The 115,343-nt window shown below is 40.4% G+C and carries 97 protein-coding genes and 1 tRNA gene (2 of these 98 running past the window's edge); 60 read left to right on the top strand and 38 right to left on the bottom strand.

Annotation, left to right across the window (positions count from 1 at the left end; all coding sequences use genetic code 11):
- The 3 genes from ftsZ to DUT71_RS06980 form a co-directional block, all read left to right on the top strand.
- Window positions 1-1,670, top strand: the 3' portion of a protein-coding gene (ftsZ, locus tag DUT71_RS06990) for a cell division protein FtsZ (RefSeq protein ID WP_113661822.1). The gene continues 16 nt to the left of window position 1, outside the view; the window shows 1,670 of its 1,686 coding nt (coding positions 17-1,686); its start codon lies beyond the left edge, outside the window; the stop codon is at window positions 1,668-1,670.
- A gap of 292 nt (window positions 1,671-1,962) precedes the next feature.
- On the top strand, window positions 1,963-3,207 hold the full coding sequence (locus DUT71_RS06985; protein ID WP_113662128.1) for an aminotransferase class I/II-fold pyridoxal phosphate-dependent enzyme: 1,245 nt from the start codon (window positions 1,963-1,965) through the stop codon (window positions 3,205-3,207).
- A 215-nt stretch (window positions 3,208-3,422) separates the two neighbouring features.
- Entirely contained in the window at window positions 3,423-3,599 is a 177-nt protein-coding gene (locus DUT71_RS06980) for a histone H1 (RefSeq protein WP_113637836.1), read from the top strand.
- 697 nt (window positions 3,600-4,296) lie between these two features.
- Here DUT71_RS06980 and dapA read toward each other — a convergent pair.
- The 3 genes from dapA to DUT71_RS06965 form a co-directional block, all read right to left on the bottom strand.
- On the bottom strand, window positions 4,297-5,175 hold the full coding sequence (gene dapA, locus DUT71_RS06975) for a 4-hydroxy-tetrahydrodipicolinate synthase (RefSeq protein WP_113661821.1): 879 nt from the start codon (window positions 5,173-5,175) through the stop codon (window positions 4,297-4,299).
- Window positions 5,176-5,279: 104 nt separating this feature from the next.
- Complete coding sequence (gene ligA / locus DUT71_RS06970; protein WP_113661820.1) at window positions 5,280-7,292, bottom strand: NAD-dependent DNA ligase LigA; 2,013 nt, start codon at window positions 7,290-7,292, stop codon at window positions 5,280-5,282.
- A 137-nt stretch (window positions 7,293-7,429) separates the two neighbouring features.
- Complete coding sequence (locus DUT71_RS06965; RefSeq protein WP_113661819.1) at window positions 7,430-8,263, bottom strand: aspartyl protease family protein; 834 nt, start codon at window positions 8,261-8,263, stop codon at window positions 7,430-7,432.
- 532 nt (window positions 8,264-8,795) lie between these two features.
- Between DUT71_RS06965 and DUT71_RS06960 the strand changes: the two genes are divergently transcribed.
- From DUT71_RS06960 to DUT71_RS06950, 3 genes are all read left to right on the top strand, one after another.
- A complete protein-coding gene (locus tag DUT71_RS06960; protein WP_113661818.1) occupies window positions 8,796-11,696 on the top strand; it encodes a DNA gyrase/topoisomerase IV subunit A in 2,901 nt (966 codons plus the stop codon).
- 521 nt (window positions 11,697-12,217) lie between these two features.
- The gene (gene pnuC, locus DUT71_RS06955; protein WP_113661817.1) at window positions 12,218-12,841 is read left to right on the top strand and encodes a nicotinamide riboside transporter PnuC; all 624 of its coding nucleotides are present in this window, start codon (window positions 12,218-12,220) and stop codon (window positions 12,839-12,841) included.
- A gap of 61 nt (window positions 12,842-12,902) precedes the next feature.
- Window positions 12,903-13,982: an acyl-CoA dehydrogenase family protein gene (locus DUT71_RS06950; protein WP_113661816.1), complete on the top strand. Its 1,080-nt coding sequence runs from the start codon at window positions 12,903-12,905 to the stop codon at window positions 13,980-13,982.
- A 230-nt stretch (window positions 13,983-14,212) separates the two neighbouring features.
- Here DUT71_RS06950 and DUT71_RS06945 read toward each other — a convergent pair whose 3' ends face one another.
- Complete coding sequence (locus DUT71_RS06945) at window positions 14,213-15,265, bottom strand: hypothetical protein (RefSeq protein WP_113661815.1); 1,053 nt, start codon at window positions 15,263-15,265, stop codon at window positions 14,213-14,215.
- Window positions 15,266-15,585: 320 nt separating this feature from the next.
- On the opposite strand from DUT71_RS06945, the gene DUT71_RS06940 reads away from it, so the two are divergent.
- Genes DUT71_RS06940 through DUT71_RS06925 form a run of 4 tightly spaced genes read left to right on the top strand, consistent with a single transcriptional unit; the run spans window position 15,586 to window position 20,381 of the window.
- Entirely contained in the window at window positions 15,586-17,880 is a 2,295-nt protein-coding gene (locus DUT71_RS06940; RefSeq protein ID WP_162795962.1) for a TonB-dependent receptor, read from the top strand.
- A gap of 40 nt (window positions 17,881-17,920) precedes the next feature.
- Window positions 17,921-19,000, top strand: coding sequence for an HmuY family protein (locus tag DUT71_RS06935; protein ID WP_113661813.1), 1,080 nt, complete (start codon window positions 17,921-17,923; stop codon window positions 18,998-19,000).
- Window positions 19,001-19,023: 23 nt separating this feature from the next.
- Window positions 19,024-19,320 carry a hypothetical protein gene (locus DUT71_RS06930; protein ID WP_113661812.1) on the top strand — a complete coding sequence of 99 codons (297 nt, stop codon included), beginning with the start codon at window positions 19,024-19,026 and terminating at the stop codon, window positions 19,318-19,320.
- Complete coding sequence (locus DUT71_RS06925) at window positions 19,317-20,381, top strand: hypothetical protein (RefSeq protein WP_162795961.1); 1,065 nt, start codon at window positions 19,317-19,319, stop codon at window positions 20,379-20,381. Before DUT71_RS06930 ends, DUT71_RS06925 begins: the two co-directional genes overlap by 4 nt.
- 226 nt (window positions 20,382-20,607) lie before the next feature.
- Here the strand turns inward: DUT71_RS06925 and DUT71_RS06920 are convergent, their stop codons facing one another.
- The 3 genes from DUT71_RS06920 to DUT71_RS06910 all read right to left on the bottom strand — a co-directional run bounded on the left by DUT71_RS06920 (window position 20,608) and on the right by DUT71_RS06910 (window position 23,117).
- Window positions 20,608-21,492 carry a class I SAM-dependent methyltransferase gene (locus tag DUT71_RS06920; RefSeq protein WP_113661810.1) on the bottom strand — a complete coding sequence of 295 codons (885 nt, stop codon included), beginning with the start codon at window positions 21,490-21,492 and terminating at the stop codon, window positions 20,608-20,610.
- A gap of 141 nt (window positions 21,493-21,633) precedes the next feature.
- A complete protein-coding gene (locus DUT71_RS06915; protein ID WP_113661809.1) occupies window positions 21,634-22,386 on the bottom strand; it encodes an ABC transporter ATP-binding protein in 753 nt (250 codons plus the stop codon).
- Window positions 22,383-23,117, bottom strand: coding sequence for an MlaE family ABC transporter permease (locus DUT71_RS06910; RefSeq protein WP_113661808.1), 735 nt, complete (start codon window positions 23,115-23,117; stop codon window positions 22,383-22,385). The genes DUT71_RS06915 and DUT71_RS06910 overlap by 4 nt, the downstream gene beginning before the upstream one ends.
- A 137-nt stretch (window positions 23,118-23,254) precedes the next feature.
- Between DUT71_RS06910 and DUT71_RS06905 the strand changes: the two genes are divergently transcribed.
- The 5 genes from DUT71_RS06905 (at window position 23,255) to ispG (ending at window position 28,508) form a co-directional block, all read left to right on the top strand.
- Window positions 23,255-23,944, top strand: coding sequence for an SDR family NAD(P)-dependent oxidoreductase (locus DUT71_RS06905; RefSeq protein WP_113661807.1), 690 nt, complete (start codon window positions 23,255-23,257; stop codon window positions 23,942-23,944).
- A 15-nt stretch (window positions 23,945-23,959) separates the two neighbouring features.
- Complete coding sequence (locus DUT71_RS06900; RefSeq protein WP_113661806.1) at window positions 23,960-24,622, top strand: PspC domain-containing protein; 663 nt, start codon at window positions 23,960-23,962, stop codon at window positions 24,620-24,622.
- A 29-nt stretch (window positions 24,623-24,651) separates the two neighbouring features.
- Window positions 24,652-25,632, top strand: coding sequence for a LiaF transmembrane domain-containing protein (locus DUT71_RS06895; RefSeq protein WP_113661805.1), 981 nt, complete (start codon window positions 24,652-24,654; stop codon window positions 25,630-25,632).
- 146 nt (window positions 25,633-25,778) lie between these two features.
- On the top strand, window positions 25,779-26,378 hold the full coding sequence (locus DUT71_RS06890; protein ID WP_113661804.1) for an RDD family protein: 600 nt from the start codon (window positions 25,779-25,781) through the stop codon (window positions 26,376-26,378).
- Between the two features lie 180 nt (window positions 26,379-26,558).
- Window positions 26,559-28,508: a (E)-4-hydroxy-3-methylbut-2-enyl-diphosphate synthase gene (gene ispG, locus DUT71_RS06885; RefSeq protein WP_113661803.1), complete on the top strand. Its 1,950-nt coding sequence runs from the start codon at window positions 26,559-26,561 to the stop codon at window positions 28,506-28,508.
- A 123-nt stretch (window positions 28,509-28,631) separates the two neighbouring features.
- Here the strand turns inward: ispG and DUT71_RS06880 are convergent, their stop codons facing one another.
- On the bottom strand, window positions 28,632-28,940 hold the full coding sequence (locus DUT71_RS06880; RefSeq protein ID WP_113661802.1) for a hypothetical protein: 309 nt from the start codon (window positions 28,938-28,940) through the stop codon (window positions 28,632-28,634).
- A gap of 131 nt (window positions 28,941-29,071) precedes the next feature.
- On the bottom strand, window positions 29,072-29,197 hold the full coding sequence (locus DUT71_RS20515) for a hypothetical protein (RefSeq protein WP_262510614.1): 126 nt from the start codon (window positions 29,195-29,197) through the stop codon (window positions 29,072-29,074).
- A gap of 179 nt (window positions 29,198-29,376) precedes the next feature.
- Between DUT71_RS20515 and DUT71_RS06875 the strand changes: the two genes are divergently transcribed.
- Window positions 29,377-30,390, top strand: a complete 1,014-nt coding sequence (locus DUT71_RS06875) for a sensor histidine kinase (RefSeq protein ID WP_162795960.1) — start codon at window positions 29,377-29,379, stop codon at window positions 30,388-30,390.
- A 4-nt stretch (window positions 30,391-30,394) separates the two neighbouring features.
- On the top strand, window positions 30,395-31,114 hold the full coding sequence (locus DUT71_RS06870) for a LytR/AlgR family response regulator transcription factor (protein ID WP_113661800.1): 720 nt from the start codon (window positions 30,395-30,397) through the stop codon (window positions 31,112-31,114).
- Here the strand turns inward: DUT71_RS06870 and DUT71_RS06865 are convergent.
- Both DUT71_RS06865 and DUT71_RS06860 read right to left on the bottom strand, forming a co-directional pair.
- On the bottom strand, window positions 31,111-31,533 hold the full coding sequence (locus DUT71_RS06865; RefSeq protein ID WP_113661799.1) for a secondary thiamine-phosphate synthase enzyme YjbQ: 423 nt from the start codon (window positions 31,531-31,533) through the stop codon (window positions 31,111-31,113). The genes DUT71_RS06870 and DUT71_RS06865 overlap by 4 nt on opposite strands.
- Before the next feature lie 85 nt (window positions 31,534-31,618).
- Window positions 31,619-32,446: an alpha/beta hydrolase family protein gene (locus tag DUT71_RS06860; protein WP_113661798.1), complete on the bottom strand. Its 828-nt coding sequence runs from the start codon at window positions 32,444-32,446 to the stop codon at window positions 31,619-31,621.
- 405 nt (window positions 32,447-32,851) lie between these two features.
- Here DUT71_RS06860 and hemA point away from each other — a divergent pair, with 405 nt between their 5' ends.
- The 10 genes from hemA to DUT71_RS06810 all read left to right on the top strand — a co-directional run bounded on the left by hemA (window position 32,852) and on the right by DUT71_RS06810 (window position 43,823).
- Window positions 32,852-34,078 (top strand): glutamyl-tRNA reductase, encoded by a 1,227-nt coding sequence (gene hemA / locus DUT71_RS06855; protein ID WP_113661797.1) that lies wholly within the window; start codon window positions 32,852-32,854, stop codon window positions 34,076-34,078.
- A 147-nt stretch (window positions 34,079-34,225) separates the two neighbouring features.
- Window positions 34,226-35,806 carry a hydroxymethylbilane synthase gene (gene hemC / locus DUT71_RS06850; protein WP_113661796.1) on the top strand — a complete coding sequence of 527 codons (1,581 nt, stop codon included), beginning with the start codon at window positions 34,226-34,228 and terminating at the stop codon, window positions 35,804-35,806.
- A gap of 241 nt (window positions 35,807-36,047) precedes the next feature.
- Window positions 36,048-37,016 carry a porphobilinogen synthase gene (gene hemB / locus DUT71_RS06845; protein WP_113661795.1) on the top strand — a complete coding sequence of 323 codons (969 nt, stop codon included), beginning with the start codon at window positions 36,048-36,050 and terminating at the stop codon, window positions 37,014-37,016.
- Window positions 37,017-37,093: 77 nt separating this feature from the next.
- The gene (gene hemL / locus DUT71_RS06840) at window positions 37,094-38,395 is read left to right on the top strand and encodes a glutamate-1-semialdehyde 2,1-aminomutase (RefSeq protein ID WP_113661794.1); all 1,302 of its coding nucleotides are present in this window, start codon (window positions 37,094-37,096) and stop codon (window positions 38,393-38,395) included.
- Window positions 38,396-38,847: 452 nt separating this feature from the next.
- Window positions 38,848-39,714, top strand: coding sequence for a sensor histidine kinase (locus DUT71_RS06835; RefSeq protein ID WP_113661793.1), 867 nt, complete (start codon window positions 38,848-38,850; stop codon window positions 39,712-39,714).
- Window position 39,715: 1 nt separating this feature from the next.
- On the top strand, window positions 39,716-40,420 hold the full coding sequence (locus tag DUT71_RS06830) for a response regulator transcription factor (RefSeq protein ID WP_113661792.1): 705 nt from the start codon (window positions 39,716-39,718) through the stop codon (window positions 40,418-40,420).
- Window positions 40,420-40,941: a tetratricopeptide repeat protein gene (locus DUT71_RS06825; protein ID WP_113661791.1), complete on the top strand. Its 522-nt coding sequence runs from the start codon at window positions 40,420-40,422 to the stop codon at window positions 40,939-40,941. The genes DUT71_RS06830 and DUT71_RS06825 overlap by 1 nt, the downstream gene beginning before the upstream one ends.
- Before the next feature lie 5 nt (window positions 40,942-40,946).
- Window positions 40,947-41,972, top strand: coding sequence for a uroporphyrinogen decarboxylase (hemE, locus tag DUT71_RS06820; RefSeq protein ID WP_113661790.1), 1,026 nt, complete (start codon window positions 40,947-40,949; stop codon window positions 41,970-41,972).
- Between the two features lie 87 nt (window positions 41,973-42,059).
- Window positions 42,060-42,608 carry a CopD family protein gene (locus tag DUT71_RS06815; RefSeq protein ID WP_113661789.1) on the top strand — a complete coding sequence of 183 codons (549 nt, stop codon included), beginning with the start codon at window positions 42,060-42,062 and terminating at the stop codon, window positions 42,606-42,608.
- 81 nt (window positions 42,609-42,689) lie between these two features.
- Window positions 42,690-43,823 (top strand): hypothetical protein, encoded by a 1,134-nt coding sequence (locus DUT71_RS06810; RefSeq protein WP_162795959.1) that lies wholly within the window; start codon window positions 42,690-42,692, stop codon window positions 43,821-43,823.
- A 175-nt stretch (window positions 43,824-43,998) separates the two neighbouring features.
- Here the strand turns inward: DUT71_RS06810 and DUT71_RS06805 are convergent, their stop codons facing one another.
- The 10 genes from DUT71_RS06805 to rpmB form a co-directional block, all read right to left on the bottom strand.
- On the bottom strand, window positions 43,999-45,078 hold the full coding sequence (locus DUT71_RS06805; RefSeq protein WP_113661787.1) for an Ldh family oxidoreductase: 1,080 nt from the start codon (window positions 45,076-45,078) through the stop codon (window positions 43,999-44,001).
- Window positions 45,079-45,163: 85 nt separating this feature from the next.
- Entirely contained in the window at window positions 45,164-46,750 is a 1,587-nt protein-coding gene (bshC, locus tag DUT71_RS06800) for a bacillithiol biosynthesis cysteine-adding enzyme BshC (RefSeq protein WP_113661786.1), read from the bottom strand.
- A 185-nt stretch (window positions 46,751-46,935) separates the two neighbouring features.
- A complete protein-coding gene (locus DUT71_RS20350; RefSeq protein ID WP_205313876.1) occupies window positions 46,936-47,085 on the bottom strand; it encodes a hypothetical protein in 150 nt (49 codons plus the stop codon).
- Between the two features lie 126 nt (window positions 47,086-47,211).
- Window positions 47,212-48,543 carry a 30S ribosomal protein S12 methylthiotransferase RimO gene (rimO, locus tag DUT71_RS06795; protein WP_113661785.1) on the bottom strand — a complete coding sequence of 444 codons (1,332 nt, stop codon included), beginning with the start codon at window positions 48,541-48,543 and terminating at the stop codon, window positions 47,212-47,214.
- A gap of 96 nt (window positions 48,544-48,639) precedes the next feature.
- Window positions 48,640-48,831, bottom strand: coding sequence for a hypothetical protein (locus DUT71_RS06790; protein WP_205313875.1), 192 nt, complete (start codon window positions 48,829-48,831; stop codon window positions 48,640-48,642).
- Window positions 48,831-49,040, bottom strand: a complete 210-nt coding sequence (locus DUT71_RS06785) for a hypothetical protein (RefSeq protein WP_113661784.1) — start codon at window positions 49,038-49,040, stop codon at window positions 48,831-48,833. The genes DUT71_RS06790 and DUT71_RS06785 overlap by 1 nt, the downstream gene beginning before the upstream one ends.
- Before the next feature lie 13 nt (window positions 49,041-49,053).
- The gene (ftsY, locus tag DUT71_RS06780) at window positions 49,054-50,016 is read right to left on the bottom strand and encodes a signal recognition particle-docking protein FtsY (RefSeq protein WP_113661783.1); all 963 of its coding nucleotides are present in this window, start codon (window positions 50,014-50,016) and stop codon (window positions 49,054-49,056) included.
- A gap of 132 nt (window positions 50,017-50,148) precedes the next feature.
- Window positions 50,149-50,313, bottom strand: coding sequence for a DUF4295 domain-containing protein (locus DUT71_RS06775; protein WP_113661782.1), 165 nt, complete (start codon window positions 50,311-50,313; stop codon window positions 50,149-50,151).
- An 84-nt stretch (window positions 50,314-50,397) separates the two neighbouring features.
- On the bottom strand, window positions 50,398-50,580 hold the full coding sequence (rpmG, locus tag DUT71_RS06770) for a 50S ribosomal protein L33 (protein ID WP_107216618.1): 183 nt from the start codon (window positions 50,578-50,580) through the stop codon (window positions 50,398-50,400).
- A 38-nt stretch (window positions 50,581-50,618) separates the two neighbouring features.
- Window positions 50,619-50,852, bottom strand: a complete 234-nt coding sequence (gene rpmB, locus DUT71_RS06765) for a 50S ribosomal protein L28 (protein ID WP_097132999.1) — start codon at window positions 50,850-50,852, stop codon at window positions 50,619-50,621.
- A 499-nt stretch (window positions 50,853-51,351) separates the two neighbouring features.
- Here rpmB and acs point away from each other — a divergent pair, with 499 nt between their 5' ends.
- Together acs and DUT71_RS06755 are read left to right on the top strand one after the other, a co-directional pair.
- Complete coding sequence (gene acs, locus DUT71_RS06760; protein WP_113661781.1) at window positions 51,352-53,244, top strand: acetate--CoA ligase; 1,893 nt, start codon at window positions 51,352-51,354, stop codon at window positions 53,242-53,244.
- 256 nt (window positions 53,245-53,500) lie between these two features.
- Window positions 53,501-53,686 (top strand): CsbD family protein, encoded by a 186-nt coding sequence (locus DUT71_RS06755; RefSeq protein ID WP_113661780.1) that lies wholly within the window; start codon window positions 53,501-53,503, stop codon window positions 53,684-53,686.
- A 61-nt stretch (window positions 53,687-53,747) separates the two neighbouring features.
- On the opposite strand, the gene DUT71_RS06750 is transcribed toward DUT71_RS06755, so the two are convergent.
- Window positions 53,748-56,681 (bottom strand): M16 family metallopeptidase, encoded by a 2,934-nt coding sequence (locus tag DUT71_RS06750; protein WP_113661779.1) that lies wholly within the window; start codon window positions 56,679-56,681, stop codon window positions 53,748-53,750.
- Between the two features lie 169 nt (window positions 56,682-56,850).
- Between DUT71_RS06750 and surE the strand changes: the two genes are divergently transcribed.
- The 3 genes from surE (at window position 56,851) to lpxB (ending at window position 59,131) form a co-directional block, all read left to right on the top strand.
- Complete coding sequence (gene surE / locus DUT71_RS06745) at window positions 56,851-57,672, top strand: 5'/3'-nucleotidase SurE (protein WP_113661778.1); 822 nt, start codon at window positions 56,851-56,853, stop codon at window positions 57,670-57,672.
- Window position 57,673: 1 nt separating this feature from the next.
- A complete protein-coding gene (locus tag DUT71_RS06740) occupies window positions 57,674-57,955 on the top strand; it encodes a stationary phase survival protein SurE (protein WP_113661777.1) in 282 nt (93 codons plus the stop codon).
- Window positions 57,956-58,027: 72 nt separating this feature from the next.
- Window positions 58,028-59,131 carry a lipid-A-disaccharide synthase gene (gene lpxB / locus DUT71_RS06735; protein WP_113661776.1) on the top strand — a complete coding sequence of 368 codons (1,104 nt, stop codon included), beginning with the start codon at window positions 58,028-58,030 and terminating at the stop codon, window positions 59,129-59,131.
- 366 nt (window positions 59,132-59,497) lie between these two features.
- Here the strand turns inward: lpxB and DUT71_RS20345 are convergent, their stop codons facing one another.
- The 5 genes from DUT71_RS20345 to DUT71_RS06705 all read right to left on the bottom strand — a co-directional run bounded on the left by DUT71_RS20345 (window position 59,498) and on the right by DUT71_RS06705 (window position 63,474).
- Entirely contained in the window at window positions 59,498-59,824 is a 327-nt protein-coding gene (locus DUT71_RS20345) for a hypothetical protein (protein WP_113661775.1), read from the bottom strand.
- Window positions 59,825-59,878: 54 nt separating this feature from the next.
- The gene (locus DUT71_RS06725) at window positions 59,879-60,628 is read right to left on the bottom strand and encodes a hypothetical protein (RefSeq protein ID WP_113661774.1); all 750 of its coding nucleotides are present in this window, start codon (window positions 60,626-60,628) and stop codon (window positions 59,879-59,881) included.
- A gap of 594 nt (window positions 60,629-61,222) precedes the next feature.
- Complete coding sequence (locus tag DUT71_RS06715; RefSeq protein WP_113661772.1) at window positions 61,223-62,197, bottom strand: DUF3871 family protein; 975 nt, start codon at window positions 62,195-62,197, stop codon at window positions 61,223-61,225.
- Window positions 62,169-63,044, bottom strand: a complete 876-nt coding sequence (locus DUT71_RS06710) for an ATP-binding protein (protein WP_113661771.1) — start codon at window positions 63,042-63,044, stop codon at window positions 62,169-62,171. Before DUT71_RS06710 ends, DUT71_RS06715 begins: the two co-directional genes overlap by 29 nt.
- Before the next feature lie 85 nt (window positions 63,045-63,129).
- A complete protein-coding gene (locus tag DUT71_RS06705) occupies window positions 63,130-63,474 on the bottom strand; it encodes a hypothetical protein (RefSeq protein WP_113661770.1) in 345 nt (114 codons plus the stop codon).
- A 392-nt stretch (window positions 63,475-63,866) separates the two neighbouring features.
- Between DUT71_RS06705 and DUT71_RS06700 the strand changes: the two genes are divergently transcribed.
- Window positions 63,867-65,213 (top strand): hypothetical protein, encoded by a 1,347-nt coding sequence (locus DUT71_RS06700; protein ID WP_113661769.1) that lies wholly within the window; start codon window positions 63,867-63,869, stop codon window positions 65,211-65,213.
- A 49-nt stretch (window positions 65,214-65,262) separates the two neighbouring features.
- Here the strand turns inward: DUT71_RS06700 and DUT71_RS06695 are convergent, their stop codons facing one another.
- The 4 genes from DUT71_RS06695 to DUT71_RS06680 all read right to left on the bottom strand — a co-directional run bounded on the left by DUT71_RS06695 (window position 65,263) and on the right by DUT71_RS06680 (window position 67,872).
- A complete protein-coding gene (locus DUT71_RS06695) occupies window positions 65,263-65,712 on the bottom strand; it encodes a hypothetical protein (RefSeq protein WP_113661768.1) in 450 nt (149 codons plus the stop codon).
- A gap of 2 nt (window positions 65,713-65,714) precedes the next feature.
- A complete protein-coding gene (locus tag DUT71_RS06690) occupies window positions 65,715-66,152 on the bottom strand; it encodes a helix-turn-helix domain-containing protein (RefSeq protein WP_113661767.1) in 438 nt (145 codons plus the stop codon).
- A complete protein-coding gene (locus DUT71_RS06685; protein ID WP_113661766.1) occupies window positions 66,149-66,535 on the bottom strand; it encodes a hypothetical protein in 387 nt (128 codons plus the stop codon). Before DUT71_RS06685 ends, DUT71_RS06690 begins: the two co-directional genes overlap by 4 nt.
- A gap of 125 nt (window positions 66,536-66,660) precedes the next feature.
- Window positions 66,661-67,872, bottom strand: a complete 1,212-nt coding sequence (locus DUT71_RS06680; protein WP_113661765.1) for a site-specific integrase — start codon at window positions 67,870-67,872, stop codon at window positions 66,661-66,663.
- A 227-nt stretch (window positions 67,873-68,099) separates the two neighbouring features.
- Here DUT71_RS06680 and DUT71_RS06675 point away from each other — a divergent pair.
- Window positions 68,100-68,173 (top strand) — tRNA-Ala (locus tag DUT71_RS06675).
- Window positions 68,174-68,710: 537 nt separating this feature from the next.
- The gene (locus DUT71_RS06670; RefSeq protein ID WP_113661764.1) at window positions 68,711-71,131 is read left to right on the top strand and encodes a glycoside hydrolase family 3 N-terminal domain-containing protein; all 2,421 of its coding nucleotides are present in this window, start codon (window positions 68,711-68,713) and stop codon (window positions 71,129-71,131) included.
- 379 nt (window positions 71,132-71,510) lie between these two features.
- Here DUT71_RS06670 and DUT71_RS06665 read toward each other — a convergent pair whose 3' ends face one another.
- Together DUT71_RS06665 and DUT71_RS06660 are read right to left on the bottom strand one after the other, a co-directional pair.
- Window positions 71,511-73,025, bottom strand: a complete 1,515-nt coding sequence (locus tag DUT71_RS06665; protein WP_113661763.1) for a hypothetical protein — start codon at window positions 73,023-73,025, stop codon at window positions 71,511-71,513.
- Window positions 73,026-73,163: 138 nt separating this feature from the next.
- Window positions 73,164-73,526 carry a winged helix-turn-helix transcriptional regulator gene (locus DUT71_RS06660; RefSeq protein WP_113661762.1) on the bottom strand — a complete coding sequence of 121 codons (363 nt, stop codon included), beginning with the start codon at window positions 73,524-73,526 and terminating at the stop codon, window positions 73,164-73,166.
- 97 nt (window positions 73,527-73,623) lie between these two features.
- Here DUT71_RS06660 and DUT71_RS06655 point away from each other — a divergent pair, with 97 nt between their 5' ends.
- The 14 genes from DUT71_RS06655 (at window position 73,624) to DUT71_RS06585 (ending at window position 101,225) form a co-directional block, all read left to right on the top strand.
- The gene (locus tag DUT71_RS06655; RefSeq protein WP_113661761.1) at window positions 73,624-74,154 is read left to right on the top strand and encodes an NAD(P)H-dependent oxidoreductase; all 531 of its coding nucleotides are present in this window, start codon (window positions 73,624-73,626) and stop codon (window positions 74,152-74,154) included.
- A 168-nt stretch (window positions 74,155-74,322) separates the two neighbouring features.
- On the top strand, window positions 74,323-78,462 hold the full coding sequence (locus tag DUT71_RS06650) for a hybrid sensor histidine kinase/response regulator transcription factor (RefSeq protein WP_113661760.1): 4,140 nt from the start codon (window positions 74,323-74,325) through the stop codon (window positions 78,460-78,462).
- Between the two features lie 492 nt (window positions 78,463-78,954).
- Entirely contained in the window at window positions 78,955-82,137 is a 3,183-nt protein-coding gene (locus DUT71_RS06640; RefSeq protein WP_113661758.1) for a SusC/RagA family TonB-linked outer membrane protein, read from the top strand.
- A 7-nt stretch (window positions 82,138-82,144) separates the two neighbouring features.
- Window positions 82,145-83,875: a RagB/SusD family nutrient uptake outer membrane protein gene (locus DUT71_RS06635; protein ID WP_113662127.1), complete on the top strand. Its 1,731-nt coding sequence runs from the start codon at window positions 82,145-82,147 to the stop codon at window positions 83,873-83,875.
- On the top strand, window positions 83,875-86,955 hold the full coding sequence (locus tag DUT71_RS06630; RefSeq protein ID WP_162795958.1) for a SusC/RagA family TonB-linked outer membrane protein: 3,081 nt from the start codon (window positions 83,875-83,877) through the stop codon (window positions 86,953-86,955). Before DUT71_RS06635 ends, DUT71_RS06630 begins: the two co-directional genes overlap by 1 nt.
- 4 nt (window positions 86,956-86,959) lie before the next feature.
- The gene (locus DUT71_RS06625; RefSeq protein ID WP_113661756.1) at window positions 86,960-88,714 is read left to right on the top strand and encodes a RagB/SusD family nutrient uptake outer membrane protein; all 1,755 of its coding nucleotides are present in this window, start codon (window positions 86,960-86,962) and stop codon (window positions 88,712-88,714) included.
- A gap of 9 nt (window positions 88,715-88,723) precedes the next feature.
- Window positions 88,724-90,544 (top strand): glycoside hydrolase family 2 protein, encoded by a 1,821-nt coding sequence (locus DUT71_RS06620; RefSeq protein WP_113661755.1) that lies wholly within the window; start codon window positions 88,724-88,726, stop codon window positions 90,542-90,544.
- A 71-nt stretch (window positions 90,545-90,615) separates the two neighbouring features.
- Complete coding sequence (locus DUT71_RS06615) at window positions 90,616-91,692, top strand: endo-1,4-beta-xylanase (RefSeq protein ID WP_113661754.1); 1,077 nt, start codon at window positions 90,616-90,618, stop codon at window positions 91,690-91,692.
- Between the two features lie 6 nt (window positions 91,693-91,698).
- Window positions 91,699-94,182 carry a T9SS type B sorting domain-containing protein gene (locus tag DUT71_RS06610; protein WP_113661753.1) on the top strand — a complete coding sequence of 828 codons (2,484 nt, stop codon included), beginning with the start codon at window positions 91,699-91,701 and terminating at the stop codon, window positions 94,180-94,182.
- A 91-nt stretch (window positions 94,183-94,273) separates the two neighbouring features.
- Entirely contained in the window at window positions 94,274-95,167 is an 894-nt protein-coding gene (locus DUT71_RS06605; protein ID WP_113661752.1) for a PorP/SprF family type IX secretion system membrane protein, read from the top strand.
- Window positions 95,168-95,334: 167 nt separating this feature from the next.
- Window positions 95,335-96,936: a hypothetical protein gene (locus DUT71_RS06600; RefSeq protein ID WP_113661751.1), complete on the top strand. Its 1,602-nt coding sequence runs from the start codon at window positions 95,335-95,337 to the stop codon at window positions 96,934-96,936.
- Window positions 96,937-97,090: 154 nt separating this feature from the next.
- Window positions 97,091-98,335, top strand: a complete 1,245-nt coding sequence (locus tag DUT71_RS06595; protein WP_113661750.1) for an endo-1,4-beta-xylanase — start codon at window positions 97,091-97,093, stop codon at window positions 98,333-98,335.
- Window positions 98,336-98,350: 15 nt separating this feature from the next.
- Window positions 98,351-100,570, top strand: coding sequence for a glycoside hydrolase family 3 N-terminal domain-containing protein (locus tag DUT71_RS06590; protein WP_113661749.1), 2,220 nt, complete (start codon window positions 98,351-98,353; stop codon window positions 100,568-100,570).
- A gap of 196 nt (window positions 100,571-100,766) precedes the next feature.
- Entirely contained in the window at window positions 100,767-101,225 is a 459-nt protein-coding gene (locus tag DUT71_RS06585) for a GyrI-like domain-containing protein (protein ID WP_205313874.1), read from the top strand.
- A 76-nt stretch (window positions 101,226-101,301) separates the two neighbouring features.
- Here the strand turns inward: DUT71_RS06585 and ahcY are convergent, their stop codons facing one another.
- A complete protein-coding gene (gene ahcY / locus DUT71_RS06580; protein WP_113661747.1) occupies window positions 101,302-102,618 on the bottom strand; it encodes an adenosylhomocysteinase in 1,317 nt (438 codons plus the stop codon).
- A gap of 207 nt (window positions 102,619-102,825) precedes the next feature.
- The gene (locus DUT71_RS06575) at window positions 102,826-103,587 is read right to left on the bottom strand and encodes a 3-keto-disaccharide hydrolase (RefSeq protein WP_113661746.1); all 762 of its coding nucleotides are present in this window, start codon (window positions 103,585-103,587) and stop codon (window positions 102,826-102,828) included.
- A gap of 97 nt (window positions 103,588-103,684) precedes the next feature.
- On the opposite strand from DUT71_RS06575, the gene DUT71_RS06570 reads away from it, so the two are divergent.
- The 3 genes from DUT71_RS06570 (at window position 103,685) to DUT71_RS06560 (ending at window position 105,078) form a co-directional block, all read left to right on the top strand.
- Window positions 103,685-104,029 carry a DUF2752 domain-containing protein gene (locus tag DUT71_RS06570; protein ID WP_205313873.1) on the top strand — a complete coding sequence of 115 codons (345 nt, stop codon included), beginning with the start codon at window positions 103,685-103,687 and terminating at the stop codon, window positions 104,027-104,029.
- Window positions 104,030-104,035: 6 nt separating this feature from the next.
- Window positions 104,036-104,533: a CCC motif membrane protein gene (locus DUT71_RS06565; protein ID WP_205313871.1), complete on the top strand. Its 498-nt coding sequence runs from the start codon at window positions 104,036-104,038 to the stop codon at window positions 104,531-104,533.
- A 134-nt stretch (window positions 104,534-104,667) separates the two neighbouring features.
- Window positions 104,668-105,078 carry a BrxA/BrxB family bacilliredoxin gene (locus DUT71_RS06560; protein WP_113661744.1) on the top strand — a complete coding sequence of 137 codons (411 nt, stop codon included), beginning with the start codon at window positions 104,668-104,670 and terminating at the stop codon, window positions 105,076-105,078.
- Between the two features lie 142 nt (window positions 105,079-105,220).
- Here the strand turns inward: DUT71_RS06560 and cdaA are convergent, their stop codons facing one another.
- Together cdaA and folP are read right to left on the bottom strand one after the other, a co-directional pair.
- The gene (gene cdaA, locus DUT71_RS06555; RefSeq protein WP_113661743.1) at window positions 105,221-106,012 is read right to left on the bottom strand and encodes a diadenylate cyclase CdaA; all 792 of its coding nucleotides are present in this window, start codon (window positions 106,010-106,012) and stop codon (window positions 105,221-105,223) included.
- A 117-nt stretch (window positions 106,013-106,129) separates the two neighbouring features.
- On the bottom strand, window positions 106,130-106,993 hold the full coding sequence (folP, locus tag DUT71_RS06550; RefSeq protein WP_113661742.1) for a dihydropteroate synthase: 864 nt from the start codon (window positions 106,991-106,993) through the stop codon (window positions 106,130-106,132).
- 60 nt (window positions 106,994-107,053) lie between these two features.
- On the opposite strand from folP, the gene DUT71_RS06545 reads away from it, so the two are divergent.
- From DUT71_RS06545 to DUT71_RS06525, 5 genes are read left to right on the top strand one after another with little or no spacing between them, the layout of a single operon-like run.
- Entirely contained in the window at window positions 107,054-107,596 is a 543-nt protein-coding gene (locus DUT71_RS06545) for a DUF1599 domain-containing protein (protein ID WP_113661741.1), read from the top strand.
- Between the two features lie 38 nt (window positions 107,597-107,634).
- Complete coding sequence (locus DUT71_RS06540; protein ID WP_113661740.1) at window positions 107,635-108,786, top strand: BT_3928 family protein; 1,152 nt, start codon at window positions 107,635-107,637, stop codon at window positions 108,784-108,786.
- The gene (locus DUT71_RS06535) at window positions 108,786-109,841 is read left to right on the top strand and encodes an ABC transporter permease (RefSeq protein ID WP_113661739.1); all 1,056 of its coding nucleotides are present in this window, start codon (window positions 108,786-108,788) and stop codon (window positions 109,839-109,841) included. Before DUT71_RS06540 ends, DUT71_RS06535 begins: the two co-directional genes overlap by 1 nt.
- Before the next feature lie 3 nt (window positions 109,842-109,844).
- Window positions 109,845-110,291, top strand: a complete 447-nt coding sequence (locus DUT71_RS06530; RefSeq protein ID WP_113661738.1) for a DinB family protein — start codon at window positions 109,845-109,847, stop codon at window positions 110,289-110,291.
- 43 nt (window positions 110,292-110,334) lie between these two features.
- Entirely contained in the window at window positions 110,335-110,838 is a 504-nt protein-coding gene (locus DUT71_RS06525; protein WP_113661737.1) for a shikimate kinase, read from the top strand.
- Window positions 110,839-111,016: 178 nt separating this feature from the next.
- Here the strand turns inward: DUT71_RS06525 and DUT71_RS06520 are convergent, their stop codons facing one another.
- Window positions 111,017-113,236: an NADP-dependent isocitrate dehydrogenase gene (locus DUT71_RS06520; protein WP_113661736.1), complete on the bottom strand. Its 2,220-nt coding sequence runs from the start codon at window positions 113,234-113,236 to the stop codon at window positions 111,017-111,019.
- A gap of 202 nt (window positions 113,237-113,438) precedes the next feature.
- Between DUT71_RS06520 and DUT71_RS20510 the strand changes: the two genes are divergently transcribed.
- The 3 genes from DUT71_RS20510 to DUT71_RS06510 all read left to right on the top strand — a co-directional run.
- A complete protein-coding gene (locus DUT71_RS20510; RefSeq protein WP_262510613.1) occupies window positions 113,439-113,573 on the top strand; it encodes a hypothetical protein in 135 nt (44 codons plus the stop codon).
- A 305-nt stretch (window positions 113,574-113,878) separates the two neighbouring features.
- On the top strand, window positions 113,879-114,643 hold the full coding sequence (map, locus tag DUT71_RS06515; protein ID WP_113661735.1) for a type I methionyl aminopeptidase: 765 nt from the start codon (window positions 113,879-113,881) through the stop codon (window positions 114,641-114,643).
- Between the two features lie 236 nt (window positions 114,644-114,879).
- A protein-coding gene (locus DUT71_RS06510) for a TetR/AcrR family transcriptional regulator (protein ID WP_113661734.1) crosses the window boundary here: on the top strand, window positions 114,880-115,343 show its 5' portion. It continues 157 nt past the right edge of the window; the window shows 464 of its 621 coding nt (coding positions 1-464); the start codon lies at window positions 114,880-114,882; its stop codon lies off the right edge, out of view.

The raw sequence follows: 115,343 nt of genomic DNA, 5'->3' as shown, positions 1-115,343 counted from the left end.
TAAAAGATAAATCTTCAATCATCAAAGTTATTGGTGTTGGAGGTGGTGGAGGTAACGCGGTAAACCACATGTACCGTCAAGGAATTACTGGTGTAGACTTTATTATTTGTAATACTGATGCGCAGGCATTGGAGTTTAGCCCTATTCCTAACAAAGTACAATTGGGTGCTAGCTTAACCGAAGGAATGGGAGCTGGTTCAATTCCGGAAGTGGGAAAAAACTCCGCTATAGAAAATATAGAGGATATCAAAAACATGTTGGGCCCAACTACCAAAATGCTTTTCATTACGGCAGGTATGGGTGGTGGTACCGGTACTGGTGCCAGTCCAATTATTGCTAAAGCTGCAAAAGAACTCGATATATTAACTGTGGCAATCATCACTACGCCTTTCTCTTTCGAAGGAAAAAGACGTAAAATGCAAGCTGACGATGGTTTGGAAGAATTGAAGAAGTACGTTGATTCTTACCTGGTGATTTCTAACGATAGACTACGGGAGATTTTCGGCAACTTAACCTTAGGTTCTGCATTTGCACAAGCAGATGATATCTTAACCACAGCAGCTAAGGGTATTGCAGAGATCATTACCGTGCCAGGCTATATCAACGTCGATTTTAAAGATGTGCGTACGGTGATGAAAGAAAGCGGGGTATGTATCATGGGTAGTTATGCAGCCGATGGTGATAACCGTGCTTTAGCAGCGGTTGAAGGCGCTCTAGCTTCGCCATTATTAAAAGATAACGAAATTGAAGGGGCTAGATACATCCTTTTAAACATCAGTTCTGGTGTTAAAGAAGTAACTATGGATGAGGTTTCGATCATTACAGATTATATCCAAGATAAAGCAGGTTTAAGTGCCGATTTAATCTGGGGTAACTGTATAGATGAGAACTTGGGAGATAAGATTTCGGTAACCATTATCGCTACTGGTTTCCAAACTACCGAGCAAAGAGAAAAAGACAAACAAAACGTTAAAAAAATCTCTTTGTTAACGCCAGAAGAAGCACCATTGGTAAGACCAGTGGAGCCAGTAAACTCGTTCATTACACCTAAAGAGGCGCCAGTAAGCAATGAGCCGGTGTTGAAAGTTCAGCCAGAAGAAGCCAAACAGCCAGATTTATTTGGTGATTTGTTCAATATTGCTAAGCCAGCTCCAGTAGCAGCAGCGCCTAGCCCTGCGCCGGCAACAGAAGAACCTGGATTTGTATTCCATCAATTGGTGGAGGAGCAAATTAGCGCCGAAGAACCTAAAAATACAGAAGAGCCAGGTTTTGAATTCGAAGTAAAGGTAGCTGAAACGGAATTTGTTTTCGAAACGCCTATCGCCTCTATTCCAGAGGAAACCGTAGAAGAGCAACCTGTGGCTGCCCCGGTAGCTCCTGTAGAGGCCTACAGCGCCGACCAAGATAAGACAGACGAATCGATTGAAGAACAATTGAGGAAATCAAAAGAAAGAATTTTGAGGTTGAAAGACCTGAGCATGAAGCTAAGAACAACCAATGGCCTACAAGAACTGGAAAATGTTCCTGCTTACCAACGCAAGCAAATGCAGTTACAGCAAATCCAGCACTCGTCAGAATCACAGGTATCTAGATTTACCCTAACCAATGACGAAGATGGTGAAACAGGAATTAGGCCTAACAACTCATTTTTGCACGATAATGTGGACTAATGATAACAGTTAAATCATTTAAAAGCCTTGGTAATCTATATTGCTAAGGCTTTTTTATTTGCAAAAATAAAATGCTAAATCGTCATTTCGAGTGCAGCGTAACAAAGTCGAGGCCGCAGCGCAGCAACCAAGTTAAATCTTTGAATATTCTTTGTTTAAGGGAAAAGATCTTTCCGTTACGATGGAGAAGAAGGGCAGGAGCATTTAATTAAGCTTGTCAAATCGTGATTTAAAACTTAAATTTGCGCCACTATTAACACAGTACAATAACATCTTACATAAACATTTAACATTGGATATTTTTGATAAAGTAGCAAAACGCATGGGCCCAATTGGTCAACACCAAAGCTGGTCACATGGGTATTTTTCTTTTCCAAAACTAGAGGGAGAGATTGCGCCTCACATGCAATTTAGAGGCAAGGAGCATTTGGTTTGGAGCTTAAACAATTATTTAGGCCTGGCCAACCATCCGGAAGTAAGGAAAGCCGATGAGCAAGGTGCTGCCGAATTTGGTATGGCCTATCCCATGGGCGCACGTATGATGTCGGGGAACTCCAAATACCATGAGCAATTAGAACAAGATCTTGCTGCATTTGTAGGTAAGGATGATGCTTTTTTATTGAACTTCGGCTACCAAGGTATGGTATCAATTATTGATGCTTTGCTTGATCGCAATGATGTGGTGGTTTATGATGGGGAATCGCATGCCTGTATTTTAGACGGATTACGTTTACACATGGGCAAGCGCTTTGTTTATAAGCACAACAATGTAGAAGATGCTCGCAAACAACTGCAAAGAGCCGCTAAACTGGTGGAGCAAACCGGTGGTGGTATCTTGCTGATTACCGAGGGTGTTTTCGGGATGTCGGGAGCTCAGGGAAAATTGAAAGAACTGATTGAATTGAAAAAGGAATTCAATTTCCGTTTGTTAATTGATGACGCACACGGTTTTGGTACTATGGGGCCAACTGGTGCAGGAACCCACGAAGCACAAGATAGCATAGAAGGTGTTGATGTTTATTTCGCCACTTTCGCCAAATCAATGGCCGGTATCGGCGCTTTTGTAGCCTCAACCAAGCAATTGACGGATTATTTTAGGTACAACATGCGCTCACAGACCTTTGCAAAGGCCTTGCCTATGCCAATGGTCATTGGCTTGATGAAGCGCTTAGAGTTGCTTAAAAACAATCCAGAACTGAGGGAGAAATTATGGACCATAGCCACTACGTTGCAAAATGGCCTACGTGAGCGTGGTTTTGATATTGGTGTAACCAATACCGTGGTAACGCCGGTTTTCTTAAAAGGCGAATTGTTGGAAGCTACAGCACTTACTCATGATTTACGTGAGAATTATGGCATTTTCTGCTCTATTGTGGTGTATCCCGTAATACCAAAAGGAATGATAGAATTGAGGTTGATCCCAACTGCGGTACACACTTTGGAAGACGTTCAGCGTACCCTAGACGCCTTTAGTGAAGTGGCAGAAAAACTGAAACGTGGTTATTATCAGGAGAATAAGTTTTCTTCGCCCGAGTAAAAATATAAACCTTAAAAGTCCCACACCTGTGGGACTTTTTTGATGAGTAATTGATTTACAGTGCATTGCTGTTTATAAGTGGTGGTTTTGTGGAAAAAAAACGCACAAACCCTCATTTTTTCTTTTGATAAAAAATTTTTTTATTAAAATAAACCTCTTACATTAGTAATAGAGTATTAATCAAAACCTTAAAAACTAATAGGAGTATTTTAAAAATGAAAAAATTTGCTGAAGTAAAGGCACTGGTAGCAGCTTTAGAAGCTGATGTGGACAAATTTTACAACAAATCTAACAGCGCTGCTGGAACACGTGTACGTAAGGGTATGCAAGATTTGAAAAACTTAGCTCAAAGCATCCGCTTAGAAGTGCAAGAAACTAAAAACAAAGCTTAATTTTAAACGCATTGTTAAAACAGAAAGCGCCCCTGACCAAGGCGCTTTTTTGATTCTAATGATTTGCACTAGCCATTGTCGTCATTGCTAACGCTTGACACAAACCTCGTAGGTTTTTAAAACCTACGAGGTTTAACTACTCGGTTATTCGTCATTGCGAGGTACGAAGCAATCTCTCTATGAAATTACCATTCGCTTTACGATTGGTTTACTTGTAGCGCCTGGCACATAACTTCCCCAAATAAAAATCAAGTCCTAAGATCTGACGTCATTGCGAGGTACAAAGCAATCTCTCCTTTGGGTTATATTTCGCTTTAAGATTGCTTCGTGCCTCGCAATGACGGAAATAGCTACATAAAAAAATCCCTGAGCAAAATGCTTAGTTTTTTTTTTGTCATCCGAGGAACGAGGAATCTCTCTATGAAATTACCATTCGCTTTACGATTGGTTTACTCGTAGCGCCTGGCACATAACTTCCCCAATAAAAATCAAGTCCTAAGATCTGCCGTCATTGCGAGGCACGAAGCAATCTCTAGAGCGATGCTTGTTTAATGTGTGAGATTGCTTCGTGCCAATCTCTCCTTTGGGTTACATTTCGCTTTAAGATTGCTTCGTGCCTCGCAATGACGGAAGTATGCAAAGAAAAAAGCCCCGATTGAATTTCAATCGGGGCTTTTTTATCTTTTAACGATAATGCTTACGCCAATTGTGTCAATTGCTCTGCAATAGCTCTATTCAAACCTTCAGTAGCTTTAACCAATGGTAAACGAACATCGTCGCCGCAAATGCCAAGTTGTTTCAGAGCAGATTTTACACCTACTGGGTTGCCTTCGGCAAAGCATAATCTGGTAAATTCTAATAAACTTAAATGTGCAGGCGTCGCTTTTGCAAATTCGCCATTTAAACACAGCCTGATCATGTCAGAAAATTGTTTAGGTAAGGCGTTGCCAATAACCGAAATTACGCCTACAGCACCAATGGACATCATTGGGAGCGCCACTGGATCGTCGCCTGAAATGAGCATGAAATCTGCAGGTTTATCTCTCATAATTTGGTTGAACTGATCGAACGACCCGGCTGCATCTTTAATCCCGATTAAGTTTTTAAAATCGTACGCTAATCTGCAAGTTGTTTCGGGCGACATATTCGAGCCGGTTCTGCCCGGTACATTGTAAAGCAAAATAGGCAATGCGCTGGTTTCGCTCAAGTATTTATAATGCTGATAGATACCTTCCTGGTTGGGCTTGTTGTAATATGGACTTACAGATAGGATTGCACTGTAACCATTACTTTCAAAAGTCCTGATTTCTTCGGCTACACCTAAAGTATCGTTACCACCAATGCCGGCCACTAAAGGCAAACGGCCATTGTTAATTTCAGCGGTAAATTCCCACACCTTCTTCTTCTCGTCCTTGCTTAATGTGGCTGTTTCGCCAGTTGTACCTAAAGATACGAGGTAATCTATACCTCCATTAACCAAGTGATTGATCAGGCGTTCTAAGCCCTGATAATCTACCGAGCCATCGGTGTTGAACGGTGTGACCATTGCTACACCTGTTCCGTGAAATTTGTTCATTATATATTATTAATTATTGAATTATTGAATGATAGAATTTGAATGGACTATACTTATCGCTAATTATTTAGTCATTCAAAACTCACTCATTCAAAATTAAGTTCTCAACCAATCATTTCCGTCAGTTCATCTTCGCTAATCATTTTAATGTTTAGCTTGGTGGCTTTCTCTAATTTAGATGGGCCCATGTTATCACCAGCCACTAAAAAATCAAGCTTTGCTGAGATACTACTTAAAATTTTACCGCCATTTTCTTCGATCAAATTTTTCAACTCATCTCTACTGTACTTCTCGAAAACGCCCGAAATTACAAATGTTTTTCCATTTAATTTATCGCTTTGGAGCTTATTTGAACTTTCTTTGACTTCAAAGCATAAACCTGCATTTTTCAATTCGTTTATCTGCGCAACGTTGCTGTTTTTTGCAAAATATTCATGGATACTGTCGGCAATGCGAACTCCAATTTCATCAATGGCAGTGAGTTGTTCCAGAGATGCGGCTGCTAAGTTGTCGATATTTTTCACGCCTTTGGCCAGTTTTTTGGCCACGGTTTCGCCTACATATCTAATTCCCAAACCAAACAGCACTTTCTCAAATGGCATTTGCTTCGATTGTTCAATGCCTTTCAGCATGTTCTCTATCGATTTTTCCCCAAAACGTTCAATGCTTTTCAGCTCATCGGCCTTTTCATGTAGCTTGTATAAGTCACTAATGTGCCTAACCAATCCGCGTTTGTAAAAAGTTTCAATGGTTTCATCTCCTAAGCCATCAATATTCATCGCTTTGCGGCCAATAAAATGCTGTATTTTTCCAACAATCTGCGGGCCGCATCCATCTTCATTGGTACAATAGTAAGCGGCTTCACCTTCTTTTCTGATCAGGGGCGTATCGCATTCGGGGCAATTTTCAATAAAATGGATTGCTTTTGTGTCTGGTTTGCGTAGCTCTAAATTTACCTTAATGATTTTTGGAATAATTTCGCCGCCTTTTTCTACCAGAACGGTGTCTCCCTCGTGCAAATCTAAACGTGCGATTTCGTCGGCGTTGTGTAGGGTTGCTCTTTTTACCGTAGTACCTGCCAATACCACTGGCTTTAGATTGGCCACAGGAGTAACGGCGCCGGTTCTTCCTACCTGATAGGTTACTTTTTCCAGTACGGTTTGTACTTCGGCCGCTTTATACTTATAGGAAATTGCCCAACGCGGCGATTTGGCGGTGAAACCCAATTCCTGTTGCTGGCCGTAGCTGTTCACCTTAATCACAATCCCATCAATATCGTAACTAAGCTTAAAACGTTTCTCGTCCCAATAGTGGATGAAATCCAAAACTTCCTCGATATTTCCTGCCAATTTCTTATGTTCACAAACATGGAAGCCCCATTGTTTTACCGCCTCTAAACTTTCCCAATGCGTTTTAAAAACTTGCTTATCCGTGTAAAGGCCATAAAGAAAACAATCTAAAGGGCGTTTTTTCACTTCTTTAGAGTCCTGCATTTTTACCGTTCCAGCTGCAGAGTTGCGTGGATTGGCGTAGGGTACTTCGCCCAGCTCCTCTCGTTCTCTGTTTAACCGTTCAAAAGCTGCCCGGTGCATAAATACTTCGCCTCTAATTTCAAAGGTTTCTGGAATATTTTCGCCCGTAACTTTATGGGGGATAGAGTGGATGGTTTTAATGTTTGCCGTAACTTCATCGCCCTGTGTGCCATCGCCTCTGGTTACTGCACGTACCAATACACCATTTTCGTAGGTGAGGCTCATCGAGAGTCCGTCAAACTTGAGCTCGCAAACATATTCGAAATTATCGCCAATGGCTTTGCGTACACGTTCGTCAAAATCTCTAAGGTCCTGCTCGTTATAGGTATTTCCTAGGGACAGCATGGGCCATTTATGCCTAACGGTATTGAAGGTTTTGGTAATATCACCACCAACTTTTTGCGTTGGCGAATTGGGATCTGCGTATTCAGGATATTCATTTTCCAGCTTAGCTAGTTCTTCCAATTTCTGGTCAAACTCATAATCGGCTATGGTTGGCATAGCCAAAACATAATAGTTGTAGGTGTGTTGGTTGAGCTCGGCTACCAGCGCATCCATTTTATCTTTTATCTCAAACATCGACATAGCTACGAAGATAAGAAAAGCGGTTTAGGGTTGGAAGAAGATTTATTTCTGTATGCTGGTTTGCTGAATTTAATGATTGTACGGATTTTGGGATAAAACGTACAAAAATGAACGGTTAGCTTAACCGTAGTTGTTGCTTAATCTAAAATGTAGATTTTCTTTTTCTTCAAGCTGATACCAATTTTATTTCCTAGCCAATTGATGCTGGTTTTTCCTTCGTAAATTAATCCTTCGATAAAATGTACTTTAGGATTGTTTAACGTGGCATAGTCATTGGAGATGGAAGTAACCGTGCCCTTGTATATTTTTGTAATTTGATTGGCGTTAAACTCGCTTTTCTTCTCGATGGTTTCAAGCGTTTCCTGGTTTAAATTCAGTGTTGCTATTAATTTATCGCTCAACCAAAAAGAGTTACTGCCCGCACCAGAATCCAGCAATACTTTGATTTTGTATTTGCCATTTAACATGACATAAGTAAAAATATCGGTTGCATTATCTGCCTGAGTAGCTAATTGAATATCAAAAGATTTAGCGTTTTTAGTAGAATTGATTTCTCCCAAAACAATTTGTTTTTGTTTGTAGTCGATAATGAAGTCAGTGTCTTGTAGCATTGGTAGAGAGATCAAGCCATCAATGCCATTAATTTTCATGTCGAAAGTGGTATAAACCGTATTTTTAAAACTTTTTCCTCCAAAGGAGACTTCTTTGCTATAGAAAATAGGGCAATCAATACGTTCGCCAGTTGCTCTAAAAGCAGTGAAAAAGTTATAGGTTTGTTGCTGAGAAAGGCCTTTGGCAAAGTCATTAAAAAATAAGTTAATTCCACCTCCTGTATCAAAAATAAAGTTACCTTCTTTGCCCTCTATTTTGGCTTTTACTATGATATGACCAGCAGGGGTTTCCTGAAAAGGAATGTTTTGTGCAAAGATATTTAACGGAATAAGGAATAATGCTAAGAATAACTTTTTCATTTGAATATGAGGCTTATTAAAACATCCAAAATTAGTGTTTTGAGAGGGTTTTTAATATTTTTTTGTGATTTGGGGACTTACGAAGTTTCCAAAACTTCGTAAGTCTTAAGGGGCTACATAAAATCTCGTCGGTTTTCGAAACCTAAAAGGTTTAAATTATAGCATGGCAATTGCCCTTTAAACCCGATTGCAGTGGAAATACTTTTTGGATTTGCGGTCTTTGGTTTATGGTCACGCTGAGTTTATCGAAGCGTTTGCGACCGATGAAACAGATCCTTTGACAAGCTCAGGATGACAGAAGTTGGAACAAAAAGATTGCAACGGAAAGCGGGACAGTGGCAACCTAAGAACGAATGAACCTGCTTTTCAGGACATAAATAGCCCTTAACTTTAGGTCAGACGGTTCGGCAATTGGTGATGATTTGTGATTTGCAGGCTTGCAACAGGGTTTTTTACGCAGTTGTTTAAAACTTATGTCTTTTAAATGGGCATCAAATCTTATATTTACGCATCCCAAAAACTTTTTTAGCACATGAGTGAAGAACTGGACGACCTAAACGAGACCAATTTACCTGAAGAGCAGGAGCACAAGCACACGGTGATCCCTATCAATGGTTTATACGAAAATTGGTTCCTGGACTATGCTTCGTACGTAATTTTGGATAGAGCGGTGCCGCACATTAACGATGGCTTTAAGCCGGTGCAGCGCCGTATCATGCACTCGCTGAAGGAGATGGACGATGGACGTTTTAACAAAGCGGCCAACGTGATTGGCAATACCATGAAATACCATCCGCATGGGGATGCCTCTATTGGGGATGCGATGGTACAAATTGGCCAAAAGGATTTACTGATTGACTGCCAGGGAAACTGGGGCGACCCGATTACCGGCGATAGTGCGGCGGCACCTCGTTATATTGAGGCTCGATTATCGAAATTTGCCAACGACGTGGTTTTTAATCCGGATACCACCGTTTGGCAGCTCAGTTATGACGGCCGTAACAACGAGCCCCTAACCTTGCCCGTAAAATTTCCGCTGTTGCTGGCCCAAGGTGCCGAGGGTATTGCCGTAGGCCTGGCCACCAAAATTATGCCGCACAACTTTAACGAGTTGCTGGACGCATCCATAGAGATTTTAAGGGGAAATAGAAGCAATATTCTTCCCGATTTCTTTACGGGCGGTATGGCCGATTTTTCGAACTACAACGAAGGGCAGCGTGGGGGTAAAATTAGGGTGCGTGCCAAAATTACCGAACGTGATAAAAAAACCTTGGTGATTACCGAAATTCCGTACAGCACCACTACCGGTTCTTTAATTGATAGCGTGCTGGCCGCTAATGATAAGGGGAAGATCAAGATCAAGAAAATTGAGGATAACACCGCTGCCAATGTGGAAATTGTAGTGCATTTGGCGCCCGGTATTTCGCCAGATGTGACCATTGACGCACTTTATGCCTTCACCAATTGCGAGGTGTCGATTTCGCCAAATACCTGCGTAATTAAGGATGATAAGCCTCATTTTTTAAGTGTTAACGATATTTTAGAGCAAAATACGAAGTTTACCAAAGCCTTACTTAAACAGGAATTGGAGATTCGTTTGCATGAGCTACAGGAACGTGTATTTTTCAGCTCTCTATTGAAAATCTTTATCCAAGAGGGGATGTACAAACATCCAGATTACGAAAACTCTGGAGATTTTGATACCGTAGTAGAGGTTTTGCACCGTTTGTTTGAGCCATTTAAGGCTTCTTTATACCGCGAAATCCAACCTGAAGATTTCAAAAAGCTGATTGATAAGCCGATGAGCAGCATTACCCGCTTTGATGTGAAAAAAGCGGATGAGATGATGAAGGCCTTGGAAGATGAAATGAAGGTAGTGCGTGGTCATTTACGTCATTTAACCGATTATACCATTGCCTGGTTTGAGAAAATCAAAGCCAAATATGGTAAAGGCCGTGAGCGTAAAACCGAAATCAGGTTGTTCGACAGGGTAGAAGCTGCGAAGGTAGCCTTAGCCAATGTGAAGTTGTACATGAACCGTGAAGATGGTTTTATTGGTACAGGTTTGAAAAAGGACGAATATATTGGCGATTGCTCGGACATCGACGAAATCATTGTGTTCCGCGAAGATGGACGTTTTATTGTGACCAAAGTGGCCGATAAAACGTTTGTAGGTAAACACATTATCCACGCCCAGGTTTTTAAAAAAGGCGATGAACGTACCGTTTACAACATGATTTATAAAGATGGCGGAAGCGGCATCAGCTATATCAAACGTTTTGCCGTAGTTGGGGTAACCCGCGATAAGGAATACGATCTTACCAAGGGAACCAAAGGCTCAAAAGTGCTTTATTTTACGGCTAATCCTAACGGGGAGGCTGAAGTGGTGAGCGTACAGCTAAAGCCCCATTCCAAGTTAAAGAAACTGGCTATCGATATTGATTTCGCCAACATTGCCATTAAAGGCCGTGGATCTATGGGGAACATTGTAGTGAAGTTCCCTATCAAAAAGGTATTGTTGAAATCAAAAGGGGTCTCTACGCTAGCGGGTATTAAGATCTGGTATGACGATATCCTGAAACGTTTGAATGTTGATGGAAGGGGTAAATACCTCGGTGAATTTGATGGCGATGACAAAATCCTACAAGTGTACGGTAATGGAACTTACGAACTGAGTACTTTTGAACTGAACAACCACTTTGACGAGGGCATTGTACTGATGCAAAAATTCAATGCAGAGCAGGTATATGGCGTGGTGCATTACGATGGAAAAGCCAAAAACTACTTTGTAAAACGGTTTGTGTTTGATGTACAGCCAATAGGTAAAGTGGTAAGCTTCATTAGCGAAGAAAACGGGTCGAAAATGGTGTTTATTACCGGCAAGGCCGATGCCAAGCTTACCGTAGATGTAGAGAAAGGAAAAACCAAAATACCAGAAACATTGGAGTTGGAACTGGCCAGCTTAATTGATGTGAAAGGCTGGAAAGCTAACGGAAATAGGTTAACACCGCATACCGTTAAAAAGGTAGCGCTGGTAGATGCTGAATTAGAAATAGGAATTGATCATTTAGAAGATTCGCATTTTGAAGTAGTAGAAGTACATACTGATCCTAGTCGAGACAGCGAAGAAGCAGCGGAAAGTACAGCGGAAACTGTGAATGAAATCCGGGTGGGGGAAGTAAATCCTGAACCTAACGAAGATAGTCCAACTTTCGAAAGCGACGAGCAGAAAGTCCCTAAAAAAGCAAAACCAGCATTTAAATCGGCGGCTAAACCTTTAGTAGAGGAAGAACCTGTGAAAGAAACGCCTAAACCAGAACCGCCAAGCCTTGAAGAAACAGAGCCTCCTGTACAGAAAAAGAAAATCTCATTTGAGATTACCAATCCAGGTGATATTAAAATAGATGACAAAGGACAGGGTTCTTTGTTTTAGATTACTTGTTGGACAGACTTACGAAGTTTTTAAAACTTCGTAAGTCTATTTGTTTTCATTTAAGAACTACAGGTGGTTAGAGCTTTATTTCTAGATAGACTTACGAAGTTTCTAAAACTTCGTAAGTCTCCTGACCAAATTCCGGTTCAATTTTGGCTAATCAGCCTGATTCAGTCGAATACATTTAAGTGCATTTAATAAGTTTAGCGAATATCTTTCGAAACTTCATAAGTCTCCAATAGCATATTTTTATATCTTTGCCTTACTCAAAGGGGTGCTTGCTACTTAACCCAATAATAGCAGGCTGAGATTATACCCAGTTTTGAGGTTTAAGCTTAAAGGCTTAAGGTGTAAGATTTTCCTTATACCTTTTTCTCGCCCTACCCCTTACACCTCCAAACGCACCTGATGCGGATAATACCGACGTAGGGATAAATAAAAGAGGTTTAAGCCGTTTACTGTTTCGCCCTGAAAGCAGTTTTCAATGTTTTTTAATTGCCCTTTGGCAAAATGTATTGAGAATGGAAATTCAGGAAATGCTCCGTTTGTTTGTGGAGCAAGTAAAGGCAACTTCATATCTGGAGTGGTTTGCCGTAGGTTTTGGGGTTACAGAAGTGCTATTGGCCAAGCGGAACAACATTTGGTTGTACCCCGCTGGCATCATCGGTATTTTGTTATCGCTTTATTTGAAGCTCAATGCGAGGTTGTACGCCGAAAGTTTATTGAGCATGTACTATTTGGTCATGAGCGTTTATGGTTGGATCATTTGGTCAAAGCGCATCGCCAAAAAGGAAGCGATGAAAGTAAGCTGGACCACAAGAAAAGAACTACAGATCGCTTTTGCGATTGCCATTGGCGGTTATTTTGTGTTGTATTTTGCCTTGGTGAATTTTACCAATTCCGATGTGCCTATTTTAGATGCTTTTGTTTCTTCTACGGCTTGGGCAGGCATGTGGCTGTTGGCCCGCCGCAAAATTGAAAACTGGATTTTCCTCAATGTTTCCAACATTGTTGCTATCCCACTGATGTGGCACAAAAATTTTGTGATGTTTGCACTGCTCACCTTATTCCTGTTCATTGTGGCCGTATTTGGCTATTTCGATTGGAAGAAAATATACAAAAGGCAGTTATTGAGTAAAAAGTAAAGGTCGTAGATGGCCACATTCACCACGAAACAACTAAAAACAAACTAACAAACACCGAAACATGGAACAATTCACAGCAACCTGGCAGGAAACCATTTTGGCATTGGCGGCCCAATCAGAAGCAATGGGCGAACTGCATCCCGACATTTTGGAAATTGCTTATGAACAAGAATGGTTTAAAATGTATGTTCCCCAAGCTTATGGCGGCCCAGGGAAAAAGCTTCCCGAGATTTTAAGGATAGAAGAAGATTTGGCTTATGTGGATGGAAGCACGGCCTGGACGGTAACCTTGTGTAGCGGAGCCGCTTGGTTTGCGGGTTTCTTGGATCCAGCACTGGCTGCAGAGATTTTTGCAGATCGGAAAGTTTGTTTTGCCGGCAGCGGAGCAATTGGGGGCACAGCGCAAAAAACGACAAGTGGTTATCGTATTAGCGGCCATTGGAAATATGCTAGCGGAGCATTGCATGCTACTATTTTCACCGCTAACTGCTTATTGCAAGATGAACAAGGGAACGATTTGTTTGACGAGGAAGGAAGCCCGATCATCAAGTCATTTATTTTAAAAAGGGATGAAGTGGAGATTTTGTCGGGCTGGTCGTACTTTGGTTTGGTGGCCACGGGAAGTCACGCCTTTGAAGTGCACAACGTTGAAGTGCCAGCTAACCGCTCATTTAAAATCAATGCCGAGATCAAAGTGGCCGATGAAGGTTTCCATTATCCTTTTCTGCAATTGGCCGAAACTACTTTGGCGGTAAATAGTTTGGGTATGGCCCGAAAGTTTGTAGATCTGGTGGGCGATAGTTTCTTCAATCGTTCAGGCTTTAAACGATACACTCCCGAGCAGGTGACCTATTTTGAGCAGGAGCTTGCCAAGGGGGAGCATACTTTAACTACCATTCGAGATCATTTTTATGAAGCCTTTGATCTTTCGTGGCACCAATTAATTACCAATGGAAAGATAGCAGAAGATTTGCTAAAAGAAGTGAGCCGATTGAGCAGGGCCGTGGCACACCAATCTAGGATCGTGGTAGACACGCTTTATCCTTATGCTGGTTTAGAAGCTGCTAAAAGAGAAACAGCGTTAAACAGGGTTTGGAGAGATCTGCATACCGCAAGCCAACATGCTTTATTAACTTTTTAGTTTTGGTGAAAACACCCCCATGTGTCTATATGGTTCGGTTAAATTAAAATATAACCAGATAGACACATAGAATGGCATTCACAAAATGTTGTGGTATATCCTTTTAACAGAACAGGGCACCGCAAATTTTATGCAAAAGAAAAGGGTGTCCAAAAAGGAGTTTCATTACACCATTCAACCAAATGGCGACAAACTTCTTTTCGACACCCTGATCCAACAAGCCATCCGACTTATTGATATTGTATGTAGATTGGTCGCGGTTTTAATTTAACAAGTTCTTCTGGAGTCATTAACCTGTTAGGAGCTTTTTTCAAATCGTTTTTATAGAATAATTTGAAACCGGTAAACTGTACGGGTTCGCTGTAAATAAAGTGACGGTAAGTGCCTAATTTTAAATCAGGTTCACCCCATCCGTCCATGTGCATCACCACCTGAACTTCAGGACGTAATTTGATGTTCTGAGAATTGGTTACCATCTTTTTAGTAAAACGGTGCACCACAAAAACCTTAGGAGGTAAGTTGTGTTTCTTTACCAAATCAGCTAAGTAACCTGAAACATAATTGATCTCGCTAGCGTCATAAGTGCCGATTTTTCTGCCTGGTAAAACACCACCTTTCATGGAAAATTCCGGATCAATTCCCAAGTGCACGTTAGGCATCAATAAATATTTTTCTAACAATGGTAACTCAGTTTGGATGGTGCTCAGCGCTACCTGGATATCCAAAAATACAATCATGTTTTTGCGCATCTTAGCGATGGCCAATACCGAATCAATGTGTTTAAATGGCATACGGTTTCTGTATTTCCCGTCCTTACCCGGATCGCCGGCGGCAACCACGGCAATGTAGTGTAATGCGGGCTGTACAGGTGTGCTAGGATCGGCCTTTTGCCATTTAGCCACCTCTTTATCCAGCATGCTTAGCATGGTTTTAGGTTCGTACTCGCCCAAAGCGCCCATTTTTTTAGAGTAAAGGTTGCCATAATAAGCTACAATGCGTTTAAAAGGCAAAATAGCACCATCTAAAGGTATAGGCTGATTTTTTACAGGCCATTTACCCGTGGTATCACCATTGGCATTGGCTTTTACCAATTCGTTATATTTAGCAGTATCTACCGGAGTACGTAGGTTTACTTCCTCTTCCGCCGAGGCTACACCGGTTGAGTCGGTTTTTTTAGCCGTTTGTTTCCCGTTTTTATCCTTCGCGTCAGAAGTACAGTAGGCAAATGTACAAATGGTAGCTCCAGCTACCAAGATCATGCTTGCGATCTTTGTGATTCTCATCCTTAATAATTTTTTCAATTTGATAAAGCTGTTATGTTTCTCATTGCGCTTGGAAAACTGGGCTCTTACTTCACAATAATAGCAAACATAACGGTTTCATACAATTCTGTTAGATTTTTTCCAATATGCCAAAAGTACATCATTTACGCCAAGTAGTCGGTCAAAATTATCAACATCAGTACTTAGCATATCATCTTTCTAAAATAGATGTTTTTCAGCGAATTAAAATAGTCTCTTCAAAAACTTTAAGATTTATTTGTAATTAGTCTAAATAAATAATTAATATTGCGCAGTTATTTATAATTAGTCTAAATAAAATAGTGAAAAATACCCTACTCTTAGCCCTTACTTTTGTTTTGAGTTTAAACTTTGCTTTTGCGCAGGAGCAAACAGTAAAATTGCGTGGCAAAATATTAACAGCTGACGGGCAACCTGCTTGGGGGTTGTCCTTGTCGATCAAAAACACAAAAAATGTAGCTTATACTGATAGAGAAGGTACTTTTAACATTTCGGCTCCTGCGGGTAATTCGGTACTTGTAATCAAATCTGGTGTTTCTAGTCAGGAACAAGAGGTGGCTGTTGAAGCGACTTCTGATAAAGTTTTAGCGACCATCAGCATCAAAGAAAAATCGTACGAGCTTAATGAAGTGGTAGTGACAGGACAGTATGAACCACAGTCTATGAAAAATGCGGTTTATAAAGTGCGGACGATCAATGCAGAGAAAATCAAACTACGTGCGGCGACTAATGTGCAACAACTTTTAAATACAGAATTTGGTTTTCGTTTCAGCAATGATCTCACTTTAGGTGTTTCTAATGTGGAAATGATGGGAATGTCGGGCCGAAATGTGAAAATATTATTGGATGGTGTGCCTTTGGTGGATCGCATAGAATTAAAAGAGGCGCTGGGTCAGGTAGATATCAATAGTGTTGAGCGAATTGAATTGGTTGAGGGGCCAATGTCTGTAGTGTATGGTACTGATGCACTTGCTGGTGTAATCAATATCATTACTAAAGGGAAAAGTAGTGCGAAATTGGGGGTTTCTGCTCGTGTGCAGGAAGAAACCGTTGGCGATGAATATGAAGCCCTAAATGGAAAAGGTAATCATAACAAGAACATCAGTGTTAATTGGCAAGATAATGGTTGGAATGCTATGGCAGGTTTTTCCAATAACACCTTTGGTGGGTGGAATGTGCCCGATAAAACCGCAACCCGAGATGAGGTGAATGACATTCAGTTTTGGAAACCTAAAGATCAATATTTGGCAAATGCACGAGTAGGCTACGCCAATGCTAAATTCAATATTTGGTACCGAGGCGATTTTGTAAATGAAGAAATTACTTCCCGAGGTGGGATCAATCCAAATTATACGGTGGTTACCCAGGCTTATAAAACTGATAGATTTAATAATCAGTTACACGCCAACTGGAATATTAATAAGAAGTTGAGTTTAGTCATGATGGGAGGTTATACCAACCTGAAACGTAAAACCAAAACCACTCAATATGATTTTGCTACGGGTAAGGAATCATTGACTTTAGGTGCAGGAGAGCAAGATTTGGCCAAATTTAACTCTACTTTGGTAAGGACTACCTTACAATATAGAATTTCAGATTTTATTGCGCTGCAACCCGGAGTCGAAATCAATAGAGAGGGTTCTTCCGGTCAAAGGATTAAGGGATCTCCAGTAATTAACGATTACGCTTTTTTTGTATCTGCTGAGATAAAACCTTATAGTGCATTAAAAGTTCGTCCTGGCGTGAGGTTTATTAATAACTCGGTATACGATGCTCCGTTGGCCGTTCCATCACTCAATGCCATGTGGAATTTAACCAACGATTTGGATTTAAGACTAGGTTATGGTAGGGGCTTCAGAGCGCCATCATTAAGAGAACTTTATTTTGATTTTTTTGATGCCAGTCATTCTATTAAGGGGAATGAAAATCTGAAGGCCGAAAAATCTAACAGTTTTGACGCTTCAGTATCTTGGATAGCTATTCAAAAAGATAGGGTAAGGTTAACAAGCACTTTGGCGGGATTTTATAATGATTTTTTTGATAGGATAGAGTACGGTCAGGATGAAGCGGATAATACGATTACTACGTTGATCAATATCAGTAGATATAAGACGACTGGCTTTTCTTTAGACAATACGTTTAATTACAAGGATTTGCAAGTGAATTTTGGTCTTTCGTATATCGGTAGGTATAATGACCTGAAAGAAAGAGGTTTTCAAGGCGAAGCGCCCAAGTTTTCGTGGACGCCTGAGCTATTCAGTAATGTAATTTATAATCTTACTAAAATTAAAGGTTCTGTTAGCTTGGCCTTTAAGCATACTGGTAGTCGCCCAAGCTATCAGATTTCTACCGGTGATCCTAACACTGCCAGTTTGGTTAAAATTGGAGGTTTCACCTGGGCAGATTTGATGGTCAATAAAACCATTAATAAATATTTGACATTGAATGCAGGCGTTAAAAACCTGTTTGATATTACCCAATTAACCAATACAGCTACAGCAAGTGGTGGTGCACATAGCACAGGCGGTGGGGTAGTGCCTTATAGCTATGGCCGTTCTTATGTGCTGGGTTTGGCTTTTAACTGGAACAAGTATTAAAAAGAATAAATAACTAATAACTAAATAAATTATCACAGTAATGAATAAGATTAATTCAATGATGGCCGTTGCTCTTTTAGCATTCACTTTTACGGCTTGTAAAAAAGATGACAAAGAACCGGAAATTGTTGTTCCAGTTTCTGATGGAAGTACGATGACTTTAAATGGTTTAATTGCGAGTGAAACTGGAAGTGCGGCTGGAAACAGTGTCTACGTAGATTTTAGTGCAGATAAACAAACCTCTGTTGCGAGAGCTTCTTGGGATTTAGCATTCTATTCTGGCTCAGATTTTAGAGTGGCTTTAAATAATACTTCTAGTGCTGGTGCAAAAGTTTTATCTGCAACTAGTTTGACTGCAGTTGGTGAAACAGATACAGTAGGCTTGACATTGGCATTTAATCAAATGGCACCTTTAGCTACAGATTTTGCTTTCTATGATAATATCAATGGTAATATAGCTTCAACGGTAATCCCTGCAGTTTCTGCAACTGCTACTGAAAATAAAGTTGTGATTTTAAATCGTGGTACTGGAGGTGGTATTGGATCGAGATCTTGGATCAAATTGTTGGTTTCTAGAAATACTTCTGGTGGCTATACTGTACAATACGGTACAATTAAACAAACAACAGGATTCAAAAGTGTTGATGTGTCAAAGGATGCAGGATTTAACTTCAAATTCCTTTCTTTAACATCGGGCGCAACCGTAAACGTAGAACCTGCTAAATCTAGCTGGGATATCGTTTGGGGGTATTCTGTTTATCAAACATCGTTTGGAGGAGTAACAGTTCCTTATAACTTTTCTGATCTTGTTTTCTTGAATACTTTGGGAGGAGTAACCGCTGCTCAAATTTCAACTACAACTAAAACTTACGCTGCTTATGCAGAGGCTGATGTAGCTAACACCACTTTCTCTTCAGCTAGAGATGTGATCGGCTCTAATTGGAGAGTAACCTCTGTTACTGCTACTAGTGGACCTATTGGTGTAAATGCAAATGTCTTTTATGTTGTTAAAGATGGTAGCGGTAATGTATATAAATTAAAATTCAACAGTTTTATCTCTAATGATGGCGGCACACGTGGTAAGCCAGTTATCGAGTACAAGCTAGTTAAAAAAGCATAATAACAATTAAAAATATATTTATCATGAAAAACAAATTACTGTGCTGCGCATTGTTTGCAGTAGGCTTGCCGATATTATCGGCCTGTGAAAAAGGAGAACAATTAAAAGAGGAACCCGTAAAACAGGAAGTCGTTAGTAATGCCAATGAAGTGAGTATAGATACTTTAAAAGCATTTATCTACGAGATTGGCAATGTGCCTATTGATCAGATTGTGTATGATTCAAAAACAGAAAAGTTTTTCTTTTTAGGGGTTGAACAATACACAAGAGAACAGTTAACTAAAGATTATTTTAACTATCAAAAAGTAAAACAAAAATGAAAATTTTTAGGATAGTCTTTCTGTTTTTTGCAATGCTTTTGGCATTGCCTAAGGCCAATGCGCAGTATCAAGGTTTTATAGTCGGTTTCGAAGTGGTAGGCAGCTCACATTTGATGGTCAACCAGCAAGCAAGTTCAACCACGTTTAAAGTCAGTATAAGTGTTAATAGGACGCTTAACGGATCAACCTTTTATCCCTTTAGAATGAATTTTAAATTGGGTATTGAAAATGGTGAGCTTTTTCCTACGGTTTATACCATTACTGATGCAGATTTTACAGCTGGTCAAATTCGCACCAGTAAAGAGTTTTCAGCAACAATAGCGAATACTAAATTGCCAGATGGACGTAAGCTACAAGCATACTACAATAACCCATCAAATAATAATCCTAATTATAGTAATTCAAATTTGTTGGTTACCATTTTTAACCCGCCGCCAGTAGTAGAAGTGCCTCAAATTAGCAATAATACAATTGCGCTACAATATAATCCAGTTGTAGGAAGTGAAGTGAATATTACCGGATCAAGTCCTTCAGGAGGAAACGGAAGTTATACTTACGAATGGCAAATAGATTATTCTTCTAGTGGTAACTATTTTGCAATAGGAAGCGAGGCTATTAAAACTTTAGCCATGTTGAAATTTCAATACGGTGTTGGAAATGGAAGTACGATTAGGCGAAAAATTATGTCTGGAGGTAAAACAAGTTATAGCAGTGGAATTTTGTTATCTAGGGATTACAGTACTCCATCATTTTCAGTATCGAAGACACCTGTTTTAGATGTTAATGGAAATATAGTAGGGAATAAGTTTAAAGTGATCAATAATTCAAACAATCCAAATGTAGTCTTCTCTGCCTTAATGATGGGACCAGATGGAGCAGATCCATGGATGCAAGAATTGGATGCAAATAATGAAGTATTTCTTCCTTTGAATTACTTTGACATTAATTATCCTGATCCTAGAAATATAGGTGTGGTTTTCAATGGTACATTAGGAAGTTATACGGCTTACGCTACTTGGTGGAATACTGTTCATTCAGACACTCGCACCTATAAATATTAAAAAGATCTTAGGTTAGTATCAATTATTAATAGTTTGTTTTGTTTAGGGAAGGCCTCCATGGATGTGGAGGCTTCTCTTGTTTTAAGCTTTTTATCAAGTGCACTAAATTCTCGATTCAATAGAATGAAGGGCCACTATTCATATCCCCCTTTGGAGGGGGTATGGGGAGGTTTGGTCGCTGGATAAGAATAACCAGTTAACCAATTAAACAAATAACCAGTCTACGTTACGGATTAGTTCTAAACTTTCCAAATACACCCAAAGGCAATTTAATGCCAGAGGTAGCTTGTAAAAACAGTTCTCCGCATTCTAAGTTCTTTACCTGTGGGAATGAAGTCTTAATCAAGTTCTCTACAATTACCGAAGAAAAGCCCAATGAATAAGTATTCAAGATCAGGAAGTGCTCCTCAGGATCTAAAAGCTGTACCACATCTTGCATCATTTCCTGAATATGGTCTTCCAGTTTCCACTTTTCACCGTTAGGTCCATGGCCATAAGCAGGAGGATCTAAAATGATACCGTTGTATTTTTTACCACGCTTAAGTTCGCGTTTTACAAACTTCAAGGCATCTTCCACGACCCAACGAACATCTTTAAGGTTCGAAAGTTCTTGGTTTTCAGCAGCCCATGTTACTACTTGTCTAATCGAATCCACGTGGGTGGTATCGGCACCAGCCGCTTTGGCCACTAAAGATGCCGCACCAGTATAGGCAAATAAATTAAGTACTTTGGGGCTAGGCGTTTTAAACCTCTTGATAGAAGAAGAAATATAATCCCAGTTTACCGCTTGTTCAGGGAAAACACCTACGTGCTTAAAGGAAGTTAATCCCAAACGCAGGTTAATGCTGATCTCGTCGTTCTGATAATTTACGTTCCAACGATCAGGCGCATTTTTTTGATGCTTTAGCCAATCGCCACTTGTGGCAGAGCGGCCTCTAAAGGTAATATGCGCTCTTTTTTTCCATTCTTCTGGCGATAATACTTTTTTCCAAACTGCTTGAGGCTCAGGTCTTGAGAGCACTAAATTGCCAAAGCGTTCTAGTTTTTCAAAATCGCCGCAGTCAATCAGTTCGTAGTCTTTCCAGTGGGTAGGGTTAAGCAGTTGTATCATGTAACGGAATGGTTTTTTAAAGAGGTATTACAAACCCCTATACTTATGCCGCTAGCTATTCCCCAATTTTGGGAATAAGCCAAGCTTTCTATCAGTTCTCATTTAAGTTTGAAATGATAGCAGGAGGCAAAGATAAGCATTTTAAAATTTGTCTTTAGCGGCCTTCATGAAACGGCTGGCAAATACAAAATCGTTCAGTTCCGGGATATCGGTTTTGGCAATTTCCTTGTTAGAGCCTTCCCAAAACTTTTTGCCTTGGTGCAGGAACATGATATAATCGCCAATGCCCATTACCGAGTTCATATCGTGGGTAACCACTACCGTAGTGGTGTTATATTCTTCGGTAATTTCCTTGATCAGCTCATCAATTACAATGGACGTTTTAGGATCCAGACCAGAGTTTGGTTCATCGCAGAAAAGATATTTCGGGTTCATGGCAATGGCACGGGCAATGCCCACACGCTTTTTCATCCCGCCTGAAAGCTCCGCAGGGAAAAGTTTGTTCTTGCCTTCCAAATTTACGCGCTCTAAACAAAAATTAACACGGTCAAGTTTCTCGCTTCTAGATTGATCAGTAAACATGTTCAAAGGGAACATGATGTTTTCTTCTACCGTCATCGAGTCAAAAAGGGCCGAACCTTGGAAAAGCATGCCAATTTCCTTTCTAATTTCAATGCGTTCTTCGGTGTTTAGCTGCGTAAAATCCCTGCCATCATAGGTAACGCTACCTTTTTCAGGATGGTGCAGGCCAATCATACATTTAAGCAAGGTGGTTTTTCCGGAACCAGAACCACCAATGATCAAATTGGTAATGCCAGGTTCAAATTTGCCCGAAATTCCTTTTAAAACCTCGTTGTCGCCAAACGATTTATGGATGTCCTTAATCTCAATCATAACATTAAGCCAGTTACAAGGTAGTCACATGCTAAAATACTGATACAGCTTACCACAACGGCTCTGGTACTGGCTTGTGCCACTTCCAAAGCGCCACCTTTTACATAAAAACCTTCGTAGGCAGGTACCGAGGTAATGATAAAGCCAAAAACAAATGCTTTAACTAGGGCTACGGTGATGGTAAATGGATTAAAATCGGTAGTAATTCCCTGGATGTATTCTGTAGGAGAAACTGCACCAGATAAAGTACCGCCTAAATATCCGCCAGTGATACTCAATACCATAGAAATGATTACCAGCATAGGCACCATGGTAATTCCCGCTAAAATTTTAGGAAGGATCAGGTATCCGGGAGCGTTAATCCCCATAATTTCAAGGGCATCAATTTGTTCGGTTACTCTCATGGTACCGATTTCCGAAGAAATAGCCGAGCCAATTTTGCCCGCCAAAACAATGGCACTAATGGTTGGGCTAAGCTCCAGGATGGTAGAGTCGCGGTTTACGGAACCGATAATGGTTTTTGGAATAAAATCACTCACTAACTGGAAAGCGATTTGGAGGGTCATTACTGCACCAATAAAAGTGGAGATGATGCTGATTAGGCCCAGAGAACCTACGCCAATGAATTCCATCTGTTGAAAGATGGCTTTCATGTATATTTTCCATTTTTCAGGCCTTTTAAAAGCGGCTTTTAGCAGTAATATATATCGGCCAAAATTGGTAAAATTCATCTAATAAACAATTTGTTTAAGTTAACTCAATATTATACAAAGAAACAACAAAAATGTTCTGAGAGGACTTATTTATTGAAAAAATATTCTCGATTGAAATATTATTGCCTTTTTTGCAGGTATTAAAATAGAATTAGATGAAAGCAATTGTAACTGGCGCCACCAAAGGAATAGGCAAGGCTGTTGCTCTTGAATTGGCAAAAATTGGCTATGATGTTATCGCCTGTGCCCGTAACAACCAAGACTTACAGGATTTAACAAACGAATTGAGCAATTTTGGGGTTAAAGTATTGGCCATTAAGGCCGATATGAGCAAAAAGGAAGAAGTGTTTCAATTCATGGAAAAGGTTTTGGTGTTTGCACCCGAGGTACATATTCTGGTAAACAATGTAGGCATATTTAAACCCGGAAGTTTGCTGGATGAAGCTGATGAAACCTTCGAATTGCAACAGAATGTTAATATAAATGCGGCTTATTATTTGGGAAAATACATTGGTAAACAGATGCGTAGCCAAGGATTTGGGCACATTTTCAATATCTGCTCGGTAGCCGGTAAAACGCCTGTGGAAAATGCGGGGAGCTATAGTGTAACAAAAGCGGCGATGCTCAGTCTTAATGATGTATTGCGAAGCGAATTAGCACCGCACCAGGTGAAAGTAACGGCAATTATTCCGGGCTCAACTTACACCGCATCCTGGGAAGGTACCACATTGGATCAAAACAAGTTTGTACAACCTGAGGACGTAGCCAAAGCAATAGGCGCCATTTTACAGCTCAGTAATGGTGCAAATGTGGATGAACTGGTGCTAAAACCTTTGGACTTTTAGAAAGGAGAACAAAAAATGGAAAAGAAACTATATAGAAACGAACATGATAAGGCAGTAGCTGGAGTAGCATCTGGACTGGCAGATTATATGCAGATAGATGTAACCATTGTAAGGTTGCTGTTTGTGCTAACTACCATATTTTTGGCCGGTAGCGGTATCCTTGCGTATATTGTTCTATGGATTGTGGCGCCTGTAAATAATGATCCGGCGGTTAAGTTCAAGCAGTTTAAGGATTTTTATGATTACAATCCTCAGGGCGGTTCGGTGTTTAATACGCCAGAAGCTTTTGCCGACACCCCAAAGGAAGCAGCTCAAACCAAATGGAACACCCAAAATGCTGATGCCTTTAGCAAATTTGAAGCTCCGCAGAAAATGAAGAGCAATGATACAGGCAAAACTGTAGTAGGACTAATCTTGTTGGTGCTGGGGGTTTACTTTTTGTTGCGACAATTAGGCTTGGTGCCGCATTGGTTCAACATTTTCCACATCTATAAGCTTTGGCCTTTGGCAATCGTAGCTCTTGGTATTAGCCTTATTTTTAGAAACCAACGTAAAAACGAATGGGAAAGCTTTAAGAAAACTACCCAAGAAGCCCAACGTAAAACGGCACAGCCATCGGATGCGCCTACTCCAGCTGATGCAACAGACGAAAATAATCCAACCAATACCCAAGCATAATATTGGGAAATTACCTTAAACCAACTGAAATGAAATACGAAAGAATAATATGGGGCGTAGTGCTGCTTTTTGTAGGTGGCGTGCTCTTGCTCGATAACTTAAATGTGATAGAGTTTTACTGGAGAAACGTGTGGGGCTTTTGGCCAATATTCCTGATTATTGGTGGTGTTAACATGCTTTTGAACAGAAATGGTTCCCAAACAGGTAGCATTGTTTCCCTGGCAATCCTCATTATAACCTTGGCCTTTTTATTTGTTAGAGGGCAAGAAAAGCCTTATGGCCGCACTTGGCTAAATTTTTGGAAAGATAAGGATATTGAGGCGAACATCGACTGGGATGACCAGGATACCAGCCATGCCCAGTTTGAAGGAATGAAGTTTTCGGAATTTTATAACCCTGCAGATTCTGGGAAGAAAACAGTACTGAACCTATCTGGCGGTGGAACTTCCTTTAAATTGGATGAGGCTACCGACAGTCTGTTCGAAGCTAATGTAAACAGAAAAAGAGGCAATTTTTCATTAACCAAAACTACCACCGATAGCACAAATACCTTAACGTTTAAAATGAGCGATAAACGCAAGGGAAGAGATAAAAACAATTGGTCGTTTAATACTGGGGGCAACGAAGTTAATATTCGTTTAAATACACAGCCACTGTGGACCATGAACCTGTCAATGGGAGCTGGAGAGGTAGATTTTGACCTAGCCAGATATAAAGTAAGAGCAATCAACTTTGATGGCGGCGCCGCAGATGTGAAAATTAAAGTAGGCGATTTAGTTCCAATTACAGATGTACGTGTAAAAACAGGCGTAGCCAACGTTGAAATTAAAGTGCCGCAGGGTTCTGGTTGCCGAATAAAGGCCCATACAGGCTTGGCTTCAAAAGATTTTAAAGGCTTTGTTAAAAAAGATGACGGGTCATACGAAACACCTAACTATCAAACCGCTAAAAACAAAGTATTCATCTTCCTTGATGGAGGTTTAAGCAGCTTTGAAGTAGACACTTATTAAGTTGAAAGTTTAAAGTGAAAAGTTAAAAGGCCTGTATTGATCACAATCACTGCAGGCCTTTTTGATTTATCGATCTTATTAAAGTGAGATCTCAGTACTTTGCCGTTTTTAATTTTTAATTTTGACTTTTAACCTAACCCGATACATTGTACACGATAGTTGTAAACGGCAAACCACAAGGTCCATATACCTTGGAAGAACTAAAGCAGCTGAAGCTTTCGCCAGGTACTTTTGTTCGAAAACCAGGAATGGACGACTATAAAGAAGCCCATGAACTGGTAGAACTGAGAACGCTATTTGGCTTTGCTTTCCCGAAATTTACGCCGCAGTATTTCGCATCTTTCGACCAACGACTTATGGCTTGGGCCATCGATTATTTTCTGATTACGGTGATTTATGCCGTTTTGGTATTCGCTGGTTTTCTTCTTTTTGAGAGCCAAAAAGAGCGGATCATGATTTTGATCATTGGCGGTGCACTTATTCCACTCACCAAATTTGTGTACAGCGTGTTTGCCGATGCTTCTAAAACACAAGGTACCATAGGCAAAAAGCTAATGGACATTAAAGTAACAGATAGCCACGCTGCCAGAATTAGCATCGGCGTTTCGTTGCTTCGCAATGCGTCCAAAATTTTATCAAGTCTTAGCTTATGTTTGGGTTACATCTACTCCTTTATCGATAAAAAGCGCCGTTGTTTCCACGACATCATTGCCGAAACATTAGTAATCAAAGATAGATTGGTATAAAAATGATTAAATGATATAGTTTTGAATGAGTGAATGGGATATAGCCCAATTGACAACTTTTCAGCTTTTTAATTTTTGGTCGGCTTCCGACCCTCGAACGTATTACTTTTAACTTACAACCTATAACTTTTAACAATCCAACAATATAGCAATCCAACATTTCACCTATCTTTGTAGGCCATGCAAAAAGAAGCGATTATGTTAGCCGGCGGTTACTGCAATAGTTTAACCCAATATTCGAGATTTATTACTCGCGAAGTACAAATAGGGGATACGCCAATGGGTGCCCATCATCCTATCCGCATCCAATCAATGACAACCACCGACACCATGGATACCTTGGGTACCGTGGAGCAAACCATCAGAATGGTGGAAAGCGGTTGCGAGTATGTGCGTATTACCGCACCTAGCATTAAAGAGGCCGAAAACTTGGCCAATATCAAAAAGGAACTGCGTTTGCGTGGGTATAACGTTCCTTTGGTAGCCGATATACATTTTACCCCTAATGCTGCCGAGGTAGCCGCACGTGTTGTAGAAAAGGTAAGGGTAAATCCAGGCAACTATGCCGATAAAAAGAAATTCGAAAATATAGCATACACCGACACTGCCTACCAAGGAGAGTTGAACCGTATTTATGATAAATTTTCACCACTGGTGAAAATCTGTAAAGAATATGGGACAGCCATGCGCATTGGTACCAATCACGGCTCGCTTTCCGATAGGATCATGAGCCGCTACGGCGATACGCCACATGGAATGGTCGAGTCGGCCATGGAATTTATCCGCATTTGCGAAGACTTGAACTTTTACAATCTGGTTATTTCGATGAAGTCGAGCAATACGCAGGTAATGGTGCAGGCCTACCGTTTGTTGGTGCAAACCATGGTGGCCGAAGGCATGAACTATCCACTACATTTAGGGGTTACCGAAGCAGGGGATGGTGAAGATGGCCGCATCAAATCAGCCGTGGGTATTGGTACTTTACTGGCAGATGGCTTGGGCGATACCATCAGGGTTTCGCTAACAGAAGATCCCGAATTTGAAGCACCTGTAGCCAAAGCATTAGCAAATAGATACCTTCCCCGCCTCCTGAAGGAGGAGCTTCCTGCTAATTCCTCCTCGAGAGAACTAGGGGGCTATAGCCCTTTCCAACACAAACGTAGATTGACCGATGAAATTGAAAACCTTGGCGGGCATCAAGTGCCTAGGGTCATCATCAATCTGGAAAACGAAAACCTAAAGGATCCCGCGATCCTTAATGCGGTAGGATTTAATTATTCGGCTTTGCTGGATAAATATAACCTAACAGACCAAGCCTGTGATATGGTTTACCTTGGTAACCAATTGCCTTCATTTTCTTTCCCTGGCGGATTGAAACAGCTTTATAATTATGCTACTTGGTTGCAATTGGCTGATCAGCAAAACTGTCACCCTTTATTTAGTTTAACGGACTATCTAAATGCTGAGCAAAAAGACGCCAAGCTGAATTTCGTGGAAGTTTTGGCCGAAGAATTGGCCGTAGAGCAGTTAAAGGACTTGCAGCAAGTCGTGTTGGTTTTAACCACCAAAGCCGAAAATGCGATGCAAACACTTCGCCAAGCTTTTGTACAATTGCTAGCGGCTAACCTAAAACTTCCAGTAATTGTTGAACGGAATTTTGATGGGCTAAACTTGGAAGATTTCCAATTGTACAGCGCTACCGATTTAGGTGGTTTACTGATTGATGGATTTGGCGATGGGGTGTGGATTAACGCCAAAGATATTTCCCTTTCGGTAATCAACTCAACTTCTTTTGGGATTTTGCAAGCTACCCGCACACGGATCTCTAAAACAGAATATATCTCCTGTCCAAGCTGTGGCCGCACCTTGTTCGATTTGCAAGAAACTACGCAGGCCATCAGAGCAAGGACATCGCACCTCAAAGGAGTTAAAATTGGCATCATGGGCTGTATTGTAAACGGACCTGGCGAAATGGCAGATGCCGATTACGGTTATGTAGGTGCCGGAGCAGATAGGATTACGCTTTACCGCGGACAGGAAGTGGTAAAGAAAAACGTGAAAACTGCCGATGCCATTGATGAACTGATTGGCATTATCCGTGAGGATGGCAATTGGATAGAGAAAGAATAAAAAGAGGATGCCACCATTAAGTGTTGAATGGGTATTTTTAACGCTTAGCTAAACAATATCATTCCTAGTAGAACAGTTTAGGTTGGTTGGTTTTAATGCATCCTCCTTAAATCATTACGTTGCTTAAAGGCTCAACGCTACCAAGTTGTACTGGTTAATTTTGGTGTTTTTTTCTGCCAATTGAGCTAGTATTTCATTCAATTTCTTTTTCACTTTTTCTCTGCGTACGTTCAATTTTTTGCCTTCCACTACTTCCTCGTAAATCAATTCTTGCTTGGCGTTGTAAAATTTAACCGTAGATATTTTAGGGGTTTTTACGTTGCTTTCAATAACCCAGTTAGCAAAATCAGCCTTTGGTGTAGGTGCTAATTCCTGTGCTGATGCTGCTGTGGCAAACAACCAAAGCAAGGCATTAAGTGCTAAAATTTTCATGTGCGTTTATCGTTTAATGTAAATTGTTGACTAACAATATGAGTGTCGTCATTGCAAGGCACGAAGCAATCCTACAACAATCGCTAGGCAATAACTACCTCTATAAAATTGCTTTGTGCCTTGCAATGGCGCTATAACTCACGCTCGTTTACGATGGCCAAATTAGCAGCGGTTGTCAAAGAAATAAATAAGGTTGGCCATAAATAGGGTATGGCCTGATCAACAGCGCTCACGTAACGACCAAGGCTATACATCATTAGTATTTTTATGAATGCCCTGTTATTGGGGGTTGTTTGTAGGTAAAACGGCGTTGTTTGTCTTTTTTTTGGTTGAAGAACGCATAGGAAATGTAAATTTAGTCATGCAAATCATACAAGCCTATCTGGAGCAAAATAATAGAAAAGCAAGACTCGTATTGCATGTTTGTTTTTGGTGTATGATATGGCTAATCACAGCATTTGTGTATGGCTATGAGAAACAGAGCGTTTACATGGCCATGCTCAATAACCTCATGCTGTTGCCCGTGCACATGATCTATTTTTACACGGTAGCGTATGTCATTATCCCAAAATTTCTGTTAAAAAGGAAATATGTACAATTTGTGGTGGTGCTATCGCTGTTCGTGTTCATCATGCCTGGCATCACCAGGGCCTTCGATATTTTTTTGGTAGAGCCGCAGTTAAACGCCTATCTAAAAAGCCAGGGATACCATGATTGGCAAAAAGTTAAGGGAACCAGATGGGAACGTTTTTCCAACGTGGTATATTATCTTAATGCTTTTAAGGGCGCAAATTTGGTGGTTTGGCTTGCGGTTGCCATTAAGTTTTTCCTGTTTTGGTACCGTAGGCACCGTGCAGCCCTGCAAGCCGAGCTCCATTTGTTAAAAGCACAGATACATCCACATTTCCTGTTCAATACGCTCAATAATCTTTACGCACTTACCTTAAATGGTTCGCCTAAATCTCCCGAAATCGTGATGGGCTTATCAGAAATATTGAGGTACATGTTGTACGATTGCAATGTAGATAGCATAGCCCTAAAAAAAGATGTGGAAATGCTGGAAAACTTTATCACGCTGGAACGTATTCGTTACGAACAACGACTGGATTTTCATTTCATCAAAGAAGGAAATTTGGAGCAGGATCAGGTTGCGCCGCTGTTACTGTTGCCACTGGTTGAAAATGCTTTTAAGCACGGCGCTGGCGAAAAACTCGGACAAGCTTGGATCAATATTGAACTAACAGTGCAGCAAGGCCTTTTGAAATTCAAAATCAACAACAGCAAAGCTGAAGTATCCCGGGAAAAAAAACAGGGCAGTATAGGTTTGGAGAATGTGAAAAGGCGCTTGGAAATGATTTATCCCAATGCCTATGAGTTAAAAATATTTGATGAGGAAGATGTGTTTGCTGTAATTCTTAAAATCGATTTGAGTCAAAGGGTAAGTTTGTAATGCAATGAAAATAAAAACCATTATAGTTGACGATGAGCCGCATGCCATCGAGGTCATTGGCAGATACCTGGAAAGCTTTCCCGAAATAGAAGTGGTTGCCACCTGCAACAATGGGATTAGCGCCTTTCATACTTTGCAGCAAAAAAATATCGACCTGATGTTTTTGGATGTACAAATGCCCGGCATTACTGGAGTGGAACTATTGAAAAGCCTCAAAAACCCACCAAAAGTGATTTTTACCACTGCTCACAGCGAATATGCCGTAGAGGGTTTTGAACTTGATGCCATTGACTATTTGCTAAAGCCCGTTTCTTTTAATCGTTTTTTGAAAGCGATGGATAAAACTTTTAACCAATTGGACGAAACCAGGCAAAGGCTATTGGTGCCCGAAACCAGCCCATCTGCCGAAGTGAACAAATTCCTGTACCTAAAAGTTGAAAGGAAGACAGTAAAAGTAAATGTGAGGGATATTTACTGGATCGAAAGCATTAAGGATTATGTAAAGGTGATTTTAGCTGATAAAGTGCTGATCAGCAAACAAAAAATATCACTTCTGGAAGAACTACTGCCCGAAGACCAATTTTGCAGGATACATAAATCCTTTATCGTTAACACGCAAAAAGTAGAAAGCTATTATACTTATGCCGTTGAAGTGCTAGGCAAAGAGCTGCCCATAGGTAGAAACTACAAACAACAGGCCCTTAAATGCCTGCAAGTGGTTTAAATGCCCCAGGCACTAATCACGATATTTCTGCTGCCGCCGTGGTTGCGGTGTTCGCAAAGATAAATGCCCTGCCAGGTTCCCAAGTTCAAATGTCCCTGGGTAACGGGAATTAAAACCGAGACGCCCATTAGCGAAGATTTGATATGGGCGGGCATATCGTCATCTCCCTCATAGTCGTGCAAATACTCAGGGTCGCCTTCAGGAATCGCTTTGTTCATCCAGGTTTCAAAATCAGCCCTTACCGTCGGATCGGCATTTTCGTTGATGGTTAATGAAGCCGAGGTATGCTGTATAAATACCTGTAACATTCCAGCTTTAATGTTCCCTAATTCGGGAATAGCCTGCAAAATTTCTTCCGTTACCAAATGGAATCCTCTACTTCGGGCTCTTAAACGTGTTATTTTTTGAAAAAAATGCATCGAGTTAAATTTAGTGCATACAGCCAATATATAAGAAAGTGCCCAGTAGGAGAGCGATGAAATAGCGCTTTCTCATTTTACAAGGCTATAAAGAGATGCTGTTTAAAAACTTCAGGCTCTTTTCGCATACCTCAAACAATTGTGGTGGTAGGGTTTCTCCCGGGTAAGGGTGTAAGGCACCATAAACATGGTTAGCGCCTTCAATTTTCGCTAGCCTGCTCGCTGGATTAGCGTTGGCCAGTTTTTCGGCCGTAGCAAAAGGAACATTAACATCATCATCGCCCTGTACAATTAACCAAGGCACATTGATCTGCTTTGCGGCAGCCAAAATGTCTAATTTTTCTTTATTGCCTTCAAAATCTTCCAACAAAGTAACATTCAAAGGCATCTTTTCCTTGGTGCGGGCATTTACTACTTCAATTTTGCCTTTCTCTTTCCACTCTTTTTCCTGCTCTTTTTTCCATAAACTGCTAAAGTCGGCAATGGCACTCCAGGTAATTAACCCTTTCACATGAGGATTAGTAGCGGCTTGTATAATGCCCAATCCGCCACCGCGACTATGTCCAATTAAATAAACCTCATTCACCCCCAAATATTTCACTGCATGGTTAATCACAATGTCTACATCTAATAGCTCCTTGCTAAAAGTGTTCGATGCAAAAGCATCCAAATCAGTTACATCTGTTGGTTTTTCGGCAGTGACACCGCTGTGCGAAAGATTGAATTTAAGATAACGATAGCCATTTTGTACAAAAAAACGTGCAGTTAAATGATGTGCGCCCCAATCTTTAAAACCCTTAAACCCATGAATGAAAATGATAAGTGGAGTATTGGTGTTGTTCTCGTCGTAGGTTAAATCTCCAAATATGGGTTGTTCATTAGCTCCTATAAGCGAAAAAAGTTCATTGCGCATAGCGAAAGGTTTTAGTGTATTTCAAATATTGAGTTTCTATCCGTAATAACAAAATAAATGATGTTTTTGATTGTTGAAGTAGGAAATTCTACCTTTTAGGTAGAACGTTGAACCTTTTAGGTACGATGTTGAACCTTTTAGGTAGAATGTTGAACCTTCTAGGTAGGATGTTTGACCTTTTAGATTGAACGATGAACCCTTGAGGTGCAAGTTTCATCAATTCAACACTCTTTTTAGCCATTTCAGAATCGTTTTTAATTCGTTATAAAACTATTATGTTTAGGTTTATTTGGTTGTTTTATTATTTAAAACCTTTCTAAATTAGCCTAAATTACAGCATAATGACAGATAAGCCCAATTGCGTTATTACTTTTGTTGCGCTAAAATAACTAGGGGCTAACCATTTTGGAATATTTAAAGATTATTGCATTTACACATAAGCAAATTGACCTAAAATCATTAGGGAAATTGGTTATCTGTGAGCAAACGTTGGACGATAGGTTGAGGAATATCCAGTCTGAGCTGAGTATCAAAGAGATATTCTACGTTGGTACTTGTAATCGTGTAGAATTTGTTTTTACCGCTGCAGCCGAGTTAGACAAATCTTTTATTTCTAGGTTTTTGCATGTGTTGGATATGGGGCTTCCCGAAGAATACATGGAAAACTTCATCAACAACGTTTCTACTTACGAAAAAGAAGAAGCTTTTAACCACTTGCTGCGTACCTCGTGTTCCTTAGAAAGTTTAGTGGTTGGTGAAAAGGAAATTTTAGCCCAGGTGCGTAAAGCTTATGATGCTTGCCAAAAGGCGGGCTTTACAGGCGACTATATGCGCATGATCATGAACCGAGTGGTGAAAACTGCTAAAGAGGTTTATACACACACCAACATTTCAAGAAATCCGGTTTCGGTAGTTTCCCTAGCGTATAGAAAACTTCGCGAACTCAATATGTGTGGCAATTCTCGCTTGCTAATCATTGGTGCAGGCGAAACCAATAACAACATTGCCCAATATCTAAAAAAACACAAATACTCTAATTTTTCAGTATTCAACAGAACTTTAGAGAAAGCAGAAGCTTTGGCTAATGAGTTGAACGGCAAGGCCTATCCGCTAAGCGAGCTGGCTAATTACAAAGATGGTTTTGACGTAATCATTACCTGTACAGGTGCCACATCGCCTATTTTAACTACCGAAATTTATAGCAGTTTGCTGAACGGCGAAACAGGTAAAAAGGTGATTGTAGACCTGGCCGTTCCAAACGATACCGCTCTAGAAGTACGTGAAAATTTCCCCATCCACTACATCGAGGTGGAATCTTTAAAAGAGGTGGCCCGTAAAAATATCCAAGAGCGTTATGATGAACTGGTACATGCCGAACACATCATCGAGGAGAATATCAGGGAGTTTGAGTCGGTACTACGCCAACGCCGGGTGGAGTTGGCCATGAGCGAAGTTCCCAAAAAAATCAAGGAGATTAAGGAAAAAGCGGTAAATACCGTATTTGCTGAGGAAATCAATGCGCTTGACGACGAAGCTAAAGCCGTTTTAGAGCAGGTAATTAGCTATATGGAGAAAAAATACATTAGCGTACCTATGGTAATGGCCAAAGAAATTTTGGTTAAAAACAGCTAATCAGTCCGCAAAGTCGGAAAAGTTTAGAGATTTGATGATAGGACCTATATCGCATTGTCAAATAATCAGACAATCACATGATCAAATCTTCTCATTTTCAAATTATCACATCAAATTTCTTATTTTAGCGCAAAATCTTAATACAAAGTGAAGAAAGTAATTATCGGAACACGCGGTAGTGATTTGGCTCTTTGGCAAGCCAACTATACCAAAGATAGATTAGCCGGCATTGGCATTGAGGCGGAACTTAAAATCATTAAAACGCAGGGCGATAAAATCCTTAATCTTAGGCTTGATAAGTTAGAAGGAAAAGGTTTTTTCACTAAGGAATTGGAAGAAGAGCTCATCAATGGTACTATCGATATTGCCGTGCACTCGCATAAAGATTTGCCCACAACAAACCCTCCGGGGTTAATTATTGCAGCGGTGCCTGAACGGGAAGACCCAGCCGAGTTGCTTTTGATCTTAAAAGACTGTGTAGATGTAAGCCATAAACTTTCTTTGAAGAAAGGAGCTATGGTAGGCACATCCTCCAATCGTCGTAAGGCACAACTTTTAGCGCTAAGACCCGATTTGAACATCGAGGATTTGCGGGGCAATGTTCCAACCCGTATTCAAAAATTGCGTGATGAAGATTACGATGCGATTGTATTGGCCAGGGCCGGCGTAAATCGTTTGAATTTAGATTTGAGCGAATTCCACGTTGAGGTGATTGATCCTACGGAAATTGTCCCTGCGCCAGCCCAAGGCGCTTTAGCCATTCAAATTAGAGAAAATGATACCGAGCTTTTCAATGAGCTTCAAAAAATAAATGACCCCGAAACCGTAGAGACCATTGCCGTAGAACGTAAGGTGCTGAACCTTTTTGAAGGCGGTTGTCACATGCCTTTGGGCTGTTTCTGCAGAAAAGAAGATGGTGAGTTTGAAGTTTGGACTTCTAAGGCCGAGACCGATGAAGATTTTCCAGACAGATTGTTTTTGAGAGCCGCTTCCACTGAAGGTTTGGCGGAACAAATTGTAGCAAAATATGCTGCGGACAGAAAAATGCCCGCCAAGGTTTTCATCTCAAGAGAAGTTGGCGAGAACAGTTATTTCCGTAAAGCATTAGAAAAACAAAACATCGAAATAGATGGTCGCTCATTGATCCGTACGTTCCCCATTGTAAATGTATTAGATGATTTCTTCCTTAAAAATGCCGACTGGGTATTCTTCAGTAGCAGAAATGGGGTAGAATATTTCTTTAAGCTCAACCCAGTTTTGCCTAAAAAAGTAAAGTTTGGCGTAGTAGGCCGTGGTTCAGAAGACTCGTTGCGTAAATTTGGCCACCTGGCTGATTTTGTAGGTGAAGGTGGAGAAATAGAAGAGGTGGCGCAAGACTTTGCCAAAACAGCAGATGGACAAACCGTAGTTTTTCCTCGTGCACAGGATTCGTTGTTGACCATGCAAAAGTTTTTAACGCCTGAAACCAAGGTGATAGACCTACCTATTTATGAAACGGTGATGGAAGAAAATGTGGACGGCTCCTCGGCAGACGTGCTGATTTTTACCAGCCCAAGTAATGTGGATGCTTATTTCGTTGAAAACCTTTTGGAACCAGAGCAAAAAGTAATTGCCATTGGTAACTCTACGGGTAAAAAGTTTGACGAAATGGGCGTGAAATACGCTTTGCCTTATTCACCAGATGAAATTGGTTTAGCTGAGGCTGTTTTTGGCATCGAGGTGAAATAGATTTTCTTATTTGTTATCCTGAGCTTCCCAAATAATCTGGACAGTTGTCGAATGAAAATGAGCATTGTTCTTTTCACCATTCAGACGATAGGAGGAATCTCCTGAGGATGACTCTAATAGAATGTTAAACTAACGTAAAGACTTTACAAATGACAGAAACATCAGAATATAATGTTTCTGTCTTTGCATTTTTGTACTAATAAAATCTCAATACTAGATACTCATATCTAAAATACTGATTATGCTGCACAGACCACGTAGGCTAAGGAAAAATCCCATTGTAAGAGAAATGGTGGCCGAAACCAAGCTGTCGAAAGACATGTTTGTTTATCCTTATTTCGTAGTTCCGGGAAATAACGTAACCCATCCAATAGATGCCATGCCGGGCATCAGCCATTTTTCTACCGACACTTTAGTAAAAGATGTAGAGAAAGGTTTAAACCTAGGCGTTAACAAAATCATGTTGTTTGGTGTGGGCGATGAGAAAAGCGAAGACGCAAAATCTGCTTACGATCCCAATTCTTTGGTACCAGTGACGGTAAGAGAGTTGAAAAAGCAATTTGGTGATGACCTATATGTTGTTACCGATGTTTGTGTGTGTTCGTACACCAATCATGGCCACTGCGGCATTATGCACAATGACTACGTTCAAAATGATGCAACAGTTGAACTAATTGCTAAAATGGCCTTAAATCATTCGGAAGCAGGCGCAGATATGCTTGCCCCTTCGGATATGATGGATGGCAGGGTGGCGGCTATTCGTGAGAAATTAGATGGTGCTGGATTTGAAAACGTAGCGGTAATGAGCCATGCCACCAAGTTTGCTTCGGCTTATTACGGACCTTTTAGGGAAGCGGCAGATTGTGCACCAAACAAAGGCGATAGAAAAGCCTACCAAATGGATTTCCGGAACCCTGCAGAAGCGCTAAGGGAAGCTTTGCTAGATGAAGCCGAAGGTGCCGATGTGCTCATGGTAAAACCAGGTTTGGCTTATTTGGATGTGATTGCGAAGTTGAAGCAAAATACCAAATTGCCTATTGCGGTTTATAATGTTTCAGGCGAATACTCCATGATTAAGGCTGCTGCGGAAAAAGGCTGGATAGATGAACAAAAAGTAGTGATGGAAACCATGTATGCCTTTGCCCGAGCAGGAGCAAGTATCATTACCACTTACCACATTAGAGATATTGTAGAGAATAAATGGATGTAAAAGTAGTAAGTGGTAAGTTTTACTATTTGCACTTCCAAAAACGTATAACTTACCACTTACAACCTATAACTTAACAAATGCAAGATATATCAAGAGCCAAATCGGCAGAATTATACGAAAAATCGAAAACTTATTTCCCTGGAGGCGTAAATTCGCCGGTAAGAGCTTTTAAATCAGTTTATGGTACGCCATTGTTTATCCAAAAAGGTGATGGCCCCTACATTTGGGATGCGGACGGCAACCAGTTTATTGATTTTTGTGCCAGCTGGGGGCCTTTGATTTTGGGACATAACCATGCCAAAATTAGAGAGAAAGTAACTGAAGTGATGCAAAATGGCATGAGCTTTGGCGCACCTACCGCTTTGGAAAATGAACTGGCAGAGCTTATTATCAAGAACAATCGCTTTGTAGAGAAAATTCGTTTTACCAGTTCTGGAACAGAAGCGGTAATGTCGGCCATCCGTTTGGCCAGAGGTTACACACGCAGGAACAAAATCATCAAGTTTGAAGGTTGCTACCATGGTCACAGCGATTCGCTTTTGGTGAAAGCGGGCTCAGGCTTGGTCACTTTCGGGGAAACTTCTTCGGCAGGCGTTCCAAAGGCTTTTGCTGATGAAACCATTGTGATCGGCTTAAATGACAAACAAGCAGTAACCGAAGCTTTTGCGCAATTTAAAGATGATGTAGCTGCGGTGATTATTGAGGGGATCCCGGCAAATAATGGCTTATTGATCCAGGATAAAGATTACGTTCAGTTCCTGAGTGAAACCTGTACTGCTAATGGGGCTTTGTTGATTTTTGATGAAGTAATTACTGGCTTTAGGGTAGGTTTTGAAGGTGCTGCGGCTTATTATGGCATTAAGCCAGATATTGTAACCTATGGAAAAATCATTGGCGGTGGTTTGCCGGTAGGCATGTACGGTGCCTCTAACGAGATCATGGCACACATTTCTCCTGATGGTGGCGTTTACCAAGCGGGTACACTTTCGGGTAATCCTGTGGCTATGGCCGCAGGAATAGCGGCCTTAACCATTTTGAGTAGTGCCGGTTTTTATGATGAATTGAATGCCAAAGCACAGGCTTTTGTGAATGACTTGAAAGCACATATCGCCGCTAAAGGTTACGAATTGAAAATTTTTACGGTAGGCTCCATTTTTTGGTTTGCTTTTACCGATAAGGACCTTAAAACTGCCGAAGATATTGATCCGGCAAGTATGGAGAAATTTAAGGTGATGCACCGCGAATTATTGAACCGTGGCATTTACTTTGGCCCATCAGGTTATGAGGTTGGCTTTGTAAGTGCCGCACACACTAGCGTAGAGTTAGATAAAGCAAAACAGGCCATTTTTGAAGCTTTGGAAGTTGTTTTTGAGAAATAATTGGAACAAAGATAAAGGAGCAAAGATTAAAGATTTAGCTGGCTAATCGTCATTGCGATGAGGAACGAAGAAGCAATCTTAAAGCTTTTTGTAATGATATTGAAGATTGCTTCGCAAAGCTCGCAACGGCGTTAATAGGCGCTATGCTCACCCTTTTTAGGGGAGAACCGAAGCGTAGCGAGCTCATTGAGACCAAAATACAATAAATAGCTATCAATAGATGTCCAAAGGACAGAGAGGGGTTGTAAATTAAACCCGATTGAAGTGGAAATACTTTTTGTGGCTTTGACTGCTAGCAAACCTCACAGGTTTTTAAAACCTGCGAGGTTTGTTCACTAACGATCACAAAAAGATTGTAACGGAAAGCGGGACTGTAGGAGCCGAAGGATTACAGGAACTGCTTTTCAAATAATAATAGTTAAATTTAAGTCCTGAGTTAGGGGATTATAGGTATGAAAAAATCCATTATCATATTTTACATTTTGTTGTTCTACGCCTTGGGGCAGCTCATTAGTTGGGGCATGTTGGTGGTGAAGATTGATCCTAGCCGTATGCCGATGATCATGGGCGAGGGCGCTGTGTTTTTGTTTTTGCTGGGAATTGGTGCTTATTTCATCCATGCTTCCATTAAAAAGGAAGATAAATTGCATGAAAACCAACAGAATTTTCTGCTTTCGGTTACCCACGAGTTAAAAAGTCCCCTTGCGGCCATTAAACTTTCGCTGCAAACCATTGTGCGCAGGGAGTTGGATAAAGAACAACGTACGGTTTTGATCAAAAACTCATTGAAAGATGTAGAGCGTTTAGATGATTTGGTGGAGAACATGCTGTTGGCTACCAAAATTGAGAGTAAAACCTACTCTTTTCCTAAAGAGAAGTTTGATTTTTCGGAATTGGTGACAAGAATTGCGGACCGTTTGCAGGTGCATTCGTGTGGTTGTGAGCAAATTATTTCTACGGATATACAAGATGGTGTGGTAATTGAAGGCGACCAGTTTGCCTTATCATCGGTAGTAAACAACCTGGTGGAGAATGCCGTTAAATATTCAGGCCCTTGTGCCGAAATTACAGTAAAGCTGTGCCAAAATGACGGAAAGCCGAAATTAGTGGTTTCAGACAAGGGATTGGGCATTCCGGACAGTGAAAAGATGCATATTTTTGATAAATTTTACCGTGTGGGCGATGAAAATGTGCGTAAAAGTAAGGGTACAGGACTTGGCTTGTTTATTGTTAAGGAAGTATTACAAAACCACGACGCTGACATCAGCGTTAAAGATAACGTACCTCACGGTGCAATTTTTGAAGTAACATTTAACTAATATGTCACAAAAATTAAGAGTACTACTGGTTGAAGACGAAGATCACTTGTTGGATGCCATCAAATTAAACCTCGAACTTGAAGGTTATAAAGTTCACGCTGTTAAAGACGGTAAAACTGCCTTGAAAGTATTTAAAGAAGAACGCTTTAACTTGGTTGTTTTAGACGTGATGTTGCCGGAAATGGATGGTTTTCAGGTTTGTGAAACGATCCGTTTGGAGAATACTGAAGTGCCCATTCTTTTCCTTACCGCTAAAAATACCAGCGAAGACAGGGTAATGGGACTTAAAAAAGGAGCTGATGATTATTTGGTAAAACCTTTTAACTTGGAAGAGCTGATTTTAAGGGTAGGAATTTTGGTGAAACGTAGCCTAAAACCAGACGATTTAAAAGAACTTAACTCTTACAAAATTGGGGATAAAACTATTTATTTTAACTCCTTTGAACTGAAACAGGACGATGGTACGGTGGTGCCGTTAACCAAAAAGGAAACCATGCTGCTGAAACTTTTGATTGAGCGCAAAAACGAAGCCGTTTCTCGCGAGCAGATTTTGGAAACGGTTTGGAACTACGATGTTTATCCTTCTACCAGGACCATCGATAACTTTATCCTTACTTTCCGTAAATATTTTGAGCCTGATCAAAAAAATCCAATCTATTTCCATTCTATTAGAGGGGTAGGTTATAAATTTACCGATACGCACTAATGTACAATAAACTGGGTAGGTATGTGCTGATGGGCATTTTTGTGCTCTCGGCATTAGTAAGTTTATATTATCAGCAGTATCAGCTGGCCGCAATTTCGGGCCTGCTTTTCTGTTTTATACTATGGAGCCATTTTAAGCACAGTTCAGTGCTTTTAGCTTCTAAATATTTCAAAAATTCTGAATACGATAGGGCAGAGAAAGTTTTGAACGAGGTGGCCAATCCCGATCGGTTGGCTAAGAACAGGAGAGGCTTTTACGAATTTATGCGTGCCAATATCGCCCTGAAAAGGGAGGATTATGAGCAGGCTGAGTTTCATTTTCAGGTGGCCAGCCGTTTCCCTTTAGGTGGTAAAAATGATAAAGCTTATGTTTTAATTCATTTGGCTAACTTAGCGCTCCGAAAAAAAGAAGGGGAAAGAGCTTTGGCTTATGTTGAAAAGGCAAAAGAGCTGGCTACATCCTCAAGAGCTTTAGAAATTATTACAAATATTGAGAAAGAGGCCAAGAAACTGGCAAATTAAAAAACATGGAGAACAATTTATTTTTAGACGCAGCATTTTCAAAACAAACTGAACGACCACCCGTGTGGATGATGAGGCAGGCAGGCCGTTTTATGCCACAATACTGGGAAATCAAAAACAAGTACTCTTTTTTAGAGATGTGCAAAACCCCGGAAATTGCGGCTGATGTAACCATGTTGCCTGTGGATTTGTTGGGGATTGATGCGGCCATTTTGTTCTCTGATATTTTGGTAACCGGCGAAGCCATGGGCGGTGATTTGAGCTTTACCCAGGGCGTGGGACCTAAGTTTGCCAACCCCGTGCGTACCGAAGCTGATATTGATGCTTTGGCTACGGATTGCCTGGATAAATTGCAATATGTGGCTGATGCGATCAAAGTAATTCAGCAACGTTTAAATGGCAGTATTCCGTTAATTGGTTTTGCGGGTGCTCCTTTTACGGTAATGAGCTATTTGGTAGAAGGCGGTTCTTCTAAAGATTTTAAATTGACCAAATTGCTGATTCATAACCGCCCTGAGTTGGCCCATAAGCTGTTAGCCAAAATTGCAAAGGTAACTATCGATTATTTGAACTTGCAGATTGAGGCTGGCGTAAATGCCCTTCAATTGTTTGATAGCTGGGCCCTGGCCTTGTCGTGGAACGATTATCAGGAGTTTTCGCACCAATATAACGCACAAATTATTGCAGGTTTAAATAGAACAAATATTCCGGTAATTTCTTTCTGTAAAGGGAGTTCGGTTTTTGCGCCAATCATGGCCGAGGCAAAACCTGATGTAGTTTCGATTGACTGGAACGCTGATTTGCTGAACATCAAAAAAGCATTGCCTGCTGGCATTGCCGTACAAGGAAATTTGGATCCTCATATTTTGTATGCAGATCAGCCCGTAATTAAAGCACAAATACACAAGTTGTTTGAGCGTATGCGTGGCGAAAATGGTTTCATCTTTAACCTTGGCCACGGCATTATGCCTGATATTCCTTTCGATAATGTAAAATATGCGATCGAAGTGGTGAAAGCGTTTAAGTATTAACTGATTTTCCGTCACCCTGAATTTATTTCAGGGTCTTTTTTTATGTTACAGATGCTGAAATAAATTCAGCATGACGATAAAGTTAAAATGGCAGAATATTATCAATATTTTAAGGCAGTTCACATCGTATTTGTGATTAGCTGGATGGCGGGGCTGTTCTATCTACTCAGCTTGTTTATTTATCATACAGAGGCGAACGATAAGGCTGAGCCTGAAAAAAGTGTGCTGAAGAAACAATTCACTAAAATGGAAGCTACACTATGGAAGATCATTTGCCAACCCGCAATGCTGATCTCTTTAGTGGCCGGATTGTGTATGCTCCATATCAATAGCGGCTTATTACAAATGGACTGGATGTGGGTAAAGCTGGGCTTTGTAGTGGGCTTGCTCATTTACCATTTTATTTGCGGAAGGATCATCGTTGGTTTAAGAAACGACCGATATCGTTGGAGTAGTTTTCAATTGCGTTTATGGCGTGAGCTGGCGACTATTTTTATGATTGCGATCGTATTTGTCGTGATCCTTAAAAGTGCGTTAGATTGGGTTTATGGTTTAATTGGGATCATGGGGGTTGCACTCTTGATCATGATTGCCGTAAAACTTTACAAGAAATCTCGAGAAAAAAAGGGAGAGTAACCTTTCGTCATTTTGAGGAACGAGAAATCTAACGTGAGATTCTTCGCTTCGCTCTGAATGACAGCAGCAAAAAACTTAAAAATGAAAAAACATTTACTGGTTATCTTTTTATTGGCTTTAGTGCATTCAGCCCAGGCCCAGTTGAACAACAACTATCTTTACAACCGTATCCGTCCGGCAGATAGTTTGGCTAATGAGCTGCACCTTAATTTCTATAATTTCAATTACGTTAGAAATTATGAATACTCGAATAAATTCCACGATGGTTATACACTTTACGGTACGCAGTTAGAGCCGCAATTGGTTTATTATGCGCATCCAAATTTGGCCATTACCGCCGGCGCTTATTTACGTAAGGATTTTGGAAACGAAAGAGGATTGTTTGATGCAAAGCCTTTATTTAACGTAAAATACAGCAAAAATGATTTGACCTTGGTTTTTGGTAGTTTAGAAGGTAACATCCAACATCATTACATTGAACCTTTGTACAATTTTGAAGGTAAAATTGACAGGCCTATCGAGTATGGAACACAGTTGTTGATAGACAAGGATAAATTTAATTTGGACGCTTGGATTGCATGGCAGAAAATGATTTACCCTGGAGATGCAGCGAAAGAACAAATCGTTGGTGGTTTTACGGCTGATATTGCTGTAATCAAAAACGAGGATTGGAAGTTGACCATTCCGGCCCAATCGTTATTTTATCATGCTGGCGGACAAATCGATGTGCTTAAGGAAATTCCCATCACTACGCTGTTTAATGGTGCCACAGGATTTACGTTAAGTAAAAACATAGGTTATCACGTAAGGCAAGTATATACGCAAAACTACGTAGCGGCTTATAAAGATTTTTCACCTACCAAAGTGAGGGCTTATCAGGGTGGATTTGGCCTATGGTTAAACGCAGGGATTGATACCCGCTGGGGTAATTTAGTAGCGTCTTATTGGAAAGGAAATAAGTTCATCAGCATTAGGGGAATGCCCTTGTACCAATCCGTGTCCGCAACCATGAATGATGCAGGCTACACACAAAACCATCGAAATATTTTGATGCTGAGGTACATCTATCAAAAAGAATTATTGCCAAATCTCTACCTCGACGTACGCTTTGAACCTCATTTCGATTTGGATAGATCAGAAAAACAGTTACAGTTTAACCACTCGTTTTTCCTTACTTATAAAGAAAGCTTCAGGCTGTTTAAAGTGAAGAAATAGCGTTAAGCTGAGTGTCGACTAACTTATCGGTAATTAGGCTATAAAAAACTGATGCTGAACTAAATTTGCTTCGCAGCTACTTCGTGGTCAGCATGACGGAGTGCTGAATTAGCGTCACCCCGACTTGTAGCACAGCGGAAGCTATGGATAAATTTATTTCAGACTGAACTCGGGTTTAAAGCTTTGCTACACCAATTTTTTCTGCTAAACTATTCAGGTCGTTCACTACTACATCAATAAGCGGAATGCCGGCATTTTTACGCTCGTTCTCAAACTGATATTCTGGTTCGCCTGGTATAATGACCTTTTTGTTTTCGTCAATGGTTTTAGCGCCTTTAAAACGCTCAATCCAATTGTCCAAATGGTCTTTAAAGTCTTGTGCTGGTCTGAAACCATCTACACGCATAGCACCTAGGAAATGGCCAATTCCTTCGCCAACAGGATTGGGATCGGGCTCTAAAAAGGCTACGAATGGGGGTACCCAGGGGCCGTAATTTGCACCTGATAATACTGCCGAAAGAATATCAACCGTAGCTCCCAACCCATAACCTTTATGGCTACCGTGGTCTTTATCGCTACCTAGCGGAAGTAAAGAACCACCGGCTTTTAACTCATTAGGATTGATCGATTGACGCCCATCTTTATCTTGCACCCAACCATCGGGAATATTATTGTTGGCACGTTGAGCAATTTCCAATTTTCCGTTAGCGGCCGCCGCCGTGGCCATATCTACCACTACTGCTGGATATTTGCCCGCCGGAAAAGCGTAGCACATTGGGTTGGTGCCTAGCAAACGTTCGTTGGCATAAGTAGGGGCAACTAGCGGACTGGCATTGGTCATGCTAATGCCAATCATCTCTTTTTCTACAGCCATTAAGGCGTGGTAGCCAGCAATCCCAAAATGATTAGAATTTTTGACAGAAACCCATCCGCTACCATATTTTTCGGCTTTTTCTATTGCTACTTTCATGGCAAATGGTGCCACCACCAACCCTAGGCCCGCATCACCGTCAACGGTGGCCGTAGTTGGTGTTTCGTGTACAATCCTGATATTCGGGGTAGCATTAATCCTGTTCTTTTCCCAAAGGCGATAATAACCACTTAATCTGGCCACACCGTGCGAGTCTATTCCCCTTAAATCCGAACGTACCAAAACATCGGTTGCTAAATTGGCATGCTCATCAGAACAGCCCATTTTTTTAAATACGGCAAAGGTGAAGGTTCGTAATTTTTCTTCGGTGAAAGTGAGGAACATTGTTAAATTGTTGTAGGGTTAAATTGTTGTAAGGTTGAAATGTTTTAATGATTCACTCATTCAGTCATTTAAAATTCAATCATTTTTACGGAAGGATCAACGTGAAATCTCCTCCTAAAGGCTCAAAATTTTCAATTAAGGTAGCAATAAAATCATCGCCATAATTGACATACATGGGTGCAAGATTAAGTACTCTTTCTTGTAAAGTTCCGTTAGGGAACAACCTTTTTTTGACGTTTTCTATTTGTGTAATGGATACTTCGTGATTTCTTTTTTCAGCCTTGAAAAACTTTTTCTCTAACTTGTCCAAAAGCTTTTCTGTTTTGGCAAGTACCGCATCGGCAGATACCTCTAAAGTTTTGTCAATTTTGAAGGCATTTAGCTTGATTTTGTCGAATGCAGCCCTTACAGTTGCCCTTTCATCGCTTAAGCTCATATTGGCATCGCTATTTGCCCTGATCCATTTTTCCTGTAATGCCTGCGTGGACAGGAAAATGTCTTCGAAGTTGAAGCCCAATTTATTCAGATTGTTAAAACTTCTTTGATCTACTACCAAGGCTGAATTTCTTAATAAAAGCACCGGGAAGTTAAGCTTGTAAAAATCAAAATTAGCTTTTAATTGCATCCAATAAGAAACCTCGGCACCGCCGCCAATATAGGCAATGTTGGGTAAAATTACTTCTTGGTACATTGGCCTCATGATTACATTGGGGCTAAACCTTTCAGGATGTTGGTTGATCTCGGCAATGATTTCTTCTTCGGTAAATTTAATGTCGGTGTGGTTCACCACATACGTTTCATCTTCTTTGATGATGCGTTCTCTTAAATCATCTTTTAGGTAAAAGAAGTTGATATCTCGGCCATTAACCTGAGTTTTATAGCCTTGTTTTTCTAATGCTTGGCTTGTTTCTTCCGTAAGCTTAGCGCTGTTTTGCTGGGTAATATCCTGTTGAATGATGTTGGCAAATTGCGCTTTTAGCTGTGCATCATCTGCATTCATGATCACCAACCCATATTGTTCAAAAAGGCTGTTGACCAACACTCTTGTTGCATCTGCCAAGTTATCATTTTCGAGATAAGCTTGCTCTACCAATTTGGCCAACTTTTTGCCATTTTTACTGATCCCCAAATAACCTTTGTAAGCTTGTACGGCAGCAGCCACGGTTTTGGTACTTAGCCTTCCCGTAGCGCCATTGGTTTGTTGGATCCAGCTGATGTTTTTTTCATCTACATTTACATGGTTGATTTCTTCAAAATCATGATCTTCTGTAGCCATCCAATAAACGGGCACAAAATTTTTCTCCGGGTATGCAATTTTAAGCTCCAAAGCCAGGTTAATGGTGGTTACAATTTTGTAGATGAAGTAAAGTGGCCCCGTAAACAGATTGAGTTGATGACCCGTAGTTACCGTGTACGTATTTTGGTTGCGTAGTAATTCGATATTATGGCTAACTGCTTTATTAACCTTAATCTGTTGATACTGTTGTTGCAGCACTTGAACTAAAATCTTTCTATCTCCAATAAATTGGTGATGGTCTACTGCTTTTTTCAGCCCATCCATATCTGGTCTGTAACCGTAGAAAGATTTTAGGAACTCCACATCATTCACATAGTCTAAAACTAAGTTCGAAAAGGAGTGGGTGTCCTGATAAGAAATGTATTTAGCCTTCACATTTCGAAATTAAATTAAATTTTGAAACAAGTGTAGCTGATAGAATTATTTTACATGGAGATTAATAAAAGACCCAGTTCCTGCGGGATCTAAGAACGAGTTTTATGCAGTTGCGCCAAAAATGGCCTTAAATGAAAAAGTCGAGATGTAGTATCTCGACTTTTTTATAATATGTTTTGGATTTACTAAGGCCTAATTTTTACAATTTTGCCATCTTTAAGTATTACCAATTCTGATTTCTTTTGCCTTTTAAACTCAATCAGTTTTTCATACACTTTTTCTAATCCAACAAGAATTTTATCACGTAGCTCTATTTGTTTTTCAACTGTTGTCATAATTTTTGTTTTAATAGATTAAACTTGCTTTCGCTTATGATGGTAAATTCTTTGTTAATAGTTTTTTGGGCAATAAGCTCGTGTAACCCGTTCGAATTGTCAAAAATAAATATCGGCAAATATAACCTATTTTACGATCTGTCCGTACAAGTCGAAATCTTCAGCTCTATCTACTTTTACATTTACAAAGCTTCCAATAGCGGCATATCCAGAATTGGCATCAATTAATACTTCGTTGTCTACTTCTGGAGAGTCAAACTCGGTACGGCCAATAAAGAAATCTCCTTCTTTTCTATCAACCAGTACCTTGTAAGTGTTGCCTACTTTTTCTTGGTTAATTTCGAAAGAAATGCCCTGTTGCAGTTCCATAATGGCATCTACACGCTCTTGTTTAACGTCTTCTGGAACGTCATCCACCAAGTCGTAAGCATGCGTTTTTTCCTCATGTGAGTAAGTGAAACAGCCCAAACGATCAAAACGAGTTTGTTCCACCCATTGGTACATCTCCTCAAAATCACGCTCGGTCTCGCCAGGGTAGCCACAAATTAGCGTGGTACGCATGGCGATGTTTGGAACCTTGGCCCTGATCTCGTTAACGATATCAATGGTTTTTTGTTTGGTGATTCCACGGCGCATGGATTTCAGCATGTTATCTGTAATATGTTGTAACGGCATATCCAGATATTTGCAAATGTTCTCACGCTCATTCATCGCGTCCAAAATTTCCATTGGAAAACCAGAAGGGTAGGCGTATTGTAACCTGATCCATTCAATGCCATTTACATCTGATAAACGACGTAAAAGTTCATCTAAGTTTCTTTTTCCGTATAAATCTAAACCGTAATAGGTAAGGTCCTGTGCAATAAGGATAAGTTCTTTGGTGCCGTTGGCGGCAAGTATTTTTGCCTCATTCACCAGTTCGTTCATGTCTCTTGAAACGTGTTTGCCACGCATTAGCGGAATAGCACAAAAAGAACATGGGCGGTTACAGCCTTCAGCAATTTTGAAATAGGCAAAATGCGATGGCGTGGACAATAAACGTTCGCCGATCAGCTCGTGCTTGTAGTTGGCACCTAAAGTGTGCAATATATTTTGAAGGTCGTTGGTGCCAAAGTAGGCGTCAACGTTGGTAATTTCAGCTTCCAAATCTGGCTTGTAGCGCTCAGAAAGACAACCGGTAACAATTACCTTTCCTACTTTGCCCTCGTCTTTAAGCTGGCTGTATTGTAAAATGGTATCGATAGATTCCTGCTTGGCATTATCAATAAAACCACAGGTATTAATAACTACAATATCATCTTTCCCTAATTTGCTCGCTTCATGCTCAACATTCAGGTTGTTGCCTTTCAGTTGTCCCATTAGCACTTCTGAATCGTAAGTGTTTTTAGAGCAACCCAAGGTAATCACATTGATTTTTGGTTGAGCCGTTTTTGTAGTTGTTTTGTTTTTTGTAATCATTTTTGTCTTAAAATGATAGTTACGGAAATAATTTGTAGATTTCTTTACGATGAAGCACTCTTTCGAAGGTGACCGTTTCCTCTTCAAGTTTAATACCTACACGGTAATTCCCAAATCTAATTTTATAATATAATATTGGTAGCCTGAAAGCTTTTCTAATTTGTTTATTTCAGCAGAGTTAGCGTATTGGTTGATTTCTTCAAATACGAAATTTTCGATTTTTTCTCTATCCTTTTTTGGTAAGGAAGAAAGATCTTTTAGAAACTTCTTGTTGTATTGAACAAGCATTATTTCTTTTTTAACGTACGATAGTAGGCTGCTGCATCTTCTTTTAATAAATTGTCCTTTTCTTCGTTTTGCTTCATTAATTCAGCAAAGTTTACATCTTCCTTTTCTTCTTTAGTTAAAATATGCGAAGATAACCCCATTTTTTCAGCCAATTCCTTCAACAGCGAGATGTCTTTTTTATTGTCGGTATGGATAATGATGCTTGCCATAGTACAAAAATAGCTATTTAAACAAACTATTCACAAACTCTTTCTTGTCGAACAACTGTAGATCGTCCATTTTTTCGCCTACACCAATATATTTTACCGGAATTTTAAATTGATCTGAAATACCAATAACTACACCACCTTTGGCAGTGCCGTCAAGTTTGGTAATGGCCAAAGCATTTACATCGGTAGCTTCAGTAAATTGTTTGCACTGCTCAAAGGCATTTTGTCCAGTAGAGCCATCCAGTACCAATAAAATTTCATGTGGGGCATTGGGAACAACCTTTTGCATCACGTTTTTGATCTTGCCTAGCTCGTTCATCAAACCAACTTTGTTGTGTAAACGACCAGCAGTATCAATAATTACCACATCTTCTTTGTTGGCAACCGCCGATTGTAACGTGTCAAAAGCAACCGAAGCTGGGTCAGAGCCCATGGCTTGTGCTACTACGCGTACGCCTACACGTTCACCCCAAAGTTTGATCTGGTCAACCGCTGCAGCGCGGAAAGTATCGGCGGCACCCAATACCACGTTAAGGTTTTCTTTTTTCAGTTTATGGGCAAGTTTGCCTATGGTGGTTGTTTTTCCAACGCCATTTACCCCAACTACCATAATGACATAGGGCTTATGATCGCCATATTCGAAATTCCTGAAATCGTTGCTGTTGTTTTCTGCAAGTAATAGCTGAATTTCGTCTCTTAACAAGCCATTAAGTTCGGTGGTAGATAGGTACTTGTCTTTAGCAACGCGTTCCTGGATTCTTTCGATGATTTTTAGCGTAGTGCTCACGCCAACGTCAGAAGTTACCAGAACTTCCTCCAGATTGTCCAGCACATCATCGTCAACGGTAGATTTTCCGGCAACGGCTTTGGTCAGCTTGCTAAAAAAACCTTCCTTGGTTTTTTCTAATCCTTTGTCTAGCGCCTCCTGAGCTTCAGGTGCGGTTTCTTTCTTTTTGAAAAAATCGAATAAACCCATAATTTCATCAATTAATTATTGTTTTTCAAGGTTCGATGAGCACTTCCTTAAATAAATTTGGATCGGTTTTATAAAATAAAAAAAGCCATTCCGTTAGTACGGAACGGCTCTTAAGCTATTCTTTGAATATTGTTATTTGCTGTTTGCTGCAGCAATAGCATCTTTAATGTGATCATTGTGAACAATTGATTCTTTGAATGAATAAGCACCAGTTTTAGGTGATTTAGTCATGGTGATCACTTTTGAATATTCTTTACCTGTACCTGTTTTAAGGGTTGCAACTACTTTCTTTGCCATGTTTTTTTAAATTTAATGATTGAGTGAGTGAATTAAGAATGACCGAATTTCAATACTATAATCCAATCATTTACCCCTTCAAAATTATTTAATTTCCTTGTGTACGGTTACTTTCTTTAAAACCGGGTTGTATTTTTTCAACTCTAAACGCTCAGTAGTGTTTTTACGGTTTTTAGTAGAGATATATCTAGACATACCAGGCATACCGCTTGTTTTATGCTCTGTGCACTCTAAAATAACTTGAACTCTGTTACCTTTTTTTGCCATTTCTTTATTTATTTATGCCGTAGCTACGGCAAATGTTATTACAAATATCCTTTTTTCATGAAACGATTAATCGCTTCAGAAACACCAATTTTGTTGATGGTTTTAATAGCTGAAGTAGATACTTTTAGTGTTATCCAACGATCTTCTTCAGGGATGTAAAACTTCTGAAGTTGTAGGTTAGGATAAAACTTGCGCTTAGTTTTAACGTTCGAGTGAGAAACGTTATGTCCTTTCATCGCGGTTTTTCCTGTTAAATCACAAACTCTTGACATGACTTTATTTTGTTATTTGTTATTCGTCGCTTAATTCTTTTTAAGAGCCTGCAAATATCAGAATAATTTTTCTAATCATCAAGTGCGCTGTAAAAATATTTTAAAGTTGTTTCTCAGGCACCGTATAAAAGCTAAATCACGGGTAGCTAATCTATATAGATCAGGGCAAAAAATATCCCCTAAATGCTGCTGTATCTTTCAAAAATACTCAGGTTTGGGTATTTTATTGTTTAATGTATTGCTTTAGCTTTGTGGCTTGGCCTCGTTGAAATAATTTTTTGTGAAGCAATAAAACTAAGTTATCAGCTCGAACTGTAGCCTTTACCATTTGCTTGGTGAAGGCTGTTTATTTTAATGCCCATTTGCATTGGGAAAATTTGAAAAAATCCAGAGGTTTGTTGATATGTTGTTTGTAAAATTGAGACGATTTTGATGTTTTTATAGTATTTAATTACTTATTTTAGCATCCAAACAATCCACAACCTATTATAGATATACTATGCAAATCAAATCTTTGGAGCAGTATGAAGAAAGCTACCAAAAAAGTATTGAAAACCCTGAACAGTTCTGGGGCGAAGTAGCCCAGAATTTCCAATGGAGAAAGCCCTGGTACAAAGTTCTTTCGTGGAACTTTGAAGAGCCAAACATCAAATGGTTCGAAGGAGCCAAGCTTAATATCACTGAAAATTGTTTAGACAGGCATTTGGAGCATCATGCAGACAAGCCTGCCATTATATGGGAGCCTAACAACCCAGAAGAGGAAAGCGTAACGCTAACCTATAAAATGTTGCACGAGGCGGTTTGCCGGTTTGCCAACGTACTGAAAAGGAATGGTGCGCAAAAAGGTGACCGTATCTGTATATATATGCCGATGGTACCTGAATTGGCCATTGCCGTGTTGGCCTGTGCCCGCATTGGCGCTGTGCACTCGGTCGTATTTGGCGGTTTCTCGGCCAAATCCATTGCGGATAGAATTAACGATGCCAAATGTAAGTTGGTCATTACCGCCGATGGTGTTTACCGCGGAGCGAAGCCCATTCCATTGAAAGATGTGATTGATGATGCTTTAATTGGCTGCCCTACGGTAGAAAAAGTAATTGTGCTTACCCATGTAAGAACTCCGGTAAGCATGTTAAAAGGTAGAGATGTGTGGTGGGAAGATGAGGTGAAACACGTCAATGCAGTTTGTGAAGCAGAAGAAATGGATGCGGAAGATCTATTGTTCATTTTATATACTTCTGGTTCTACAGGAAAACCGAAAGGCGTAGTGCACACTTGTGGTGGCTACATGGTTTATGCCGGTTATACCTTTAGCAATGTGTTCAACTATCAGCCAAACGAGGTTTATTTCTGCACAGCAGACATAGGCTGGATTACCGGCCACTCTTATATTGTTTATGGGCCGTTGTCGCAAGGGGCTACTTCATTGATTTTTGAAGGCGTGCCTACTTATCCAACACCTTCTCGTTTTTGGGATATTGTGGAGAAACACAAAGTAAACATTCTTTACACCGCACCAACGGCAATTAGATCATTGATGAGTTTTGGAGACGAGCCTTTAGAAGGGAAAGATTTAAGCTCATTAAGAGTGTTGGGATCGGTAGGAGAACCCATTAACGAAGAGGCCTGGCACTGGTTTGACGAAAAAATTGGCCACGGTAAAGCCCCAATTGTAGATACGTGGTGGCAAACCGAAACGGGTGGAATTATGATTTCGCCAATTGCCAATGTCACCAAAACCAAGCCTAGCTACGCCACCTTGCCACTACCGGGAATACAGCCCGTACTGGTTGATGAAAATGGTACTGAAATAGAAGGTAATGATGTAAGCGGTAACTTGTGCATTAAATTTCCATGGCCGGGAATGTTGCGTACTACTTATGGTGATCACGAGCGTTGTCGCCAAACTTATTTCTCTACCTATCCGGGCATGTATTTTACAGGCGATGGATGTTTGAGGGATGAAGATGGCTACTACAGAATTACTGGTAGGGTTGATGATGTATTGAACGTGTCAGGCCATAGAATTGGAACCGCCGAAGTGGAAAATGCCATCAATATGCACGCAGGTGTGGTGGAAAGCGCAGTGGTAGGTTATCCTCACGATGTGAAGGGACAAGGGATTTACGCATTTATCATTTATCCAAACCACCATCAGGATGCAGAGTTAACCAAAAAGGATATCCTGCAAACGGTTACCAGAGTGATTGGCGCTATTGCAAAACCAGATAAAATCTTATTCGTATCGGGCTTGCCTAAAACCAGATCTGGTAAAATTATGCGTAGGATTTTGAGGAAAATTGCCGAAGGAGAAACTTCAAACCTAGGCGACACCTCAACCTTATTAGATCCAGCGGTGGTTGATGAAATTATTGAGGCTTCTAAAAAGTAAGCATCAACTTAAATCCATAAATAAGGACAGGTTTAGTTAGCCTGTCCTTTTTTTTGGCTGACCCCTTTAAATATACCAGGAAAGAAATAATGAAGACGAAAAACTGGTGTGTTGTTAAAAATTAAGGCATGTAGCCTGAATTTAGGTTTTTTTGTTTGTAATGGTTTCATTTTTAGTGGATTAATTTTTGGTGTAAAACATAGTTGGGTTTTTCCTGTTGTTCCTATAATCAGATTTTAACTTAAAAACATTGATTATGGACAAGCTGGAATTAAAAGGTAAATGGAACGAACTTAAAGGAAAGATTAAACAAGCCTATGCAGATTTAACTGATGATGATTTGAAATACGAGGAAGGAAAAGACGATGAGATGTTGGGTAAACTGCAACAAAAAACAGGAAAAGGCAGAGACGAACTGGTGAAATGGATCAAGTCATTATAATTACCTAAGTGCATAAAAAAGCCCCGTACGTGCGGGGCTTTTTTTATAAGGTTAAATCCGTTTAGTATCCGAAAATCTCCTCTAAGGTTAAAGTTTTGACAGCACCGAATTTGGCCATATCCTCTTGCTTAACCTTTTTGTCGGAAGCAACAATTAGATAAGAATAAGGTTTGTTAGCTATTTTTTGTTGGTGGAATGTGTTGATGGTATCAAAAGTAATTGGTTTAATTTCTTTGTACCTGTCCATTCTTGAATCGTAGGTGTAGCCCAGTTTCTTATCAGCAAAGTAACGGCCAAAAATGGCGTCTTTCAATATCCTGTCTGATTCGTAACTGCTCAGCAAATTAGCCTTAGCACCGTCAAATGTTTTTTCGCTTTTTGGCAATACATTCAACAATTCGTTCATGCCTGCCACAGCTTCATTCATTTTATCAGCCTGGCTGCCAACATAAGCAATCATGCTGTATTCTTTATCCGCTCTATCTGGAGAGATATAACTTGCATAAGTTGAATAAGCCAAAGCTTTAGATTCTCTGATGGTTTGGAAAACTACCGATCCCATACCGCCGCCAAAATAGTTGTTGAATACTTCGATGGTTGCACCGTCATTTTTGTTGTATAAGCCAGTGTTTCTTAACCAACGGATTTCAGATTGAACCATGTCGTAGTTGGCAAAGTAAACTTTGTTTGAATCTTGAACGGTGTAGGTATAAACTTTAGCTGGAGCAGCTGGCGTGAACTCTTTTGGCAAAGCATGTGCTTTTTGGATGTCAGCAGTAAACGCTGCTAAATCTTTAGGGCCGTAATAGGTTACTACGTGCTCGTAGTTGTTCAGGTTCTTCAATAAATAAATCAAATCCTCGGCTTTGATGTTTTTAACCTCGTCATTAGTTAACACATTGTTGAAAGGATTTAACTTGCCATATTGGGCGTATGAAGTAAGACCATTCATGATGGCGCCTTTATTCAACTTCGAGTTTTCTCTGGATTTAAGAATGCTGTTTTTTAGCTCACCCAAAGCTTTCTCATTTGCTTTTACGTTGGCAAAAATGTGCTCAACCAGGGCAACAGCTTTGTTAAAGTTCTCCTGTAGGCCGCTCACGCTGATGGTGGTAGTTTCGGCGCCCACGTTTAGGCTATAAGAACAAGCAATGTTATAAAACTCTTTGCTCAGTTCTTCGGCGGTGTATTTATCGGTGCCAAGATATGGCAGGTAAGTGGCTGCATATTGCAATAGCTTGTAGTTATTGCTTCCCAAGTTAAAACGATAGGTCATTCTAAAGATAGAATTTTCCGTGTTTTTAATCGTCAATACTTCAGCGATACCTGATTTGCCAAAGTTGATATCTTTTTGGTAATCCAAAAACTTAGGAGCAATAGGTTTAACTGGACTGGCCAATAGGTTTTTCACAAACGGAGAAGTTAAACCGGCATTGGCATTGATAGGCGTAATAGCAGGTTTTTCCACTTTGATGGTACTTTTGTCTTCGCCCTTGTGTTTATAGCCAATGACATAATTATCCTTAAAGAAAGTGTTGGCAAAAGCCACTACTTGTGCCTTGGTAATTTTAGCGATATCGTTGATTTCGTTCAAATCTCTATCCCAGCCAGTACCTCTGTTCATGATAAATACATTCGATAGGCTTTCAGCACGGTTGCCGTTGCTGTCAAAAGCTTGTAAGAAACTTAGTTTTCTGTTGGCAACAATCGCTTTCAATAAGTCATCCTCAAATTTACCTTCTTTAAGCAATTGGATTTGCTCCATCAATAACTTGGCCACATCATCTAAGCTTTGGCCCTGTTTAGGCTGTGCCGATAAGTTGAAAACGCCATAATCTTTCATTTGCTGATAAGTGGCATTGGCTCTAAGCACTTTTTGTTGTTTGTTCAGGTTAATGTCAAACAAACCTGCCTTGCCATTGGTTAAAATGCTGCGAATCAACGAAAGCATTACGCTTTCTTTGCTGTTTTCGGCATAACCACGGTAATAAACTTCCAATACTTCGGCGCTTGGGCCATAAACATCAACCTTTTGGATTTTGGTTAGCGGCTTTTCAGGTGCAGGGTTGTAAAGTGCCAATGGCTTAGCTACCATGTAACTAAAAGCCTTATCCACTTTCTTGATCATCTCATCAGGATTTAAATCTCCCGCTAAAATGAGCGCCATGTTATTAGGCACGTAGTATTTGTTGTAGTAGTTTCTGATCTCAACCAACGATGGGTTTTTAAGGTGTTCAATAGTACCAATGGTGGTTTGCTGGCCGTAATTGTGCGTAGGGAACAATTTGTCCATCATGGCTTCGTCCAGTTTCCAGCCATCGTTGTCTAAACCTCTGTTTTTCTCTTCGTAAACCGCTTCCAATTCGGTATGGAAAATACGGAAGATAGGTTTGCGGAAACGTTCCGCTTGGATCGCTAAAAATTTATCTACCGCATTGGAAGGGAAATCTTCGTTGTAAACTGTTTCTTCGTACCAAGTGTGCGCATTGGTTGAATTACCGCCAATTCCCTGCATCATTTTATCATACTCGTTGGCAATAGAGAAGTTTGAGGCTTCGCCAGATACTTTGTCGATTTCTTTGTAGATTTCCTTACGCTGCGCTGGATCAGTAGTTTTGTTGTATTTTTCGTAAAGGGCATCAATTTTGTCCAACAACGGTTTTTCCTTGGCCCAGTCGGCGGTTCCAAATTTATCGGTTCCTTTAAACAATAAATGCTCAAGGTAGTGTGCCAAACCCGTCGCGTTTTTAGGGTCGGTGTTGCTACCTGCTCTAACGCTCATGCGGTATTCAATTTTAGGCTCCTTGTAGTTGGGCGAAAGAATAACGGTTAAGCCATTTTTTAAGGTGTAAAAGCGGGTTTTAGAGGGGTCGTTGGTTACATATTTGTAAGTGTAACCTCCTGCTGTGGCCGTTTTCCACTGATAGGCAGTGTTTTGGGCCACTAAGTTTGAACCTGCAAAAAGTAGGCAAACAGCTAGTAGTATTTTTTTCATATTGAAATAAGTTATCATTCAAATATACAAAGACAATTATATTAATGAGATGTTGCACCATAAAAAATAGAAGTACTCCTAACAAGCGTATGAATAGTTGCGGAATGGGCGGGGGCTATTGCTATATTTTACGTATTTTTGGCATAACAAGCCCCAAAATAATAGATACATGAAAGGAAAACCTTCGATACTGGTCGTTAACGACGATGGGATTACCGCTACCGGGATTAAAGCACTGATTGAAGTCATGAGCGAAATTGGAAATGTTACGGTGGTAGCGCCCGATGGACCTCAGTCTGGCATGGGCCACGCCATCACTATTGGTAAGCCTTTGCGTTTTGATAAGGTGGATCTGTACCCGCCTATAGAAATGTACAAATGCTCAGGTACTCCTGTAGACTGCGTAAAACTAGCCGTAAACAAAGTTTTTAAGGGCAAAAAGCCTGATCTTTGTGTTTCGGGAATTAACCACGGATTGAACAACTCTATCAACGTGATCTATTCGGGCACCATGTCGGCCGCAGTAGAAGGAGCTATCGAAAAAATACCTTCTATTGGCTTTTCGTTGGATGATTTTGCGCAAGATGCCGATTTTTCGCATTGCAAAAAATACATCAAGCAAATTACCCAACAGGTGTTAGCCAACGGCTTACCGGAAGGCACCTTGCTAAACGTTAATTTCCCTAAAGGAGATGCCATTAAGGGCATTAAAATCTGCAGACAAGCCAATGCCAAATGGGCAGAGGATTTTGAAGAACGCCAAGATCCCTACCATAGGCCTTACTACTGGTTAACGGGGGTTTTCGAAAACTATGATAAAGGTGAGGATACTGATGTTTGGGCCTTGGACCACGGGTATGCCTCGGTGGTGCCGGTTCAATTTGATTTAACGGCTCACCACGCTATCCAATTTTTAAACGCTTGGGATTTTAACGCCGAGGGAAGTAAGGTAAGATCTTCACGTGGTGCTGATGGCCTAAACCTGGGTTAAAATGGCGAAAATCTTTTCTTCCGTTAAAAACCATGTATGGGTAGGCCTGGGTATCGGGCTGCTAAGCCCTGGAATTTTGGCCAGTATTGCTTGGTATCTGATGAATCACACTACAGCGTTAAAAAAGGCCGATCTGCTGCTTATTGGTTGTGTAGCGGTAAACTTGCTATGGATGAACTATTTCTTTAAAATCAATAAGGAAAATGTAGGCAGAGGGTTGGTAAGCGCTACCTTTATCTGCGCTTTTGTGTTTTTCTTTTACAAAATAATGCAGGAAGTTTAACCGGGCTAATCGTTGAATGGTTTAGATAAGGTTAACTAATTCCTCAACACTGATCCCTAGACCCTAAAAAAAATGAAATACTACTTAATAGCAGGCGAAGCTTCGGGCGATTTGCACGGAGCGAATTTGATGAAGGCTTTAAAAGTGGAAGATGCCCAAGCGGAGTTTAGGTATTTTGGTGGCGATAAAATGCAAGCCGAGGGAGGCAATTTGGTGAAGCATTATGCCGATATGGCTTTTATGGGCTTTACCGAAGTGCTCTTGAACCTGCGTACCATCCTTAAAAACATGAAAGCATGCAAGGCCGATGTTTTGTCCTACGAGCCTGATGTATTGGTGCTGATCGATTTCCCTGGATTTAACCTGAAGATTGCGGAATTTGCGAAGCAGCATGGCATCAAGGTTTGCTATTATATTTCGCCAAAGGTTTGGGCCTGGAACCAAAAACGGGTGCTTAAAATTAAGCGCATTGTTGATCACATGTTCTGCATTTTGCCATTCGAAGTAGCTTTCTACAAAGAATGGGGCATGAAGGTAGATTATGTGGGCAATCCTTTGCTGGATGAGATTTCGCAGTTTGTGCCTGATGATCATTTTAAAACCAAACATCAACTCAGTGAACAGCCTATTATCGCACTTTTGCCGGGCAGTAGAAAGCAGGAAATAGAAAGATTGCTGCCTGTAATGCTTAGCGTGGTTAATCAGTTTAAGGATTGCCAGTTTGTAATTGCCGCAGCACCTACCTTTAGCGCAGCCTATTATCAACAGTTTATAGGCAACAGCAAAGTAACTTTGGTGTTTAACCAAACTTATCAATTGTTACATGATGCCCACGCTGCGATAGTTGCTTCGGGTACCGCTACCCTAGAAACGGCTCTATTGAATGTGCCGCAGGTAGTGGTGTACAAAGGCGGTGCCGTTTCCATTGCCATTGCCAGGTTATTGGTTAAAATCCGTTTCATTTCCTTGGTAAATCTAATCGTAGATCGTAAAATAGTGACAGAGCTCATTCAAGAGGACTGTAACCCGCAAAAAGTAGCTGCAGAACTTGCGCAGATTATGGAAGGAAAGGGTAGGCAGAGAATGTTGGCGGATTATGCACACTTACATCAATTGATGGGTGAAGCCGGAGCATCGGGAAGGACTGCTAAATTGATTGTGAAATACATCAAGTAGTTTAAAATACCTACTTCTAGGTATTGCTATACATCGGTGCGAGCAATACATTTGAAAAAATTTAGGTTAAGTCAATAGGATTTTGGTGTCTAATCTCCACTTAACTATGTTATTGTGTTGGGGAGGGCTGGATAGTCTTCCCTTTTTTCATTTTATACTTGCATAATCATTTAAATTATTTACTTTTGCCACCGTATCCGGGGGATTAGCTCATTTGGCTAGAGCGCTTGCCTGGCAGGCAAATTCAAAACACATTTCAAGTATTAATAACCCAAATATTTCTACCTAAGTTTCATTCTGCTCAAACTATTTTCAAACCACGACCTAGTTTTAATAATGATTTGAATTTAGTCCATAACTATCGGTTTACTTTTTAATTGTTAAAAGATAGATAAAAGTAATTAATACTACTAATGCTACCAGTTGGAGGAAAAAGAATATATTTACAATAAGTCTTCTTCCATTTCCAACTAATGCAACTATTATTACTCCTCCTATAGCTCCACCTATTGGTATAAGTATGGCTTGCCACCATTTATATAGGATAGATGTAGTTATGAAACATCCAATAAGAATTATAAATGATAAGCTCGTAAACTTTTGAATAAGGTTAGAGCCCGATAATTCTTTATTGTCAGATAACGCGCTTAGAAAGCCTCCTACTGTAAGGCAAATAAAAAATAGATAAATCATGACTTAAAGTTTTATAATAAGGTTGATGTCCTTTATACTATATTCTACTTTGATTTATTTGCAATTATAATCTACGGTCAATTCATATGTTAATGTATTGTCTGTTCTTTCCGCTATCTTGTAACCAATGATATCTCCTTTAATATCTTTAATGTAAGAGCGCCCTATTATAATAGGAGCATTTTTAGATGTTTTGCCAAAATATCCAGAAAGATGCCCGTCGGGATAAGGATATATCTCACCATAAACATTGTAGGCGACAAGTTTATCTTTAATAACATCGTCCCCATAAGTGAAATTCTTTGTTGAAGTGTTGCCTGTGGAAGCTCCCTTAATAACTAGAAAAACAAGTTTAATAAGATTCCCATTTTGCCATGTGTATGTATAAATGCCATAACCATCTGTCATTTCTATCAAATACCCATCGCTATTGTATTTATATTCATAAATACTACCACTAGCTTTCTTTGTAATTCTCCCTTGACCATCGAGTGTGTAAATCGCATCATAGTTAGGATGGTCGATATTACCACTAGTAACTTCTATCTTATCTTGGTAGTACTTATACCGAAGATGGGTAGTGCCATCAACGTTTTTACGTTCTATAATTCTCCCTTTTTCATCAAAGATGACCTTTGCTTCAGAATTTGGATAAATAGAATTTCCCTCTTTAATAGAACTGTATTTGATTGTTGCACAGGTTGTCTTTACTTCTTTTTCTTCACTTTTTTCTTTACTTTTTTTACATGATGACACACCAAGCACTACGAATGCAGTAAATGCGGTTAGCAATAATTTTTTCATCAGAAAATTTAGTTTTTTTATAGCCTATTGTCCCTATCTAGGCTGGTCTATAAATACAATAAGCGCAGGACTGTAACCAAATATCTGAACTGGGAGCCCTGAGAAGCTCGTGCAACAGAAAAGGCTACGCCCCACGCTTATTGCATGGAACGTTAACACTTATCTGCTCTTTGTTGCACTTTTGAAATTTCTCAGGTTTCCAGTCACAAGAACAAATAGCTAACGCTTATATTTTTCTTAAAAAATTTTTACTTCAATTTGTAATCTTAATTTTTTTCTAAGGTAAAAACAAACTTTGGGAAAATTAAAAGGGAATATTAAAAAGTCAAATAATCTCAAAATAGCTATATAATATATATGTCCCATTTATCAGATATTGGATTTTATGGTGGTTATCCTGTCTAATAGCCCTCACAGTTGAAATTTCTTTCATAGTATTAATTACTTTAAATGGACAATAAAATCTTTGGATGTCGCCTGTTTTGTCAATGACTAATATACTTCTGTTATCTACATATTTATAATTTTTTTCGTTATCCATCCTATAATAATTTTAGTTATAAATAGCCCATTTTAAGATGAGCTATCTAATGATTAGTCAAGAAACCAATTGCACTGTTTGTTAGCTAATGCGCTAGATATATTTTTAATAAAGCTAAAGGCGTTAAGTCCCCTGTCAAAGAAAGTATCTATATAACTGGATTTGTTAGCCCCAGTAAACAGATTGTACAGTTTCCAGAGATTGATGCTGCCATCTGCATTTCTACAAAAGGCCTCGTCATTATAGTACTCCCTTACCACCATTCCCAATTGAGTATCACCAAAACTTAACTCTTGCAGGTGCTTTCTATGTTTAGGTGGCAAGTGTTTGTACATCCTAGCTTTGCCTATCAACTGGGCAAATTGGTGTTCTGTAAGGTCATGCTCCATCAATTGCCCCATCTGTTCCAAATGGGATTTTGCATTGTAGTTCTGTATCAAGCCGTAGATAGCATCAGTTAATTCATTTAAACTTCTTACTGCCACATCAGTTTTTAGTCCATCGGTAGCTATACAGAGATTGGTGCATACCTTGTTCTGAAATCCAATAAATAGCTTAAAGTGTTCCTCTGTGCCTTTTCTGCTGTACATGTTATCAAGATTGTAAGCCTTTATACCTCCAATGGTAAGCGATAGCCTATTCCCATTAATAGTATCAGATATAGAGGGTATCTCTATCACAAAAGCCATGCGCTCATAATAGATGGTCTTTTCTTCTTCTAATAAAAGATGTGCAGGTTTGTCCTTTGCTTCTGGTATTCTTCCCTTAATAGGGTGGCTTACCCTTATATTAGGAGAAAGAACAATCTCATTTTTAAAGATATGGTTTGATATATCAGAAGTAAGCTCTACAAAATCTGCTTGTGAGATTACAGGTTGGTTGTCCTTTACAAATACGGGGATAAGATGGTTGTTCCTTAGCTCGTTAATATTACTGGCTAGGGTATTAGCTAAGATAAAAGGTTTATGTTCTGTGGTTTCTAATATTAAATTAGGTGCTTTATCTTGCTGTAAGGTGAGTAGTTCCATTTTGGGTAAATTTTGTGGTTAGGTTCTGTTGCATTTTGTTCAGTTGTAATAGGTTTGCTTTTTTATTGGAAAACTCCCTATTGTGGGTATGCTGAAAAGAGGGATAGGTGTTAAAGAGTTCTACCAAATCATCTATGCTTGCGCATTCATCTATCAGTTTGTTGATTTCAATATGGTCTGTGCCACTATTACACCAAGCCAGTATTTCCTTACCTGTATCTGCACTAATCCTAAAGTTTGGTCTGCCTACAAACAGGTTAGTCCTGTCCTTACTGGCTATGGCATTGTGCTTGATGTCGATATCAAAGACTAGTGTAAACTCATAATCTACACCATCTCTCTGTACGGCTTTCAAACCTATTTTTTCAGGTACATATTTACCGTCCTTTTGATTGAGTACATAATCCTGTTTTACCCTCATAGTAGCAATGATATGTACATTAGCTTGTAAAATGGCGTTGATAAAAGCATTCTGCCTTGGCGTAATCTTTCCCCAATTGGTAAAAGAGTTGCCTGCCATATTAGAGTGTAGCTCTAACAGGTAATCCCAACAATGGCTGATGCTGTCTATAATGACAACTGATATATCGTTTGATTTGGTTAATTCTAAGGCTTCTATATATTTTTCTGGTGTAAATGGCTGTGGAATACTGATAACGTTGTATGCGCCCAGATTTGAGTATAAATCGGCACTTCCATGTTCTGTATCAATAACTAATATCTTGTTCCAGTCGTTGCATATGCCATAGGCCAACAATAATGCTGACATGGTCTTTCCAGAGCCACTGACCCCTTGTAGGGCCATTTTCATCTTGGCTTTTTTTCTTTCAGCTTTTCTTATTTCCATAACTATAAATTTTGAAGAATAAAAAAGGCTACTGTTGTGCAATAGCCCTTGATTATTTTATATTAATAAATAGAAATAGTGGTTTTTATGCCACTTCCTGATGTTCAAATACAGCTTCTTCTGCTGTCTGTTTTTCTTTGGCTGAATAGATGTACCTGTAGTCCAATGTCATTGTTTCTCCTGTTTCCTTTACTACAAATTCATAAGGCTCAACCTCTACCTTGTTGATAGTGCCGGATAATTGTTTTCCAACTAGTCCCATACACATGGTTTCATTGAATGTTGTTGATAGCCATGTTCTTCTTGTGGTGGCATATGGTAGCCCAGTAGTCTGTGAAATAGCGATTTCAATGTCCTCGCCTTGTAGTTCCAGCATGAAAAACTCTTTTTCTCCTGCCTGTTTCTTTTGATAACCTGTAATTAAGACCATAATTAAATTTTTTAGTGATTAAATAAATGAATATTAATAGGTGCAGATAGGGGGTAAGCACCGTTGAAATTAGGTAGGGGGAGTGTTTACCAGACAGGTTGTCGTATATAGGTGCAGAGAAAACTATATATATTAGCTTTTTTTGCTAAAAAATTTGGAAATATCAAAATTTTTTATTAATATTGTACTATCATTTAAGCTATTCCCACACAATGGCTTGATTTCTTGCCTAAATACGATACTAACATCACAAAATCTTTCACACACACTTCATAGCCAAGAAACTCTTGGGGTTTTATGCTATTATTAGCTTTTGACTAATCTTTGGCATTAGACCTATTGATTAATAATAAACCTCTGGATTGAGGTTTTAAAAATAGTGAAGACGATAAGTGGAAAAGAGAATATTTTACAAGCCTAAGCTAAACTTCCTACCTGAGAATTTAGATATGGACAAGTGGCTTAGTAATACAAAATTATACGATTTTAAAAAATTTAGCAGGGATGATTGCTCAGCATTAATTAGCGGTCTTTATACAGCACCGCTATACAATAAGACATTGAGAGTGGAAAATGAGGGTGAGAGACCTTATTACAATCTTAGTTCAAAAATTATGTATGCCCAAACAAAGGAATACAGAAGATATATTGATTTGCTTATTTCATCAAATATTTGGGAAAGTGATAACAGCTATCAAAAAGATAAGAAATCAAAAGGATATAGATTTACGGAAGAATATCATAATCAGCCCTGCAAGAAATACCTGAATTTTGAAGATGGCAGGATTGCTGAAAAAGCTGAAGAAGCAATAGCTGAAGAAGTTTTAGATGGAGGAGAAACAAAAACGGTTCAAAAGCTCGTAAACACGCTCCCAAGTATAAAAATAAATTATAATGATGCAATTGAAAGACTGCACAAGGAATATGTAGATGGTACGATGACTACTTCTCAGAGGAACTGCGCCTATTGTGCAATAGAAAAGATTAACAATGGTGAGTTTTTTGCAAAACAGGATGATTATGGCAGGTTGCATACCAACCTTACCAATCTGAAAAAGGAATATAGAAATTACCTTAAAGTGGAAAATGGAGCAAAGCTAGTTTCCATCGATTTGAAGAATTCACAGCCGTTTTTCTCAACATTGCTTTTTGACAGTAATTTTTGGGAGAACAAAAATGTAGGAGGAAAATTAAATCTAAGAGATATAAATAGCAACCTATCTAAAGATATTAAACATCTAGATAGTATCATTATGTTCACCAAATCTGTTGCACATAATGTAGATGTTAGCATGTATATTGATTTAGTAGTTAATGGTACTTTATATGAATTTTTCCTTCAACGTTTAATCGATGAAGGTGTTAAGGTTAAAAATAGAGCTGACGCAAAGAAGAAGATTTTTATGGTGTTCTTTTCAAAATTACTGCATCTTGAAAACTCTAAATCGGCATCTGTGTTTAAGAGATTGTTTCCGAGTGTGTATGAACTGTTCTGTTTGATAAAACAAAAGGAACATAATACATTAGCTGTACTTTTACAGGCTATCGAAAGCAACCTGTTCATTGAGAAAGTTCCTTGTAAATATTGGGAGAAAACAGCCGATAGTCCTATTTATACTATCCATGACAGTTTTCTGCTGCCAGTAGAAAATCTGGAAATTCTGAAAGAAGAAATGATTATTTCTCTAGTTGAGAGTGTAGGATATATGCCGTCTGTTGAGATAGAGCACTTGAATTAAAAGTTATAAGAAAGGAGAGCAAACACTCTCCTTTTTTGCAAATAAAATATTAGTTAGCCTCTGTTTGCCTTGATTTAATAAGTTTGTTTACATCTATTAAAGGAAGAACTTCATTTTGTAATACGGTTCCTTTTAATTTTTCATATAAAATACCTCTTATAGTTCCAGCAACGATATTAAATAAATTCAATATCAATGTATCTGGAACTTTGTACCCGACATTATCTTTTCCTATTATTGTGTCAAACGGAGTTATTTGAAATTTCACAATAGTCTTTAATTCTCCAAAATATTTATCTAATTCTTGAATTTTTAATTTTACGGTTGTTTCTATGGCTATCTCACTCGTCTGTTCTAACATATTAACTCCAAAGTCAGACTGATATTCAATTATTCCTAGCTTACTTGCTTCAAGCTCTCCAACATCATATTGAGAAAATCTCAATACATTTATTGATGAAATCCTCATTTGAAATTGAATGTCTTTCTTTTCTTTCATGTCTATAAATTTTCGTATTCAATATCAGTTACTTCAAACATTGACTGGCTATTTTGTTTAAAGGAAAAATGTTCGCGTTTACTATCAATATTGAACATGTTTATATTAAGATTGATGTTGAAATATTTTCTTTCATCTAACTTAGCAAATAGGTTTTCTTTATCGTTCAGACAGATTTTGAAGTTAAACTTAACAGAATATTGTTTTTCAAATTTTGATATAAAAGAGGTATTGATATTTTTTACCCCAGACATTAGTTGACTTATATAAGATTCTGAATAGCCTAAATTTAAAGCCAAATCTTTATTAGATAATCTTTTGCAATCCAAGAAATTGTCAATCTCCTTCATAATCCTAAGACTAACCAAAGATTCGTCTAACTTTTCTCTATTCTTATCAACATAAGATTGTATAGTAAATCTTTTTGCAATTTCATTCATGATAGTAATTTTTGGATTTGAATATGTTGAATCGTTTGTATTGTTGCTGTAAGTTTTTTTGTGTTCTGTTCAGATTCCTTTTTGCCATATCTACTTATATAAAGCTCTCTATATCCTTTATTTACAATTTGTAAAGTGTAAAATCTATGAGAATCTATTTTTATGGCATAAATACTCCCCATAGCACATTCCCCTTCCCAATTATATTGGGTTTTATTATGAGCATTTATCTTAACGGCTTCAATTACTAGTACAAACTTGTTAGTCAATTTCTCAACCCTGTTAATTTCATTGAATTTTTTTACTAAATCAGAATTACTCTGATTTAAGTAAACTCTAAATTTGTTTTCATGACATTCACAAATTAAGTAAAAATTTTCCAAGAATTAAGCTATTGGTTAATTCTGCAAACTTATTCTTAACATAGCATATAAACAAATTTTTTTTTAAAGTGTTACAAATGAAGAATAATAATGATTGTTTTTTTGAAGCAACTTTTTAAATTATTCTAACTTATCACTTTTTCATGCATACCATCAACAACTTCTTGATCAAATACATCAAGATAAATATTGGTAATCCTGTTGCCATGCTGATGTCCTAATGCTTCTGCAATTAATTCATTAGAATAGCCCATTTTTTTAGCTGTGGTAGCCCATGTATGTCTAGCTACATAAGTAGTCAACTTAATACTTTTCATGTGCTTTATTGCAACTCTGCCTAGATATTCATTTGTTGTCTTTATCCATTGGGAGATTAGCTTTTTACTTTCTAATGTATCTTCTAATATTTTATTATCCAGTACAGGCAAAAGGTATTTTCTGTCTTCATTGGCATATAAGTTTAGTATCATTTCTGCTTTTTTAAATAACCTAATGCTGTATAGTTTATGTGTTTTTCTTCTTCTATAGATTATTCTTCCATTATTAATATTGTCTTTGGTCAAATAAGCCAAATCAGTAAACGATATACCAATTAGATAAAAACATAATAGAAAACAGTTTCTTGCATGCCATTCTTTAGAGCCATTTGATAATTCTAGCTTTTCTAATTTAGTTATATCTTTTTTTGATATAGCTCTATTTGCTGTTTTTTCAGTTTTGATGGATATGTCATAAAAAGGATAATGGCTTCTATCTATAATTTTAGCTCTAATTGCTTTGTTGTATATAGCTCTTATCGTTCTAAAATAGTTGCTTATAGAGTTAAGTTTTACCTTGTCTGCTAATAGCCGTTGTCTAAATGCGTCTAAAACATTAAAATCTATTTGTTTGAATTCAATTTTTGAACTACCAACAAAGTTTATAAAACGTGTTGATGCATGTTTATATACCAAAGCATTTCCTGTTTGATTTAATGCCATCATCTCATCAACCAGTTTTTTGACATAATTATTAAATGTGATTACCTTTTGAGGTCCATCAGCTTTTGAATTAAGGATGTTTTTTAGTTTATCGATTGAAAAATTCTCCTCTTGCTCTAGTTTTAAAATCTCACGTTGGATATCATAATATTTCTTGCTAAGTGCAAGGTTTAAGGATTTATGGTTTGGATGATTTTTGGATATACTTAACCTAGTTTCATCCCAATGTTCTAATAAAACTGTTATTCCTGCTGATATATAATTGACTTTTTTAATATTAGTTATCCTAAAACATATAGGATAAGTACCATCTGATTTTTTTCTTCTAGTATCTAAAATAACTTTTAATTGTACCATATTGTGTTAATTATGGTCATGTTTTGGTAGTTGTGTAGAATGAATTTGCTCAAACTATTCTCAAACCTTTCATAAACTAATAGGATATTTGAATTTTGTTTGATTTTACCAGTCCATAGGGTTTGTAAGAATAATTTATTGAAATATTGCTTTTAAGAGGTTGGGAAACCATTTTTCATTTTATACTTGCATAATCATTTAAATTATTTACTTTTGCCACCGTATCCGGGGGATTAGCTCATTTGGCTAGAGCGCTTGCCTGGCAGGCAAGAGGTGGCCGGTTCGAATCCGGCATTCTCCACATTTCTGGACAAATCAATCTTCGTGTTGATTTGTCCTTTTTTTTGCTCTTTTAAAGCGTTAAAATAAATGAAATATAGGATAGTGCATGCTGTTAGTGATTTAAATTCGCTGTCCATCGAATACAACGTTTGTCGAGTTTCCAAAACTGGGAATACTAATCCGCAAATTCTTTCTCCAAAGCCAAGAAAGCCGTTAAGCTTTACTTCTCGTTCTCCAAAAAGCACTGTAGTAACCCAGCAAAAGCAGGGTTTATGGGGATGGTAAGAATGGCCATAGGACCGCTGTATCTGGTCTGATCAATATCTTGGCACCTTGGATGCCTGCCAGCCTAAAATCGGTAATCCATGAGAACAATTGATAACAGATCCAATGACCAAAACCCGATGTCAATTTTCTTTATTAAAATGCCAATTTCCATAATATTTGATGCCGTATCTTTAATTTTATGGAAAATCTTGGTCGAATAAGCAAGGCAAAGGCCCCAAACCGTTATTAAGCTCAATTAATCCTATTAACAATCAAGTATAAAACCTAAATGAAACCTATTTTTCGCTACCCATCCGCTTTATCGCTCGCTCTTTTATTTACGGTATCCTTGGGCTATGCCCAAAACAATAAAATTTATCATAAAGGTTGGATAGATTTTAACAAAAACGGAAAAATGGATGTCTATGAAGATCCGTCAAAACCGATAGAAAGTAGGGTGAATGATTTGCTGAGCCAGATGAATTTGGATGAGAAAACCTGCCAAACAGCTACGCTTTACGGTTATGGGAGGGTGTTGAAAGACGAAATGCCAACGGCCGAATGGAAGACAAAAATATGGAAAGACGGCATTGCCAATATAGACGAAGAACTGAACAGCTTGCCTTATAATAAAAAGGCGGTCACCCAATACTCTTTTCCTTTTAGCAAGCACGCCAATGCCATCAATACCGTACAGAAATGGTTTGTAGAAGAAACCCGATTAGGTATTCCGGTTGATTTCAGCAACGAAGGCATTCACGGGCTTTGCCACGATAGAGCTACACCCTTTCCGGCACCCATTAATATTGGCAGTACCTGGAACAAAAACCTCGTATTTAGAGCGGGAAACACCGTAGGCAGGGAGGCAAGAGCTTTGGGCTATACGAATGTGTATGCGCCAATTTTGGATGTGGCCAGAGACCAGCGCTGGGGCAGGGTAGTTGAATGCTTTGGCGAGGATCCTTATCTGATTGCCGAATTGGGCAAGCAAATGACTTTGGGGATTCAAGACCAAGGTGTAGCGGCTACCTTAAAACATTATGCGGTGTATAGTGTGCCTAAAGGCGGTCGTGATGGTAATGCCCGTACCGATCCGCATGTGGCACCAAGAGAACTACACGAAATGTTCCTCTATCCTTTCAAAAGGGTAATACAGGAAGCCAAGCCCATGGGAATCATGAGCAGCTATAACGATTGGAACGGCGAGCCCGTAACCGGAAGCTTTTATTTTTTAACCGAACTTTTGCGTAAGCAATATGGTTTTGATGGCTATGTAGTTTCAGATAGCGAGGCGGTAGAATTTATTTCGAGCAAGCATCGTGTGGCCGATGACTATAAAGGAGCCGTAAAGCAGGCTATTGAGGCCGGATTAAATGTCCGTACGCATTTTACCATGCCCGAGGTTTTCATTCTGCCATTACGCGAACTGGTTAAAGAAGGCTCGGTGTCAATGAAAACACTTGATGAGCGGGTAGCCGATGTATTGAGGGTGAAATTTAGGCTGGGCTTATTCGATAGCCCTTATGTAAAAGACCCTAATCTGGCTGATCAAAAGGTGCATACCAGCGCTGATGAGGAATTGGCCTTACAGCTCAATCGCCAATCAATGGTTTTATTGAAAAATGAAAAGAACCTGTTGCCTCTTAACGTAAACCAATACAAAAATATATTGGTTACTGGTCCTTTGGCCACCGAAACAAAATATACCACAAGCAGATACGGGCCTTCTAACAATCCGGTTGTTTCTATTTTAGATGGCATTAAGGCTTTTGCTGGCAAATTTTCGACCATAAGCTATAGCAAAGGTTGTGAAGTAACCGATGCCAAATGGCCCGAAAGCGAAATTATGCCAATAAGCATCACCACACCAGAACAAGCTCAAATTAATGAAGCGGTGGCAGCCGCCAGTAAAGCCGATGTGATTATTGCCGTAGTGGGAGAAACCGACGATTTGGTAGGTGAAAGCAAAACCAGAACAGGCTTAAACCTGCCAGGATTGCAGTCGCAATTGTTACAGGCATTATACGCTACGGGAAAGCCTGTAGTGATGGTGATGGTAAACGGACGTCCGCTTACCATTAACTGGGAAAACAAGTATCTTCCAGCAATTCTTCAAGCTGGATTTCCCGGGCCTTCGGCGGGTAAAGTTGTGGCCGAAACGCTTTTTGGAGAAAACAATCCAGGAGGTAAACTCACCATGACCTATCCCAAATCCATTGGGCAAATTGAATATAATTTTCCTTTTAAGCCAGCATCGCAAGCCGGACAAAGTAAAAACGAAGATCCAAATGGTTATGGCAAAACGATGGTGTTAGGCTCACTTTATCCTTTTGGCTTTGGATTGAGCTACACTACTTTTGAGTTCAGCAACCTCAAATTAAGTACGCAGAAAATTCGCTCGCAGGGAGAAATAGAAATAACGGTAGACCTTAAAAATACCGGAACCCGCAAAGGTGACGAAGTGGTACAACTTTATTTAAAAGATGTGGTTAGTAGCGTAACTACCTACGAAACTGTTTTGAGAGGTTTTGAAAGAGTAGGTTTAGCTCCTGGCGAAACCAAAACCGTTAAATTTACCCTTGCACCTGACGATTTGATGCTGTTAGATAAAAACATGAAATGGACGGTGGAACCTGGTAAATTTGAAATATTGATCGGTAACTCTTCCGAATCGATTAAACTTAAGCAAGAGTTTGAGGTAACTAAATAGTCTTTATATGGCCAGCTTAGGTATTTGGGGGATAATTTTAAACCCTAGCTAATGATGCAATATTTTCAATGAGCTTGCTGGTGCCAAAGCCAGCAGGTAATTTGACTTCGGCCCTGATCAGCGCCGGCTTTAAAAGGGCTAATTTCGGTCCCGTTTTTGTATATAAAGACACATAAAGGGCCTGCTAACAAAAACAGTTAACAGATAGCGACATAATGTTTTTCGTCCTCATTTGTAGTGAATAGCTATTGTTAATACTTCCATTTTGCTCCGCATTTAAGGAAATAAAGTGTATTTCAAAGCTAAGCGACAAAGGAAAACACCATTAATGGATTTTGGTATTTCCAGTTCATTGCTTAATGCACCAATGCGCTAATTTTTATTTTTTCTTCCGATCATGCAGTTGTGCCAAATACAAAGAGCTGGGGTTGATGCCTGTTTGATTATGGTTTTCCCAAATCCCGTCAGGTCTGCCTTTAAAACGACCTTCAAATTTTCCGCCTTGGGTGCCAAAACTATAATTTTGCCCATTTGCCCAGGGACTTTGTACCGCTGCCCGCTTTACCTTGCAGTTCCATAAAACCTGGGTTACACCAGCCCAGCCATGTCCGCTGCCCCAGTTGCCCCGATCCTGTACGTTGATTTCGCCGTCAGTTTGAATATTATCATACAAAGTACCTACTGCCCAACGGTGGTGCGGACCAATATCGGCATGTGTCCTCAATGCTTTACATTGATAGAAAACATTGGGCCCCAAAGTTTTCGCTCCCGTCACATAGTCATGTCTTGCGTCGGTTGATTCTAAATTCATAAACAAATTCAGCTGCCCATCATTGTTGAACGAATATCTCCTGCCACCGGTAATCACCGATTTGGCATCTAAACATTTCGAATCCTTAACGGTTATCTGCTTGGAGCTTGGTTTAATGCTAACTGCGGCATAACCAAAATACTTCGCCGTTATATTTCTGGCCCAGCCATTTTTAACTTTGTTAAACTCCACAGCAATCCAGCCATGGTCTTCATCGGTGTCATTTGCATATTCAGATTCGATAGACATATTTTCGATACCCACTTCGTTTATCCGCCCGTCAAAAGAAGCTTTGTAAACTTCGGCACCGCCATATTTTTGCTCCATTTCTATCACCATCGGGTTATCGAGGATAATTTTGTTGCCCTCAATCTTCACAATTCGCCTTTCAAATTCTAGGCTATATTCTTTGGCCTGCCATTGTTTGGTGCCTTCCCTAGCTTCAATCTGATCCATTTTCAGGTCTTTGACCCACTGGTCGGTACCCGGCCTAAACACCACAATATCATCACCCACTTTAAAGTTACTCGCATCGGCCAAGGTGAGCGAAAAAGAACCTACCGGTACGAATTGATCCGTAACCCGTGTTCTGGTTCCCTTAATTTCTTTCAATGTACCTTCGCCGTTAAAAACAATAAGCGATCTTTGCCCTTTGCCTGTAGCAATTAGCTGGGTGGCATTTTCGCCTTCGCCCCTTAATACGATACCACTTTTATTGATTTGTAGTGTTCCGGCAATTTTATAAATTCCTTTCTTAAGGAGAATGGCGCCCCTAAAGCCGGCCTTGTTTAAGGGCAATAGCGCTACTTCGTTGATGGCGTTTTGCAGGAGCTCCTGACTGTCTGCCGCCGCATTGGCATTAACGGTTTGAGCCACGGCAACCGTTGGAATGGGCTGGTCGCCTTGGTGGTATCCCACACGGCTAAAATCCGGAATGGTATTTCCCTTAGCATCGGGAATATATTTTAAGGTGCCATTGGGATTAACCTGAATGTATTTCGAGGCCTCCAGCGTTTTGACAATTGTTTTGAAAGATGCCAGCAAAAAAAGAGCCGTGCTCCATAATAATATTCTCTTTATCATAATAACGACTGAAAAAATTAAATATAGCTGAAATACCGTGATAATTGGTTGTAATAAATTAGCAATAATGTAAGCGATTTTGTCATTTGCTAATGAATGCGATTGAAAATATAGGCGTTTTTTAAAAAAGTAAACTATCTATACTTCCTTAAACCTCTTATGTTTCTCGCCCCATTTTTCGAGTAGTTTAATCACAGGGCCTAGGTCATAACCAATCTCGGTAAGTTCGTATTCTACACGTGGGGGCACTTCCGCATATACGGTGCGTTTCACGATTTTGTTTTCCTCCAATTTACGCAGTTGTAGCGTAAGCATACGCTCGGTGATGGTAGGTAGTAACTTTTTCAGCTCGCTAAATCTAAGTTTGCCGTTCAGTAGCCACGAGCAGATGACCAAGCCCCACTGCCCGCCAATAATGTTAGCGGCATATACCTCCGAACATTCTTCCATTAAAGCCTGTTTATTGGCAAAATTGGTTGAGCTTTCTTTGATTTTAGACATTACTTACATTTTTTATAGTACCCTACATTGGGTTGCTAAGCTACCAAAATAACAGTATGCTTTTTAATTTTGTGTTGTAAACAGTGGTAAAGAAAAGATGAAAACATTAGTGATCGTAACCCATCCCGATATCGAAACTTCGGTAGTGAACAAGAGATGGATAGAAGAACTGAACAAATACCCCAATTTATATACGGTACACCAGCTGCATAAAGCGTATCCCGATGAAGTGATAGATGTGCAGGCCGAGCAAAGACTGATAGAAGCGCATGATCGTGTGGTATTTCAGTTCCCGTTTTATTGGTTCAGTTGCCCCGGATTATTAAAGAAATGGTTGGACGTGGTAGTGCTACATGGCTGGGCTTATGGGAGCAAAAGTGGCTACAAAATGGGCAACAAGAAAATTGCCTTAGCGCTTTCCGTTGGGGTAGATGAACAAGATTACCAGCACGGACAACGGTATAAATATACGATGGAAGAACTACTAAGGCCTTTTGAACTGAGCTTTGAATACGTAAAGGCAGATTACAAACCTTTCTTTGCCTACTACGGAATGGAGTTTAATACCTCTGCGGAGTGGGTTGAGAAAAGTGTACCGTTGTATATGGATTTTTTAAAGCAGCTGTAAATGAAGTTTGTCGCATTTTAGCATAAGTTCGTCTGCAAGTAGATCCAAAGCGCATCAGTTAGCATTGGAGAAGGGAGTGGTAGTGAGATAAACCAATGAACTAATGCCCCAAATATTGCGTGATTATCAATGGAATAAATATCTTTACAACGGCTAACCACTTTCCTGTTGATATCTAGATTTACCATATTTGCCCTTTTTGGATGGCTGCTTTGTGTTTTTACCACTGTAAATGCGCAACAGGAATCCATCAAATTTAACCACCTGTCGTTTAAAGAAGGATTGGCGCAAAGCCCTATTGCTACCATTGTAAAAGACAGTAAGGGGTTTATTTGGCTGGGCAGTTGGAAAGGCCTCACCCGGTACGATGGCTACACTTTCCGCACGTTTAAGCACGATAACCATCAGCCCAAAAGCATTAGCAACAACAGGGTCAACGCCATTGTTGAGAACAAGGATGGCCAACTTTGGATAGCAACCTCCAACGGATTAAATATTTACAATCCAGCTACCGAAGTATTTAAACGGGTAGATATTAGGGATGTAAAAGGCGGTAGAAATTACATTTCCTCCGTATTAATTGATAGTTATCGTAACGCTTGGGTGGCTACTTTTGATGGTGTTAAACAGGTAGATACCCAAAAATGGGTGTTGAAGGAGCAAGCTGGCCTTAAAGACACCACGGCTACCAGTTTGTACAGTGCCGTTACCTTTATCCTTTTTCAGGATAAGGCCAAAAGAATTTGGGTAGGCTCAAAAAATGGCGTAAAGGTTTTTGATCCTAAAACAAAAAGATTGCTTCCGCTACCTAGGGGCATCGCTAATTCCAAAGAATTAATGGCCGCCAAAATTATTGTGATTAAACAAGATCTGACGGGGAATATGTGGTTTGGTTCTGAAACAGCGGGTTTATTTAAGTATGAGCCTAAAACAGATCAGTTGCGTATTTTTAAGCATGAGGAAAGTGACAGTAAAAGCATTCTTTCCAATTGGATCAGGGACATTTATGTATATGATCAGCAAGAAATTTGGATAGGCACCCGCAACGGATTGAGCATTTTCAACACCCAAACACAAAAATTTAGCAATCATACGCATAGTGCATTGAACCCAAATAGTTTGAGCGATAACACCATTTGGAGTTTTATGCACGACAATGCCTCGGGTATTTGGATTGGCACCTTTGCAGGCGGTTTAAACGTATATTATCCTTCAAATGCCAATTTCGATAATATTGGCGAACGTATTGGGGATAGAATGGGCCTATCGCATTTGGTGGTGAACGCCATTTCCGAAGATAAAAACGGCGGCTTATGGATTGGCACTTATGGCGGGGGAATTAATTACCTCAACAGAAATACAGGTGCCTATCGTTACTATGATATTAGAAACGATCAAAAGCAAACCCGTAACGGCGTAAAATCATTGGCCGAAGATGCCGACGGAAACTTATGGGTAGGTACTTTAGATGGCCTGTGCCATTTTAACAAGGAAACCAAAAAAATCCGTTTCTTTAAGTTTGCCGTTGCCCAAGGAAAGTTTAGCGAGAACCTCATCAACTCCATCGTTCCGGAGCAAGAGGGTGTTTGGGTAGGCACCAATGGCGGGGGGTTACGTTATCTGCGTCCGGATGGTTCATACCGTACTTTTGTACACTCACCAAAGGATCAGGCAAGCATTAGCGATAACTTTGTGGTGGCTTTAATTAAGGATAACCAGAACAACCTTTACATTGGTACACAAAACGGGCTTAACTATTACGACAGGAAAACGGATAGCTTTAAGCGTTTTGTGAAGCGTAACCAGCCGAACACGCTAAGCAATAACAGCATCATTACCTTATTTAAAGATTCGAAGAACAGGATATGGATAGGCACCGATGGGGGAGGGCTGAACTATTATAACCCTGCTGCGCAAAAGTTTTATGCACTTAATGAGCAGGAAAGCCTTACCGATGACGTGGTACATGCCATTGTAGAAGATCAGCAAGGAAATATATGGGTCAGTACCGATAACGGCTTGTACCAGCTTCGTTTTAAAAACTTTCAACTTCCATTTAATGCTCAAAATGTTGAGGTTGCACATTACAATGCCGATGATGGCCTGGCAAGCAACCAATTTCAAACCAATGCGGGTTTAAGGTTAAGAAATGGTGAAATGCTTTTTGGCGGAATTAACGGATTAACCTCTTTTTTCCCAAATAAGCTGATTAAAAACAAGACCAAACCTCAGGTAGCTTTCACTGATTTTTTGGTGAGGAATAAACCTGTGCTGATTGATTCGGCAAACTCGCCTCTGGAGAAATCGATTACCTTTTCTGATCATATAGAACTCAAGTATGATGAAGGATATATCACCATCAAGTTTGCAGCCTTAAACTTCATCAACCCCGAAAAAAACCAATATGCTTACAAAATGGAAGGTATAAGGGGCGATGATTGGCATTACTCGGGTACGCAAAGGGAAGCCAACTACACCAACCTAAGCCCAGGGAAATATACTTTTAAGGTAATGGCTGCCAACAATGACGGTTTGTGGAATACTGAACCGATTACTTTGGACATTACCGTTTTACCGCCTTGGTGGCAAACCTGGTGGGCATTTTTAATTTATGGAGGTATCCTTTATTATATTGTTGCTACCATTTATCAGTTCCAAAAGAACCGTGCGAAGCTTAAAAGAGAGTTGTATTTAGAGCATTTGGAAAAAGAACGACAAGAGGAACTACACCAAATGAAAATCGATTTCTTTACCAATATTTCGCACGAAATTAGAACGCCTTTGACCTTGATTTTAGGTCCGTTGGAAAAAATGCTGATGAACTCTGCGCTCAGCACTACCTTGCACAAGCAACTGGCGCAAGTACAGCATAACGCCAGCAGGTTAATGCGTTTGGTTACCGAATTAATGGATTTTAGAAAGGCGGAAAGTGGTCACATGAAATTGTCGTTTTCGGCCTGCAATATGGTTCAGTTTGTAGAAGAAATTTATCTTTCGTTCCAAACTTTGGCGCAGGATAAGCAGATTGACTATCAATTTGAAAGCAACGTAGAAAAGCTAGAGGTATTTTTTGATAAGGATCATTTGGAAAAGGTGGTATTTAACCTGCTTTCCAATGCCTTCAAGTTTACACCTGAAAAAGGGAAAATTGTAGTCGCTATTGAACAACTTGGAGAAAAGGTAGCCCTAAAGGTAACAGATAATGGCAGGGGAATTGCTGAAAAGAACATCAGTCAACTATTCACCAAATTCTTCCAGGTATATAATGAAGAGGTTTCTAACAGTGGTTATGGCATTGGACTGGCCCTCTCCAAAAATATTGTAGAATTACACCAAGGCACCATTGAAGTGAGCAGCGATATTGCAGATGAACTCAACCGAAAAACAACCTTTACCGTGACTTTGCCGTTGGGCAGCGCTCATTTGGATCAGCAGGCCATTGTTCCCGGGTATATGAACAGTGACAATCCTGTTCATTACTATTTGCAATCGGCAGCCAACAACGTGGTTGCTACACCAGCATTGGAGGTAGGAGAGCAAGCTTATACCCTATTGATCATTGAAGATAATTTGGAGCTGCGGAACTTTATTAAAGAGTCGTTTCAACAACAATATCGCATCTTAGAAGCCACTAATGGGGTGGAAGGATTGGAAATAGCCATAGCGCAACTTCCTGATTTGGTCATTAGTGATGTGATGATGCCCGAAATGGACGGGCTGGAACTTTGCCGTCATATTAAAACCGATGAAAGGATTAACCATATTCCCGTAATTTTGCTCACTGCTCGTGCCGCTTACATCCATCAGGTAAATGGCTACGAAAAAGGTGCCGATGCGTACATCACCAAGCCGTTTAGCATTCAAATTTTAGCACTTAACGTCAAGAACATCTTAGCTACAAAAGAGGCTACCCGTCAAAAGTTTGTCAGGGATATTTTGCTAAACCCAGCACCTGTTCAAATTGAAACTGCCGACGATAAGTTTTTGGTGAAGCTGATGAAGATCATCGAAGACAATTTGGACAACACAGACTTTGATGTAACGGCCTTAACCCAAGCAATTGGCATGAGCAAAACGGTACTTTATAAAAAGGTACAGGCCATTACCAATTTATCCGTAGCAGATTTAATTAAAACCGTGCGTTTAAAACAGGCGGCCTATTTGTTGGAAAAAAATCAGATGAGCATTTCGGATATTGCTTTTGCGGTAGGGTTTAATGATCGTAAGTATTTCAGCAAGGAGTTTAAAAAGCAGTATGAAATGTCTCCCTCGGAGTATATCGTTGCGAAATTAGGGATTAGGAGTTAGTAGCTAGGAATTAGTTACTAGTGGTTAGTGGCAAGTGGTTGGGAATTAGTTTTTTGTTCATTGGTTCAATCGTTCATCTTCTGTCGTCTCGAGCCGCTTAATCATCCAAGAGTGTAAGCCAAGGATTTCTGGGCTTATCCATGCTCTTTAAATTATCTAATTAGCACATCATCGCATTGTTTTGTCCTACATCATCACATTAGCTAATTAACCATTAACAATTCATCACTAACCATTATTAAAACCAATTTTACCCCTAAATAGGGAAGATTTTACCCTCCATAATTCCATTTGTTCAAACATCTTTGCTACAACCAAATATTGTATGATGATACCACTACTGAACCAAATGCGGGTTAAACTACCTAAGCCTATCTTATATTCGCCAGCGAATCGTTTATCATTGCCCTCTTCAAGTCCATTTATCAACTACTGCAAGTTATTTGTGGCGGTTACTATATTATTATAATCAACCAATATTAACCCAATTGAATGATACTACTTTACCAAAGTTTTAGTTTTTATTCGAAACGTTCCCTTAGCCAAATAGCTCGCAACGCTAAAAAAGCATTGTTGTTATTCCTGTTGTTAACGTTTAGTTGCTTGCTTTATGCCCAAAACCGAATCGTAACGGGGGTGGTGAAAGACAATCAAGGCCTGCCTATTCCTGGCGCTTCCATCAAGCTTAAAGTGGGCGGCACCACTGCCATAAGTGATGGTGATGGTAAGTATGCCATCTCTGTACCATCTACACCCGTGGTTTTAATATATAGCTTTATTGGTTTTGTAGCACAGGAAATTACTATAGCACCAGGTAGCAACGTACAAAATGTATCTTTAAAAGAAGACAATACCAATTTGAACGAGGTAGTGGTAGTGGGCTATGGCACGCAAAAGAAATCGACCTTAACCGGCGCCATCAGTACCATTAGCAGCAAGGAAATTTTGCAATCGCCAACTTCCAATGTTACCAATAGTTTAATAGGCAGAACGCCAGGTTTAGGTGCCGTGCAGCGTAGCGGTCAGCCTGGATCGAACAGTTCGGTCATCAATATCAGGGGCTTGGCCACCTACAACGGTTCGGGTGCAATTGTAGTAGTCGACGGGATAGAACGCCCTGACTTTGGCGATATTGATCCAAATGAAATAGAAACCATCAACGTACTTAAAGATGCATCTTCCACCGCAACTTTTGGGATCAGAGGAGCTAACGGGGTCATTATTGTAACCACCAAATCAGGTAAAGAAGGTAAGCCTAAAATCAGTTACAGCGGTAATGCCAGTATCCAAAGTTATACAGGTATTCCAAAAGCATTGGATGCCTATACCAATGCCTACTTAATTAATGAGGCCAACAGGAATGATGGCTTTGAAAGTGTGACCTGGAGCGATGCTGCATTGCAAAAATTCAAAGACGGTTCGGACCCAATTGGCTATCCAAACATCAATTGGTTTGACTACGTGACCCGAAAATTCTATCCGCAAACCCAACACAATGTGAATGTAAGTGGCGGAACTAAAATCATCAAATACTTTGCCTCCGTAGGTTATCTTTTTGAGGATGGTATTTTTAAGGAATTCGATTCTCCGTACCAAATCAATTCGGTGCCCAACTATAACCGTTACAACTTCAGGTCCAACTTGGATATTAAACTTACCCAAGATTTAGAGGTGGGCATTAAGTTAGGTGGTCGTTTGCAAAAACGCTACCAACCTAGTGGTTTACGTTCTGGATCAGGCTCTTTTTCTTACGATAACGTAGAAGCCATGATTTCCCGCATTTTGCAGGTGCCAGCTTTTGCGTACCCGGTAACGCTGCCCGATGGACGCTTGGCGCAAAACCCAAGTGTAGGAACCAATATCTGGAATCCGCTTGGGGTGCTAACCCGCTGGGGCACCCGTTACGACGATTTCAATAACGTACAAAGTACCTTTAATCTTAATTATAATTTGGGCAAATTCGTAAAGGGGCTATCCTTTAAAGCTAACTTGGGCTACGATTCCTATTTCGAAAACACCACCCGCCGTAATGCCAGTTGGGCAGCTTATGTCATTGATAGAGACACTAAGGAAGTGACCATTGCCGGGGATCGTCCACGTGACGAACCTTTAAGTGGCCTCATTAGCGATAACGGTGGTACCATCCATACCAATTTACAAGCGGGTTTTAACTATAACAGAAGTTTTGCCAAACATAACTTCACGGGCTTGATTTTAGGTACCCGTCAACTCATTAATGTACAAGGTTCAACGGCTACCACTGCACCACCCAGGGCTTCGCAAGGGGTGGTTACCCGCATTACCTACAATTATTCAGATAAATACTATGCAGAATTTAACGCCGCTTACAACGGTTCAGAGAATTTTCCGGTAGGTTTAAAATATGGTTTCTTCCCAGCGGTTTCAGCTGGCTGGACTGCCAGTAATGAAGCGTTCTTGAAAGACGTGAAGTGGCTCAATTACCTTAAAATCCGCGGTAGCTACGGTTTGGTAGGTAGCGATGAAATCGGACAGCGGTTCCTTTACATCACCAGTTATTTGCGTAATGCGGCGGGCTTTACCGCTTCAACACCTGCCTACAGCCGTCCGGGAATGCCTGTCCATTTTGGCGATCCAACCAGTGTGGTAACCTATCCGGTGGTTTATTTGCCTAACAGCAGCATTGGTAACCCCGAAATTACTTGGGAAACGGGTTTAAAAAGAAACATTGGGGTAGAAAGTAAGTTCTTCAAAAACTCACTTTCAGTAAATATCGACTTGTTTGACGAAACCCGTAAGGATATTTTAACGTCCAGAAACTCTGGATTGACCAGTTTGGGACAAGGATATCCCGCACTTAACGTAGGTGAAGTGTACAATAAAGGTTACGAGGTAGAGATAGATTTTAACAAGCAAAAAGGCGATTTAATTTACGGCCTAAATGCACAAGTTTCCTTTGCCCGTAATAAAATTAACAGCAGGGATGAGCCTATTGGTGCACCATCTTATCAAAAACAGGAAGGCAAAAGAGTAGGGCAGTTCTTCGGCTACGTAACCAATGGTTTTTATACTTCGCAACAAGATATTGATAGTTATGTACCCAATGAGTTGGGCAAACCCATCCCTGGTGATTTAAAATATGTAGATATCAATGGCGATGGGCGTATCAATAGCGACGACAGAACCGCTATTGGTTATTCGAGGGTACCTGAATATATTTTCAGCATCTCTCCACGAGTTTCTTATAAAGGATTCTCCATCTCCTTAATGTTCCAAGGCGTTACCAACGTAAGCTCCGATGTAATTTTAACAGAGCAGAACAATGGGCAGCAGATGTACGAGTTTATGTTGAACCGTTGGACACCACAAACAGCCGCAACCGCAACTTGGCCAGCACTGCACTCCCGGGGCAACACTTTTATCAGCTATCAGCTGAACGATTTCATTTTGCAGGATGCTTCCTACATCAAATTACGTAATGCCGAAATTTCGTACACGTTACCAGCTAAGTGGTTGCAGCCACTCAAAATACAATCGTTGCGAATCTTTTTAACAGGACAAAACTTGGCGACTTGGACCCGTTTTAAGATGTACTTAGATCCTGAAAATATCAACACCAGTAACGCTGATTTTTCAAAGCAATCTATCTATCCCACTTCAAGGATATACAACCTAGGTGTAAACATTCAATTATAGCATGAACATGAGAAACATATATACCATTATTTTCCTTTTTGTTGCTCTTGTAATTAGCTCATGTAAAAAGGATTTCCTAGATCGCACGCCTTCGGCAGATTTAGATGAAGAAAAAGTATTTAAAGATCCAGCATTGGCCATTGCCTATGCGGATAATGCCTATAACCATTTAATAGATGACTACGCCAGGTTTAATGCCCACCGTGGAACTACGGCCCAAGCTTCTGACGAGGCTGTTTCGGGCAATACCGATGTTTCGGTACGTACCTTAAACCAAGGGTTGTTCCACGATCATTACGAACGTGGCGGAGCGCAGCTGAATGATATCGGCGACATTTGGGACCGATCGTATGCAGGCATTAGGATTGCTAACGTGATGCTTTCGAAAATGAGCACTATCCCTTGGACTGATTCGCAAATTCAAGCTAAAACCCCGCAAAGAATTACAGGGGAAATGTATTTCATCAGAGCGTTTTTGTATTTCGAGCTGATCAAGCGCTTTGGTGGTGTACCCATCTACGACAAACCAGCCAGCATTTTTGATAACATCGATATTCCCCGCAACAGCTACCAAGAATGCGTAGACTTGATCATGTCTGACCTTGATAAGGCCGTACAGGTAGATGCTTTGCCAGATGATTACAATGCTTCGAATTATGGCAGAGCGACCAGAGGTGCAGCCATGGCTTTAAGAGCAAGGGTATTGTTGTATGCGGCTAGTCCATTGAACAACCCAACCAATGATTTAACCAAATGGGCCAATGCCGCTGCGGCAGCTAAAGCGGTCATTGATTTGAATAAATATTCGTTGCAGGCCACCTACAACGATATCATGAATATGTCTACCTCACCAGAATACATCATGATCAAAATACGTCCACCACGTGTGATAGATGGTTTCTTATTAGATTTTGTGATGTCACCTGGATCAGGCGGTGCCCAAGGTTCTATGAATCCTACCCAAAACCACGTAGATATGTATGAGGCGGTTAAAACAGATGGTACTGGTGCTATTGTAAGCAGCGCACCAATTACTGCTTCGGGCTCGGGGTACGATGCCCAAAAACCTTACGAAAACCGTGATCCACGTTTTTATGCCAACATTTTATACAACAATGTATCATGGCAAGGCCGAAACATGGGCATGTGGTCGCAATACAATGCGGCTAGCAATACCTACACCTACGGTGCCGATTTTCGCCCTAACAATATCATTTACTCGGCAACCCGTTACTACTGCCGTAAAATGTGGCCCGAAGTGTACGTAAGAAACGCTACCCAACGAGCACTGTTCAATTTCGTGTTCTTCAGGTATGCGGAGGTGTTGCTTAATTATGCCGAGGCCGTTAACGAAAGTGGCGACAATGCGGCTAACAAAGAAGAAGCTCGCAAATACGTAAACGAAGTGCGCAGCAGGGTAGGCATGCCAAACCTGGCCCTCACTTTAACCCAGGCACAATTAAGAGAGGCTATTGTGAGGGAAAGAGCGGTAGAGTTGGCTTTTGAAGATTTCAGGTGGTACGATTTGATGCGCTGGAAAAAAGCCAAGGAAGTATTGAACCAACCCGTAAAAGGAATAGATGTAGTGCGTAACGCCAACGGGAGCTTTACCTACAACGTGATTACCCTACCCAACATTTACCAAAAGAAATTTGACGACCACATGTATTTATACCCAATTCCAAGACGAGAAATATTTAAAAGCAATGGAATTTTAAAGCAAAATCAGGGATGGTAATGCAGAGAATTGAAAAATATAATCCGTTTACGACAGAAAATATGATGAAGTTTTTAACCAAATATCTTTTACTTTCCCTGTTGAGCATTGCCGCTATGCCTTACGCTTGGGGCCAAACGGAACAGATTGCCGTAAAAGGTAAGGTAGTAGACCAAACTGGTGCACCTATAGCGGGGGTGGTTATTATAGTACAAGAAAAAACAAGCGGGGTAACCAGCGATACCGAAGGTAAATTTTCGATAGAAGCCAGTTCTAACGACCGGATCGTTTTTAAAATGAACGGTTACAATACGGCTTTCATACCTGCTTATGAAGTATCAGAAACCAAACCGATTAAACTCCAAAAATCTCAAATAGAAGCAGGCGATGATGATAATGTGTACATCCCTTTTGGGCTAAGAAAAAAACGCGAAGTAACGGCAACCATCACTACCGTGAACAATCAGGAACTGCCGCAAATACCACTTTCAACCTTGAACAATGTATTAACAGGTCGTTTATCGGGCTTACACATTCAGCAAACCGGTAACCGTCCAGGTACCGATGATGCCAGTTTCCTGATCAGGGGCAGGTCGTCTTACAACAGTGGACAATCGCCACTGGTATTGGTAGATGGGGTAGCACGTGATTTTGTAGACATGGATTTGAACGAGATTGAGAGCATTAGTGTATTGAAAGATGCGGCTTCCCTTTCTTGGTATGGCATGTACGGCGCCAACGGTGTCATTTATGTTACCACCAAAAGAGGTAGCGCAAGTTCAACCAAGGTAACCTTCGATGCGCAGGGAGGTGTACAAACGCCAACCTACCTCATCAATCCCTTAAATGCCTATGCCTATGCTTATTTGTATAATGAAGCCCGTCAAAATGATGGACAGGCACCGCAATACAATCAACAGAGCTTAATTGGGTATTATACCAAATCGGACAAATATCTATATCCCGATGTGGATTATCCCTCGGAGTTTCTGAAAAAAGCTTCGCCAGTGCAACGCTACGTAGCAACGGTAAGTGGTGGTAATGCTTTTGCAAGGTATTTTACTTCGGTAAGTTTTTACGATCAGGATGGTTTGTACAAAGGCGGAGAAACTCCTAATTTTAATTCGAACACCAATTTCAGAAGATATAATTTCCGTACCAATCTGGATTTGCACCTGAATAAAAACCTCGATGTTACTTTAGATGTTGGTGGTCGTGTTTCTAATTTGCGTTACCCACGTGATGGCAATTCGGCTTTTTTAACTGCGATATTCAATACCCCGGCCAATGCGTTTCCATTGCTTAATCCAAATGGTTCCTACGGGGGTAGTTCCTTGTTCCGTACCAATCCTTTGGGTATGTTGCAGGCCAGAGGTAATATTACCGACGTTTACCGTACTTTATTGGCCACCATGACCGCACGCCAAAAGTTAGATGCGATATTACCGGGCTTATCATTTAATGTGGCATATACCTACGATATGACAGGTTTATATACCTATGGCTTTACCCAAAACCACATTGTTTACGAGTGGCAAGGTGGAAACAGCTATCAAGGATATGGCACAGAAAGCCCGTTAAATTATGCCTCGAGTACCTTTAGCGCCAATTTGCGTAACAACGAATTTTGGGGTGGGTTTGATTACGATAACAGTTTTGGCAACCACAGCTTTAAGTTTTCTACTCGTTTTCAAAGAGCCGTTTCGGCTTCGGCTACCCGTTTGGATGATAAAAAGGAAGGAATTTCCAACCGTTTATCTTACGGCTATAAACAACGTTACTTTGCCGATGCCATCGCCACTTATTCGGGCTCACAGAACTTTATGCCCGGCAAACGTTTTGGTTGGTTCCCAGCCCTTGCCGCAGGTTGGATCGTTTCAGAGGAAAACTTCCTGAAAGGCAATAAAATTGTAGATTATCTGAAGTTACGTGGTTCATACGGCATCGTGGGCAATGAAGCCATTGGTGCTTCGCGACGTTTCGCTTTTAACGACTACTTTACCAGAGGTGGTTCACAATATTTCTTTGGTACAGGTTACAGTGCCGTAGCCAATACCGATCAGTTAGATTTGGCTAACCCTAACCTTACTTGGGAAAAAGCCATTAAATCAAGCCTAGGTTTTGATGCACAGTTCCTGAAACAATCGTTAAGCCTAAGCGTGGATGTATTTAAGGAGCATCGCAAAAATCTATTGACGGCTGATTTAGCCCCATCAATTATTGGGCAGCCATTGGTAAACATCAATGCCGGCGAAGCGCAATACAATGGCGTTGAAACCAACTTGAACTATCGCAAAACCATCAACCAATTTACTTTTGGCGTGCATGGAAATTACACTTATGCCAAGAGCAAAATATTGAAATTAAACGAAGAAGCGGGCATTCCTGCCTATCAGCGACAAGTAGGATATCCTATTGGTGGCGTGGTAAATGGTACAGGTACCGTCAGAAGATTTCTGATTTCGCAAGGCTTGTTCCAATCAGAAGAAGAAATTGCGGCAGCACCGGTGCAACGTTTCTCTGGAAATGTGAAACCCGGGGATATCCGTTACAAAGATGTTAACGGCGATGGTGTGATTGACAATTTAGATTTTGTGAGTACCAATTACTCCGATATTCCAACCTCATATTTTGGCTTCGGTGGATCAGTGAAGTACAAAAACTTCGATGTGAACTTTTTATTCCACGGGGTAGCTGGCAGAACCATCCAGATCAACACTTTGGTGAACGCGGGTACTTCAAACACCGGCTACATCAATCAGTTTAGTGCATATCGTTGGACGCAAGCTACTGCACAGGAAGCGCTTTATCCACGTTTAACCATTAATGATCGTGTAAACAATACCCAAAACTCTGATTTTTGGTTGCGCAGCGGCGATTTTATCCGATTAAAACATGTGGAATTAGGCTATTCGCTATCTGCCAATGCGCTCAAAAAACTGAAAATTTCGCAATGCAGATTTTATGTGACAGGATTTAACCTGCTCACATTCGATAAGCTCAACGGTTTCCCAATAGATCCGGAAATGCCTGATGCAGGTTACAATTCATCTTACCCAGCCTTGGCAACTTTTGCCCTAGGCTTAAACCTAAAATTTTAAGCACATGGCCATAAACTATACACATATCCTTAAAAAATACAAAAGCTTATCTGCAAAAGCTTTGATGATTGCTGTGCTAGCCATGAGTTTCGCCGCCTGTAAAAAAGATTACTTACAAGATGGGAGCATTACCGATGGATCAATCACCGGTGATCAAGTGTGGGGCAACGATGCCTATGCGAGAGGTGTGCTCAACAGTGCTTATTTCAACATCCCCGAAGGATTTAGTATTGATGGCAACGGCGGAATGTTGGCCTCAGGTACTGATGAAGCGGTAAACTCTGGCGTAAATGCCAACTTGAGCATCTTTAACAACGGCACTTGGGGACCATTACGTACCGTTGACGATGAATACAGCAACCTTTATGAAGGCTTAAGAAAGGTAAATCTATTTTTAGAGAACTTGCCCAAAAGCGAAATCATTCCAACGGACGGTTTGAGTGTGCAAGACGACAAAAGCAGATTGGAAGGCCAAGCCTATTTCCTAAGAGCGTTATTTCATTTTGAGTTGATGAAGCGTTATGGCGCCATTACCTTGGCCACCCGGGTTTTCAGCAGAGATGAAAATTTAAACTTGCCCAAAAACACCTATAAACAATGTTTAGATCAAATTATTTCCGATTGCGATAAAGCCATTGCCACCAAACTGCCTTTGTTTACCAGAGAAACGGCAACTACCGCTAACCCTTACCCTTGGCGTACGGGCGATTACGGTCGTGCCACCAAAACGGCCGCCATGGGTTTAAAATCAAGGTTGTTGCTATATGCGGCTAGCCCATTGTTTGCTACGCAAAGTGGCGTGACTTGGCAGCAGGCGGCCGATGCAGCAAAAGCCATTATCGATTTGAATGTACATAGCTTACGTACCAACTACACCAACGTATTCAATTTTGGTGCCGACCCATATAACAATGAAGTGCTGTTTGCTACCCGAGCGCAAAACCGTAACGATATTGAGCAACAACAGGCACCCATTAGTTATGATGGCGCCACAGGTCGAACCAACCCTACACAAGAAATGATTGATGCCTTTGAAACCACCAATGGCAAGTTGGTAACCGATCCTAGCAATACTTTATATAATGCAAGTAACCCTTACGTGAACAGAGATCCTCGATTGGCGTTAACCGTTAACTACAACGGTAGGGTATTTAAAGGTAAGGCCGTACAAACTTATGTGGGCGGTGCCGATGGTTTAAACCGAAACATTAACGCTACCAAAACAGGTTATTACATGCGCAAATTTCTAAGTGAATCTGCTACCTGGAACCAACAGTCGAACACGTTGGCCCGTAGACCTTGGGTAGTGATGCGTTATGCCGAAATCCTGTTAAACTACGCAGAAGCCCTTAATGAAGCACAAGGGATAACCGCTGTGACCGAAGTGTTAAAGCATGTAAATTTAGTACGAGCCCGTACAGGTGTAGCCATGCCTGCTTTGCAAACCACCAATCCAACAGGTAACGGCTATGTGGCTCCAACCAAGGAAGCCATTCGTGAGCGTATTCAAAACGAAAGACGTGTTGAACTTTGTTTTGAAGGCCATCGCTTTTACGATGTAAGAAGATGGAAGCTTGGGGAGACCTTTTTAAATAAACCCATTACCGGCATGCGTATCACCATTGATGGTTCAGGTACCACCACCTACACTCGTTTCGAAGTAGAAAAACGTTATTTCCAGGAAAAAAACTATTTATACCCGTTTTCACAAAACACCATTAACCGTCAACCAGCACTGATCCAGAACACTGGCTATTAAAATTTAATTATGATTAAGCGTACACAATACTTATTACTCCTATTACTTTCCGTTACTTTTTTATCGGCCAATGCCCAGTTGGTGCAAAATATTTTTGGCCGTAAACATTTGAGCTTAAATGGCAGGTGGAACTATATCATCGACCCTTATGAAATGGGTTACTACGATTACAGACACGAGCCATTTGACCAATCAAAATCTGGAAAGGGCGGTTTTTACGATGATCGGAAACAGGTTAACAAATCCGAACTGATCGAATATAATTTTGATTTATCGCCAACCTTAAAGGTACCCGGCGATTGGAATTCGCAAGTTGAAAAACTGGAGCTTTATGAAGGAACCATTTGGTTAAGGAACAAGTTCCAAGCTAATCCACAGGCAGGGAAAAAATACATCCTTTACTTTGGTGCGGTAAATTACGAAGCCCACGTTTATCTAAATGGCAAAAAGCTAGGCACGCATAAAGGCGGTTTTACTCCATTTCAATTTGAAGTAAGCGATAAACTGAAACAAGGCGAAAATTTTGTAGTGGTAAAAGTGGATAACACCCGCAAGCAGGACGAGATCCCAACCGTAAATACCGATTGGTGGAACTATGGCGGCATTACCCGCGATGTGCTTTTGGCAGAATTACCTGGCAATTACATCCAAGATTATAAAATTCAACTGGCTCGTTCAAATGCCAAGCAAATTGAAGGTTTCGTAAAATTGAGCGAAGCTTCGGCAGAACAATCGGTAGAAGTAAGCATTCCAGAAGCTGGATTGAAAACTACGGTAAAGACCGACGCCAGTGGCGTAGCCAAAGTAAGCATCCCTGTAAAGAAATTAAGCCTGTGGAGTCCCGAAAATCCAAAGCTATATGAAGTGCTGATCAGTTCAGCGACCGATAAAGTAGCCGAGAAAATCGGTTTTAGAACCATCGAAACCCGTGGACAGGACATTTTGTTGAATGGGAAATCAATTTTTTTACGTGGCATATCTATGCACGATGAAAATCCACTGATTCCAGGAAGACTTCGTGGACAAGGAGATATGCGCATGATGTTGCAATGGGCAAAGGAACTTAACTGTAACTATGTGAGATTGGCCCACTATCCGCATAACGAAGAAATGAACCGTTTGGCCGACGAAATGGGACTATTGGTTTGGGCCGAGGTACCTGTGTATTGGACCATCTCTTGGGAAAATCAGGACACTTATAACAATGCGCAGCAACAATTAACCGATTTAATTGAACGCGATAAAAACAGAGCGGCGGTAATTATTTGGTCGATAGGTAACGAAACACCATTGAGCGAACCACGCTTTAAGTTCATGAGCAAACTGGCCGATAAAGTACGTGAGCTGGACAATACCCGCTTGGTAGGTGCTGCATTGGAAGTACACCGCAAAGGTTACGACGTGATTGTAGACGATCCGTTAGGAGAAAAACTAGATTTGGTAAGCTTCAATCAATATGGTGGTTGGTACTGGGAACTGCCAAAAGAACTACCAAAGTATAAGTTCAAAATCAAGTATAACAAACCGGTAATCATTACCGAAGTAGGAGGAGATGCCCTGGCAGGATACCATGGGGATGAAGACACCCGTTGGACCGAAGAGTTTCAGGAATCATTGTACAAATATCAAATTCCTTTTATGAATACCATGAGTGGTTTACGTGGCATGACCCCTTGGATTTTAACCGATTTCCGTTCCCCTCGCAGGCAACATCCTTTTTTCCAGGATTTTTGGAATAGAAAAGGACTGATCTCCGAAACTGGAAAGAAAAAGAAAGCATTTTGGGTACTGAAAGAATTTTACGATCAAACGGAAGCAAAATATAAATAAAGCAATTACAGAGACTAAGATCAGATGTTGACAGTCATCATCTAAGTCTTAATCCTAAACACTAAAAAAAGATGAAAATGCATAGCATATTATTATTGGCACTCGGATTGATTTTCGGAGGTTGCTTAAAAGGACAGGACGACCCTGTATTTCCATCGCCAGAACTCACCATTCCCGTTGATGAAAGTGTAACCTTGCAAAAAGCACTGCCTTTTAAATTTGGTGCGGCAGTAAACAATAGCCTGTTACGATCAAAAGCAGCTTATCGTGACGTGGTGATCAAGGAATTTAATAGCCTTACGGCAGAAAATGCCATGAAGTTTGCCCAATTGCATCCTTCAGAAAATACCTACACCTGGACAGAGGCAGATTATTTGGTTGATTTTGCGCAACAAAACGGCAAGCGAGTTCATGGTCATACGCTGATCTGGTACAAAAACCCGCCAAATTGGGTGTTGAATTATCAAGGTGATGCTGCGGCCTGGGATAAATTATTGAAAGACCATATCCAAACCGTCGTAACACGTTATAAAGGTAAGGTAACTTCATGGGATGTAGTCAATGAAGCTGTAGCAGAAAATGGTACGTTGAGAGATTGCATTTGGTTGCAAAAATTAGGCCCTGAATACATTGATAAAAGCTTTATCTACGCCCACCAAGCTGATCCAGATGCCTTGCTATTCTATAACGATTATGGTCATGAGTTTGGGCCAACCAAACGTACGGCGATCTTAAATCTTGTGACTGGCCTGCAACAAAAGGGAGTGCCCATCCACGGGATCGGGATGCAAATGCACACCCGTTATACGCAATCAAATGCCAACATCGCGGCAGCGATTAATACCGCCGCCGCTACAGGTTTAAAAGTGCATATCGCTGAGTTGGACATTGCCATGAATCCCGATAACATTCAAGATTTAACTTATAGCGCAGGTTTAGCCGAGCAGCAAAAAGCGAAATACGAATACATTGTACGTACCTACAATGCCATCCCTAAAAACCAACAGTTTGGTATCACTACCTGGAATGTGGGTGATGCCGATACCTGGATCAGGGGCGATTACAATAGACCTGATTGGCCACTGCCTTTTGACGACAATTACAAGAGAAAAGCAGCCTATCAAGGCATTTTGGATGGCGTAAAGTAAAACGATATGAAGAAAACCATACTCTTAATCATAGGTGCTTTGGCTGTCATCAGTAGTACGGCCTTTGCACAATTTACTTCCGATAACATTGTGGTGTATCGCTTTGGCGACGGTAGCCCCTTGGTAAACGGCGGTAGGGTTCCCGTATTTATTGACGAATATAACCCCTCAACAGGTGAGAAGGTGCGTACCATTGCCGTTTCAAGAACGGCTATTGGAAGCAATTACGGTTTGGAAGGTTTGGGCTTAACCGCTGGAGGAGCTTATGAAACAGAAGGTTTTCCAACCTTATCCCGTGATGGCGAAATCCTATCCATCATTGGTCGCCATCCTAGCATCGCCAATAATTTTGTTATTGCTACCATTAACGGTGCGGGCACCATCAATGCCAATACCCTTGTTGTAGATGATATTGGCGCACCACGTTCCGCAGTAGCCGAAGGAACAGCCGTTTACTATAATGGTTATCAAAATGGGGTGTGGTATAAAACCCTGGGTACTACCAATGCTGGGGTGAGGGTTTCGACAGGGCAGGCCGCACCCCGGGTATTATCTATTGCCGAAACCATTTTTGGGGCCAATGATGGGCTGCGCTTATTTGCACCCATAGGTGGTAGTTCGCAACCAGTGTTAGCTAATGCCTCTCCGTTGCCTACCACTTCGGTCAATTTTGCTACGACACCTAATTTTCCTTCTACCGCTAGACCATTCAATGTACACCATGCCGTTGCCATCAAGGCTTACGGGCGTACCATCGTCTATCTTATTGATGATGGGAATGCTACAAGTACAGCACCAGTGATCAGAAAATACCGTACCAATGCGAGCGGTACCGATTGGCTATCCTTAGGAAGTGTAACTGTGCCAGCCTATACCAAAAACTTGGCGGCAAAATTTGACGCCAACGGGGTGAAGCTTTATTTCACCACCTTGGGAACGCCTGGTACACAAAACTCGCAATTGTATTTGTTAAATGATGATTTTAACGATAATAATGACGATACCAAACAATTAACGGGAACACCAACACTTATTGCTACAGCCCCAGCCAATACTTCTTTTAGGGGAGTAACCTTAGCCCCTGGTTATCGTAAAGCGCCATCGGCATTGGAAGCCAACGTAATTTCCTTAACAGAAGTACGGTTAAAATGGATCGATAATTCAACCACCGAAAGTGGTTATGAAATTGAGCGCTCAACCGATGGGACTAATTTCAGTTTGTTAACTACCACTGCGGCAAATGCCATTCAATATGTCGATAATACCATTACGGCAGGCTCAACTTATTATTATCGAGTTCGAGGTGTTGAAGGAAGTACCCGTACCATTTATACCAATCCTGCCAAGGCCGAACTTGGTGCCGGAATAATCACCGATCTTAACTTGAGCACTGTTACGGTGTATGAAAATCAAGACCCAGGAACATTGGTGGGAACCTTTTCGGTGTTGCCAGCCAATACCGCAAATGTAGTTTATACGCTGGTAGCTGGAAATGGGGATACAGACAATGCAAAATTTATGATTGCGGGAGATAAGCTGCAAAATAGCATTAAACTGGATTACGAAGCACAATCTACTTATCAAATAAGGGTAAGGGCAACTTCAGCTTCAAATTTTATTTATGAAGAAACTTTTACCATCACGATCAACGATGTGAACGAAGCGCCAACTTTGACCACTATTGGCGATAAGTTTATTTGTGTAGGTACCGATGAACAGGTTATTCCGCTAACAGGCATTACCCCAGGTCCCGAAACTGCACAGACGTTAACAGCAACAATTAGTTCCAACCAAGCAACCTTGTTTCAAAGCCTACAAATTAACCTATTGGCTGGCGGAAATGGGGAAATAAGGTACCGATTAAATGCCAATGCCACAGGTGAACCTCAAATTACCGTGACCTTAAAAGACAATGGCGGTACAGCTAACGGAGGGATTGACACCTATGTCGAGACTTTTAAATTGAAGATTTTCGAATATCCAACTGCGGCCATCAGCTCAGATAAAGGCGCTAATGTAGATAAGGGGACTACCGTTAGACTTACCGCAACAGGTGGCAGCACTTATCAATGGGAAAGTAATGGCAGCATCATTGGCGTAACCAATATGGCAAGCATTACGGTAAGACCCCAAGTAAATACTACTTACAAAGTGACCGTGCAAAATGAAGGCGCCTGTGCCAGCGTAGCTGAATTTACTTTAAACGTGAATGATAATTACAACATCGTTACCGCTGCCAATCTGGTTTCGCCAAATGGCGATGGGGTTAACGATTTCTGGATCATCAAAAACATCGATATGTATCCAGAAAGCGTAGTGAAAGTATTTGATAAAACAGGCCGGGTAATCTTTACCAAAAAGGGCTACCAAAATGACTGGGATGGTAAGGTGGCAGGTTCGTCTTTAAAAGAAGATACCTATTACTACATCATTGATTTTGGCGCCGGATTGCCTAAAAAGAAAGGTGCGCTAACCATGATGAACAATTAATCCCAATAAGTAAAAAGGTAAAAGTCAGAAAGAAAAAAGCTAAACCCATTGATGATAAAAGGAGGATTTAGCAAAAATTAAAATTACTCGAATGAAAGTAAAAATGAATATCAAATACCTGTTTGTACTCTTCGGGCTAGTCAATCTCAATACTGCCTTCGCTCAACTCAGTCCAATGGGAAATATGTATTTCTACAACCAGTACTTGGGCAATCCCGCCATGGCCGGAGCTACAGAAAAAATTAATCTTAACCTGTTGTTCCGTAAGCAATTTAACGAAGTACCCAATGCGCCAATCTATCAAATGTTTACGGGCGAATTTGCGTATTCAGATCGAGCTGCGGTAGGTTTAAATGTCGATCTTTCCAAAAGTGGTTTGATCAATTACACCCGTGTTATGGGTACCTATGCCTATCACTTACCTGTAAGCAATACAGGAAAGTTGCATTTTGGGGTATCTGTTGGCGTAGCCAGAGAATCAATCAATAGGAACGATATCACTGCAGAAAATTATGATCCCGTAGTGAACCGTTTCAATGACAGGGGTTACAGACTGGATGGTGATTTTGGAGTTGCCTTTACAGATGAAAAATGGAATGTACAAGCAACCTGGCTTAATCTGCACAACCAATTAAATACCGATCCGAACTTTGTGGAGGGGATTAACTACGCTACCTTTTTCACCGCGGCTTCTTACAAAATACCTGCAGGTAAAGATTTTACCGTAGAACCCAAAGTGGTTTATCGCGGTATTAAAGGCATGGATAATATTGTAGAAGGTGGATTTGGATTAACCTATCAGCAAAAGTTCAGTCTCTTTGGCTTGTATCATAGCACGAATAATGCTACGGTTGGCTTAGGCTTTAAGTACGATCAATTCAACATCAGCGGGATATACAGCATCGGCCCATCGGCCATACGCTCCTTCACGGGTGGCGATTTTGAAATCGGCCTAGGTTGGACATTAAAAACGAAAACTAAATAAGGAATTAGCTAATGAGATGATCAGGTAATGTGATAATTAGCGAACAACAAAACCAACGTAAATACGCAACTATAATCAATCATCGAATTAACCAATTATCAAATTCAATCAACTCATCCCTAACCACTAGTACTAATTCCTAATTAACTAAATAACCAATATAGCGTATGAAAAGAAAACTACTTACCATTATTTTCACAGCCTTTAGTACCTTAAGTGCTTGGGCCCAATTTGCGGCAGGCAATTTGGCCGTTTACCGTTATGGTGACGGAACTGCAATAACCAGTGGCAATCGTGTGGCCGTTTTCGTGGATGAGTACACTCCCTCTGGAGGTTTTGTGAGAACCTATACCATTCCAAGAGCTGCGGCGGGAGGTAACTACGGCTTTGAAGGCTTGGGATTAACTGCGTCCAATTCATTTGAAAACGAAGGTTATCCGGTACTTTCCAAAGATGGTGCCACCATGTCCATCATAGGTTACAACCCGGCGCAAACGGGCGAATTTGTGATTGGTACGTTAAACGCTGCAGGCACCTGGACCGCAAATACCTTAGTAATAGATGCCATTGGTACGCCACGTTCGGCAGTGGTAGAAGGAACTTCGGTTTACTTCAACGGTTATCAAAACGGCGTAAGGTATAAAACATTGGGTACCACGGTGGCCTCTACCCGAGTATCAACAGGCTTGGAGGCCCCACGTGTATTGACCATTGCCGATACCTATTTTTCAGCTTCCAACAACGGCATTAAGTTGTTTGCGCCAAATGCGTTAACCAGTATTCCCAATTCGCCGTTGCCCACCACTTCGGTAAACTTTGCTACTACGCCAAATGTTCCCGGAGCCCCACCATTGACAAAAGCGCATCAAGTAGCGGCCATCAAAACGGCCAATAACAGAACCTTAGTTTATATCATTGATGATGCTGATGGTGCACCTACTTTAAAGAAATATAGGTCTAATGCCGCTGGTACGGATTGGGTGTCGTTCGGAAGCATTGCCGTTCCTGCCAATACCAGAAGCATTACGGCGGTTTACAGCAGCACCACAGGCGTGAAATTATACCTAACCAGTTATGGCACCGTAGGTGGGAATAATTCGAAGTTATACACCTATAGCGATAACTTTACGGTAGCTACCGAAGGGAGTGTAGCCGCAATTTCAGGAAGTTTAACAGAACTGGCTACGGCACCTGCCAACACTACTTTTCGTGGTGTAACCATGGCTCCAGGCACCAATGTATTGCCCGTAACGCTTACCACATTTAATGCCAACGAAAAAAATGGTACTATCCGCTTAAACTGGGCCACGGTTAGTGAAATTAATGCTTCCCATTACAATATTGTACGTTCTTCAACCGCCAGTAATTTCAAAAAAATACATCAGGTAAGTGCCAAAGGCGCATCCAACTATAGCTTTATCGATGAAAAACCACTGCCAGGTACCAACTATTATCAATTAGAACAAGTTGATTTTAATGGTGATAAAGCACATTTTGGACCCGTAAGCGCTGCTATTCCTGTACCTAAAACAGATTTCGATATTGTAAAATACGGAGAGAACATTGAACTGCATATCTATTCCGCAAAAGCACAGAACGGGAAAATCGCCTTGGCTGATGTGAATGGTAAAATCGCCTACAGTCAATCAGCGCAGTTAGAAAAAGGGTACAACAAAGTGATGATGCCGTTGGGAAAACTATCCAAAGGCCTAGCCATCATTAGTTTAATTACCAGCGAAGGCCAGTTAGCTAAAAAGACGGTTTTATAGCTCGCTTTCTCATGCCTCTGAGATGCGTAAAAAGCTTTATGCGCTCTAGGCTGTTCTAATACGCCCTCACACACTCTCAAAAGGCTATCTAACAAGTTTCTAAAAGGATTTTTTGGATAGCCTTTACTTAGTTAACCTTAACCAAATATAAATCATGAACAAAGTAACTATCACCGTACTGGTGCTGGGCAGCATGCTTAGTGCCTGTAAAAAACAAGAGAAAGCATTGGAAACAGCCCATCTATCTCCCGAAAAAACAATGGCCATGAGTACAACTGCTGCCGTAAGTACCATATTGCAGGAGGTAAACCCCGACATCATTGTTGGAGCGGCGGTAAACTCCAATAAGTTTGGTGTGGCAGCCTACAAAGATTTGGCAAAAGAGCAATACAATAGCATTACGGCCGAGAATGATATGAAGATGAACAGCCTAAACCCCTCAAAATTTGTATGGGATTTTGGCATACAAGGCAATGGCATAGAGGAGAAGAACGAAAAGATCCCCAACCTAGCAAAAGACCATGGCGAAAAGCGGATACATGGCCATGCTTTGGTTTGGCATAGGGCATTGCCGCAATGGGTAACCAATGTAGAGAGCAACACACCTGTAGCGGCAAGGGCTGATACCCTCAACGCCATTATGAAAAGACATATAGATAAAACCGTAGGTTTTTACAGCCAATATTATAAAGGTGGAAATCCTTTACTACCGCTATTAAAATCGTGGGATGTAGTGAATGAAGCTTATTACGATGACGGAACCCTAAGAGGGAATTTAAACTTAGATAGCCAAGGCAATGACATTGGCAGTATTTGGAAAAGATACATGGGCGAAATTTATATCGAAAAAGCATTTAGATATGCCAGATTAGCGGCAAGGGCCAACCAAAACTGGAAACTGAAATTGTTTTATAACGATTATGGTCATGAGTATTCTACCGCTAAGCTCAATGCCATTTATAATAAAGTGATGCAATTAAAACCTATGACCGAGGGCGGCGACCCCATCATTAACGGCGTAGGTTTGCAAATGCACATCAGATATAATACCCCTTTAACGAGTATAAGAGCTGCCATACAGAAAATGAAAGAAACAGGCTTGTTGGTGCATATCGCCGAACTGGATATTTCCCTGTTGGGGCCTAACGAAACTTCAGTGCCAGCAGCTGATTTGACCAATCGCAGAAACCTACAAAAATCATTGTATTATAACGTGGCCAAAGCCTACCAGGAAATTGTACCTGTAAACCAAAGATGGGGCATCACTTTATGGAACATTGGTGACGCCGATTCGGCTTGGGGATTGAATGCTGAAGCAACTTTATTTGACATCACTTACCAAAAGAAACAAAATTTTTGGAACTTTAGAGACGGACTTAATTTGCAGTTAACACCATAAAACTTAAAACAACAAATGAATAAATTTTTAAGCCTTACACTTTTATTGAGTGCAGCAGTAGCCACTCAAACATTTGCGCAGCGGAAATCCATCGAACAAAGAGTCGACTCGGTTATGAAACTAATGACCCTGACGGAAAAAATTGGACAACTGAACCAATACTCGGGCAGGGAAGTAACTGGGCCAGCCAGCGACAGGAAGAATTATTTGCTAAACGATATCAAAAACGGCATGGTAGGTTCCATGCTAAATGTAAAAGGAGTAAAGGACACCAAGGAGATACAAGCGATCGCCTTACAATCTCGCTTAAAAATTCCTTTGTTGTTTAGTTTAGATGTGATACATGGCTATAAAACCGTATTTCCAATTCCCTTGGCGGAGTCGGCTTCTTGGGATTTGTCAATCATCAGACGATCGGCAGAAGTGGCCGCGGAAGAGTCGGCGGCTTCGGGTATTCACTGGACCTTTGCACCCATGGTGGATATTGCCCGCGATCCACGTTGGGGACGAGTGATGGAAGGCGCTGGAGAAGATCCTTATTTAGGTTCGCAGATTGCCAAAGCGAGGGTGCTTGGTTTTCAGGGAGAGAAGTTAGGAGCGTTGGACAGAATTATGGCCTGTGCTAAGCACTTTGCAGCTTACGGCGCTTCAATGGCCGGAAGAGATTATAACCCGGTAGACTTAAGCAAGCAGCAATTGCACGAAATTTATTTGCCTCCATTTAAAGCAGCGGCTGATGCTGGAGTAGCTACTTTTATGAATTCTTTCAATACGCTAAATGGCATTCCGGCTACCGGAAACGCTTATTTGCAACGTGATATCCTTAAAGGAAAATGGAACTACAAAGGATTTGTTGTAAGCGATTGGGGTTCTATTGGCGAAATGATTCCTTGGGGCTTTGCTAAAAACTTAAACGAAGCTTCAGAGAAAGCAATTGTGGCAGGTAGCGATATGGATATGGAAAGCGAAGCCTACAAAAAAGAATTGGAGAAGTTGGTAAAAAGTGGAAAAGTAGCGGAAAAATACATTGACGATGCGGTAAAAAGGATTTTATACAAAAAATTTGAATTGGGCTTGTTTGATAACCCTTATCGTTTCTCTGATGAAAAGAGAGAGCAAAAGGTGATGAATGATCCGAAATACAAAGCCGTTGCATTGGCCGCCGCACAAAAATCAATTGTATTGTTAAAGAACAATAACAACACGTTGCCACTGAGCAAATCCATTAAAAATTTGGCACTCATTGGTCCTTTGGTAAATGCCAAAAGAGATCAGGCTGGAAACTGGACGGTATATATTGATACGGCCAATATGGTGAGTGTTCACGAAGGCGTTCAACAGAAAATTAAAGGTGCGAAGCTTACTTACGCACAAGGGACAACGGTTAAAGATACCTTAACCAACGGGTTTGCTGAGGCCGTAAATGCAGCGAAAAATGCAGATGCCGTAGTGATGGTTCTTGGTGAAACCTGGGATTTTAGTGGAGAAGCAAAATCTCGGAGTGATATTGCTTTGCCAGGCAAACAAGAGGAATTGTTTAAAGCCGTTAAAGCTACTGGAAAGCCTGTTATTGTGGTGCTAATGGCAGGTCGTCCCTTGGTATTCAATGCCATTGCAGCACAAGCTGACGCCGTAGTATATGCTTGGTTGTTGGGCGATCAGGGAGGTAACGCCATTGCCGATGTATTGTTTGGCGACTACAATCCTTCAGGTAAATTGCCAATCAGCTTTCCGAGAAATGTAGGACAGATTCCAATTTTCTATAACCACTACAATACAGGCCGACCAGTAACCAAATCGGGTGATATCCGCTACAAATCTGCCTATATCGATGTGCCAAATGATCCTCAATATGCCTTTGGTCATGGGTTGAGCTATACTACTTTTAGCTATAGCAATCTGAAATTATCTAGTACCGCCATTAACCAAAAGGAACGTGTAAAAGTTAGTTTCACCTTAACCAATACGGGTAAGGTAGAAGGAGAAGAAGTAGCCCAACTTTATATCCAAGACACCTTTGCTTCCGTAGTAAGACCTGTAAAAGAGTTGAAGGATTTTGCGAAAGTGAAACTAAAGCCAGGAGAAAGCAAAGAAATCAGTTTTGAGCTTAGTCCAGAAAAACTAGCTTTTTATCAGGAGGAAAAAGGATGGATTACCGAACCTGGCGAATTTAAGGTGATGGTAGGTACAGCCTCAAATGATATCAAGCTGAAATCTTCTTTTGAACTGAAATAAGATTTTTCGCTTTAGACTTACGAAGTTTCGAAAACTTCGTAAGTCTTTTAACCGTATACAGTCCGTTCTTTTTAGCGTCATCTCAACAACAGTATAGCTGGGAGATATCTAACGACTAATCGCATAAAATCAACCATCGACGGCTGGCAATCCTCCTAAATGTTTTTCGTAATTTGGTGCCCGCTAAATCATGGTTATGAACAAAACAAACATCCCCGAATTTAGGTTAATTGGTATCAGTTTAGGCCGCAAAACCTACAACGCCAACGGTCAATCAGGTATAGATTGTGGCCAACTGTGGCAAACCTTCGAGCAAGAAAAAATCTTCCATCAAATCAATGATAAAATAGCTGATGATTGCTATGCCGTTTACTATGATTATGACGGTGACCACACACAGCCTTTTGCCTATTTTATTGGTTGTAAAGTAAGCGCTGACGCGATAGTGCCAGAAGGCTTGGAAGCCTTACAAATTCCCGAACAGGAATATGTGCATTATGTAGCCAAAGGTAAAATGCCCGACTGCGTGGCCAATGTTTGGCGGGAGATTTGGCAAACCGATTATCCAAGAAATTACCAATATGATTTTGAAATCTATAGCGCTAAAAGTTTTGATTGGACCAATGCCGAAGTAGATGTATTTATAGGAGCTTAGTCCATATTTTCAAGTAAAATAAAAAAGGGATGGTATTTTAAACACCATCCCTTTTATCATATTAAAAACCTTAAGATTAGTATCTGTAAGCTTCAGGTTTAAATGGACCTTCAACCGCTACACCAATATACTCTGCTTGGTGAGGATCAAGTACATCTAATTCTACACCGATTTTTTCTAAGTGTAAACGAGCTACTTTTTCATCTAAATGCTTAGGTAACACATAAACTTTATTTTCGTAAGCATCTCTGTTAGTCCAAAGTTCCAATTGAGCCAAAGTTTGGTTAGTGAAGGAGTTACTCATTACAAAACTCGGGTGACCAGTTGCGCAACCTAGGTTTACCAAACGACCTTCCGCCAATACAATGACATCTTTACCGTCGATGGTATATTTATCAACCTGAGGTTTGATTTCAACCTTAGTGTGGCCATAGTTTTTGTTTAACCAAGCCATGTCAATTTCGTTATCAAAGTGACCAATGTTACAAACAATTGCTTTGTCTTTCATCGCTTTGAAGTGCTCGCCACGAACGATATCGCAGTTACCCGTAGTGGTTACTACAATGTCCGCTTCTTTAACTGCGTTAGCGAATTTTTTCACCTCATAACCTTCCATTGCCGCTTGTAAAGCACAAATTGGGTCAATTTCGGTTACAATTACACGTACACCTTGTGAGCTTAACGAAGCCGCAGAACCTTTACCTACGTCGCCGTAACCCGCAACAACTGCTACTTTACCAGCCATCATGACGTCGGTAGCACGACGGATCGCATCTACCAATGACTCACGACATCCGTATTTGTTATCGAATTTTGATTTAGTTACTGAATCGTTCACGTTAATGGCAGGCAAGTGCAAAGTACCGTTTTTCATACGCTCATATAAGCGGTGAACACCGGTAGTCGTTTCTTCTGATAAACCTTTGATTCCAGCAATTAACTCAGGATATTTATCAAATACCATGTTGGTCAAGTCACCACCGTCATCTAAAATCATGTTCAATGGTTGACGCTCAGGACCGAAGTGCAAAGTTTGCTCAATACACCAATCAAATTCCTCTTCGCTTAAGCCTTTCCAAGCATATACCTGAATGCCAGCAGCGGCAATAGCAGCAGCAGCGTGATCTTGGGTTGAGAAGATGTTACATGAAGACCAAGTTACCTCAGCTCCAAGTTCTACTAAAGTTTCAATTAAAACTGCAGTTTGGATGGTCATGTGCAAACATCCTGCAATTCTAGCACCTTTTAGGGGTTTTGTTGGACCAAATTCTTTTCTTAATGACATTAAGCCGGGCATTTCTGCCTCTGCCAATTCGATCTCTTTGCGGCCCCATTCCGCCAGTGAAATGTCCTTAACTTTGTAAGGTACGTAAGTTGTCTCTACTGATGACATATTGTTTTTGTTTAAAATTTGAGTAGCAAAGTTACGAGATATGGTTGTGAAAGCAAAATACAAAAGATTGGCTTTTGTAAGTGGTTAACCATAAGTGGAAACTTTTAAAGGCATGTAACGCAGCGGATTTTGGGCTTGTTTTAAGGTGATAAAACAAAACAGCGCAGCTGAATATCAACTACGCGATCTTTATTAAATCGAAATGTTCTACAACTCCCTTATCCAGATATTTCTAAAACTAATCGGTTCGCTCGGGTCTCCATGGTCTTGTAACTTAATAGGGCATGCACCGTGTGCTTTTTTATAGGAAGGAGCACCGATGTATTGCGTAGGTCCAGTAAGCGTGGTATTGTTTTGCACTAACACGCCGTTAAAAAATACGGTTACCCTTGCAGGTGTGTTTAAGGAACCATCGGTTTTAAAAGTAGGAGCGGTCCAAATCACATCATAAGTTTGCCACTCGCCCGGTTTTTTATTGGCATTGGCTAAAGGTGCAAACTGCTTGTAAATACTGCCCGCTTGTCCGTTTACGTAGGTATCATTGTTGTAGTTGTCCAAAATTTGTAGTTCATAACCATCGTCACCGCCGCCGGTAGAAGCTAAAAATAAACCACTATTGCCTCTTCCCTGGCCTTTGCCGGTAATGTTGGCAGGAATTTTCCATTCCAAATGCAACTGGTAGTTTAAAAATGATTTCTTGGTTTGGATATTGCCGGTCCCTTTTTTCACCGTAAATGCGCCGTTTGCAACGGTCCATAACGCAGGCTTGCTATTGTCTTTTACTGAAACCCATTGGTCCAGGTTTTTGCCGTCAAAAAGAATAAGGGCATCAGAAGGAGCATCTGCAAAATGGGCACCAGTGCTAACCTTTGGAGGTACCGGTTTATAAACTTCAGTATCTTCGGGTTTTTGGGCATTGGCATTAAACACTAAAAGAGCTAATGCAGGTAAGATCAAACGTTTCATCATTTCCAATATTTATATAGAAAAATAATCCAAATAATTTAATAAACGGCATAGGTGTAATTAGCAGGCAATTTAATATTTTAGCAGCTAAATGAAAGGTATGCCAGTCGTATTTTTTTTGTTGCTAGTTGGCGAGGGCAGTGGAGTGACCCACTGGCTCGAAAAACATCTGCTTTCCTGTCCTTTTAAAACCTTCACCGGCATTGACTGCCCTGGCTGCGGTCTTCAAAGGTCATTTGTGGCGCTGTTGAAGGGCGACGTTTGGATGTCTTTTAAGTTTTATCCAGCCACGCTGCCCATTTTAGCCTTGTTCATTTTTACCATTTTACATTTAAAATTTGATTTTAAAAACGGTGCGTTCCTCATCAAGGGGATGTATATCTTTGCTACCGTTATCATTGTAACCAATTATCTTTATAAGATTTATCATCACCAATTATTCTAAAAAGCGATGTCAGAGGAACAAGAAGGCCAAGGGCCAAATAGCCAACCAAATCAAGAAAATTCACAGAATCCGCAGAACCCACAATGGCAACAAAATCCACAAGGTTCTCAAGGTTTTAATCGGCCTAACCCCAATAACCCTTTTCCTCCGTACGGCGGGGGATTTGGTGGTATGCAGATGGCTTTGCCCAACGCTACCATTGTTTTGGTATTAGGTATTTTATCAATTGTGACCTGTTGCTGTTTTTACGGTGTAGTTGGATTAGTATTGGGTATAGTTGCGTTAATTTTAAGCAGAAAAGACAAGCAAAACTATTTGGCCAACATGAGCTATTACACCCTAAGTTCCTACAAAAATTTAAATGCGGGCCGGGTTTGCGCCATTATCGGTTTAATTTTAAGTGGGATTATATTATTGCTTTGTGTACTTTTCGCCATTTTCTTTGGCTTTAGTACACTTACCGATGAAGAGGCAATTAGGCAGATGCTGAAGGAATTGCAATAGGACTTGACCGTGGGAAATGGCAATTGATGGGATTGATAAACATCATTTGAATGTTAAACTTAATTGCCAAGCAGCCAAAGTCATAGAATGATAGACAAAATGATTATTTTTGTAGCCACATTTAAAAAATAGATATGTATCCAGAATATTTAGTAGCGCCAATGCGTGCCGAGTTAACCAATGTTGGTTTTAATGAGCTAACCACTCCCGAAGAGGTTGATGCTGCAATTAAGAGCGAAGGAACCGTATTTGTAGTGGTAAACTCTGTTTGTGGTTGTGCGGCTGCCAATGCTCGTCCTGCAGCTAAATTGGCTGCGGCCAATGCAAAACATCCAGATAGATTGGTAACTGTTTTTGCCGGCATGGAAAAAGATGCGGTAGATCAAGCAAGATCATATATGGCACCTTTCCCTCCATCTTCGCCTTCGATGGCATTGTTTAAAGATGGTAAATTAGTTCACATCATTGAACGTCATCAAATTGAAGGCCGACCTGCACAAATGATTGCCGAAAACCTAATTGGTGCATTTGAGCAATACTGCTAGTTCATAGATAGAAAAATAAAGGAGCAAAAATTAGAGATCACTCTTTAATCTTTGCTCCTTTTTATTTGAATGCAATCTTGGCTTTAAGCTCTTAGTCTTTATTCTTTGCTCTTTGCTCTTTATTCCTTGCTCTTTACTCCTCTTAAAAATCTTTATTAAGTAGTTTTTCCAGTTCGCCAAAAGAAACATTCATCCGTACACGCCCTTGTTTGGCATAGGCTATCTCTCCGGTTTCTTCTGAAATGATTACTGCAACGGCATCTGTGGATTCAGAAACACCAATTCCAGCCCGGTGCCTCAATCCAAATTGTGCAGGAAGTTTGTTGTTATCGGTAAGAGGCAGGATACAGCTGGCACTCTTGATTTTATTTTCTGAAATTACCACGGCGCCGTCATGTAAAGGACTGTGTTTTTGGAATATACTTTCTAACAAACGCTTAGAGATTTTGCTGTCGATGATTTCGCAACTGTTCGTGAAAAACTCATCATCATAATACTTTACAAATACCATTAGTGCTCCTGTGCGTGATTTTTTCATGCTTTTACAGGCGTCAATAATCGGTTTTATCCTTAAAAGGTTATCACGTTCAATGTTCTTGCTGCCAAATAAGTAGCCCCACCAGGCCTTGTTCTTTTGTAGGAAAGTAGTTTTGCCAATGTGCAACAGGAAACGTCTGATCTCTGGTTGAAAAATAATCACCAACGCCAAAATTCCCACACTCATGAACTTATTGATAATGGCTTCCAGCAATTCCATGTGCAGGCCCTTTACAATATAGTACACCAATACAATAATCACCATACCCAGTATAAGGTTTACGGCTAAAGTGTTGCGTATAAGACTATAGATGTAATAGATGATAATGGCTACCAATACCACATCTATGGCGTCAATCCAGGTAATTTTAAGGAAATCGAAATCAAGGTTTTTCATTGTTGTACAAGATAGCTATTTAGGTTAACTCTTCCTTTCTTAATGTTTTATTTTTAGGTACCAGTAACTAGAGGTTAGTTGAAACAGTTGGTCGAGCAAAAGATTAATCCCAATGAACTAATGAGCCAGTGAACTAATCCTATTAACCAATTCCACACATTCCACGGCTTCTTTTACATCATGAACCCTCAAAATATGAGCGCCTTTGAGCAAAGCAGCCGTATTGAGTACGGTGGTGCCGTTCAAAGCTTCTTCTGTTTTTATACCAAGGACTTTCGTGATCATCGATTTTCTGGAAAAGCCCACCAGTAATGGCAGTTCAAAGAAATTGAGCAGTTCCATTTCGTGCAATAGCTGATAGTTGTGGTCTAGCGTTTTGGCAAACCCAAATCCAGGGTCCAGAATAATGTCTTTCACGCCAAGGCTCTGCAACATTTTGATTTTTTCACTGAAGTAGGCGAAAACCTCCTTGGTTACATTTTCGTAAGCGGGGCTATCTTGCATATTTTGCGGCGTACCTTTCATGTGCATCATGATGTAGGGCACTTGCAGCTTGGCCACCGTTTCGAACATTTTTTCGTCCAGGTTGCCCGCGGCGATGTCATTGATCAAATGTGCGCCAGCATAAACACTTTCTTCCGCCACCTTAGCCCTAAAAGTATCCACAGATAACAGCACCTCTGGATATGATTGGTTGATGGCTTTGACGGCGGGAACCATTCGTTCCAATTCTTCTTCTTCACTTACCTCAGCGGCTCCCGGCCGAGAAGAATAAGCACCTAAATCGATGAACTTTGCGCCGGCCTTTAGAAAGTGCTCAACCCGGCTCAATACATCATCAATATTCTTTGCACGACTATTCTGGTAAAACGAATCAGGGGTGAGGTTAAGAATTGCCATGACCGAGGGCTTGCTAATGTCAACAAGTTTGCCCTTACAGTTTAGCGTTTGTTTTCGGTTTAAAAATGTATCTTTAGCCATCAGTTTACAAAAAACAAAAATAGCCGTTTTATTGGCTAAACCTTAAATATTTTAATTGTTTTGGCATCAAATACTTCTTTAGAATTCGACCAGGTGATTGCGGTTTGCAAATCGCTGTTTATTAAAAAAACCAAAGATTATGGCACGGCTTGGCGTATTCTGCGCCCTGCTTCCATTACCGACCAGATATTTATCAAGGCACAACGGATTAGAACGCTGGAAGAAAAAAAGGTTTCTAAAGTAGGAGAGGACATTTCTTCGGAGTACATCGGGATCATTAACTATTGCGTGATGGCCATTTTGCAATTGGAACTTGGGGAAAACGAACCAAATGAGCTGGGTGTAGAAGTTGTGGAAGCCTATTACGACCAACGTGTAAAAGAAACGAAGGATTTGATGTTCGATAAAAACCACGATTACGGCGAAGCTTGGCGTGATATGCGTATCAGTTCCTTAACCGATTTGATTTTGATGAAGATATTGAGGGTGAAGCAAATAGAAGATAATGATGGGCAAACACTCGCTTCAGAAGGGATTAAAGCTAATTATCAGGATATGTTGAACTATGCGGTGTTTGCATTAATTAAATTGGGAATAGCTTAGTACAAATTGCCCATTCACCTAACGGTAAAACAAAGTATATGAACAAAGCACTTTTTAATTTTTCGAAATGGTTTGTTGGGATTCTGTTTGTCTTTTCGGGATTAATTAAAGCGAACGATCCTATTGGCTTTGGTTATAAGCTTCAGGAATATTTCGCGGTTTTCCATATGAGCTTTCTCGATGGCTGGGCAACAGGCATAGCCATTTTGCTGTGTGTACTGGAAATTGTGTTTGGTGCGCTATTGCTGTTGGGAATCTTCAGGAACTTGGTGGTAAAGGGTTTATTGGCCACCATTATCTTTTTCACTTTTCTCACTTTTGTTTCGGCGGCCTTTAAGGTAGTAACTTCCTGTGGTTGTTTTGGCGACGCTATTCCGTTAACGCCTTGGCAATCGTTCAGCAAAGATGTGGTTTTACTGCTGTTGATCATTTACCTGTACATCAAAAAAGAATGGATCAAACCCATTACCGAAAAGCCGGGCCTTCAAAGTGCGCTGTTTGCGGCAGTTTTTACAGCTTCGCTATTGTTTGGAACTTTCACTTATAACTATTTGCCTATTATTGATTTTCTTCCTTACAAAGTAGGTTCGAATATTCCCGAGAACATGAAAATCCCTGAGGGCGCACCAGTAGATGAATATCTCATCATGTACGATTTGAAGAACAAAAAAACGGGCGAGACTCAAACCATGAGCGACAAGGAATATATGAGCAAGGAAGTTTGGAAAGATGACCATTGGGAAGTAACCGGCTCGCCATCGCGTAAGCTGATAAAAAAAGGCTACGATGTGAAGATCAAGGACCTGCTCATTACCGACGCCTCGGGGACCGATTATACCAAGGAAATTGTAGAAAATCCTTACTACAGCTTGGTAGTAGTGGCTTATAATTTGAACGAAACCAGCGAAAATGCCATGGCTAATATCAATGCGTTGGCTTTAAATGCTGCCGAGCAGTTTAATATCAGAACCGTATTGCTTACTTCCAGCTCGGCACGTGATGCCGAAAAATTCAGTAAGCGTATGAAATTATTTATGGAGGTTTTTTATGCCGATGGTGTGCCCCTGAAAAGTATGGTAAGGGCCAACCCTGGAGTGCTTTTGCTTAAAAACGGCACCATTGTCAACAAATGGCACTACCATTCATTACCTTCGTTTGATCAGTTCACCGAAAAATATTTCAGTAAATAATGGGTCTTTACACACTCCGAAAGTTGTTGTACGGATTGGCCGTAATGGCTGGCGTAGTTGCAGTGGTTTTTGTACTGTTCAATATTTTGCCCGGTGACCCAGCCCGTATGACCATGGGACAGCGTTCAGATGTACAGTCATTGGAGGCAGTACGCAAAGAGTTTGGATTAGATAAGTCGAAACCTGAGCAATTTTTGCTGTACGTAAACGATTTGTCGCCCATTAGCGTTCATCCCAACACTGCAGAGAGCCAACAGAAATATCATTACCTCAAGTTACTTAAAATAGGGGATAATGCTTTGGTGCTTAAAAAACCATATCTGCGCCGATCATACCAAACCAAAAGAGATGTAACCACCATTTTATCGGAAACCGTGCCCAATACCTTTGTGCTGGCATTAACGGCCATGATATTTGCAACCATTATTGGCGTATTTTTAGGGGTGCTATCGGCAGTTTATAAAGGAACCTGGATAGATAAAGCGGCTAATATGTTCGCCATTTTGGGAATTTCGGCTCCGGCCTTTTTCGCAGGAATCATTATTGCCTGGCTGTTCGGTTTTGTATTGTCTGATTATACGGGACTGAACATGAGCGGAAGTTTATACAGTTACGATCCGTTTAAGGGCGAGATTATTACGTTGAGGAATTTATGGCTGCCTATGATTACCCTGGGGCTTCGTCCTTTGGCTATTATTGTGCAACTTACCCGTAGCGCCATGTTGGATGTACTTTCCCAGGATTATATCCGAACGGCTAGGGCAAAGGGCCTTTCTCGTAAAACGATTATCTATAAACATGCCCTCAAAAATGCACTAAATCCTGTAATTACCGCCATTTCAGGTTGGTTCGCATCGTTGTTGGCCGGATCGTTTTTTGTAGAATATATTTTTGGCTATAACGGTTTGGGGCGTACTACGGTATATGCCTTGGAAATGTCTGATTTCCCCGTAGTAATGGGATCTATTTTATTTATTGCATTTGTTTTTGTGGTGGTAAATATTTTGGTTGATTTGTTGTACGCCTGGATTGATCCCAGAGTGAAACTAGCTTAGTACATGGATATTAAGGAATTTATTAAATATACGAAAAAGGCCGACGAAATCATGATGAAGGCTTTGGCCGATACAGGTTTTTCCATTCCTGATGCCAACACCTTGTTAAGCCATATATTAAGTGCACAGCACATTTGGGCAAAGCGAATGTTGACCGAGCAACCAACCTATGCCGTTTGGGAGGTATTCCCTCCTGAGGATTTTGAAGCTATTTATGCCGCCAATTTGGCCTTGCTCGAAGATATTGCCGCCACAAAACCTCCAGAAGAAATTGTTAATTATTCCAACTCCGCTGGTGAGGTATTTAGCAGTACGGTTGGCGAAATTTTAATGCACGTTTGCAACCATGGCACCTACCACCGCGGACAATTGGCTAAAATGTTGAAACAGGCGGGCTATGCCGTACCTCTTACAGACTATATTATGTTAAAGAGAAAGGGATTGATATAGCGCCCTGCTGGTCAATCCGAGTAACAAATCAACAGGTAATAAAATGAAAATATTTTTAGTGGGATTTATGGGCTGCGGTAAAAGTACCAAAGCAAAACAGTTAGCGAGTTTGTTGGCCTGTCCGGTAATTGATATTGATGCGGTAATTGTAGAGCAACAACAAATGAGCATTGCTGATTATTTTGCAGCCAATGGAGAGGCCGCCTTTCGTCAATTGGAAAATGAAATGCTTAAATCTTTTGACTATCCTGAAACTTGTGTGGTGGCTACGGGCGGAGGTTTGCCCTGCTATTTTGACAACATGGAGTGGATGAACCAAAATGGCGTTACCGTTTACCTAGAAATGACTCCGCCTCAACTGGTTTCGAGGTTGCACAATAGGGATAAACGTCCTTTGTTGAAGGGAATGGATGATGAACAGCTGTTAACTTTCATTGTTGGTAAATTGGAAGAGAGAAATGTGTTTTATCATCAGGCTAAACTCGTTATCAATGCTTTTGATTTAGATCCAAAACAATTGCTGGAAGAGATCAAATCGCTTAATTGATAGAATTCAAGCCAACAATCTTATCCACTGGGCTATTTTTAATGGGTTAAAGGTTACTTTAACCCTCCTGCGGTTGCCAAGTTGACAATGAGCAGGTTGGCTTGGAAATAAAGTAGCCATAAAAAAATCCCTACTCGTTTTGAGCAGGGATTTTTTATATCAGTAATCAATTACCAGATTATAAACTGGCCAAAGCACTGTTCAAAGTTGCACTTGGACGCATCGCTTTTCCTGCCAACTCATCGTCAGGGTTGTAGTAACCACCTACGTTTTGTGCTTTTCCCTGAGCAGCAATCAGCTCTTCCGAAATTTTAGCTTCGTTTTCAGCCAATGCTTTTGCCAATGGTTCAAATTTAGCCTTTAGCTCAGCATCTTTAGTTTGTGCAGCCAAAGCTTCGGCCCAATATAAAGCTAAATAGAAATGAGAACCACGATTATCGATGGTGCCCAGTTTTCTGCCCGGAGATTTATCCGTTGCCAAGAATTTAGCGTTAGCTTCATCTAAAGCATCGGCCAACACTTGCGCTTTGGCATTGTTCTGCGTTTGAGCCAAGTGCTCCAACGAAGCTTGTAAAGCCAAAAACTCCCCTAATGAATCCCAACGCAAATAACCTTCTGTTAAAAATTGTTCCACATGCTTAGGAGCAGAACCCCCAGCACCAGTTTCAAATAAACCGCCACCGTTCATCAATGGCACAATCGACAACATTTTTGCAGAAGTACCCAGCTCTAAAATCGGGAATAAATCTGTTAGGTAATCACGCAATACGTTGCCTGTTACCGAAATCGTGTCTTCGCCTTTACGGATACGCGCTAAAGTGAATTTAGTAGCTTCAATTGGAGAAAGAATGCGAAGGTCTAATCCATTGGTATCAAAATTTGGCAAGTATTTGTTTACTTTTTTGATGATTTCTCTATCGTGTGCTCTGTTTTCATCTAGCCAGAAAACCGCTGGTGTGTTGGATAAACGAGCTCTGTTTACCGCTAATTTAACCCAGTCTTGAATAGGAGCGTCTTTCGTTTGGCACATGCGGAAAATATCACCTTTTTCCACGGCTTGCTCAAAAAATACGTTCCCAGCAGCGTCGGTTACGCGAATGGTACCATTTGCCGCAGCTTGGAAAGTTTTGTCGTGTGAACCATACTCCTCAGCTTTTTGTGCCATTAAACCTACGTTCGGCACCGAGCCCATGGTTTTAGGATCAAAGGCACCATGTTGCTTACAATCCTCAATAGTAGCGGTATATACCCCGGCATAGTTTCTATCTGGAATTAAAGCCAAAGTATCTTGCTGTTTGCCTTCCTTATTCCACATTTGGCCCGAAGTACGGATCATTGCAGGCATTGAAGCATCTACAATCACATCAGAAGGCACGTGTAAGTTGGTAATTCCCTTATCAGAGTTTACCATGGCTAAAGCTGGTCCGTTGGCAATTGCGGCATCAATCGCAGCTTTTACTTCTGCTTCTTGCGGCTGGCCTGCAATTTTCGCATAAACATCACCTAAACCGTTACGGGTATCTACGCCTAAAGTTTTAAACAACTCTGCGTATTTCTCAAAAACGTCGGCAAAGTAAACTTCTACAATCGCACCAAAAATGATCGGGTCTGAAACCTTCATCATGGTTGCTTTTAGGTGGGCCGAAAGTAAAACGCCAGCCGCTTTTGCTTCTTTGATCGCTTCGGCAACAAATGCTTTTAATTTAGCAAGGCTCAATACTGAACTGTCAATCACCTCGCCTGCCTTTAAGTTGGCCAAGCCTTTAAGTTCGGTAACTGCACCGTCAGCACCTACAAATTCAATTTTAAATTGTGTATCGTTCTCTACCGTTGTTGATTTCTCCGAACCATAAAAATCGCCTTCGCTCATGCTTGCCACGCTCGTTTTAGAATCTGCAGACCAAGCTCCCATTGAATGAGGGTTAGCTTTTGCATAGTTTTTCACCGCTTTTGGCGCTCTACGGTCAGAGTTTCCTTCACGCAATACCGGGTTTACGGCCGATCCGAGCACTTTTGCATATTTCGCTTTGATGGCTTTTTCTTCTTCGGTTTGTGCATCCTCTGGATAGTTGGGTACTGCAAAACCTTGGGATTGCAACTCAGCAATAGCAGCTTTTAACTGAGGAATAGAAGCAGAAATGTTAGGTAGCTTGATGATATTAGCCTCTGGGGTATTCGCCAATTGGCCTAGTTCTGTCAATGCATCTCCAATTTTTTGGTCATCCTTTAAAAACTCTGGAAAGTTTGCTAAAATCCTTCCCGCCAAAGAGATGTCCCTTGTTTCTACTTCAATACCCGCCGAAGCCGTGAAAGCTTGTACGATGGGCAATAAAGAGTAGGTAGCCAACAATGGAGCCTCGTCTGTTTTGGTATAGATAATTTTTGATGAGTTTGACATGTGTTTTTATTTTTTAAGAAAGTTTGAAATAAAAATGTCCAAAAAAGGACTGGTTTGATAAAATCGCCTAAAGATAAAATAAACAAGCGAAATTTATAACAGCTTAGTGTTATTTATACATTAAAATCACTCTTTATCGGTAAGTGCCGTGTAACAATTCAAAGCAGAAATCGTTCTAACTAAAAACCGAAAAAACTAAACCATGAACAAGGAAGAATTATTAAAATCTAAGTGGTTCAAAATAGCCTTTCCCATCATCATCATCATCATTATTATCGCTATTTATCAAAACGGATACGCTTTTGGCGAATGGCTATATGCCAAACTACATCCCTAATCGTAAATTTCCTTTTAGATTTGTCCCCTTTATCCACATGGGTTGTTTTTGTAAAAAGTATTTTAATAACTTAACAAAATAACATCATGAATGAATTTTATTATTGATTAGGGAAGCGGTCAACTACCTGCTTCTTAGCTAGAAGAAAGGTTATCACGAAGCGTTAAAGCAGGTCTAATCAACAGCAGACAAGCAATTCATATTCTCCAGGAAAAAGGACATTTCTGTGTCAAGTAAAACGATACGCTCTGGAAAAAGCCCTCCTTTTTGTACCTTTGCCGTCGAAATTTAACCCGTTAAAGCCCATGTCAATTACCAACGAAGTCGAATTACAAGGAATGCAAAAAGCTAGCGAGGCAGTAGCACTTACGCTAAAAGCGATGATAGATTATGCCAAAATAGGGATGAGCACTAAAGAACTGGATGATTTTGGCGCAAAGCGTTTGTCTGAACTTGGTGCAAAATCTGCTCCTTATCTCACTTATGGTTTCCCTGGCTTTACCTGCATTAGTGTTAATAATGAATTTTGCCACGGCATTCCATCTGAGCAAAGGATATTGCAGGAAGGAGATTTGATCAACATTGATGTTTCTGCTGAACTAAACGGATTTTGGTCGGATAACGGCTGTTCTTTTGTATTGGGCAATGATATTCATGGGCATTACAAATTGATCAATGCCTCCAAAGAAATTCTGCAAAAGGCCATTGCCAACATCAAAGGGGGCGTTAAAATTTCCGATATTGGGCATTTGATCGAAACAGAAGCAAGAAAGCGTGGCTACAAAGTGATCAAAAACCTTACTGGTCATGGGGTTGGTCGTAGCTTGCATGAAGAGCCACATGAGGTGGCCAACTACCGAGATCGATTTAATCAAACCCGATTTAAAAAAAACTCGGTAGTAGCAATCGAAACTTTCATATCAACCGATTCCACCTATGCCGAAACCCTAGGCGATGGCTGGACCATGGTGGGCAACAGGGGCGGTTATATGGCCCAACACGAGCATACCATTATGGTTACCGATGGGAAACCTGTTATTCTTACGGAAAAGAACGGCGTTTGGGAGTAGATATTATCCTTTATACTTTCCCCTTAATACAACAAAAGGCTTCGCACTAACCAAATCGATAAAAAACAATGCCACGATGTGCCTATTTGGCTATGTTTTATAGTTAGCTGTCCAAATGAACCACGTAAACACATCGTAAAGCTATCATCCTTTTATCATTTTTTTGTCAAACAAAATAGTTGTATAATTAAATTAATCAATCGTTTGATTAATTTTGTACCGTTAAAAAAATAAAGATGGAAAAGACCGATAAAAAAACTGATATTCTTGTAGCTGCGGAGAAGCTTTTTTGTGAGTATGGTTTCGAAGGAACTTCTACCCGTCAAATCGCGGCTGAATCAGGTGCCAACATGGCCATGATCAACTATTATTTTGGAAGCAAAATGGGTGTTTTCCAGGAAATTATGGAAGAAAGAGTGATGAGTTTCAAATCTCAGCTCAATCAAATCAAAGAGGAAAACATTCCCGCCAAAGAGAAGCTATTAAAGGTAATTGATAAATATGCCAGCCGTATTTTAAACAATGCCAACTTCCATAAAATGATGCATCGCGAGCTTTCGCTTTCATTGCGTCCAGAGGTATTTGACCAGATCAAAGCTGCCATGGGGCAAAATCTCATCGTGATTGAAGACATCATTAAAGAAGGTATCGAAGCTGGAGACTTTAGACCAGTAGATATCAGAATGACCATAGTAAGTGT

The organism is Pedobacter nanyangensis, assembly GCF_003313505.1.
In the GTDB taxonomy this organism is placed as follows: domain Bacteria; phylum Bacteroidota; class Bacteroidia; order Sphingobacteriales; family Sphingobacteriaceae; genus Pedobacter; species Pedobacter nanyangensis.
Note: the sequence above shows the minus strand (reverse complement) of the source record. Positions and strands in the feature narration are given on the sequence as shown.

Bases quoted from the DNA above. Each gene is read 5' to 3' on its own strand.
- DUT71_RS06980 (WP_113637836.1), top strand. From the start codon at position 3,423: ATGAAAAAATTTGCTGAAGTAAAGGCACTGGTAGCAGCTTTAGAAGCT.
- dapA (WP_113661821.1), bottom strand. From the start codon at position 5,175: ATGAACAAATTTCACGGAACAGGTGTAGCAATGGTCACACCGTTCAAC.
- ligA (WP_113661820.1), bottom strand. From the start codon at position 7,292: ATGTCGATGTTTGAGATAAAAGATAAAATGGATGCGCTGGTAGCCGAG.
- DUT71_RS06965 (WP_113661819.1), bottom strand. From the start codon at position 8,263: ATGAAAAAGTTATTCTTAGCATTATTCCTTATTCCGTTAAATATCTTT.
- DUT71_RS06960 (WP_113661818.1), top strand. From the start codon at position 8,796: ATGAGTGAAGAACTGGACGACCTAAACGAGACCAATTTACCTGAAGAG.
- pnuC (WP_113661817.1), top strand. From the start codon at position 12,218: ATGGAAATTCAGGAAATGCTCCGTTTGTTTGTGGAGCAAGTAAAGGCA.
- DUT71_RS06950 (WP_113661816.1), top strand. From the start codon at position 12,903: ATGGAACAATTCACAGCAACCTGGCAGGAAACCATTTTGGCATTGGCG.
- DUT71_RS06945 (WP_113661815.1), bottom strand. From the start codon at position 15,265: ATGAGAATCACAAAGATCGCAAGCATGATCTTGGTAGCTGGAGCTACC.
- DUT71_RS06935 (WP_113661813.1), top strand. From the start codon at position 17,921: ATGAATAAGATTAATTCAATGATGGCCGTTGCTCTTTTAGCATTCACT.
- DUT71_RS06930 (WP_113661812.1), top strand. From the start codon at position 19,024: ATGAAAAACAAATTACTGTGCTGCGCATTGTTTGCAGTAGGCTTGCCG.
- DUT71_RS06925 (WP_162795961.1), top strand. From the start codon at position 19,317: ATGAAAATTTTTAGGATAGTCTTTCTGTTTTTTGCAATGCTTTTGGCA.
- DUT71_RS06920 (WP_113661810.1), bottom strand. From the start codon at position 21,492: ATGATACAACTGCTTAACCCTACCCACTGGAAAGACTACGAACTGATT.
- DUT71_RS06915 (WP_113661809.1), bottom strand. From the start codon at position 22,386: ATGATTGAGATTAAGGACATCCATAAATCGTTTGGCGACAACGAGGTT.
- DUT71_RS06910 (WP_113661808.1), bottom strand. From the start codon at position 23,117: ATGAATTTTACCAATTTTGGCCGATATATATTACTGCTAAAAGCCGCT.
- DUT71_RS06905 (WP_113661807.1), top strand. From the start codon at position 23,255: ATGAAAGCAATTGTAACTGGCGCCACCAAAGGAATAGGCAAGGCTGTT.
- DUT71_RS06900 (WP_113661806.1), top strand. From the start codon at position 23,960: ATGGAAAAGAAACTATATAGAAACGAACATGATAAGGCAGTAGCTGGA.
- DUT71_RS06895 (WP_113661805.1), top strand. From the start codon at position 24,652: ATGAAATACGAAAGAATAATATGGGGCGTAGTGCTGCTTTTTGTAGGT.
- ispG (WP_113661803.1), top strand. From the start codon at position 26,559: ATGCAAAAAGAAGCGATTATGTTAGCCGGCGGTTACTGCAATAGTTTA.
- DUT71_RS06880 (WP_113661802.1), bottom strand. From the start codon at position 28,940: ATGAAAATTTTAGCACTTAATGCCTTGCTTTGGTTGTTTGCCACAGCA.
- DUT71_RS20515 (WP_262510614.1), bottom strand. From the start codon at position 29,197: ATGATGTATAGCCTTGGTCGTTACGTGAGCGCTGTTGATCAGGCCATA.
- DUT71_RS06875 (WP_162795960.1), top strand. From the start codon at position 29,377: ATGATATGGCTAATCACAGCATTTGTGTATGGCTATGAGAAACAGAGC.
- DUT71_RS06870 (WP_113661800.1), top strand. From the start codon at position 30,395: ATGAAAATAAAAACCATTATAGTTGACGATGAGCCGCATGCCATCGAG.
- DUT71_RS06865 (WP_113661799.1), bottom strand. From the start codon at position 31,533: ATGCATTTTTTTCAAAAAATAACACGTTTAAGAGCCCGAAGTAGAGGA.
- DUT71_RS06860 (WP_113661798.1), bottom strand. From the start codon at position 32,446: ATGCGCAATGAACTTTTTTCGCTTATAGGAGCTAATGAACAACCCATA.
- hemB (WP_113661795.1), top strand. From the start codon at position 36,048: ATGCTGCACAGACCACGTAGGCTAAGGAAAAATCCCATTGTAAGAGAA.
- hemL (WP_113661794.1), top strand. From the start codon at position 37,094: ATGCAAGATATATCAAGAGCCAAATCGGCAGAATTATACGAAAAATCG.
- DUT71_RS06835 (WP_113661793.1), top strand. From the start codon at position 38,848: ATGAAAAAATCCATTATCATATTTTACATTTTGTTGTTCTACGCCTTG.
- DUT71_RS06830 (WP_113661792.1), top strand. From the start codon at position 39,716: ATGTCACAAAAATTAAGAGTACTACTGGTTGAAGACGAAGATCACTTG.
- DUT71_RS06825 (WP_113661791.1), top strand. From the start codon at position 40,420: ATGTACAATAAACTGGGTAGGTATGTGCTGATGGGCATTTTTGTGCTC.
- hemE (WP_113661790.1), top strand. From the start codon at position 40,947: ATGGAGAACAATTTATTTTTAGACGCAGCATTTTCAAAACAAACTGAA.
- DUT71_RS06815 (WP_113661789.1), top strand. From the start codon at position 42,060: ATGGCAGAATATTATCAATATTTTAAGGCAGTTCACATCGTATTTGTG.
- DUT71_RS06810 (WP_162795959.1), top strand. From the start codon at position 42,690: ATGAAAAAACATTTACTGGTTATCTTTTTATTGGCTTTAGTGCATTCA.
- DUT71_RS06805 (WP_113661787.1), bottom strand. From the start codon at position 45,078: ATGTTCCTCACTTTCACCGAAGAAAAATTACGAACCTTCACCTTTGCC.
- DUT71_RS20350 (WP_205313876.1), bottom strand. From the start codon at position 47,085: ATGACAACAGTTGAAAAACAAATAGAGCTACGTGATAAAATTCTTGTT.
- rimO (WP_113661785.1), bottom strand. From the start codon at position 48,543: ATGATTACAAAAAACAAAACAACTACAAAAACGGCTCAACCAAAAATC.
- DUT71_RS06790 (WP_205313875.1), bottom strand. From the start codon at position 48,831: ATGCTTGTTCAATACAACAAGAAGTTTCTAAAAGATCTTTCTTCCTTA.
- DUT71_RS06785 (WP_113661784.1), bottom strand. From the start codon at position 49,040: ATGGCAAGCATCATTATCCATACCGACAATAAAAAAGACATCTCGCTG.
- ftsY (WP_113661783.1), bottom strand. From the start codon at position 50,016: ATGGGTTTATTCGATTTTTTCAAAAAGAAAGAAACCGCACCTGAAGCT.
- DUT71_RS06775 (WP_113661782.1), bottom strand. From the start codon at position 50,313: ATGGCAAAGAAAGTAGTTGCAACCCTTAAAACAGGTACAGGTAAAGAA.
- rpmG (WP_107216618.1), bottom strand. From the start codon at position 50,580: ATGGCAAAAAAAGGTAACAGAGTTCAAGTTATTTTAGAGTGCACAGAG.
- rpmB (WP_097132999.1), bottom strand. From the start codon at position 50,852: ATGTCAAGAGTTTGTGATTTAACAGGAAAAACCGCGATGAAAGGACAT.
- acs (WP_113661781.1), top strand. From the start codon at position 51,352: ATGCAAATCAAATCTTTGGAGCAGTATGAAGAAAGCTACCAAAAAAGT.
- DUT71_RS06755 (WP_113661780.1), top strand. From the start codon at position 53,501: ATGGACAAGCTGGAATTAAAAGGTAAATGGAACGAACTTAAAGGAAAG.
- DUT71_RS06750 (WP_113661779.1), bottom strand. From the start codon at position 56,681: ATGAAAAAAATACTACTAGCTGTTTGCCTACTTTTTGCAGGTTCAAAC.
- surE (WP_113661778.1), top strand. From the start codon at position 56,851: ATGAAAGGAAAACCTTCGATACTGGTCGTTAACGACGATGGGATTACC.
- DUT71_RS06740 (WP_113661777.1), top strand. From the start codon at position 57,674: ATGGCGAAAATCTTTTCTTCCGTTAAAAACCATGTATGGGTAGGCCTG.
- lpxB (WP_113661776.1), top strand. From the start codon at position 58,028: ATGAAATACTACTTAATAGCAGGCGAAGCTTCGGGCGATTTGCACGGA.
- DUT71_RS20345 (WP_113661775.1), bottom strand. From the start codon at position 59,824: ATGATTTATCTATTTTTTATTTGCCTTACAGTAGGAGGCTTTCTAAGC.
- DUT71_RS06725 (WP_113661774.1), bottom strand. From the start codon at position 60,628: ATGAAAAAATTATTGCTAACCGCATTTACTGCATTCGTAGTGCTTGGT.
- DUT71_RS06715 (WP_113661772.1), bottom strand. From the start codon at position 62,197: ATGGAACTACTCACCTTACAGCAAGATAAAGCACCTAATTTAATATTA.
- DUT71_RS06710 (WP_113661771.1), bottom strand. From the start codon at position 63,044: ATGGAAATAAGAAAAGCTGAAAGAAAAAAAGCCAAGATGAAAATGGCC.
- DUT71_RS06705 (WP_113661770.1), bottom strand. From the start codon at position 63,474: ATGGTCTTAATTACAGGTTATCAAAAGAAACAGGCAGGAGAAAAAGAG.
- DUT71_RS06695 (WP_113661768.1), bottom strand. From the start codon at position 65,712: ATGAAAGAAAAGAAAGACATTCAATTTCAAATGAGGATTTCATCAATA.
- DUT71_RS06690 (WP_113661767.1), bottom strand. From the start codon at position 66,152: ATGAATGAAATTGCAAAAAGATTTACTATACAATCTTATGTTGATAAG.
- DUT71_RS06680 (WP_113661765.1), bottom strand. From the start codon at position 67,872: ATGGTACAATTAAAAGTTATTTTAGATACTAGAAGAAAAAAATCAGAT.
- DUT71_RS06670 (WP_113661764.1), top strand. From the start codon at position 68,711: ATGAAACCTATTTTTCGCTACCCATCCGCTTTATCGCTCGCTCTTTTA.
- DUT71_RS06665 (WP_113661763.1), bottom strand. From the start codon at position 73,025: ATGATAAAGAGAATATTATTATGGAGCACGGCTCTTTTTTTGCTGGCA.
- DUT71_RS06660 (WP_113661762.1), bottom strand. From the start codon at position 73,526: ATGTCTAAAATCAAAGAAAGCTCAACCAATTTTGCCAATAAACAGGCT.
- DUT71_RS06655 (WP_113661761.1), top strand. From the start codon at position 73,624: ATGAAAACATTAGTGATCGTAACCCATCCCGATATCGAAACTTCGGTA.
- DUT71_RS06640 (WP_113661758.1), top strand. From the start codon at position 78,955: ATGATACTACTTTACCAAAGTTTTAGTTTTTATTCGAAACGTTCCCTT.
- DUT71_RS06635 (WP_113662127.1), top strand. From the start codon at position 82,145: ATGAGAAACATATATACCATTATTTTCCTTTTTGTTGCTCTTGTAATT.
- DUT71_RS06630 (WP_162795958.1), top strand. From the start codon at position 83,875: ATGCAGAGAATTGAAAAATATAATCCGTTTACGACAGAAAATATGATG.
- DUT71_RS06625 (WP_113661756.1), top strand. From the start codon at position 86,960: ATGGCCATAAACTATACACATATCCTTAAAAAATACAAAAGCTTATCT.
- DUT71_RS06620 (WP_113661755.1), top strand. From the start codon at position 88,724: ATGATTAAGCGTACACAATACTTATTACTCCTATTACTTTCCGTTACT.
- DUT71_RS06615 (WP_113661754.1), top strand. From the start codon at position 90,616: ATGAAAATGCATAGCATATTATTATTGGCACTCGGATTGATTTTCGGA.
- DUT71_RS06610 (WP_113661753.1), top strand. From the start codon at position 91,699: ATGAAGAAAACCATACTCTTAATCATAGGTGCTTTGGCTGTCATCAGT.
- DUT71_RS06605 (WP_113661752.1), top strand. From the start codon at position 94,274: ATGAAAGTAAAAATGAATATCAAATACCTGTTTGTACTCTTCGGGCTA.
- DUT71_RS06600 (WP_113661751.1), top strand. From the start codon at position 95,335: ATGAAAAGAAAACTACTTACCATTATTTTCACAGCCTTTAGTACCTTA.
- DUT71_RS06595 (WP_113661750.1), top strand. From the start codon at position 97,091: ATGAACAAAGTAACTATCACCGTACTGGTGCTGGGCAGCATGCTTAGT.
- DUT71_RS06590 (WP_113661749.1), top strand. From the start codon at position 98,351: ATGAATAAATTTTTAAGCCTTACACTTTTATTGAGTGCAGCAGTAGCC.
- DUT71_RS06585 (WP_205313874.1), top strand. From the start codon at position 100,767: ATGAACAAAACAAACATCCCCGAATTTAGGTTAATTGGTATCAGTTTA.
- ahcY (WP_113661747.1), bottom strand. From the start codon at position 102,618: ATGTCATCAGTAGAGACAACTTACGTACCTTACAAAGTTAAGGACATT.
- DUT71_RS06575 (WP_113661746.1), bottom strand. From the start codon at position 103,587: ATGATGAAACGTTTGATCTTACCTGCATTAGCTCTTTTAGTGTTTAAT.
- DUT71_RS06570 (WP_205313873.1), top strand. From the start codon at position 103,685: ATGCCAGTCGTATTTTTTTTGTTGCTAGTTGGCGAGGGCAGTGGAGTG.
- DUT71_RS06565 (WP_205313871.1), top strand. From the start codon at position 104,036: ATGTCAGAGGAACAAGAAGGCCAAGGGCCAAATAGCCAACCAAATCAA.
- DUT71_RS06560 (WP_113661744.1), top strand. From the start codon at position 104,668: ATGTATCCAGAATATTTAGTAGCGCCAATGCGTGCCGAGTTAACCAAT.
- cdaA (WP_113661743.1), bottom strand. From the start codon at position 106,012: ATGAAAAACCTTGATTTCGATTTCCTTAAAATTACCTGGATTGACGCC.
- folP (WP_113661742.1), bottom strand. From the start codon at position 106,993: ATGGCTAAAGATACATTTTTAAACCGAAAACAAACGCTAAACTGTAAG.
- DUT71_RS06540 (WP_113661740.1), top strand. From the start codon at position 107,635: ATGAACAAAGCACTTTTTAATTTTTCGAAATGGTTTGTTGGGATTCTG.
- DUT71_RS06535 (WP_113661739.1), top strand. From the start codon at position 108,786: ATGGGTCTTTACACACTCCGAAAGTTGTTGTACGGATTGGCCGTAATG.
- DUT71_RS06530 (WP_113661738.1), top strand. From the start codon at position 109,845: ATGGATATTAAGGAATTTATTAAATATACGAAAAAGGCCGACGAAATC.
- DUT71_RS06525 (WP_113661737.1), top strand. From the start codon at position 110,335: ATGAAAATATTTTTAGTGGGATTTATGGGCTGCGGTAAAAGTACCAAA.
- DUT71_RS06520 (WP_113661736.1), bottom strand. From the start codon at position 113,236: ATGTCAAACTCATCAAAAATTATCTATACCAAAACAGACGAGGCTCCA.
- DUT71_RS20510 (WP_262510613.1), top strand. From the start codon at position 113,439: ATGAACAAGGAAGAATTATTAAAATCTAAGTGGTTCAAAATAGCCTTT.
- map (WP_113661735.1), top strand. From the start codon at position 113,879: ATGTCAATTACCAACGAAGTCGAATTACAAGGAATGCAAAAAGCTAGC.